Below are 100,546 nucleotides of genomic sequence, written 5' to 3'. Positions count from 1 at the left end.
TGCCTGTGACTCGATGTGAAAACCTTAGCTACTAAGCATTTTACCATGCTTAGCACTGATTTTTTGTTTAAGTCTCGTTAATGCAGAGAAAGATGAATAAATGTTTCGATCGAGTTGGATTTGGGGGTGTAAGTGCGATCGCGCCTGAGTTGGTGAAAAAGCGATCGCCTTCTGCCAAAATCAAAATTCAAGCCTCCAAAATCGATCGATGCAGCCATTTCAAAACTGCATCTATGAGATTCGGATGGTTAGGAGAAATGCGTTTTACATTGTCGCAGTGCTAAGTATGATGTTGTGGGATGCTTCTAGATTTGTAGTGGATGGTTAACTGTGCCAAGCGCGATAAAATTCTGGATAACTCATATTTTGGGCGCAGTGCCACAGTATAGCATAGCAACTTTCGTAGCACTCTGCTTCTTCTTCTTCTTCTTCTTCTTCTAGTAATTCATCATTAAAATGCTCTTTTATATTTGCTACCACCCTTGAAAATAAATCACTAGGAATCGCCATCTTGAATCTCAAAACATCCATATCATCTAGCTCATAAATAGCTTGCTTTGATTTTAGAGCTTCAACCCATGCTTGAAGCGATTTTCTTATATTACTAGAACCTGAAATCAAACTTTCCTCTTCTCTAGAAACAATCAATTCCTCGGAACTATTATTGACTTTAATTGAGTTAATTCGCTTATTCATAAGATTTAAATTCATTTTTTCAAATGTCCAATCATATAACCTAAAAAAACGATGACGTTTACTACCTTGTAACAGGTGACGGTTTTGGCGTAACAAACAAGAAAATACTTCCCTTATTTCTACGTCTTGAGGACGGGTTTCCCATAAACTTCTAGCGGCATACAAGCGATAACTTTCATCAGTGCCATTCAAAATAGAGTGTTTTAGAAATTCAACAGCGTCCCTATTACTAGGATCTATTTTTACTAAAGTTTGTGCAATTTTTAACTTAACTTCTTCATTTTGATAAGCTTGTAATAAACAAACTAAAGTAGAAATAATATTAGAAGAATAAATTGAAAAAAATTCTAATTCTGAAAATTCTAAAATTACCTCTTCAACCAAGCTCTTATGCCTGAGTAAATCTAAGAGAGTGATTAACACGTGTGGATTGCCAGGGTCAATTTCCTCTAAACACTTAGCACCACTTATTCGTAAATGATCGTATAGAAAGGGAGAATCAGAAGAGTTTAGAATCAACTGATTTGGCCTGATACATTCGATCAAAGTTATGATAATTTTTGGAATCAATATGCCAGATTCTGTTAATCCTGCACAAACTTCTTTAAACAGCATAACATCACCAAAATATCGATAATGATAAGCCTGGTTAATTAAAAAATTGACAGCCTTAATGTGATAAGGATTAATTCGGAGTATCATTCGAGCAGCAAGCACGCGAGTCACATCATCGTTATCATTTTTTAGTAGTTTAGTTAATCGATCGACTACTCTTATTGTATCGGTTTCTTGTAAGATTGCTCTAGCGGTTGCTTCAAGTATCTCGAAACTTTCTAAACAGATTGAATCACAAAAACTCCACTCAAGCACTGTATCAATCATTTCATCAGCCAAGGAAAAGTATCGAAATTCAGAGAGACATGCGACGCCTATAAAATAAGCTTGAAAACTATAAAATTTCTCACAGTTATCATCAAAATTAAGTAAATTTTTCAATAACTCTTCTTTGAGATTTGGCTGTATGCGGTCTTGTCCCAACCAAAGCAATATTACTTCTTTCCACTGCGGTTCAAAAATGCGATAAATACCTTCGTCTGGATTATGAGGAACATGATTCAGGAAATAGTGCCAATCATCGATCGCCAAGGAAGCAAAATATTCTTGGAATGTGGGATGAAAGAATGCGTAAACAGGTTCATCTGTTGCAGTTTCTCGATCTACTAAGTTCAGCCAACCGAGATTCCAGGCTAATTTAAACAGCTTGTCGCTCATCTCTTTCTTAATTAAACTTAGCGGCAACCGAAATCTAGCATCGCTATCCAATCCTGCTATAGATAAACGACCGAGGGCTTGATGTAATTCTTCTTGCAAACCAGGTTGAGTAGCCCAATCAATACCCGATTGGGCTGGTTTCCATTCGTAGAAATAGCGGACAAAGTGTTGATATAGTTCTGCTTTTGTTTCTGGTAATTCCGCTTGCTCATTCTTGTTGAACATCTGACACAGTAGAGATAACCGAAGCGGATTTGTTACCAGTTGGCGGATGCGTTCCTTTTGCGGTTCTTCCAGCTTTTTCTGTAACTCCTCTCCCCGTTGAATATTTTTCGCTTCAGCAAACCACTGCTGAATAAAATTATCAACGTCATTTGGTTGAAAATCCTGAGTTTTGTAAGTATCAAAACCTGTGAGAGGATTGTTGAGACGAGCATCCCAAACATTGGTTCGACAGGTCAAAACAACCCGCATTTTACCTAACCAATCAGTAAGTTGGGTACTAATTTTTTCAAATTGCGCGGGTGAAGTTTCTCCCATTTCATCGACACCATCGAGTAATAACCAAACTCCACCATGACGCAAACGTTTCTGTAGAGATGTTTCATGAAACATCTCTACATCAATATCGGGATAAAGCAGAGAAATAGCTTCCGGTAACCATTCCTGAAGGAGATAGTCTTTCAGCATTTTTCCTTGCAAACTTGCCAGCGGAATGCAAATCGGCAAATCTTGATTATTTTCCTGAATGTGAGTGGCGATTTTATCTAACAGCGTTGTCTTTCCTGATCCTGGTTCGCCGACAATAGCAATATGTTTATTTTTTCCAGTATGGTTTTGTCCAATAACGTCAGTCATGAATTCATTATGGTCGTAAATTCGGGTAACGACTTCCGCTTCTAATTTATTTACCAATTCCATAGGCACATTGCCACTGCGACGCTGCTGCTGTTTCCGTTCGATTAAACCTAGCGGTACAAAAACATTGAGTTCAAATCCCTGTTCAGTTGCCTTACGCCTAATTCGCTGTTCTTTTTGCTGCCGATCTAGCATGACTAAGCAAACTTCCCGCCAATCAATATTAGTTACGTCCATAGGTGTTTGTTTTTGTGTAGAAAGTCTTGATTTGGGAAGCCAATCTTCAATAAACTCAGCAGGTTGCAGTTCTAGAACCGTAGCAATTTTGTCTATGGCATCCCTTTGTACGTTTTTGCCCCAGTGCGGATTAAACAGCCTTCTAACCCGATCGTTACTATTGAGTCCTGCTGCTTCTGCAAGCGAGTCATAGGTATAACCCTTTTCTTGTCTCCTCGCATCCAAAATTGCTAACCCTTCTCTATTGGGCAAAAAACCTCTTTTTCTCTTGCTAGTTGCTGTCATTGGCTGCTGGAAGTCGTTGCGCTAGTCATCTTCTTTACTCTAGCAAACAGGAGGGATTATTCGAGAGTGCAGATAAGTGCAGTTAAGAATCTTGCTAACTGCACTTACTGTCTCTGGACTATACAACTTTATCTCGATAACCTCAAACTATCGAGTTCAACTTCAGATCGATGACTTGCACTTATAACTATTCAGGCGAGTTCAACTTCAACAGCGATGATGATTCGCTGCAAATCTTTCCCCGCTTCCAAAGCGGAGAAATCATGAACGGGTTAGAAACGATCGCTATCGATATTCTAGAGATGATTTTAGGCGATCGCTTCCGTTACTGTCCCCAAGTTCCCCTAGAAATGATCTGTTCTCGTCCAGAAACTTTCACCCGTCTTCCCATTGAACTTTGGAAATTTTGGGTGAATTCCAGAGTCGATATCACCTTGATGGAACGCGGCTGTGGTGCTAGTCGCAAAGCCAAACTGGTGATAGAATGTCAATCTCATTGGCACGATCGCCCAGAGGTGCAGGTGCGCGATCGCAAAAAAGCCCGACTCCTTGCATCTGTTGGCGTTCCCTTAGTATACCTGCGACAAATCGATCTCGATCGACGCTTCTATCGTTTCTACACTCCCAATGGACAAAAAGAAGTCTTCTACAACTCAATTACCCAACAAGGACGGACAGAACTGGAAGCATTTTTGCAACACTATTCAACACAGTTGACAGTTGACAGTTGACTCTTAGACTATAATTTTTATGTGTAAGTCCTGTAATTAACACAGGACTTACAGACGGCATCTATCCAAATCGAAAATCAATAATCGACAATGGTATTACTCCCACTCGATCGTACCCGGTGGCTTAGAAGTAATATCGCATTTTTTGCTCCGATCTACTGAATAGCTTGTACCGCATATAGATGGAATATGCTGGATGATTACAAATACCGATCGCAACTCGGACAACTGTACAACATTGGTGAGAGTTGTGCGGACAAGCTTTCCTTTCTAAATTGTTAAAAAATGTACCTTATTGTGGTATGTTTTCTGAGCGAGGGGATGTTTGAGGACAATGTTCGATATGAAACGTTTAAAATTAAAATCAATGCTGGTGGCGGCGATCGCGATCGCCTTTTGTTTAATTGCGATCGCCAGCTACGCCCAAGCCAACAAGACTTTAACACTGGCGACTTCCCCAGACTACCCGCCCTACGAATTTAAAGATACGGCTGTTAGCGGCAACGAAATCATCGGTTTTGACATCGATATTGCCAAATATATTACTAAAAAATTGGGCTACGAACTGAAAGTAGTTGGCATGGATTTTAACGGCTTAATTCCCGCTTTGCAGGCGGGCAGAGCCGATTTTGTGATGGCTGGAATGACTCCCACAGCAGAAAGGAAAAAAAATGTAGATTTTTCTGACCTTTACTACGAAGCTCAAAATACAATTGTCGCCAATAAAGGCAGCAATTTGACCAAAGCTGAAGATTTAGCGGGCAAAAAAGTAGGCGTTCAACTCGGAAGCATTCAGCAGGAAGCTGTGAAAAAAATGGCCGGGGTGCAACTGGCTCCTCTCAATAGGATTCCTGACATCATTCAAGAAATTAAATCGAACCGCCTCGCGGCAGGAGTGATCGAGGATACTGTCGCTACGGGTTATGCAGCAGCGAACCCGGACTTGGAGTTTAACACAATTCCGAATACTGAAGAAAGCGGTTCAGCGATCGCCTTTGCGAAAGGTTCGAGATTAGTTCCAGAATTCAACCGAGTCCTCCAGCAAATGAAAGCCAGCCGTCAAATTAAGGAACTAGCTACTAAGTGGTTTTCTCGACCAATTCCGCAAGAACCTGCTCAAGCAAATCAGCCTCCGGTAGCGCCCAAGTTCGGGTTAGATTTTGGCAAAATCTTGCCGAGTTTGCCTTATATTTTGTCCGGGATTGGGGTAACGCTAACTTTTACCTTGCTGTCGGCATTTCTCGGATTTATCTGGGGAATTGTGCTGTCTCTGTTTAAGATTTCTAGCATTAAACCGCTGTTCTGGTTTGGCACTGCTTACACCTCAATTTTTCGAGGAACGCCGCTAATTTTGCAGTTAACTTTAGTTTATTTTGCAACGCCGCAGCTTACGGGCTATAATATATCGGCGCTGCAAGCTGGCGTGATTACTTTTTTCCTGAATTCTGGGGCTTATATTTCCGAAACAATCCGCGCGGGAATTCAAGCCGTAGATAAAGGTCAAAAAGAAGCCGCAGAATCCCTTGGCGTTCCCTACAAACTGATGATGGGCGATATTATCTTGCCGCAAGCGTTGAAAAATATTTTGCCTGCATTGGTGAATGAAAGTATTGCTTTGCTGAAGGATTCAGCTTTAGTTTCAGTAATTGGCGTAGAAGACTTGCTGCGCCGCGCTACAATTGTGGGAGCAGAAAAGTATATTTACTTTGAACCTTTGATATTTGTCGGCGCAATTTATTATTTGATGGTGCTTAGTTTAACTTGGGGGGCCAATGTACTCGAACGCAGACTCCAAAGTAGCAGTTAAGGTCGATCGCCTGTATAAATCTTTTGGCAATCTGAAGGTTTTGCGCGAGATAACTACTGAGATTCACAAAGGAGAAGTGATTGCCATTATCGGGCCTTCGGGGTGCGGCAAGTCTACTTTTTTACGCTGTTTGAATTTACTGGAAGTTCCAACTTCGGGACACATATACATTGACGGCGTAGATATCACTTTGCCAAAGGCAGATATTATGAAAATCCGCCAGAAAGTGGGGATGGTTTTTCAGCATTTCCACTTGTTCCCGCACATGACTGTGCTGCAAAATGTGACCTATGCGCCTGTAAAGGTGAAGCAGGTTGAATCGAATGAGGCGCGTCTGAAGGGCTTAGAATTGCTGGAAAAAGTCGGTTTGTCAGATAAGGCGGATGTTTATCCTTCTAAGCTTTCGGGGGGACAAAAACAGCGGGTGGCGATCGCCCGGTGTTTGGCTATGGAACCGGAAATTTTGTTGATGGACGAACCGACTTCTGCACTCGACCCAGAAATGGTTAAAGAAGTGTTAGATGTGATGAAAGCTTTGACGAAAACGGGAATTACAATGGCAATTGTAACTCACGAAATGGGTTTTGCGCGGGAAGTCGCCCACCGGATATTGTTTCTCGATGGCGGAAAGGTGGCGGAAGATGTGCCGCCGCAGGAGTTTTTTAGCAACCCGAAGTGCGATCGCGCCAAGCAATTTCTGGAAAAAATGCTTTAATTCATATAATAATTAGAGTTTTTAACCGCAGAGGACACAGAGGACACAGAGAGAGTTAGAGGAGAAAGAGAAAGTTGCGGTAGGGTGCGTCAGTTTGAGATGCTCGATCGCCACGGAAAGTATAATAATGTCGATCTGATGATTAAGTTGGTAATTCTGTTAGAAACAGGAGAGAATTCTTTGAATCACCTGGCTATTAAAATCTTTCGGAAAGCGGTGTCTTTCCTGAGCGTGATCTAGAAAGAAAGTCTTGGGATAATAAGCAAGACGGGCTTCCATCTCGCTAATCTTTTCTAATAACGGTTCTATCCGATCGATTTTGTCGGGATGGCGATGTTGGATGAGAGTCGCAGCATTCCTAAAATGCCGCCCCTCATCCTGCGTCACCAAATGTCCTACGCGAGCAAAGCCGTTCCCATAGTGTTGGTAGAATTCCTTAATATCCCGGTGATAAGACCACACGGAACCCATTTCGTCAAACATTAAACCAACTAGAATGGTGAATTCGTTCTCAATCAGAAACGAGATCGGTTCGAGTTCGTGCACCCGACTCTGGTTTTTTTGGTCGATCGCCTCTGGGGACAAACCTGATACCATGTGATAGACCTTACGCAGAGCAACGTAGTGCCGTAATTCGTCTTGCAGCCAAAGTTCGATCGCACTCATGAATTCTAACGAGAACTCCGAACTGCGAGATAGCAGATGCTCGTAGAGTGGCTGACTGTCTCCCTCAGAGAACACATCTCGGCTGAGGAGATCCATAAATCCAGCCTGAATTGTAGGCGCGACTTCGGGAATTTTCAACTCATCGGCAATAAATTCATCTACACTCCACTCACTGCTAAGAATCGGAATTCCCCGGACATCATGAGTTTGTAATTTCATAGTTTTTCTGATTAGAAGTTAAGTATTCACCAGACGATCGCTCACAATATGCGGAACGATTAAGCAATGTCGTCCGGTGATCGGATTGGTATCTCCGCGCAATACGATGCCGGATGGAGTATCGCCGACAATCCAGGAACCTACGACGAAGTGGTAGCCAAAATATTCGGGCAAGGGTTGATAGGACTGAATAATGAATCCTTCGCGATCGTAGCCCATCGCCTCGCGGGCGTGAACGGCTCCGGCAACAAAATCGCCTGTTTCAATAGAAACCCCAACACCTTCTAGACCGACGAGAGGCTTTTTGACGTGCATTTGGGTCAGTAATGCTGTGGATTCGAGCGAGATAGTATCTGTGAAGAAAGTGGGTAGCAAGAATTGAGAATACACTGGGTGGTTGCCAAATAATTCCCACATCCACACCATCGATCCTTTATTGCTTAAAATCTGTTTCCACAGCGGTTCAATGATTTTCACGTCCCCTGCTATCAGGCGCGATGCTAGGGCTTCATCTGCGTTAAAGGATTGGCTGGCGAGTTGCAAATCCAGCCAATCGACGATTTTCCACAGCCGCAAGATCCGATTATTGAATTGATCGACAAAAAATCCTTCTTCATCCACGCCCAGATGGTTACGCAATCCTACAAGTTGGGTGAAAAAGCGATCGTTTCCCAATTCTTGATTAATAATTTCGACCAGTTGTCCTGCCATCTCGGTATCTTCTGACAGATGCTCGTCAATTAACAAGCTCAGACCGAACTTCTTTAAATCATAATGACGGCTTAGAGTGCGGAATCGACCCGCAACTTCGTCCCAAAAGTTGTTGAACTGATTGGCATCGTTGGGAAGCGATCGCAAATCTCGGCTTGGTTTTTTCATGTCATCTAACCACAGCCATTGATAGACTGTTTCTGCACCCAACAGAGGAGTTTCGCCGTTAATTTCTAGAAGGCTAATTTTTCCATCTTCAGTGAAGGCAAGATCGAAACGGGTATAAAGAGACATATCTTCTGCTTCGTCAACCCGATCCCACGAAACCTGAATTGCTTCCCAGAAAGCAGGGGGAATAGCAAGTTTTTTCATCCGATTTTCTAGGCCATCAGCGGTAAAAAACCAGTCCAAAAACTCCCGACACATATCCCAAAGAGCCTCAGTAGCATCCCAGATTCTCGCCTCTTCCTGGCGCGAAAACATCACCCCAAAGGGACGCTCTAAGGCTTCTGCCCAGTAGCGTTGGTTGATGTCTGCAAGAGGCTGACATTGGTAGGCGTTCTCTAATACGTGCTGCTGCCAGTTGCGCCGTCGCTGAAACAAAAAGGGATACATGGATGAAGCACCTTGCTAGTGACACTGAAGAATATGGAAAAATAGAGAAAAATCGGTCTTGGTTACTTTCCTCCGCTTCCCAAAGGAGCCGTGGAACGGACTGCGCTACCAAACCTCCCCCGTCCTTTGATGGTTCCCTGAGCTGCGTGGCCTGGGGGGCGATTTGGGGTGTCGCCACTCGAGGAAAAGTAGGGAGAATCTAGCGGTATGCCCGGTAGGGGACGAGTAATCAGGGTTCTATCTGGAGTTACAATTCCGATGTTGGAGCGGTAAACGGGTTGCACTGGATAAACCGTGTAGGAGCCACCGTTGACGCCGTTGACCACTGTTGGAGGGGCATCATCATCGACATCATCGGTGAAATAGAAGCCGCCGAACTCTGGTCGCCATCCGGGGGTAGCAACGCTGGAATTCGATACCTGCGAGCAAATGCTTGCTGTGTCTTCTTGGCACTCTGGCTGCGTGCGATACACGGGCGTAATGCGTTCGTATTCCTGCATTGCGTACCGGAACTGGGCCTGACACTGCTCTTTGGTGAACCCGTTGCTTTGGTTCGTCGCATCTACAATACATTGCTGTTCGGATTCGTAGTAGCGTACTTCGTTGGGTTGGTGCAACATGGTATAAGCAAGATAGCCTAATCCACCGCTCGCCAGTACACCTGATGTAATTAGAAGGTAACGAATTGTTGTCGTTCTATTGTTGTTATGAGTCATGGCTAACCGGAGGTTAGAGTCCTTATTTCAAAGAACCTGTAATGTGAGGAATTTGCTGCCACTGAGATGATTGGATTTACACAGTCAGCCAAAGTTCAAGTAATTTACCTAAGTCTGTGAGTTGGCACTCAGGACTTTGATTATAGCTTTTACTACATTCCCCGATTCAGGGATTCCTCGATCGCAGCAAATTATCTTCCTCAAATATTTATTTTCAAATTCGCTTTTTTTGACTGCGCTGATTTCGCTGGCGATCGAGCTTTGCCAAAGCAGCACCCGAAACATCCGCCAGAATGCTAATTATCCGATACAAAGCCACCGCACTCAGAATTATACCCGTAGAAAAGCGATCGGACAGCAGGGCGATCGCCGTTGCTTCAAATACTCCCATTCCGCCCGGTGCACCCGGTACGACTAAACCGACAACAAACGCAAAACAAAAAGCACCGAACAAGTGGGGAATATTGCTAAAGTTCACCGGGGTTAAAACCATTACAGTTAGCAAAAAACCGCAGCCCCGCAATCCTATAAAACACATTTGTCCGATTAACGGCACTAAAGGATAGCGTTTAATTGGCAAATTAATTTTGTGGCGGGACTTGACATTCGATGTTTTTTTAGCTATATTTGAGGTAGACTCTACACTAAAATTCAGTCCTTCCCCCGCCGCCTCCTCAGCCTTTGAATTTTCCCCATTGTTCTTGGATAACTTCAACCGCTCTACAAATAGAACGATCGGATTTATAATTCGGGGATGAATCGCCGTTAAAATAGCCGCACAACCGACAATCCGCAAAAACCAATTGAATTTGTCAAAACAAATCAACCCAATTAAAACGCCCGCAGAAGCCATCAGCAGCGGTTCCAGCAACACGCTGAGAGTAGCAGCTTTCGGGAAAATACCTGCCTTTTTTGCGTCCAATATTCGACCCCAAAAATGCCAAATATTCCCTGGTAAATACTTGGCAATATTAGTTTTGAGAAAAACTTGAATCGCCCAGGCGGCAGTTACAGGTTGGCGGAATTCTCGCAAAATCAACATCCACACCCAGCCGACAAAAATTAGAGAAAATAAAGTGACGCCAAGGGCGATCGCCAGCAACGGAAAACTTTCGGCTCGAATTTGGATATTCGCCACTTCTCGCCAGTGAGTTAAAAACGCTTTGGCAATAAATAAAAACGTCCCGCCCAAAATCAAATAGCGCAAATAAGGCTTTAAATGCGACTTCGCGAGATTTAAAAAATTCTGAATTCGAGGCAAGTGTTGTTTTCCCATTTTCTGATCCCGATTTTGAATTTGGGATTAAGTTATACTGTTTTAGATTTTATATTTAAGAGGGGGTAAGGCGGAATTGTGGTTGATTTACACGGCACGATATGACGGAATAAATCTGTTTAACCTAACCTATGCAGACCTCTACAGACTTTGTATAATGCCCGCCTTACAGACTATTTAGGGCGTTTTTAACCACAAACTTAAATTTAAAATCTAAAATTTAGATCGATATACCTCGCTAGGAGTACATTTCTATGCCCGGCCCGAGCCCTGACGGTCTTTCCTATCTTTTAGATGATAGCCCCAATAGTTTCGCCTTGACTCCGGGCTTTTTGACTCCTTATCCTAACGGATTTTTTGCCCTTGGCGGCAACGATTTTATTATCGGTTCGTCGGATGCCGAAATAATTAGTGGCGATAATGGTAACGATCGCATTCTCGGCGGCAGCAATTCCGATACCCTGTTCGGTGGTGCAGACAACGATGTGCTTAACGGTGGTGCCGGCGCAGACTTCCTGTTTGGCGATGCCGGCAGCGATACCTTGCAGGGAGGCAAGGGAGGAGACGCCCTCAACGGCGGCGACGGCAGCGACGTTTTAGTGGGCGATGGCGGCAAAGATACGCTGACAGGCGGTTTGGGCCCAGATACCTTTGTCCTCCGCAGCGACTCCGCAGTCTCCGATCCGGGTGCTGCAGACGTTATTACTGACTTTAACAGTTTTGTGGATTCGATCGGCCTGACTGACAATCTTACCGAAGCTGACTTGATTCTCGAAGAAATATCGATCGCCCCCGGTATTTCCAATACATTAATTAAAATTCGCCAATCCAATGCTATTTTAGGCTTGGTAGCCAACGCATCTCCACAAGACCTCGCCGATACATTCATCTCTGCAACTACCGTATTGGGCAACCAACTCGATCAAGCTCGCGATTTAGGCGTTTTGGGTGGCACTCAAACGATCGCAGATTCAGTTAGCAACGCCCGGCCAGACGGCCTTTACCGCTTTACTTTGCCTGCAACTAGCGACTTTAAATTAACTGTCAGCGGTTTGACGGCGGATGTTGACGTGGCATTAATTAAAGATCTTAACGGCGACACTTCTATTGACTTCACCGATATTATTGCTTCTTCTCAACAACCGAATTTATCGCCGGAGTCGATCGAGATCAACGGTTTAGACGCAGGAACTTACTTTGTCCGAGTTTATCAATACCAAGGCAGTACAGATTTCACCCTAAATCTGTCTGCAACTCCTGCAACTGTTTCTCCTAACAATCCGAGCAACTTGCAGGGTTTTGACTCTCGTTTTGGGTTCGGTTTGGTGAATGCAGCGGCGGCAGTTGCTAAAGCTCAAGGTACTGCACCTTTTCCTGATGTTCCCGACTTGAGCGGCGAGGAGTGGGGCAGAGATTTAATTAAAGCTCCGGAGGTTTGGGCCCGGGGCTTGACTGGAGACGGAATTGTGGTGGCAGTTATCGACAGCGGAGTTGACTACAATCACCCGGATTTGACGGGGAATATTTGGAGTAATGTGGGGGAAACCGGTGTTGATACGATCGGTCGCAATAAAGCTAGCAACGGGGTTGATGACGACAACAATGGCTTTGTTGACGATTTCCGGGGATGGGATTTTGTCAACAACGATAATGACCCGATGGATGATAACAATCACGGCACTCATATCTCGGGTTTAGTTGCTGCGAAAAAAGATGGGGTTGGGATTACTGGAACGGCTCCAACTGCGAAGATTATGCCTTTGAAAATACTCGATAGTACCGGGGTAGGTAAAATTCGGGATGAAATTAATGCGATTAATTATGCGGTGGCAAATGGAGCGAAGATTATTAATGTGAGTTTGGGCGGCCTACAGTTGAATGTTCAAGAATTGGATGCGATTCGACTGGCTGAAGCTCAAGGCGCGATCGTAATTTCGGCGGCAGGAAATGATGCTCGCCCACAAGTAGATTATCCGGCTCGGTTTGCCAATGAGGTAGGAATTGCTGTCGGTGCTGTTACCCGAAATGGATTGTTTGCGGATTATTCTAACCGGGCGGGTTCGGAGGCAATTAATTATTTTGTTGGTCCGGGCGGCGACGGCGGCACGACGGATTCTGGTGACGTTTATTCAACTGTGCCGCTTTCGGAACCGGGGATTCCCTATCAATATTTTGCGGGTACTTCAATGGCAGTGCCGCAAGTATCCGGGGTGATAGCTTTGATGTTGCAAGCTAATCCGAGTCTGACTCCTGCTGATATTAAGAGGATTCTTGCGGAAACTGCGAATCGAGCGGTTTGAATTTGATGCAAGTGCGATCGATCTACAATCCTCAATCTTCTACCAATTATTAAAAGCGAACCGTAGGGACACCGCAATGCCGTGTCCTACTCCCCGCCCCGGACACGGAATGCCGTGTCCCTACTTTTGGGAATTGGTATTAAAAATTGGCCGCGTAAGTTAAGTCAAATTGGCGGCACAGGGTGATGCAGCAGTAGCTTGGTCGATCGAATACTAATTCGTAATTCATCTGGCCGTCTATTTTTGTGATCGGCTGCTTTAAGGGGATACCCTGAATGTCGTATTGGCGGCGTTCTAAGGCACTCCAGTCGATAATTTTAATGTCGATTTGGTTCTGCAACTCAGTTGCGATCAGATATAGGTGCATCTTGTCTTGAACTTTCCCAGTCAGGGGAACTTTTATTAACACTGACTGGGTGACGAGGGGTTTTTGGTCGTTGGGATGCTTCTGGGTGTGGCAGCTTTTGAGTTCTATATCGTAAGGTTCTACCTTGAATTTCTCTCCGTTGGCGATCGCAGATGAATGCAAATCTTTCAGGCACTTTTCTAGGTGAGGAATCAGGCCTAAGTCGGGATCGCACAGCAGTTTACGAATGTTGGAGGTTTCAGTGACTGTCATTTGAGATTTTTGATGTTATTTTTTGATTCTTAACTTTTAGCTTACCGCGAAAAGCAACCCTATTGAACTATACTTGCGACATAGTTACAAAAATACCGTTTGTGGTCAGTATGTCGCCGTGAATAAGACCTTTATTTTTTGGCACCAAAACCCTGTTTTTGGCCTTAATGTTTTAGATTATTTTTTGGTAATTTTCCATAGATTAAGCTCGACATTAGGGTCAGCCGGATATATTTGATAGTTTTGTTGCTGAATTGCCGATCGCAAAGTAGAGGACGGTCTGTATAAAAACAACTCACTGAAACCGCCGGGAATTTGCGGGGGTTGGGGTTTTTTCTTTGCCAATTCTCGATTTTTGTAGCAAGAAGTGTAACAGTGGGGTTCTATTAGCAGTTTGACTTTTGGTTCTAGGTAATAACTTAAAGGCATGATATATGCGATATTGGCATCGCTGATAATTAGCGGATTGCTGGCTTGATTGACATTCCCGGCTACTTCCAAGGCACCCAACCAACCGCTGCCTTTATTCCACCAAATATCTGCTTGAGAACTAACTCCACCGGATATAATACCTGCGCAAAAAACTGCAACTATAACGATTTTCCACAGTTTTGGCTGTTTTAACTTCTCCAAATTGTTACTAATTTTTGCAGACAGCAGGTAAGCCACTGCTAGCTGAATTCCCACATAACAAGGAACTAAATATCGCGGATTTCCCGATCGCCTTCCACCCTTGATTATATCAGGTACTGCTAAAAACAAAGCAGTTGTTGCAATTAATAACAATACAATCAACCACACTCGCTTTGGTGTTTGTCGGCATAGATAATAAAGGGCATAGCCGACCAAAGCTAAAATCATGATACCAACTGGAATTAGCAAAGCTAGTTGTGTAACGTTGGCAGTTCCATCAATGCCAATATCAAAAAATGCTATGCTGATAGAACCAACCCACCTGCTGACTAATCTTAAGTAATTTGTTTGTTCTGCCCATGCTGTTGTGCTTCTAACTTGATTGAAGTTTTCTACAGTATGTACCAGGGAAGGCATGAAGCCGATCAAAGCGATTAAAGATGCTACATAATAGGAAATGAATGTTTTCACATCGCGCCAGTTGGCCATAACTGCGACGTAGATTGCGTGGGCGGCTGCGACGCAGACAAATAACAAGTGTGTGTAAAATCCCAGTGTTGCTGTGCCTGCATAAAGCGCCCAGGAAAGAACGAGGGCAACAGCATTTTGAGTTGACTCAGGGCGCATTGCTCGCAGCAAGGCTGCACTGGATAAAATAGTAGTTACTGTCCACAAACTGTACTGTCTCGCTTCTTGGGCAAATAGGATGTGGTAGGGAGAAATTGCGAAAATGGCGATCGCCATCCACGCTACTGCTGAAGATTCAAATAACTCCCAAGCCAGCCAATAAATTGCGGGAAATACTAGCAGGCTAATCACGGCGGCAAAACTTCTCATTGCTGCAACGGAACTGCCGAACCATTGCGCCCAATATCGCGCTAGTACGTAATACAGAGGGGGGTGTTGGGGGTCTTCTGTTGCTAAAGAATTCAGGGTATCCCTTACAGTTTTTTCGGAATTTATTTGCTGATACTTTTGTAAATCCGCAGGGGAGGTTATTTTCTGGTACGAAATTTGTTTGATTATTTCGGCTTCGGTGTAGCCCGAAACTCTCAAAGAAGTATATGTTTCGTCGATCCAGTAAAATTTGCGATCGAGATTGGCGAACCGAAATAAAATACCTATGACTAATACGGCGATAATTAAAAATCGCAGCCACTTGTCAACTGAAAGGTTGTGAGAATTTAATCGATCGCGAGCTTTAGTAGATTCCATTTTATAACTAGCTAATCTGGCACAAATTTTTTCTCTTACCCCACCTGTAAGGTGCGCCTAGCGCACCCTACTAACTTAACAGCCAGAGAGAGGACTTCAGTGCTCACTGCGAACAAAGGAATGATTAATCATCCACTCCTTCAATCGGCGCAAAACCCTGCCGCTGAATATTTTCGGTTATGGTGCGGGGTTCGAGGAATTGCAGCAAATAATCTGGGCCGCCAGCTTTAGAACCAACTCCCGAAAGTTTGAATCCTCCGAAAGGTTGCCGCGATACCACAGCGCCGGTAATTCCGCGATTGATGTACAGATTTCCGACTTCAAAATCGGATGAGGCTCGATCGATATGCGAAGGCGTGCGAGAATACAATCCGCCGGTTAAAGCAAAATTAGTGCCGTTAGCAATAACAATCGCTTCGCTGAAATTCTTTGCCCGAATCACCGACAAAACTGGGCCGAAAATTTCTTCTTGGGCGATAGTTGCTGTCGGGGATACTTCCGTAACAATGACTGGGCCGACAAAATAACCGGTTTCCGGGGCCGGCATTTCTAAAGCTATTTTAGCTTCGGCGCGACCTTTTTCGATGTATTCGCGGATGCGCGACTGGGCATTTGCATCGATCACAGGGCCGACTTGAGTGCCTGGATTTTCTGCTGGGCCGACATTGAGCGATCGCGTCGCTTCTACCAATCTTGCCACAAAATTATCGTACACTGATTCGACTACAATTACTCGCGAACAAGCGGAACATTTTTGACCGCTGTAGCCAAATGCCGAATAAACTACGCCTGCAACGGCTTGGTCTAAATCCGCACTTTCATCGACAATAATTCCATTCTTGCCGCCCATTTCCGCAATTACTCGCTTCAGGTGTTTTTGTCCCGGCTGCAAAATCGCAGCATCGGCATAAATCTGACAGCCAACTTCCTGAGAACCAGTGAAAGTAATCATGTGAACGTCAGGATGTTTCACCATGTAAGCGCCGACGGTTGAACCTTTGCAAGGCACGTATTGAAATACGCCTTTGGGGATTCCGGCTTCTAGCAAAATTTCTGTGATTTTTGCTGCAATTACTGAGGAAACTTCCGCAGGTTTGAGTAAAGTACAATTACCTGCCACCAGCGAGGCAACTGTCATGCCGACGGGAATTGCGAGGGGGAAATTCCAAGGTGAAATGATTAAAGAAATGCCGCGCGGCTGATAGCTGTAGCGGTTAGTTTCTCCGGGGATGTCGTAATTTTTCCCTTGTTCTAAGCGTTCCATTTCGTCGGCGTAGTAGCGGCAAAAATCAATAGCTTCGGAGACTTCGGCATCGCATTCTCTGACGGGTTTGCCGACTTCAAACACCATCCAAGCTGACAGTTCGTGTCGCCGCTGTTCCATCAACTCAGCGGCTTTGCGGAGGACGCCGGCGCGCTGGCGAACGGGAGTTTTCCGCCAACTGGTGGAGGCGGATTTTGCTGCTTCAAGGGCTTGTTTGGCTTGTTCTTCGGAAAGCAATCCGATGGTGCCAACTACTTCTGTGGGATTGGAAGGGTTGAGGGAATTAACTGTTGCTTCAGTATTTTGGTACTCGCCATTGATTAGGGGTAAATAGGTTTTACCTAAGTTGGCGCGTACTGATTTGATCGCTGTTTCTGCTTGTTGCCGCAATTTGGTATTGGCGTAGTCGGTATCGGCAACGTTGGGAAATACTTTGCTGTAAACTAGCTGGTCATTTCCATTAACAACTGGCGCGGCTAACAATTGTTCGATCGGGATTTCTTCGGAACTTTGCCGGATGAAAGAACTGTTGGCGGTATTTTCCAGCAAACGGCGGATCAAATAAGCCATTCCCGGCAGCAAATCGCCGTAGGGGCAGTAGACTCGGACGCGATAACCCCGATCGACCAAAAGCTTAGCCAATTTGTCGCCCATGCCATAGAGCACTTGCATTTCAAAGCGGCGGCGCGGTATATTGAGAGTTTCGGCAATGGCGATTGCCCTCGCTTGCGATCGTACATTATGACTGCCAATAGCTGCATACAAATATTCGTGATTTTCTAGCAGCAACTGCGTCATCTGCTCGAAATTGGCATCGGTAGCAACTTTGTCATTGTAGACCGGCTGCGGCCAATCTTTCTGCATCGCTTTGATAGTTTCCTGATCCCAGTAAGCGCCTTTTACCAGCCGCACTGTTACCGGATTTCCGCGTTTTTTTGCCCAGGCAATCAGGTTTCGCAAATCTTGGGCACTGTCCCGCAAATATGCTTGCAATGTAATTCCGATATCCGTGCGACTGCGAAACTCTTCTTCTAACAATAAGTCTTTGAGAATGCTCAGAGTTAAACTCTTGTAAGCATACTGTTCCATATCGAAATGAACGGCCGCGCCCAATTCCTTCGCACGGCGCAGTAAAATGCGAATTCTCTCACTTACTTTCTCCTCGCTACCTTTAGCATCCAAAGGGTCAAACTGAGAATAAAAAGCTGTTAATTTTACGGATACTTGCACTCGCGGCAAAATTTCATCATCAGCTTTATCAATTGCATCTACTTGTGGCCAATTCTTCGCTGCCTTAGCCAGTTCATCCATCAATTCCAAATAGCGGTTAAGATAAATTTGCGCCTCCGCTTCAGTAATGACAGCTTCCCCCAAAAGGTCAACTGTAAAACCCATTCTATCTTTACGAAGTCGCTCTAAGGTTTTAATTACCTGCTTGATATTTTCCCCAGAAATATACTTGTGCGCCAACGTTTCCACAGCAGGCGCAACCGTCGTCGCTGCCAATTGACCCGGAACAGAATCAGCGTTGGCAAAGTTGAGCAATTTTTTTAATGCTTCGGGCAATTCTACCTCTTCAGCGGTCAGGTATTCTTGCAAGTGGCGGGCAATTTCCGGCCTGCTGCGGAGGGCAGGCAAACAGTCAATAAATCGAAACAACTGCACCCGGAGTCCGGGGTTAGCCATCGCCCAATCCATCAGTTTGTCGTCCCAGCGCATTTGGTCTTGCAGTTGGCCAAAAAACGATCGCTTTTTCTCTTGAGTTGCCCGCAGGATTTCTTGGGCAATTTCTTGAGTTTTTGCTTCATAGATGCTTGGAGATACTTGTGCGACCATTGGTAATTAGTAATGGGTAATTTGTAATTCGCAAGCAGGGCGGGTTTATGTATTTTGTAACTCCCCCCTGATACAGTTATACTTGCTATTTCACTTCTATTCTAACACCGTAGTTTGCTTGGCGGTCGCCGGAAATTTCAATAGTATAATCGCCGCTGCTGGCTAGTTGACCTTGCCACTGACTGGTACTATTTGCAGTACCTATTTTTTCACCGTTAGGAGCAATAATTGCTGCACTAACTTGACCTTGTTGAACATTTATTGTCATGCTTTGGCCGCTATTGCACTCCAGTAAATAGCGCTTGGATATGTTGGCTCGCAAACTACTGTTTAGAGTAGTTCCCGTAGCACCAGCTTGAAAGTACACTCGCTCGGTTACAGGGGTTTCAACCACAGCGGGAGAAGGAGAAGGTAACGGCGACGGCGACGGCGACGGCGAAGCAAGTTGCGGAACGCCAGACACAGAGGGTATTTGAGTGGGACGGGGCGACGGATAGATTGTGGCGGGCAGTCGAGTTCCAGGTGCTGGGGGAAGTCCGGGCCGGCGGTTGGCGGGCGCTGTTGCGACAGGCGGAGGGCTTTCGGGGAGGGGTACGTCAGCGGGTAGTTTGATTTGAAGGTTCGCTCTTTCCTGATACATTCTCCACGCTAGCAAACTGCCGAGACTCAGTACGGAACCGACTAACATTCCGCTGAGAAAAACTGCTAAGATTTGCCAAGCTCTGGCTGGTTTTGGTTCGGGGTTGGCAGTTGGAATTGTTGGAGTCGGATCACTTGGAAGTTGAGTTGTTTCCGGGGCGCTATCGGCGGGAAGTGGAATTGTTTCGGCCTCATCGATTGGGGCTGAAATATCTTCGGGCGCGGCAATTTCGGCGGGAGTTTCTGCTGATGCGGAAGTTGAATCTGTCCTGGCAATTTCACTGCGATCTAACTCATTGCTAGCAGTGGAGATTGTTTCCGGTTGCTGAGTCAAAATTTGTTTTTTTTCCTGTTCGTCGCTCATGGGGCTAAATTTATTTTACAAAGACCGCTTTTAGACATTTTACGTTACTGGTGCGATCGCCTGCACTGCACAAATACGGCAAGGCCCTTGACAAAATGCCGTCCCTCTCGCTCGATAAATCTATCTGCTGGGGCGATCGCAATTTATCAATTTTCGGCAAATATTGAGTGTTCACAAATTGCGATCGCAATTTAATACCGGGCTAAATTATTAGGCAAAGACTGCCAAAAAGGCCGCTCTTCTGGCTTCCTCACAGTATTCGTCGCCGACTGCACGTTTCCTTTCAATTCTTGATAATACCTGTCATCCAGAAAACTAACGCTGACCCCAGCAGGAAGCAGAAGTTGGCGCAATCTTTCTTGAGTGTAATCTACACCGTCAATCATTGGCCCGCGCGGATTTGAAACTAACAACTTGCCGTTAACTGGCACCGAATTGACCATATTAGGCCACCAAGCATAACCGCTGTAACCAAACATCACCGGAACTTGAATAATTTGGTCGTCTCCGAGTAAAAACTCTCTTTTCAACTTCTCTATAATCGGATTAAGTTTCTGATTTTGCAAATAGAGATTGTGTTGAATTAAAGCGCGATTTTGCAAAGCGGCGCTGACAGTTGTTTGAGTGCTCAAACCGCGATTGATCGTCACATCGCCGTAACCTCTTCCCTCCAATTCTTCCAATAGCTTAACTCCGGCTTCGGGACTGGCGATCGCCATTACATATTGTCCGGGAGTTTGAGTGGGAATAAAATTGATAATTTCATCGACTTGGCGAGTCAGAAGCCAAGAAGTATCAATATCCACTGGCGGCCCTTGAATTCGTTGAGCTTGAATAAAATCAAGTACCTCTGGATTAAAACTAGCATTTCCCGAATTCCCGTAATAAACTCGACCCATTGGGTGTCCGGGAATCGGCGGTGTCACCTGCAAATTGCCGTATCCGTCAGACCACTGACTTACAGGGTCTAAAGAACGAGGATTGCCAATTTTAAATACTTTCAAATCCCGGTCTTGAGTTGATTTAACAGGCGGGTTTTTCTCTTGCTCGCTATTGCTTTTTAGGGCTACATTAAACAGGCGTAAATCCGATTTTTCGGGCAATTGAACGTAGCCGTTTTTCTGGGTATCTTGCATCCAAGTGCGATCGCCCTGGAGAATTTTTACTCTAGCGCCCGTGGGTTCTACTGCTTGTTTTAGTTGCGAGATAAATTCGCTGTTTACCGAGCCTCTGTCGCTGACCTGAACTTCGGTGACTGGTGCTGTATTTGGCGGTATGATCCAAGGACTAACGCCCATTTGGATTGTTGTGGAGGCGATTTCTTGACCGTTGTTTTGGGCAGTTGCTTTGAGATTAACAGTGCCGTTCCAATTGCGATCGGCAAATTGTTTGGCTTCGACACCTAAAACAATATTCGTGCTGAAAACTAGAGGTTTAGCACCGGATAGATCTACAGGTTTCCAGCCGTCAGTCGTCCTCTGAAAAACGCTGATGTGAGGGCTAGCAATGCTGTCAGCAGTGATAAATAACTGAGAGGTTTTGAAGTTTTCAGACAGTGTTAAGTTAACTTGAGAAAGCATTGCTGCACGGCGGGGAGCGCTAACTTTGGTTTGTTTCCAAGTCGGTATCTTGCCGCGATCGCTATTGCGATCGTTAAATAAAATTAACGCGCCCTTGGACAAAGACCATTGTTCTTTTCCGGCTTCGTCTTGCTCGTTAATTTGGCCATCTCTGTTGGTATCTCCCGCAAAGAAAAAGTTCGACGGCGACGCAGCAGGCGTAACTGGGGCGGAAGTTGGTGTTGCAGTTGATTCAGGAGTGGGTTGAGAAGTTGCTTGCTGATTTCTCTCTAACTCTTGTCTTTCAAGTTCTTGTCTGGCTAATTCTTGTCTGGCTAACTCTTGCCTTTCAAGTTCTTGTCTAGCTAACTCTTGCTTTTCAAGTTCTTGTCTTTCAAGTTCTTTCCTGGCTAACTCTTGCTTTTCAAACTCTTGCCTTTGCAGTTCTTTCCTGGCTACTTCTTGCCTTTCAAGTTCTTTCCTGGCTAACTCTTGCTTTTCAAACTCTTGCCTTTCAAGTTCTTTCCTGGCTAATTCTTGCTTTTCAAACTCTTGCCTTTCTAGTTCTTTACGGGCTACTTCTTGCCTTTCTAGTTCTTTCCTGGCTAATTCTTGCCTTTGGAATTCTTGCCTTTCTAGTTCTTTTCTAGCCCGGTCTTTTTTCTCTTGCTCTTTTCTCTCTATTTCTCGACGAGCAAATTCTTTTTTCTCTTGCTCTTTGCGGGCTCGCTCTCTTATCTGTTCTTCCTCAGCTCTAACTTTCTCCACAGAACGTGCAACTTGGAGTTCATAGGTAGCGACACTGAGGTTTCCTTGGTATTCGATGGTTTTGTCGATCGCCCGATCGGCCAAAAAAGAATCGTGAGGAATGAGTCGCAGTGTATTGATAGCCAACTGCCACAGCCGCTGGGACTCTTCCCAAGTAGCAGAAGAAGGATTAGAAGTGCGTCCAATTAAGACTGCTTGGGCGGCTAATTTAGCAGCATCGTCCCAATTATATTTGGCTGTTTCTTCTATTTGAATCTGACTCTGAACGTTTTGGAGTTGCTGCGTCAGAGTTTGAGATTGCTGGCGGTGGATTGCTGATTTCCAAAGTTCTACCGGAAACGGGGCGCTGTCGGGAGTTTTGGCAAGGTTATCTAATTGTACTTTCAGGCGATCGCGCAATTTGTAGAGTTCGGAAAGGGATTGCGGAGTTCGGCCGTCTTGCAGTCCCGCAGAGAGTGCGAGTTGGTAGTTTAGGGAAGGTTGAGCCACTGTTGCAGGGACTGCAACCCAAATAATACCGATGACGACACCGAAAGCATTGATGATCGCGATCGCAATATATTTAACCAAGCGCATATAGTTTATCCTCAGACACGCCAATAATTTTACCTAATCAGGGGAGCAATGGGGGATTTAATTATAAGGACTTACGCATGGCGGCCCAGAAACCGGATTTTTTAATAAAATACTTTGTTGCTGCAAACTGATTCGGTAAAAACCCGGTTTCTTTGTCGGAGTCCGTAAGTCTGGTTATAGCAAATTCGCGCCCTGTTTTAAGCACGCTCATTTTCTTTAATAGTTGCTTCAATTTCCTCTGGGTAAGCCTCGGCATCAGCCCACGGATTTACCAAATCAACGACAAGGAAGTCCCTCTCTCAGAGAGTGAAGAATATTGATATCAAAACAAAAACCCAACAAAAACCCGGTTTCTCCAAGAAACCGGGTCTGATCGTCAGCGTTAATCCGCCTTCATCTGCGGTTGCAAAATCCTACAACTGCTTCACCTCAGAAACCAATTTGGCAACCACATCCTTAGCGCTACCAAACAACATCATCGTCTTATCCTTGTAGAACAACTCATTGTCTACACCAGAAAAACCAGCACTCATCCCGCGCTTAATCACGATCGTATGCTTAGCCTTATCAACCTCTAAAATTGGCATCCCGTAAATCGGGCTCGCCGTATCGTGACGCGCCGCCGGATTCACCACATCATTCGCCCCGATTACCAAAGCCACATCAGTTTCGTCAAACTGCGGATTGATATCGTCCATATCGTACAACTGCGGATAAGGCACGTTTGCTTCCGCCAACAGCACATTCATGTGCCCCGGCATCCGCCCAGCCACCGGGTGAATCGCGTATTTCACGTCAACACCCATTTTTTCCAAACCGTCGGCTAACTCGCGCACGGCGTGCTGTGCTTGCGCTACAGCCATTCCGTAACCCGGAATAATTACAACCGATCGCGCATAACCCAACATCATCGCACTTTCTTCGAGATTGATGCTGCGAACAGTTTTGTCGATCGCACCAGCAGCCCCAGCAGCAGCCCCAGCACTAGCGCCACCGCTACCAAAGGCGCTAAACAGCACACTACCAAGCGATCGATTCATCGCCTTGCACATGATTTGCGTCAAAATAATCCCCGACGCGCCAACTAATGCACCAGCGATAATCAGCATATTGTTCATTAAAATGAACCCAGCCACACTCGCCGCAATCCCCGAATAGGAGTTAAGCAGCGACACCACCACGGGCATATCGCCACCGCCAATCGGTAGCACAAACATGATTCCCAGAATATTGGAAATCGCCACCAAAGCCAGGAATACCGGCACATCCTCCGGGTTAAACAGCATATAACCGCTGCCGGCTAAAAGTGCGATCGCCAGCATGGCATTAAACGGCTGTTGCAGCGGAAACGTCATGGGCGCACCAGGTAGCAATTCTTGCAGTTTCGCAAACGCCACAAGGCTACCAGTGAAAGTAATTCCGCCAATGAGCACACCCAAAAGGATCGTGATTGTCGCGTCTGGAGTTGGCGATTCCGGGATGCTGAGATAGCGCCAGAATTCGCCCACAGCAACGAGTGCAGAAGCCGCACCCCCGAAACCGTTAAGCAAACCCACCATCTGCGGCATATCTGTCATCGCCACCGTATTCGCCATAATCGTTCCCAAAATGGAACCGACGATAATTCCGACAGCAATCAATTCGTAGCTGACTACTTGCTTTTCCAGCAAAGTACCGACGATCGCAATTAACATCCCGATCGCAGCTAACACATTCCCTTGACGGGCAGTTGCAGGAGATCCCAACTGTTTCAAACCGATAATAAATAAAGATGCGGCAACTAAATAACCTAGTTGAATGCCACTGGGCAGAAAATCGCTCACGCTTTAACCTCTTTTTTCTTGAACATTTGCAGCATTCGATCGGTTACTAAGAAACCGCCGACAACGTTAATTGTGGCTAGGGCGATCGCGATCGTCCCCAAAATCGAAGTAACAGTCACATTGCCTTGACCTGAAATCAGAATTGCACCTAAAACCGCAATTCCAGAAATTGCATTCGATCCCGACATCAAAGGTGTGTGCAGCGTCGGCGGGACTTTATTAATTACTTCAAATCCCACAAAAGACGCTAGAGTAAACACCACTAAACCTGCAATCAATCCTTCTGCCATGACAATTGGTAATTGGTAATTGGAAATAACTCGTTCCCGCCCTCCGGGCTCTTGGTGACAACTTAAGACTTAAACCCACAATAACTGTCGCTTTTAGCCAAGTTTCGCTCCCCCTAAATCCCCCTTAAGAAGGGGGACTTTGAGAATAATTCTTGTCCCCCGCTTATTAAGGAGGAATTTGAGAATAATTCTTGTCCGCCCTTATTAAGGAGGAATTTGAGAATAATTCTTGTCCCCCCCTTATTAAGGGGGGTTAGGGGGGATCTAAACTTCGATACAAACAAGAGAAACGTCGGTTTAAAATTCATTAAGGTTGTCACCCATGGGCAGAGCCTTGTAACGAGAGAAACAAACAATCATCTAACTGACTGCTGAAGCCTGAGCTGCCAAAGCATCCCGAACTCGCTGGTTGCTAATTTCACCGTCGCGGGCAACACAAGCACCAGCAATGATATCGTCTTCAAAATTCAAATTGAGTTCCTTATCTTTCACCATCAACTGAACTAAAGCCGAGATATTCTTCGAGTAAGTTTCGCTAGCGTGGACAGGCATCGACGAGGGCACATTAATCGGGCCGATGACATTAACGCCGTTCCATTCAACATCTTTCCCCGCTTCAGAACATTCGCAATTGCCGCCTTGTTCGGCCGCGAGGTCAACAATTACCGATCCGGGCTTCATTTGAGAAACCATTTCTCTAGTAACTAAAATAGGTGCTTTTCTGCCAGGAACCTGAGCCGTTGTAATAACTGCATCGGAAGCGCTGACGTGTTGGGTGAGCACTTGGCGGGTGTATTCTTTGGCGGCTTCTGATAATTCTTTAGCGTAACCTCCGGCGGCGACGGTTTCTTCCTTGAGTTCAACATCAAGGAATTTAGCGCCCAAACTTTGCACTTGTTCTTTTGTTTCTGGGCGGATGTCGAAGGCTTCGACTACCGCACCCAAACGGCGCGCCGTGGCGATCGCCTGTAAACCAGCAACGCCCACACCCATTACCAATACTTTCGCGGGGCGAATCGTACCCGCCGCCGTTGTCAGCATCGGAAAATACTTTGGCAAAGCTGCAGCTGCGATCAGTACCGCTTTGTAACCGGCAACGTTGCCCTGAGATGACAGCGCATCCATGCTTTGAGCGCGGCTGGTGCGCGGGATCATTTCCATGCTGAATGCCGTTACTTTGCGATCGGCTAAACGCTGCACTAAAGCTGGATCTCCCAAAGGATTCAAAAATCCGATGAAAACGCCTCCTTCCCGGAGTTGAGGAACTTCTGATTCTTGCAGGGCCCCGATTTTCACGACGACATCCGCTTCGCCCCACAGCCTAGCGGTATCGGCGACAACCTGAGCTCCCGCTTCTTCGTAAGCAAGATCCGAGAAAAAGGATTTTGCGCCCGCACCGGCCTCAACCCAAACTTCCACGCCCTGTTTGACTAATCGGGCTACAGCGTCGGGTACTAAAGCCACCCGGCGTTCTCCTGCTGCTATTTCTTTTGCGATCGCTAATTTCATGAACTCTCCTTATTTAAGCCTTCCTAGGACGGTTGAAACCGCGCCTACACAGACAAAACCTGCCTCCGCAGGTTTCTTGAAGTGCGATTTTTAATCGCCCGATGCCTTGCTTTACATTGAAGCAGCCGTTTTCCTAAACTTCTCTCGTTGATACTAAAGCCGATCGCTCAAATTCGACCCGTATCTTTAACTTATCTTATACATTCAAATTCGCTAAATGGTTAAGTTTGCCACCGAGTATGATATAATTTTATGTCGCCTAATTCTGTAGTTTGAATGTCAGTTATCAGTATTACGCAAAAATTACGCAAAAAAAAGTGACCTCAGCCGGCGGTCGCTCGCCCTCATCAAATTGCTGAGACATTCGATATATTGTAGGCACGAGCGCAAATTTCGGGCGAGCAATATTTAAGGTTCACCAAGAGTTTAATTAGAGGAGTTGTTATGCGACGATTATTTTCAGCACTAGCGGTTACAGGTTGCTTGGTGGCTGGATTACCCGCCATCAGTTTAGCCCAGTCCATGCCAGGATTCACGATTTTCGGCGGCCCCGATCGTGCCAACCAATTAAGCTATCGCTTGGATTACGGTACACCCGGGATGAGTGGCGATAGATATCGGCTGCGAATTCCTTCCAAAAAAGTAAGTCTGGCGATCGCCCAACTGAACATATCCTATCCAGACTACTACAAAGGCGAATTTGACCAAAAAGACATTAAAGTGCGCGTCAAAGACAAAACAATAGAATTGCAAGAAGTAATCTGGGACAAAGAAAATCGATTCATAGAAATTTATCCCAAAGAACCCATTCCAGCAGGCAGCAATGTTGAGGTTGTACTCTCCAACGTCAGAAACCCATCTCCGGGGGGAATGTACCATTTCAACGTCCGCATCCGCACCCCCGGAGACGTTCCCTTGCTGCGTTACCTCGGCACTTGGCTGTTGAGCATTAATTGAGGGAAGGGTTCGGGGAAGTAATTTCTCGTTAGCCAAGCGATCGCCACAGTTAAATTTTTCTGTGGCGATCTTTTTTCATTGTGCGAAAAATTTAACACTACTCAAATCCTGGTTTTCGGGAGTTGTAAAATAGAACCTTCGGCTCATATCGCAATTCTCAATGATTCGTAATAATGAGTCTAGGGGCAGTCCCCCGATGGTTGCCCTTCGCTAATTAGGGGTAAGCCCAGGGGCGCTACCCCTACAAAATGTTTACCAATCAAATAGGATTGCTCTAGCCGTACTCTCGCATGAATCTACTAGCAAAAATCAAAACAATACAAATTCCTCCAGCGCTGCGGTCGAGAAATTATCGCCTGTTTTTTGCAGGACAAGGCATCTCCCTAATTGGCAATTGGATGACACAAGTCGCTACTGTTTGGCTTGTCTACAATTTGAGTGATTCACCTTGGATGCTCGGCGTGGTGGGATTTACAAGTCAAATCCCCACATTAATTTTACTGCCTTTTGCAGGAGTTTTAATCGATCGCTGGAACCGCCACCGAGTCATAGTTGCCACTCAAATATTAGCAATGGTTCAATCCTTAGCCCTAGCATTTTTAGCGCTAACAGGAGTGGTTAACATTTGGCATATCGTGGTACTGAGTTTCTTTCAAGGCGCAATTAATGCCTTTGACGCGCCGGCACGGCAAGCTTTTGTACCGGAACTTGTAGAAAAGAAAGAAGATTTAGCAAATGCGATCGCCCTCAACGCTTCCATGTTCAACGGAGCCAGATTAATCGGCCCAGCAATTGCAGGTTTGCTGATAGCTACAGTCGGCGCAAGTTATTGCTTTCTCATTGACGGGCTCAGCTACATCGCCGTAATTGCAGGCTTATTAGCGATGCAAATCAAAGCCCGTAAAATTGCCGCAACTAATACCAAACCCTTACAAAGATTAAAAGAAGGATTCGTTTATGCCTTCGGGTTTCCCCCGATTCGAGCAATTTTACTGCTATTAGCCTTAGTCAGTTTTGCCGGAATGTCACACACAGTATTAGTCCCAATTTTTGCCACCAAAATTCTGCACGGCGACGCACAAACCCTCGGTTTTTTGATGGCCTCTTCGGGAGTCGGAGCCTTCGCGGGGGCGATTTATTTGATTTCGCGCAAAAGTGTAGTTGGGCTCGGCAAATGGATTGCGCTTTCACCGGCAATTATGGGATGTGGACTGATAGGTTTTGGTGTGTCCCGTGTCTTGTGGCTGTCATTAATCATGATGTTGTTTGTGGGGTTTGGTTTCATTTTGCAATTTGCAGGAGGAAACACATTTTTGCAAACTATTGTGGAAGACGACAAACGCGGGAGAGTGATGAGCATATACACGATGGCATTTTTTGGAGTGACACCGTTTGGGAATTTAGTTGCCGGCGGAGTGGCAAATTATATCGGCGCTCCCAATACAGTCATCATTGGAGGTATAATTTGTGTTTTAGGCTCCATAATTTTTACCAAACAGTTGCCAGCTTTAAAAAACTTAGTCCGGCCACTTTATCAAAAAATGGGTTTAATTCCCCAGTAGCGATTTAGCGTAAAAGCACAAATGCCAACATTAAACAACATTCCCAAAGCTAATATCTGGCTGTATCTCTAGCAATCCTCAACAAGTTGTAAACTTCTCTCTTCTCTTTCTCTGCGCCCTCTGCGCCCTCTGCGGTTAAAAAATCCAAATTAATTACGCAACCAGAGGTTAAACCAATGGCAAATAGCAGTGCAATTCCACAGCAGAGCGATCGCGTTCCCTTAAAAACCTGGATCGGCGTCATGGGAACAATTCTCGGCGCTTTCATGGCAGTTTTGGACATCCAAATCACCAACGCATCTCTCAGAGATATTCAAGCAGCTTTAGGCGCCACCTTAGAAGAAGGTTCTTGGATTTCCACCGCGTATCTAGTCGCAGAAATTGTAGTAATTCCGCTGACTGGTTGGCTGTCGCAGGTGTTTTCTTTCCGTCGCTACATCTTGGTAAATGCCGCTTTCTTTGTCTTCTTTTCCATGTGCTGCGCTTGGGCGTGGAATTTGAACTCAATGATTGTATTTCGGGCTTTGCAGGGATTGTCAGGCGGCGTTTTAATTCCGATGTCTTTTACATTTTTGCTGACGAATTTGCCACCCAAAAAGCAGCCTATCGGTATGGCGATGTTTGCAATGACGGCTACTTTTGCACCCTCCATCGGGCCGACATTGGGAGGGTGGCTGACTGAGAATTACGGCTGGCAATATGTCTTTTATTTAAATTTAATTCCAGGGCTGCTGCTGCTAAGTGCTGTGTGGTACGCCGTCGCCCCCGCACCGCTGAAACTCGAACTGCTAAAAGAGGGCGACTGGTGGGGAATTATCTCGATGGCGATCGGCTTGGGTTCCCTGCAAGTCGTCTTAGAAGAAGGAAGCCGCAAGGACTGGTTTAGTTCGGATTTTATTGTGCGTTTAAGCATAATTGCTGCAATATTTCTCAGCGCTTTTTTCTGGATTGAACTAACTCGAAAAAAACCGTTTATTAACTTGCGCTTGCTGACTCGCCGCAATTTCGGTTTAGCTACTATTGTCAATGTATCCTTGGGGGTGGGATTGTACGGTTCGGTGTACATTTTGCCCCTGTATTTAGGTCAGATTCAGCAGTACAATGCCATGCAAATTGGCGAGGTGATTATGTGGGCTGGGGTGCCGCAGTTGTTCATCGTGCCGATGGTGCCGAAATTGATGCAGCGAATCGATATGCGGCTGATGATTGGCATCGGTGTGAGTTTGTTTGCAGTGAGTTGTTTTATGAATGCCAGCATGACTCACGAGACGGGTATCGATCAGTTGCGTTGGTCGCAATTAGTCCGGGCATTGGGACAGCCTTTAATTATGGTGCCGCTGTCAACTATTGCCACTGCTGGTATGGAGAGACACGAGGCTGGTTCGGCTTCTGGTTTGTTTAATATGATGCGAAATATGGGAGGTTCGATGGGGATTGCGGCGCTAGCAACTTTGGTGACGCAACGCCAGCAATTTCACTCGAATCGATTGGGGGAATCTGTTTCTTTGTACAATCCGGCAACGCAGGAGCGAATTAATCAAATGACTCAGTATTTTGTGAGTCGCGGTGCAGATTTAAGCGTGGCGAAAGACCAGGCAATTAAGGTAATTGATAATATTGTCCGCCGTGAAGCTTATGTAATGGCTTTTAATGATTGTTTTTATTTTGTGGGAATTGCTTTGCTGTTAAGTGGGATTGCTATTTTGGGTTTTAAAAAGGTGAAAGCGGGTGCGGGTGCTGGGGGAGCTCATTGATTCTGTAGGGCGGGGAGTGCGCTGCATCTTTGGGGCGGGCAGGATGCCCACCCCACCATAATTTTAAGCGTTTTCAAAATGCAAACTAAATGTTTTTTAGTTTATTTACCATTCTTGTTGGGCTTCTGCTTCTGCTTGAATTAAATTTTGCCGCAGTTGCACCCAATTTATTTGATGGGAGGGCAAATCTTCGATGAGCTTTCCGCGCTGTAAATGCAGAATTCGCGTGCTAAATTGCTCGGCTAATTCTAATTGGTGGTTGACCATTACAATGGTGGTTTGGCCGTTTGTTAGCTGTGTCAATACTTGCAAAAGGTGGGCGGCTTTTCCTGCGTCTAGGGCGGATGTTGGCTCGTCTAAAAGCAAGATTTTTGGTTGCAGGATGATGCCGCGGGCGATCGCCACGAGCTGTTTTTGGCCTGTGGAAAGCTGCAATTCGGTGCGATTGAGCCATTCTTGGGGTATGTGCAGTTGTTCGATCGCCCCGCTAATTCTCTCTGCAATGTTTGATGCAGTCACGCCCCGCAGCTTCAAAGGATAAGCCAATGCTTCTCGCACCGACATTCCCAAAAGCTTGGATTCTTGCAGGATGAGGGTGATTTGTTTGCGGAGTTCGATCGCAGGTATTTGGCGATATTCTGTATTTTCCAGATAAATCGAGCCGCTGGTGGGACTGCTGAGTCGGTTTAGCAGTCGCAACAGCGTTGTTTTCCCCGCCCCTGAAGGGCCAACAATTGCCACGCGGTCGCCCTTCTGTACCTGAAACGATATATTGTCCAACAAATAACTTGAGGCGATCGGTGTTTTTAAACTAACATTATCAATTCGCAGTTGAGGATTTGTTTCTGTATTATTTTCCGAATAATTAGGCATTTAATTAATTAAAAATATGGCTTTCGTATAACGGGCATCTTGCCCGTTCTTAAGGCAGACAAGATGCCCACTCCCCAATGCAACTCACTCTTTGTGGAACGGGCATCTTGCCCGTTCTTAAGGCAGGCAAGATGCCCCCCCCACAATCCAACTCATACTCAAACTTTTACAGCTTTTTCTAAAGGAAAACCCAGCTTTTCGCGCTGTTCTAAATAAAGCTGAGCAACTCGCCGCGCCAAGTTGCGAATTTTTGTGATGTAGCGGGTTCTTTCCGTTACCGAAATCACACCTCTAGCGTCGAGCAAATTAAAAGTGTGAGAACATTTTAACACATAATCAAGACTAGGCAAAACCAATCCTTTTTTGGTCAATTGTTCCGCTTCTTGCTCGTACAATCCAAATAGAGTAAACAGCAATTCGGGATTGGAAGCTTCAAAGTTATAAGTACACTGTTCTATTTCTCCTTGCAGGTGAACGTCGCCGTAAGTGATGCCATCTTTCCACTGAATTTTCGTCATCGCATCGACTTCTTGGAGATACATTGCGAGGCGTTCTAGTCCGTAGGTAATTTCAATGGAGACGGGGCGACAGTCAATGCTACCGCACTGTTGAAAGTAGGTAAATTGGGTGATTTCCATGCCGTCGAGCCAGACTTCCCAGCCGACGCCCCAAGCTCCGAGGGTGGGCGATTCCCAGTTGTCTTCTACGAAACGAATGTCGTGGTCTTCTGGGCTAATTCCTAATGCTCTGAGGGAGTCTAAATAGATGTCTTGGATGTTGGGAGGAGAGGGTTTAATTAAAACTTGATATTGATAGTAATGTTGGAAACGGTTGGGATTTTCGCCGTAGCGTCCGTCGGTGGGGCGGCGACAGGGTTCGATGTAGGCGACTGACCAAGGTTCGGGGCCGATTGCTCTGAGAAAGGTGTGGGGATTCATGGTTCCTGCACCTTTTTCTGTGTCGTAGGATTGGGCGATCAGGCATCCTCGATCGCTCCAGAATTTGTTTAAGGTGGCAATGACTGATTGAAAGTTCACTGGTTTAAATATGGCTAGTATGTGTCTCAACTTATTTAAGCATACTAAAGGCAGGGTCTATTGAAATAAACCCTGCCGAAATCAGATCTTGGTGTGAAAAGTTAGACAGTTTGGATCGAGTTCTGATTTAGTTTGCGGGAGCGAGGGAAACTAACAGAGTGATGTTGTCAACGCCGATGACATAAACCGTGTCTCCCGGTGTGAGGGTGATTTGGCCATCGCACCGTGCGGGCCACCAGCTACCTTGGAAGCGGACGCGACCTGTTTGATTCGGGTAAATCGATTCATCGACGACTGCTTCTTCGTTGAAGTAGTTAAAATTGGTGTTGATGTAGTTATCCATTAAGAGATTGTTTTTTGTGCTGTAGGTGTGAGTAGAAAAAATAGAGCCGAAAGCTTTTACTACGTTAAACATTTTGTTGACTCCTTTTGTGTTAATATATATCGAAGTTTTATCGCCTATTTATGCTCTTTGAAAAGTAGCATTTCCTGGTTGGGATTGATTCCCAGGTCGCTCCTGATCTGATTGAGTCTGCTGGAGCGAGGGAAACTAACAGAGTGATGTTGTCAACGCCGATGACAAAAACGGTGTCTCCCGGTGTGAGGGTGATTTGGCGATCGCAACGTGCGGGCCACCAGCTACCTTGGAAGCGGACGCGACCTGTTTGATTCGGGTAAATCGATTCATCGACAACTGCTTCTTCGTTGAAATAGTTAAAATTGGTGTTGATGTAGTTATCCATTAAGAGATTCTTTTCTGTGCTGTAGGTGTGAGTAGAAAAAATAGAACCGAAAGCTTTTATTACGTTGAACATTTTCCTGACTCCTTTTGTGTTAAAATATATTGATTTTTACTCGCCTATTTATGCCCTTTGAAAAGTAGCATTTCCTGGTTGGGATGTATTACCAGGTCGTTGATGCTCTGATTTAGTCTGCTGGAGCGAGGGAAACTAACAGAGTGATGTTGTCAACGCCGATGACAAAAACGGTGTCTCCCGGTGTGAGGGTGATTTGGCGATCGCAACGTGCGGGCCACCAGCTACCTTGGAAGCGGACGCGACCTGTTTGATTCGGGTAAATCGATTCATCGACGACTGCTTCTTCGTTGAAATAGTTAAAATTGGTATTGACGTAATTTTTGATGAGCATATTGTTAGCGCCGCTGTATCCTTGGGTAGAGAAAATCGAGCCGAAAGCTTTTACTACGTTGAACATGATATTTACTCCTGCGGTGTTAAAATATATGGATGTGTAATTGTCTGTTTATGCAATTTGAGAGGCTGCATTTCCTCGGTTGAGATTGATTGATTGCCTTGATATTTCATTGTTCTTGCCTTCCGTGGTTTTATCAGGATAAAAAGCCAAGAACTTTTGAAATGTTGAGGGGATTGGAGAAGCGGTTGGGGGGAGTATAAATCCAGTAATTCCGAGGTATTGAATTAAGGATTTCATGGTTGAGCAGTTGGTGGGATTTACCTCCAGGGTAGATGTGGTTAGCTACATTAGAGATTGTCTGATTCCGCATTACTGCTGCTGTGAAAATGTTTTATTTTTGGGTTTAACTTTTGGGTTGAATTTTTTGATTGGGTTGTGACTCACTTGCTTTACATTTACTAATTTGCCAGGAGTCGAATATTTTTGGTGCGATCGCCTGTCCACTTTCCGAGTCTGGTACTGGCACAGGACACTTTCCCACCTGCAAACAACGATTTTGCAAAGGTTTCTGCCTAACTATCAGGCTGGTAGCTGTGCCAATTTAGCCAAGTGGACTACCGCAAACAGTCAATCATGAACTTACGCCGTCTCGATCGCCCAATCCGGAATATCCATAAATATCTAGTCGGTGACTTACGCACCAAACCCCTAAAAACCCCGTTGCTGACACCCTGTGCGCCATTAGGGGCCCGTAAGCGGATCTATGATATAAGCAAGTAAACTTCGCCTCTCACCCGCCCTCCCTATGCGATGTTGATTTGTACCTACCTCTTTCGACATAGAAAATAGGCCATCGAGACAGACGCAGATATCAGGAGGCGGTAGCAGTTTTTGATCTATGCAGGTCGATCGCACCCTGTTATTCAATTATTGAACAGGTCGAACTTAAAATCCATTCATAAATTCAGAATCTTAAATTCATAAAAGTCATAATTATAGACAACCTGCTTGATACTGCATAATTGTTACAGGAATTCTGAAGAAAGTTTTAGCTAATTGAGACAAACCGAACTTGAATTTAAGTGACTGCGGCAATTCTTGTCGGAACCAAACTACTAGGTAAACTCTGAACTTACGCACTCTGAATCTGGAAACCCGCAAGCTCCCTAAATGGCTAGAAATAAAGCGATCGCAACAACAGTTTTGTGTGCGCTTACTATTATTGACATCTTTTCTGCCAGATGTGCTGTTACTATTTTTGATCGGATATCGAGCGAATATGCTTTTATTAGCTTTGAAGACAAAATGATATTTTATTGTTATTTATTGTACCACATTACAGCGGTAACGGCTGTATCTAGCGCTTATCGGCGAAATCGCAACATCAATATTTTCCGAATGCGATCGCTATCTCCTCGCCCACCAGTGTTAGATTGCTCTGATGGGTCAGGTCGCGGGGGTACTGCGTGTTGGTGAGTGCGTTCAGTGGACATCCAAGAATATTTTGTACGAAGTTACATCTACACTACACCAGCCAGATGCTGCAATTGAAATTACGAACTCTGCAATCAAAGCAGGCGATCGCAGGCTCAAAATAAGTGTTCAACCTCAACGTTCCGAACAATTAAAATAAATGCAAAGTATCGGAAACTTGGCATAAACCCCAACACGCCGCCATGCCTCAAATCCCGAAGAATGCGTAGGCGTAAGCCGGGGCGGAGCCATCGCTGCACCTTGTACACACAGAACCCACACCTCCTAAATAACGTTCACCAAGTTAGCCTGAAGTTAACAGCAGTTTTGTGCAGGTGCTGGCTCAATACCTAGACGCTTGCTTGCCTGACTTCAGTTGAGACAAAACACGGTCACGTAAAATTTCAAGTTCTGCAACCCTTGAGGAGTTCACAGACGGTTCTGCGATCGCACGATTAGATGGATGCCTACTAACTGCTATGACTAACCGGACGGGGATAACCTTGGTAAATTAGCAGACAACTTACATTCCGTTCGGGTTCAGCGATTTGTTAACTTGATGATGGGTAGGCGATCGCTCCAAGGTTTAGCATACTCCAATTGACCAGCTAACCGAAAAAGTGTAGCTTCCATCCCAAATTTTCCCACAAACTGCATCCCAACAGGTAAACCTGCTTCATTCCAATACAAAGGCACAGACATTGCAGGCTGCCCTGTTACATTGAATGGTGCTGTATAGGGAGTGAAGTTAAAGACTTGTCTGGCGAGAGGCTCAATTGTTTTCATGACTTTCAGTAACCAGCTTGCATTTGTTCTCGCAACCAAATTCATCAAAAATTCTTTCCCTGATGACGGTTGAAGTGAACCAATAGGAATTGGAGGTTGAGAAAGGGTGGGAGTTAGCAAAACATCATATTGTGCAAAAAATTGACCGATCTTCCGTGCCTCTACCTGTAATTGACGAGCTGCTTTAGCATAGTCAGCCGCACTCAAAGCCTCACCTAACAGCCCTAAACAATAAGTCCCTAATTCAAAATCTTCAGCAGTCACTTTTCGTTGTGTTGATTTAGTCGCCCACTCAATATCTGCACGAGTTTCCCCAACAACAATTCTCATAAAATTTAAGGCAAAAGCTTCTCCATCAAATTTAGGTCTATCTTCAACAACTTCATGCCCAAGTTCTTGAAGTAATTTAATGGTTGCTTGCAATCCATTAATGCAATCTTCATGAACCACATCACCCAAAAATGGATGAGTGGTAAAAGCAATGCGAAGTTTTCCTGGTGCAGTCGTAACTTCGTCCAAATAGGGTCTTACCTGTGGCGGAGATAAATAGGTTGCTCCCACATCAGAACCACTGATTGCATCTAGCATAGCTGCACTATCACGAACAGAACGACTTAGTACCGTTTCAGTTGAAAATCCACGCCACAATTCACCTGCAATCGGCCCTGTGGGAATACGCCCACGACTAGGTTTTAATCCAAAAATGCCACAGCAAGATGCGGGAATTCGGGCAGAACCGCCGCCATCACCCGCCCCAGCTATGGGAACCATTCCTGCTGCTATGGCTGCGGCTGAACCTCCACTAGATCCTCCTGGTGTACGATCCAAGTCCCAAGGATTGCGAGTCACCCCCCAAGTCTTAGGTTCCGTGTAAGGTGTAATGCCAAATTCTGGAGTATTTGTCTTGCCTAAAATGACAACTCCTGCTGCTTTGAAACGTCTCACCAATTCGCTATCATGGTTGGCTGATATATTTCTAAGTAAACGGTTGCCGCTACTGGTAGGAACACCCGCATACATCGATCTCAAATCTTTTAATAGAAAAGGGACTCCTTTGAATGAACCCTCTGGCAGATCATGATTGACTAACATCCTTGCTTGTTCATACATTTTGTAAATGACAGCATTAATTACTGGATTGTAGGCTTCAATCCTGGCAATTGCTGCCTCTAATAGCTCGGCTGGAGTAACTTGCTTTGCTTGTACTAACTCAGCCAAGCCTAAACCATCATATTGTTGATAATCGGGAAAGCCAGACATATTGCACTCCTCAGTTATTGAGTAATTCTTCTAAATTACAGCGGGAACCGCTATATACCCTAGACTTCACTCTATAAAATTTGCTTGATACTGCATAATTGTTACAGGAATTCTGAATAAAGTTTTAGCTAATTGAGACAAACCGAACTTGAATTTAAGCGACTGTGGCAATTCTTGTACGGAAACTTCTACGAAGCCAAAGCGAGTATAAAATGATGCGAGCCGCTTTCCCAAACATTCTAAATATAGCGGTTCTGTAGCTTGTTGAATTAAATATTTTGTGAGGTAGCTTCCCAAACCTCGATCGCGCCAATCTTTCGCCACCACCAAACTGCCCAATTCTTGCGCGCCCGCAAAGTTCCGCAACTGCCCGCAAGCTGCCAATTTTCCCTCGCATTCGATGACCCAGAATTGCTCCCACCGCAACTGAGTTGGGTCGAGTTTGGCGCTCCACACTAACATTCTAATTGATTTGATGTCTTGAGCTGATGCTGGGCGGATGGCGCATTCAGACGGCAACGAAAAAAAACTTTCATTCATTATGATTCCATAAAATTAGCTTTAGTAAATTTATTGTTATTTTCCGAGTCTAGTTCCATATGGTGTATTTAATGATAACTTCTCTCACTAGAAATTATACCAGCTAGGCGCTTCAAAATGCGAAAAACTTCGTAAAGTTCATTTCCGGGATTCGCAATATCAAAAAGTTTAGAGACGGCATACTGCGGTGTGTCTCGTTTGGTCATTTTGATAAATCGAAAGCTGCTACCATTCGTCAGAAGCCCAAATGTTACTGGTTCGGGGCTGGGGTCATTCAGCATATAAAATAGTAACTGAGGAAGCCCAGCTTCAACGGAATATTGAGAGCGTTTTGCTTCGATCGCAACTACCCAAAAAGATTTCAGCAATAGCAGGACATCGATGCTACCCTTGACAATTGTATCTTCATCTTCAATAGTCAGTTCAACTGATTTTTCTGCCTCTATATGAAAGGGAGTCAAGTAGAAATCTGCTAAAAATAGCAAGGGAGCCAGTACCACCATTTTTACGGTATCTTCCAGCATCGCGTACTTGACACTGTTGATATAACCTGCTTTTACGTTGTCGAGCGCTCGCTTTTTGTCCTCGCTAATTTCCGGTAAATCGTCAATCCACTCCCGGAAGAATTGCTCGTCTTCACAAACTTGAAAATTAAATTTTGTTTCGACATCTAGCAGAGTCAGTGTTTTTGCTTGAATGCTTTGTGTCATAGTTTTATGTAGTTATTTATTAGTTGTAATTTATTGTAGCATATCAACTGTCGATCGCCTCCAACAACACCTCCGCGCCCAACCTTACGGGATCGGTACAAGGCAATCCCGTTTCTGCTTGAACTTCAGCTATTGCTAACAGCGCATCTGCTTCATTTAAGTGATGAGTGTTGAGGGCGATCGCGCTCACTTTTCCTCCTGTAAAAGCACCCGCAGCAGCAGCTAACATTTCGTACAATTCGACCACTTTCGATAACTTTGGAATCGATACGTGCGGGTGATTGCGAATGCTAGTTTGTCCGGCTCTGTGGGCTAAAATTAAGTGAGTTGGCTGCGAACCCCGCAACAGCGGCAGAGTCGCCGTCGAACCCGGATGCAATAGCGAACCTTGCCCTTCTACGTGCAGAATATCGCATTCAGAACCCAATTTAATCACCATTTGTTCGACAGCACCAGCGGCGAAATCAACTCGCACGGCATCCAAAGGAATACCTTCATTTCCGATCATTAAACCCGTTTGTCCGGTTGCCAAAAATTTGGAACGCAAACCCCGCTGCAAGCAAGTGCGATTGAGTTCCAAACTGGTTGACATTTTGCCAACGCTCATATCTGTGCCGACAGTTAACACGCGGCGACAGCTTAATTTAGTGGCGGCGGCAGAGGCGATCGCACCGACAGATTTCGGTTCCTGACGCACGTCCCAAATCCATTGATTTTCGGTTAACGGAAGTGTTATCAAAGGTGCAAGTTTCGCGTGCAAACCGTTGACAACTGACAAACCTGCTGCTACCGCTTGATTAATTTCTGGTAGCCATTCTGCAGGCAAAACACCGCCGGAAGGAGCGATACCAATTAGCAGAATATCCGGCGCGAATTGCAGTGCTTCTGCAACGGAAGCAACTATCGGTACTTGTTGAGGAATTCCCGTTAATTCAGGTAAAGATTTTCCGGCACATTGGCGGTCTATTACTGCTACAATTTGTGTTTCGCTGTAGCGCAAAAATGCTAAGCCTGTTTTGCCGGAAGAACCGAGAATTCCCTCGTGGAACAAGATAGCAACTTTGCCATTTTTGATGGGATAGTTTTTAGTCATTGGTTCATTGTAAGTAAATGAAACTTGAAAATACATCAGCCCGGGAGGCAGTGAGTGAAGCTGTATCTTTCGCGAGCCGAAGGAAAACAATTGCAAAGGTTATGATAGCTTGATATGCTGTTACAGGGTAAAGTTTATTTGCGCCGACCTACTTACTTCTCTTCTACAATCTCAACTCGCCGCACTCCCAATCCCGATCGCCCGTTTGGCAGCAAACACCCATTTTCGACGCTCGCACCGGTGAAAGGATCGTCTAATAAATTTAAGTGACTGTCCAAATCCAAATAGTCAGCTAGCGGTGAAAGTTGTGCTGCTGCTGTATTTGCGATCGCGCTATCTGAATAGCAGCCGAACATTACTTGCAAATTGCAGGCTTTTGCTGTGTGAATCATCCGCATTGCTTCGCTCAATCCGCCTGACTTCATCATTTTGATATTGATGCCGTGGACGCAGTGCGCTAACTTGGGTATATCGGAACTATTAAAGCAACTTTCATCAGCAAAAATTGGCAGGGGCGATTGACGGTACAGTTCTGAGAATTCCTCCGTATCTGCGAGGGGTGAAAGCGGCTGTTCGACATAATTTATCTGGTATTTTTCCAGCCAGTGACACATCTCTGCTGCATCTTTTAAACTCCAACCGCCGTTAGCATCTACACTGATTTTAAGGTTAGTTGGTGCTTCGTCTAGCACTCCTATTAACATAGCTTTGTCGGCTTCGATTCCTGCGGGATTTCCTAATTTAACTTTAACGGCGCGGTATTTGATGCTTCCTGGATCTGTCACATCTGTACCAAACCAATCGCGCACTCTTTCTCTTGCACCAGAGGGCGAATTAATGCCGATTGTGACTGAGGTAGGGACGATGCGCGATCGATCTAATCCCCACATTTTCCACAGCGGCAAGCCTGCTTTTTTACCCAGCCAGTCGTGCATTGCCATGTCGATGCCGGCGCGGGCGGCTGAGGGTAAGTTGACCTCTGTTAATACTTGTTCGATTTTTTGGCGATCGAACGGAGTAAACTTTTCTAGCAGCGGTGCAACTTCCTGCAATGCGGCTAGCAGAATTTCGGTAGTTTGGGGCCGATAACCTGTGGAAAAGGGCGATGCTTCTCCCCAACCTTCGATGCCTTCGTGTGCTAATTTTATCCATAAATTCGTACTTTGGGCTGTGGTACCGCGACTGATGGTAAGCGCAAACCGCTTGCGGACAGTGAAGGTTTCAATTTGAACGTGCATTGTCAGTAATTGGTGATTTTTTGTAGATAAAAATCCGAGGGGGCGGATTGGGCCACTATTGCCATTTTTAACCTTTTACTTTATAGTTTGATTTTGCTTGTTCTAGTTTATCAAAAACTTGATGAAATTCCTGATTTCTGTTTCGCCGAAGAGAGTTGCTTTCTCTCTCAGCATTTGGGTGCTCTTCTTTGCTGTTGCTGGTTGCATCGTACAAGTTCTGCGCTACGGTTTTAACTATCAACAACGCTGGATTAGTTTGTTTAACTTAGACAGAGAAATAAATTATCCTTCGTGGTACTCCTCATTTACTTTGCTGTTTTGCGCGATTTTGCTAGGTATTATTGCTAGTGCTAAGAAGAAGCAGGGCGATCGGTATTTTGGACACTGGAAAGCGCTGGGGTTCATCTTTGTATTTTTTTCGTTAGATGAAATTTTGAGTTTGCACGAAATATTAATTATTAACGACTTGCGAAAGGTACTGGATTTAGGGGGACTTTTTTACTTCATATGGGTAATTCCGGGGGCGATTTTTGTTGTGGTTACTGCGCTGGCTTATCTCAAGTTTCTCCGGCACCTACCCCGGAAAACAAGGGATTTCTTTTTACTGGCAGGCAGTATATATGTCGGTGGAGCGCTTGGCATGGAAATGGTTTGTGGCTATTATGCAGATGCGGTAGGTCAGCGAAACTTGATCTACGGTTTGATGGCTTCTGTTGAGGAAATTTTGGAAATGGTAGGGGTGATCGTATTTATCTACGCCCTGCTGTCTTACATCGGTTCCCATCTTGAAACTATTGATTTGCGGTTGAAGATAGTGGAGAATCAACAGAGGTAAGGCTGACGAGCGACCAAGATTCTTAACGAAATTGAAATCGCAGACTTTATGGCTATCTACTTCTACACCACTGGCAGCGAATACGGCTGTTTTTCTAATTTTTCCAGTCATGGATTCAAGTTAGACGGAGAATATTGGCCAACTACTGAGCATTATTTTCAAGCACAAAAGTTTCCCGCAACGGCTCATTGCGACCAAATTCGCCAAGCAAAAACACCGAAAGATGCCGCAAAAATGGGGCGCGATCGCTCTCGTCCCCTTCGTAAAGATTGGGAACAAGTCAAAGATGATATGATGCGAAAAGCCGTACTCCGCAAATTTGAAACTCATGCCGAAATTAGAGAAATTTTATTAGCTACTGGCGATGAGGAAATAGTCGAAAACTCCCCTATTGATTACTATTGGGGTTGCGGTAAAGATGGAAGCGGCAAAAATATGTTGGGCCAGATTTTAATGGAAGTAAGGGAAATATTGCGAAAACGCACGTTCGAGTAAAACCTAATTTAAATTTCCCATCATAAAGCAGGACTTGTTTAATAGTAAGTCCTGCAAAGCTCTAAGCGAGCATTTTCCCAATTTTATTAAACACGCTGACTCAAAAATCCGCCTGACAAACTGTCGAATTTTGTGCCAATCTCCTCAGGCTGTTCTGGTAGAGGGTTTAGCCTCTCCGAGAAGACTGCAAAGCAGGGGAAACGGTAAAAACCCTGCACCACTTTTTGATTTCCACAACTACTGTCAACCCGAATTAACTTTTATCGTCGCAAGTACAGCATTTGTTGGCCAGTCGCCTCCCGGACACCGTTCTCCTTAGGTTGGCGATTCACAAGTCAAACAGCAAAACTCCTGTTCTGGTTAAAGTTTGTTTTTTATTGATGCTGCATCTTTCTATTGTGTTGGATTTGGGGAAAGTGTTAGCTATTGTACAGAATTCTTTACATTTGTGATTTATTTGGATATAATCGCGCCACTCTGCCGCAGTTGCTGTTGAATTCGGTTAAATTCTTTCTGTTCTGCGCTTAGCAAAGTATTGTCGATCGGCGATCGCATATCCCACTGCAATTCGGACAATAACAACAAACAGCCAGCCATAATTATGCCTGTGGTTAGATATTGCCAAGGTGCAACAAAAGTTAATAGAGGTATGCTAAATAAATGAGTTAGTCCGATCAGGAGAAAAGTCCGTGATCGCAAACCCAATCCAGTACAAAAATAGCCGATCGCGCTCAACCCCAACCACAAATCGCAAAGGTGCAGCAACAAACCTCCCCAACCGGCAAAAATACTGCAATCCGTTAGAACCAAACCAGTTATCATCAAAATCGCCCAAGAGTAAAGAATCCAGCTAACTCGCTCGACTCTTACCCAAAACAAAGTCAAAACGGTCATTGCCGCAGTGCCAATTAGAGTCAAACTTGACCACAGAATCGCCTGAAAGCTCCAACTGATAGGGACAAACTGAGCCGTTAAAAAAATTCCCCCTGTCACCAAACCCCAAAGCAGAAAAGTTTGGTCGATGCGGGTATAAAGTCCTGAGAAAAGAGTAATATTTCCAATTTGCCAGCGGAGTTGCAACAGGCCTTCACGGTCTTGTACGTCGAGATGTTCCTGTTTGCAGCGGATTAGGGGTTCGGAGGCGTTGAAAAAGGTCATCCAGAGTTGGGGAAAGTATGAAGTTTTGTGTATTGTAACAAGTCTTAAAGAAGATTTTTTATATTTTTTCTTGTTCCCCGGCTGTGCCTGGGGACGTAGATTTGGAGGCTCTGCCTTCCGCGAGTCTAAGACTTGCGAGGCAGAGCCTCTGGATATCGGTTCCCCGGCTGTGCCTGGGAACCAGGGAACCAGTGATTATTTGTGTTTTTTGTTCAGGGTTTTGGTCAACTGAGTAATTGAGTTGAGCAATGTTTGGGAAAAGTAAGCCATTGCAATAATCACGGCTACTGCAACTCCTCCGTACATCAGTAAAGGCATGAAACCTCCAGTTTCAGGCGGTGTTGCCGAATCAGTTGGAGCAGTAGAAACCAGAATGACTTGCTTGGTGCTAAAATCAGACATATAAACTCCTAGGTCTGTACAAAGACCATAAAAATGGGAAATTGACGAGCGTTTCTGGTGGCCGCCAGTCGCTCTGAAAAAAACAAGCGATCGAAAGCGTCTCTAGTAAAAACTAGGGGCGCTTGTTTGCTTGTTAAGGGCAGTCTAACACTGCTTTGAAAAATATACAACAGAAATAACGTATATTTATTTAAACCTATGGTAAATTAGACGTATTAACTATCAAAGCCTTGTCTAACAAGCATTTTCTCCTTCCCGGATCGGCGTCCCCAGGCCGAGCCGGATGCTCTGCCTCCTGTTTTCTTCCGCAACCGACGAGGCAGAGCCTCTAGATATCGGTTCCCAGGCACAGCCGGGGAACCAGTTAAACCCAATAGATATTATGAAAAATACATTTATCTCTCGATTTACTCCTAGCTTGATGTCACCAGAAACCCTGGAAGCTATCTTAGTACAGCGTCACGCACTGGCAGAAAATTTAGTAGAGCTAATTCGGGAGAGCGCCTTAACAGATAACAAGCATTTTCAACTGCTAATAGGGCCGCGCGGCATTGGCAAAACGCACTTGGTTTCACTGATTTATCATCGCGTAGCTAAGATGGAAGATTTGCGGGATAAATTGCTAATTGCGTGGCTGCAAGAAGAGGAATGGGGGATTGCATCTTTTTTGGATTTATTGCGGGGAATATTCCGGGCAATTGCTAAAGAATATCCGGCAGCATATGAAGCTGAGTTACATGATGATGTTGAAAAGCTTTATGATTTGTCGCCGGAGCAAGCTGAATTTAAGGCCGCAGAATTGCTGAGAGACTTTGTTGGCAAGCGGGTGCTGTTGTTGATTGTCGAAAATTTAGAGGACGTGTTTAGCGGGTTGGGGGATTTCGGGCAGAAGCAGTTGATGGCGTACATTAAAAATTATTCGTTTTTGACAATTTTGGCAACATCACAAAGCTTGTTTGATGGAGTCAAGCTCTCTAATAATCCTTTTTATGGCTTTTTTGATTTACATGAATTAGATGAGTTTAAGCTCGATGATGCTGTAGCTTTATTAAATCATATTGCCACGTTAGAAGGAAATAATGATTTAGCATCTTTTATTCAAAGTCCCACAGGGCGCGATCGCATTAAAGTTGTGCATTACCTTTCTGGTGGCAGTCCTCGCGTCTACATTGTTTTTTCGGCTTTTCTGATGACACCTGAATCGCTCGATAAATTGGTAGAACCGTTCATGGAAATGCTGGACAGCCTCACGCCCTACTATCAGGATCGGATGAAATATCTTTCAAATCAGCAGCGAAAGATAGTTGACTTTTTGTGCGATCGAGGTGGTGCCGCACCAGTAAAACAAATTGCTAAACGCTGTTTTATTGAGCAGCGAACTGTATCTAGCCAACTTAAAGATTTGCGAGATAAGGGTTATGTAAAAACTGAAGAAATAGGACGGGAATCGTGGTATGAATTGCGGGAACCATTGATGCGTTTTTGTCTGGAGGTAAAGAAGCAGCGAAATCAACCGATTCGATTAATTGTGGATTTTATTCGGGTTTTGTATACACGGAAAGAATTGCTGCAGCGATTGGGATTGAGGATGGCGGATGTTGATTTGGCGGAGAAAGAAAGTCATTTTATGTATTGGCCAGGTTTGAAACCGATTCCACCTGATGCTGTGATGGAACGAGAATATTATACGCGGGCGCTTGAGGCTATTGAGAGAAATGAGGAAGACCCGCGTCTGAAGGCTTATTTTGATGAAATTGGAAATTGTATCGAACAGAAAGACTATGTTTCGGCTTTAGCATATGCGGAAAAATTGGTAGCAAGTCGGGGTGAGGCAAAGGATTGGTCGGAAAAGGGACGCTGTTTACATAGCCTGGAACGCTACGATGAAGCCTTAGAATCTTACGATCGCGTGATCGAACTAGATGCCAATGATCAGTCGGCTTGGGCTTTACGAGGTGGTGTGCTCTACAACCTCAAACGCTATGAAGAAGCCTTAGTATCCTTTGATCGGGCGCTCGAACTTGACGACAATGAGCCGTGGGATTGGGCTAGTAGAGGCGATGTACTCGACAACCTCAAACGCTATGAAGAAGCTTTAGAATCTTACGATAGGGCGCTCGAACTAGATGCCAATTATCAGTGGGCTTGGCGTATGCGAGGTGATGTACTCAACAACCTCGAACGCTATGAAGAAGCCTTAGAATCTTACGATTGGGCCCTCGAACTTGACGATAATGAGCCGTGGGCTTGGGTTCAGCGAGGGGATGTACTCGACAACCTCCAACGCTACGATGAAGCCTTAGTATCCTTTGATCGCGCGCTCGAACTAGATGCCAATTATCTGTGGGCTTGGGCACTTCGAGGCGGTGTACTCAGCAACCTCAAACGCTACGATGAAGCCTTAGTATCCTTTGATCGCGCGCTCGAACTAGATGCCAATTATCTGTGGGCTTGGGCTAAGCGAGGGGATGTACTCTACAACCTCGAACGCTATGATGAAGCCTTACTATCCTTTGATCGCGCGCTCGAACTAGATGCCAATTATCGGTGGGTTTGGGCACTTCGAGGCTATGTACTCAGCAACCTCGAACGCTATGATGAAGCCTTAGTATCTTACGATCGCGTGATCGAACTAGATGCCAATCTTCACTTGGCTTGGACACTTCGAGGCGATGTACTCAGCAACCTCGAACGCTATGAAGAAGCCTTAGCATCTTGCCATAAAGCGATCGAACTTGGTGAGCAATCTTCATATGTCTTCTTCAACCGAGCTATTGCTATTCTCGGATTAAATCGTTGGGATGAAGGTATCGCCGCCTTAGACGACGCATTCCAACGCTTTGAACCCGACGATGAAGCTGAGGCAGATGATGCCAAGTTAATTACCAGCAACCTGTTCGCAAACACGCACGATGCAGCGATATGGAAAAATCGCATCGCCAGCCTGATTGCAGTTTACGAAAAGCATGAATATCTCTCAGTCTTAGGACAGGGAATTGTGCGAAATATCCCCGCGCTAATGTCAGAAATGGTAAGCGACAAAACTGCACGCACTTGGTTAGAATTGTGGCAAAAACTAACCAGCAAGTACGAAGAATTCCAAATTCCCATCCGCCTGCTGAATGCGGCTGTCCGCTATAAGGAAACAAAGGGCGACAGACGAGTTTTGTTAGAACTTCCCATCGAAGAACGCAATTTATTAGAACCATTGGTGTCAACCAAACCCGAATAAGTAAAACAGGACTTATGCACTCCCACAAAGAAACCTGGTTTTTTACCTAATCTTCGAGTACGAACGAAGTATTTTCGTAAAAAAACAGGTTTCTCGGCCCCGTGAGTAAGTCCTATAAAATAGGTATAAAATAGAAATTGATGATACTAGCCAAGGACTCATCCCCATGACCGCAACAATTCCAACTAAAACCTCAGCAGGAATCATCTACCCAGACAGCGACGGCAAACCCATGTCAGACAATACCAAACAGTTTGAACTAATTGTCACCATTCAAGGCGGAATAGATGCCTTATACAAAGACAACGAAAATGTCTTTGTAGCCGGTGACTTGCTGTGGTATCCCGTCGAAGGCGATAACAAAACTCGCCAAGCACCTGATACAATGGTAGTTTTTGGCAGACCGAAAGGTTACAGAGGCTCCTACCAACAGTGGCTGGAAGATAATATCGCCCCGCAAGTTGTCTTTGAAATCCTCTCGCCGGGAAATCGAATCGGAGAACTGTTTAAGCTGTTTAATTTCTACCAGGATTATGGAGTCGAAGAATATTATGTTTACAGTCCAGAGGATAATGAATTAATTGGTTGGCTGCGTTCTGATGGAAAACTAAACTATATTGAATTAATGGATGGTTGGGTGAGTCCGCGTTTGCAGATCCGTTTTCAAACTGCATCGGGAGACTTGGAAATTTATCGGCCTGATGGACAGAAGTTTTTGTCTTATGTGGAGTTGTCAAGACAACAGGAATCAGCACAACGACAAATGGAACTAACACAGCAACAAATGGAACAAGAACGGCAAGATAAAGAGTTAGCACAGCAAAAAGCCGATCGCCTATCCCAAAAATTGCGAGAAATGGGCATCAATCCCGACGAAATTTGAACAAAAAAGACCGGGGGGTTAAAACCGGGTTATTTTCTTCCCTCCACAGAGGCGGATATCGTTTGTATAGGCGCGATTTCAATCGCCGTCTTATCTTTGTTTGTATAGATGCGAGTTCAATCGCCGTGATTTCTATTTTTTATTTTCAATCCTCAAACAACCTATAATAACTTGACATATAAGCAACCAACTATGCAAAATCCCCGCCAAATAGCCTTTCTCGCACTCCGTGAAGTCCACCGCCGCGGTGCATTCGCAGATGCCGCACTCGATCGCGCTTTCAGCAATTCTCAACTCAACGACCTCGATCGGCGTTTAGTCACAGAATTAGTTTACGGTAGCGTCAGGAGAATGCGATCGATCGACTTCATCATCGACAAACTAGCCACAAAGAAATCCTCCCAACAACCGCCAGAACTTCGCACCATCCTACATTTAGGCTTATATCAACTCGAATATCTAAACCAGATTCCCCCCTCCGCCGCCGTCAACACCACCGTTCAACTAGCAAAAGAAAACGGCTTTTCTGGACTCAGCAGTTTTGTCAACGGTTTGTTGCGCCAATACATCCGTTTAACAGATAACGACTTAAACCCATTAACAGTTACTAATTATAAATCAACCGTTGAACGCCTAGGAATTTTGCACAGCTTCCCCGAATGGCTGGTGAAATTGTGGATCGAACAAATAGGCGAAACCGAAACCGAACAACTGTGTGAATGGTTCAACCAATCCCCCACAATTGACCTGAGAATCAATCCTTTAAAAAGCTCGATCGCCGAAATTGAAACCGCCTTCAAATCCCAAAAGATCAGCGTTAGCAGAATCCCACACTTGCCACAAGCATTAAGACTAAATGGCAGCATCGGCGCCATTCAAAACCTCCCCGGATACAGCGAAGGTTGGTGGACAATCCAAGACAGCAGCGCTCAATTAGTCACCCATTTACTAGCGCCGCAGCCTGGGGAAACTATCATCGACGCCTGCGCCGCGCCCGGGGGAAAAACCACCCACAGCGCCGAATTAATGCAGGATAAAGGCACTATTTATGCCTGCGACAAAACCGCCAGCAGACTCAAAAAACTTAAAGAAAATGCAGACAGACTCCAGATGAAATCCATTAAAATTCATACCGGAGACAGCCGCTATTTCCCAGAGTTTGTTAACCTCGCAGACAGAGTTTTACTAGACGCACCTTGTTCTGGCCTCGGAACCCTCCACCGCCGCGCCGACGCCCGCTGGCGCCACACGCCCGAAAACATTCAAACACAATCCCAATTGCAATCGGAATTATTAGCAAATGCAGCGACATTTGTCAAGTCCGGCGGCGTATTAGTTTATGCAACTTGCACAATTCATCCCTTGGAAAATGAAACAGTTATTCGATCGTTCTTAGACAGCAATCCTCACTGGCAAATCGAACGGCCAACAATTGATTTACCCGTACAGCCATCACCCGAAGGATGGGTGAAAGTTTGGCCGCACAGACATCACATGGACGGCTTTTTTATGGTGAGGCTAAAGCACTTGAAAAATCAGTAAACTCCTTACTCCAAAGCGATAGCTTAATATCCCGGTTCTTGATAAGCAGGCTCTTGATAAGCAGGCTCTTGATAAGCAGGCTCTTGATAAGCAGGCTCTTGATAAGCAGGTTCTTGCGGTGGGTAATACTTCGGTTCAGGATTAGGATTGTACGGTACGATCGCACCATCCTCATTCACAATCATCCCCCTAATAATCTTATGAGGCTGCACCGGTTTGGCCTTAATACTGCCTTTGCGGCCCTCCAACTGCGGCAACTTTGGAAACTTCTCTACCGGCATTCCCTTAACAGCTTGACTCATAAAATCGCGCCAATTGTAGGCCGCCGTACCGCTAGTTCCCCAAGTCGGATAATTGTCATCATTCCCCAGCCAAATCCCAGTCACCACCTGTGGAATGTAACCAATAAACCACAAATCCCGCACGTTTTCCGAAGTACCAGTTTTGCCTGCTACAGCGCGATCGTTTAACGCAGCAGGCCCCCCCGTACCGTCTTGCACAACGCCCTCCAACATCCAAGTAGTAATCGCAGCACTATCCTTATCCAAAACCCGCTTCGGTTTAAAATTAGCCTGATAAATCACATTTCCCCGCTGATTAATCACCCGCTTAATGCCGTGGGCTTCAATAAAATTTCCTTGCGATGCTAAAGTACCGTAAGCATTGGTCAACTCCAGCAAATTTACCTCTGAAGAACCCAAAGCCAGGGAATAAATCGGACTCAATTTAGACTTAATCCCCATATCGTTGGCTAATTTTATCGCCGGTTCAAACCCCACATCCATCAACACCTTCACAGCTACGACATTCACCGAACTCGTCAAAGCATCCGAGATCGATCGCCAACCGCTAAATTTTTTGCCATAATTATTCGGTTGATACCCGTCGATAATAATTGGTTCGTCTTCGTAACTGTCATAGGGAGAAAAACCAGCCGCCATCGCTGCTGCATAAACCAACCCTTTAAACGTCGATCCGGGCTGCCGCAAAGCCTGCGTAGCACGGTTAAACTGACTTTCCTTAAAATTTCCGCCACCCACCAGGGCCTTAACTTCCCCAGTCTTAGTATCCATAGAAACTAAAGCGGCCTGTTCAAAACCCTGACGGCGGCCATCAACTTCGATCGCATTTTTAACAACCTCTTCCGCTATTTTCTGCCACTTCAAATTCACCGTCGTCTCAACAGTCAAACCGCCAGCTTCCAAAGCATCTTTAGAAACATAGCGCGGCAATTCCTTGCGAATGTAACTAGCAAAATAAGGCGCGACTACTTTAAATCGCTTCGGCGCACTTGGTTTAACCGCCATAGGTTCCGCCATCGCCTCCTTCGCCTGAACCTCTGTAATTACCTTCGCTTCCTGCATTTGTTGCAGCACAATATTGCGGCGTTTCTTAGCCATATCCGGATTAACCAAAGGCGAATATTCGCTCGGTGCCGGTGGCAAACCCGCCAAAGTTGCCATTTCTGCCAAATTTAATTTATCGACTGTTTTGCTAAAGAAAACCCAAGCCGCATCTGCCACCCCGTAAGCATCCGAACCCAAATAAACTAGATTTAAATATCGTTCTAAAACTTGGTCTTTACTCAACTCTCGCTCTATTTTTTGAGCTAAAAGAGCTTCCCGGACTTTCCGCCTAATACTTCTTTCCTGATTAAGAAAAACAACGCGAGCCAATTGTTGCGTAATTGTACTGCCACCCTGCACTAAATCTCTTTCTATCAAGTTAGAAACAATCGAGCGCACAATACCTTGATAATCCACCCCGCGATGTTTGTAAAAACGGCGGTCTTCTATGGAAATAAAAGCTTTAACCAACAATTCGGGAATTTCTTGAAGTTTCAGTTTATCTCTAGTTGCCGGGCCAGACTGCAACAAAATCGTATTATCTGCAGCCTTAATTGTCAGCGTTCCGTCGCGGTTAAAGGCTGACAAATCGTTAACATCCGGCAAACCTTTGTCTAAGGTGTACAAAATCCATAAGCAGTAGATTAAAGCGCCCCCACTGATACTGGCAACACCTAAACTTATCCAAAATCTAGGACGGCGGGGGACACGTTTTTTAGTATTTTCCTGCGGTGCGCTATTTTCCTGTAGTGCGGTATTTATCGGCAGTTGGGTGTTCTGCGATTCGCTATTTTCCGAAAATTCGCTACTATCGGATTTTTGGGGTGATTTAGTTCCGAGCAAACTTAATCCCGGCTGCAACAATTCTTTTCCCTTAGTTTGCAAGCTGGTAACTTGAGGTTCAATTTCCAACCAAGCAATTAAGCGCTTCAATCCTTCCCAATCGCGCTTGACTATTGGATATCGAGCGTATTCTGGCTCTAAATAATCTGACTCTAAATATTCTGACTCTTCTGGAGGTGCAGCATCTTCTGATACCACATACTCGGCTCGCTCATCCCTTGTCTGTGTATAAAATTGCGCCTCGGATTCCGGCGAGTTGAGCTTATTGCCCTTCGCAGCCTTGGGCGGTTCTCGATCGGAATTACCGCTTATTGCGTTAGTGACTTTGCTCAATGTATCTTTGATATTTGAGAAAAATTCTGCCACGTTCAGACCTTCAAACCTCATCAAGTCCGATTAAAAATTAAAAATTTAAAAAGCTAGCTTTCTTCAATTCTTAATTTTTAATTCGACATTTTTTATTGAATAACACGCTGCCTTGAATTAGGTTTTTTGAATTAAAAACTTTTTAATTCACCACTCAAAATTCAAAACTTTTCTTAACGCTGCAGAGCTTGGTATTTTTTTGAGAAGTGAATTAGATTTTTTGAATTCAAAATTTTTTAACTCAAACCTCACAACTCTGCTTAACTCGCATGACCCAGTGCCAAGGCTGCTACCAGCATACCCAAAACCAGGAAAGGCTGAGCACTTGCCTGATATTTAACATCATTTTCAAGGGGATTACGCAAAAAGTACATATCCTGAAAAGTAATTTGGGGAATTATCAGCAGCAGCAGAATGACAGCGTAAAGGTTTTGGTGGATGCTGATCAGGTAGCCTGCAATCCCAGCTTGAAAGATGTCGATCATCAACACGCAAATCCAAGCTGCGGTGGTGATTCCAAACATCACTGGCAAAGATTTTAACCCTAATTGCCGATCGCCTTCAACACTTTTGAAATCGTTGACGATCGCAATCCCCAGCCCTGCCAAACTGTAAAACAGGGTCAATATCATAATGGTGGGATCTAGTGTACCAAACAAAGCTTGACCCGCCCACCAAGGCAGGGCAATGTAGCTAGCACCCAGGGCATAATTTCCCAACCAGCCATTCTGCTTGAGTTTCAGCGGGGGCGCAGAGTAGATGTAAGCTAGAAACGCGCCGCCGAGAGTCAAAACAGTCATTATCGGGAATTCATGACCCGCCCACAAGTCTAGAGCATAAGCCACCCCAATACCAGCGGCTAATAATACCAAAATTTGCGTTACTACTTGCGGAATCGAGATGATACCGGAGGGAATTGGACGGTAGGGCTCGTTAATGGCGTCAATGTCGCGATCGTAAAAATCATTCAAAGTTTGAGTGTACCCGGCCAGCAACGGCCCTGACATCAACATACAAGCTGCTGCGATCAAGAAATTTTCTAGGTTCCAAACATAGTTTCCAGAAGACGCCGCCCCGCACACCACGCCCCAAATTAAGGGAATCCAGGTAATCGGTTTCATCAATTGCAAGCGAATCTTCCAGATAGAAGTTTCCCCGCTAGCGGCCCCTTTCATGCCCAACAGTTGCCGAGTTTTGGCACTGCGGTTTTCGGTAGCAGCACTTTCCGGTGCAGCTTCTGGGGAGATTTGGGATGGAGTAGAGTCAGACATAAGTGTGATGTTAGCGGTTCTGCTACTATTGTGTCGTTCTGCGTTTCAATAATAATTCTGATAGGATACCACTGATATTTAAGACAGATTCTTGAAAACTTACCCGGGCTTGGAGTTGATGCTAGGAAAAAGTAGGAGTTTCACAATATACTGAGATATCATTATTTTGTGTAAATGTCAAGAGGATAAATACTTTTTTTTATAATTTCGCTGAGTCCGCCTTCTGGGGGAGATTTTTGCCAGCAGGTGCATTTAATGTCAATTACCAGGAGGCGATCGAGCTTTTTAGCCATGCTACCGTTGAATCATTTCCTCTGGCAGAAAGTCAATCGATTTGAGATTTGAGATTTGAGATTTCAGATTTTTAGATATGCTACCCCTTCTTTGATCTGGTTGAAATTGCCACTTAAGCAAGTCCCGGAGAATTACCACCAAATTACTCTCTCAACTCCGGCGTTCACTTCGCCCCATGTCTTCTATTTCTGCAATCAGATTTTCCCAGTTGATGTTTGAAAAGTCGCGAACCCGCAACTTTGCCAAACTGGTTTCTCTCTATCTGAGGTAATCTGTATCATACATTTTTTGTCCGTTAACTTCTAATTTTGTTGTCATAAGCTGTTCGTGGTAACAACTGCAAATTAACAAATATGGCGGTATGAATCAAAAGGCAGTCCCGTCCGCCGCTTAACTTCCACAACTGATTTGTAAGCGCCTTTTCTCTGCCTTTCTCTAACTATTTTTTCGGCAACAATCCGATCTAACCCGCTGGCAATCAACTCTTCCGGCGAAAGGATATTTAACCGTTTCCAAGTAAACTGCAATTCTTTTTGATAATTGTAGCTGAAGCAAATCATCGGGGCGATGCGTCTGACGTGGCTTTCGGGAACTCCGGCTATTTCTGATAACTCTTCGGCGTGGGTAAAAATGTAGCCTTCGTTTTGCAAAGATTCAATATCGTTGGCGTAGACGATCGGCAAACCCAATATTCTGACCATATCGTCTTTGGTACACTCGTTAATATCTATTTTGCCGCGCACGTTTGCCAGTTCTTCGGCATTTGTTGCACTTGCAGGAACCAGTAAACCTCTGGGTGCAGTTTTGATCAGATAGCGCTTTTTCAAACTAAAAGCAGTAACAATTTGAGCGATCCAAACGATCGTACCCAAATTAGCTGAAGAAGATACCGCTAGTGCTGCTAAAGTAATTGCAACACCCCATCCCATCCAACTACGAATATTTGACTTTTGGCCTGCATAGGCGATCGCCAATCCACCGAAGTATGGAATAAAAGCATACCACACCCAGTTAGGAGTTTGACGCAGCCAGTATAAATCTTGAGACACTTTAATTTTATCCTTCAATAGTTGTGATCTCACACTTTCTTATTTCACTCCCACTTTTTTAAGGGTGGGCTTCCTTCTTCCTTCTTCCTTCTTCCTTCTTCCTTATTAATTACAATTCTCGCAACAGTTTTTGGCGTTTTTCTTCATATTCTTCGGCGGTAATTGCGCCCATATCGTAAAGTTTTTTCAATTCGCCGATCGCCCCTGTTACATCTTTTGCCGCTCTGAGGGCATACCCCGACGGCAGCGTGCCGCCATTGTACTGAAGCTGAAAAGCTTGTTCCGACATCAGCAGTAGGCCGATAAAATCGAAAAATGCGATCAGTGACGGAATTAATGTCCAAGAAAATAGCAAGTATAATACCCCTGCTAAGTTATTGCCCAAATAAAATTTGTGAACTCCGAAACCTCCAACAAAGAAAGCTAACACAACTGCTACGGTTTTATCTTTTACCATTTTTACTTTCCCCAGTTTTTTTATTTTAACTTCCGCGATCTACTTTTAATGCGCGAGCTGGAACGATCGAGCTAAGTAATCTTACTAATTTTTACTCATTTATTTGGGTTTTTGCGAAACTTAGACATCGCAAAATACAGCAGAACTATACCGGCTTGAGCCTGTAGAATCACCAAGTAGCCTCTCAAGAAATAATTGAGTTCGCTGCCTGAATTGAGAGAAAATATTAAAATGCCCAAGGCTGCGTAGGGTGCGAAACGCATCCAACTCGGCGTTCCCTCTAAGTTGCGGCTGTTCAAATTGCTCATGGGTTTAAGCCTCATCCTAAATTAAAATTTAGCTATAAATTAGCCGGATTGTCAACTTCCGTTTGGTGCGATCGCCCGGGTAACTCTCTCAATCATCAGCCGACAAGATATTACTTCCATGTTAAACTCTGTTTTTCCGCTCAAGTAAGCAACCTGGACTCGTCGATCTGGATCTGTGGCTGATATTACAGATTAGGGTGAACCCGCCCCTATATGAATTCCGGTTATTTTACCGACCTAGATATCAGGGGCGCACCGAACACCCTAGTGCTGTTTTTGGCAAGAGTCGATCGCCTTGACGATCGCTCTCAAAAAAACTCGATTAATTCACAATTATTAACAACCGCCCCAATTAACTCGCGCCACCCCCCAAAAGAAACAGACTCAGGAGAGTACCGCTATTCCAAAGACTGTGGAGAAGCATAGGAGCAAGGAGATTGCGCGATCGCGTGTACACAAACCCCAAAACCGCACCCAAAGTCGCCAAAGGCAGAATCTCAGAGACACTCAAGTGAGCCACAGCAAACAAGAAAGCAGAAGCTGCGATCGCTCCCCAAACAGGCAAATAGCGAGTCAGAGAAGGCAGCAGAAAGCCTCGAAACACAATTTCCTCAAAAACCGGAGCGGCGATCGCAGCAGTGCCGAAAAACACCACCAAAGCCACGTTGTCCCTACCTTCAAGAACGATCGGCAAAATCGGATTACTGCCGCCTTGTCCCTGCCAAAATTGCTGATTGATCAGCGACACCAAAACTACCAAAGGCAAAGCCACAAAATAGCCACCCAAACCCCACAAAAACCAATTTCCCCGCCAATTAGTCCGAAACCAACCTTCCGGCAAAGGCAAAAAAGACTTGACCGAAAAATACAGTACCGAAAGCCCCCCAGCCGACAGCAACAAATAAGTAGCAAAGATATAAAAAGCCTTGTCGCGCCCGTCAAAAGTAGCAGGATTGAGTTTTAAAACAGCCAGAGAAACAGGCAGCAACAAATAGGGAATCAAGATTTGCCCGACAAAGAAAAAGCCGACCACAAGCACCTGCCAAACAATCTCGCCGTCCCAAGGCACATCCCAAGTCAAGCTCGCATTTCGCGCCAACACCGGGCCGGAACCTGCTGTCTCTAACTGCTGCCGCTGCAACAGCCACTGCACGGTCAAACCAATCAGCAAAATCGTGCCAATAAAAAGTGCGATCGCCGGAACCCCAACCACAATTGCCAACTTTTCTATAGCTTGTTCAGCCGTTGCTTGCTCTGCTGCTTGCAGCGCCACCAGCTCTTTAGAACGTTCTTGCAGCTTGTAAAGTTGAGCGAGAGCACGATAGCGAAACCAGCCATCCAAAGACTTTTGAATGCGGGGTTCGGCATCCGGCAGCAGTTGAGCCGGATTGATCCAAATTCCCCTTAAAACTTGAGCAGTTACCACCGAAGAATCGTCATCAATTTTAGTTTTGTAGCGCTCAACTAAATTTGTCCAAGTTTGGAGCGCAGCCTCAGTTTTACCGCTGCTTACCTGCAAAATTCCCAAGCGCAAGTCAAGTTCGTTTAGCAGCGCTGACTGTTGCTCGATAGACTCTGATAAAGCCTTGTTTTGAGCCAATTTCAGAGTATTATCAGCAGACTTGGAGGTGATGGCAGACTGAATTCCTTTAAATTGTGATTGAGTTGTTTCGAGAGTTTTGCGAGTCGAGTCTCGCGCTTCTTGATATTGCGTCAAAGCCGTATTTAAAGGATCTGCACCGACAATATTGTTGCGCGCCGAACTTAAATTAACACTCTGATTATTTTCTCCCTGCCACTCCGAGGCGTGCAGCAGCAAATTTGTCTGGTAGAGTTCCAGCCGGCTTTGAATTTGCGGCTGGTTCCAACTAGCAAGTAAAGATAAACCGACCAGGGCGATCGCGATCGCCGTTAAAATACCTAAAATAACCCGCTTCAGTGTCATTCCTGCTTTTCCGTCCCGCGCGAATCCGTGGCTAAATCTTTTCCGTCTTTAATCATAGGTCGTTGCAGACGAGAGTATCCCGACAACTGGTAAAATTTCACTGGCTCATCTTTTTGACTCGCCTCAACAAGACTTACGCCACAAATCCTCGCTCCGCCATGTATGGGTAAGGTGTGTACAGCGCACCCGCAGCGGGGTAGCAGGCTAAATCTAAAATCTAAAATCTAAAATCTAAAATCGAATGACTCGCATTATCTTAGTCCGTCACGGCAAAAGCACCTACAATCAAGAACGCCGCATCCAAGGCCGCCTCGATAAATCAATTTTGACAGAAGCAGGCCGCAACACCGCCCTGCAAGTAGGCGACACACTCAGCAGTATCGCCTTTGATGCCGCCTATACCAGTCCCCTGCAACGAGCCAAAGAAACAGCGGAAATCATCCTGTCGCGCTTGACAAATCCGCCACAACTCCAGCCAACCGATAATTTGATGGAAATCGATTTGCCTCTGTGGGAAGGAATGTTGCGCCAAGATGCGATCGACAAATTCCCCGAAGCATATCAGCAGTGGCAAAAACAGCCAGACAAATTTTCCATGAAACTGCCATCTGCTGACGGAGACATCGAACACTTTCCCGTATTGGCAATTTTTGCTAACGCCCGTCATTTTTGGCAAGAACTTTTATCGCGCCACCAGGACGGCACAATTCTAGTAGTAGGTCACAACGGAATCAACCGCGCTCTCATCGCCACGGCGTCGGAAATTACCCCGGATTACTATCAATCAATTCAACAGTCAAATTGCGGAATTAGTGTCATTAATTTTGGCCCTTCCCCTGTTACCAACGACGAACTCGGAGAGCCAAAAAAGAAAATTGCAGTTCAATTAGAGTCGGTGAATTTAACTTCCCATACCGGGGAAATTTTTCCCAAACCGAGGGACGGACACCAAGGCCCGCGATTGTTGTTGGTGCGTCACGGCGAAACAGACTGGAATAAAGCAGGTAAATTTCAAGGACAGATTGACGTGCCTCTCAACGATAACGGTCGCGAACAATCCCGGCGGGCAGCAGAATTTCTCAAGGATGTAAAATTAGATTTTGCGATTAGCAGTTCGATGCTGCGCCCGAAAGAAACTGCGGAAATTATTCTCAAATACCACGGCGGTTTGCAACTGGAACTCCGCGACGAACTTAGAGAAATCAGCCACGGACTTTGGGAAGGAAAATTTGAATCAGAAATCGAACAATCCTATCCGGGTTTGCTCGAAGAATGGAAAACATCTCCTGAAAAAGTCCAAATGCCCGAAGGAGAGAATTTGCAGCAAGTTTGGCAAAGGGCGATCGCAGCTTGGCGAGAAATCGTACAATCAGTTTCTGGTACTGGGATTGTCGTTGCTCACGATGCCATTAACAAAGCAATTCTCTGCCACCTATTCGGTTTGGAACCCGAACATTTCTGGAAATTCAAACAAGGAAACGGAGCCGTTAGCGTGATTGATTATCCCCACGGCCCCGATGGTTTGCCGGTATTACAAGCGATGAATGTCACAACTCATTTGAGCGGCGGAGTTTTTGACAAAACAGCAGCCGGAGCACTGTAATTAGTAAAGTGCTGAGCGCGAACCCGTAGCGGAAGGAACGCCCACCGCTACGCTTCGCCCGCCTGAAAAATGTTTGAATTTTGATAACAACCGCGCCCGACGCTTAGGAAGTTCTTAATTCCTGAAACTAATGCGGTGGATTGCTTCTTCCTTCTTCCTTCTTCCTTCTTCCTTCTTCCTTCTTCCTTCTGTTATATGAGCCGCGAACTGCTACAAAATGTACGGGTGCTAGATCCAGTTTCAGGGAGCGATCGCATCGCTGATATTCTGATTGCTGAAGGTGATATCAAAGCAGTCGAAGAAAAAATTGCTGAGTTTCCCGCTGAGACACAAGTGCGGGATTGCCAGGGACTGATTTTGGGGCCGGGGTTAAGTGATATGTACAGTCACAGCGGAGAACCGGGTTTTGAGGATCGGGAAACGCTCGAATCTTTGATGCAGGCTGCGGCGGCTGGGGGTTTTACGCGAGTGGCGATTTTGCCGGATACCTCGCCGCCTGTTGACAATTTGGCCGGTTTAGCTTTGTTGCAGCAACATATCCGCAATTTGTCACCCGGGCTGCCCCGCTTGTATTTTTGGGGAGCGCTGACAGCGGGCGTTAAAGGGCAGCAGATGGCAGAGTTGGGCGAGCTGGCATCCTGTCCAGTGGTGGGTTTTGCAGACGGTTTGCCGCTGTCTAATCCGGCTCTGGTGAGGCGTTTGCTGGAGTATATCAAGCCTTTGGGTAAGTCTGTGGCTTTGTGGCCGTGCGATCGAACTTTGGCAGGAAATGGTGCGGTGAGGGAAGGTGCGCTGTCGGTGCGCTTGGGTTTACCAGGAATTCCGGCGAGTGCGGAAACTTCGGCTTTGGCTGCAATTCTAGAGTTGGTGGCATCTGCGGACACTCCGGTGCACATTATGCGCGTTTCCACGGCGCGCAGCGTGGAATTGATTCGAGATGCGAAGGCGCGGGGTTTGCCGGTGACTGCGAGTGTGACTTGGATGCACTTGCTGTTGAATGTCGGGGCAATTTCAGGAAACTCTAAAGATTCCGGCGGGAAAAATGCTCTGACTGCTTCGTTGCCCTACGATCCGAATTTACGCCTAGAACCGCCGTTGGGGAATATCAACGACCAATTAGCGCTGATTCAAGCTGTGAAAGATGGCGTAATTGATGCGATCGCGATCGACCACAACCCGCATACTTATGAGGAGAAAACTGTGGCTTTTGCTGATAGTCCGCCCGGGGCGATCGGCTTGGAATTAGCTTTGCCTTTACTGTGGCACGGACTGGTAAAAACGGGCGAATTTTCGGCTTTAGAACTGTGGCGATTGTTAAGCGCAGGCCCTGCCGTTTGTCTCGGACAAACCCCCACCACGGTTGCGCCGGGAGTCTCTGCTGAGCTGATTTTGTTCGACCCGGAAATGAGTTGGACTGTTGACGGGCAAAGTCTGAAGTCGCGATCGGCCAATACGCCTTGGTTGGGACAGCAATTAGCGGGAAAAGTTGTACAAAGCTGGATTTATTAATTCTTGCGATTGAAATTCATCTGTTGTAGAACAGGCATCTTACCTGTTTCTAAAAGTAGAACAGACAAGATGCCTGTTTATGGGAATGCTGGATGAGGTGACTCAGAAAAGAAGATAAATACATGATTGCTGCTTTTGATTCGTGGAATTCTCCACCGCAAGACTTGACATTGGATCTGGGCGAAATTCATGTTTGGCGCGTCTCTCTAGCTCAAACAGAATCTTGCTTGCAGAGTTTACAACAGACTCTCTCTACCGACGAGCGGACAAAAGCCGAGGGTTTTCATTTTCCCAAAGGTCGATCGCAATTTATTGTGAGTCGTGGCGCCCTGAGAGAAATTCTCAGTCGCTATCTTAACATAAATTCTCACATTTTGCGCTTTGACTACAATCCCTACGGTAAACCCTCCCTCATCGCCGCCCAAGGGGGAAATACCCTCCGTTTCAATTTGTCTCACTCAGGGAACATGGCTCTAATTGCTATTACCAAAAGTCGAGATATTGGTGTCGATATTGAAGGTATGAATCCAAAATTTCCTTGTCTGGAAATTGCGGAAAAGTTTTTTTCACCCTTAGAAAATACTGTCTTGCGTTCGCTCCCAGAACATCTCCAACCCCGCGCTTTTTTTAGCTGCTGGACTCGCAAGGAAGCCTATATCAAAGCAGTTGGGAAAGGACTTTCTCTTCCCCTGAATCAGTTTGATGTCAGCCTCGCACCAGGGGAACCAGCAGCGCTGTTAAATGTTGAAAAAAGCCCTGAAGAAGCATCGAGATGGTCTTTAATGGAATTAATTCCGAGTTCAGATATGGTGGCGACTGTTGCGGTTGCAGGAGATTGCTCCAAACTGCATTGTTGGCACTGGACAGGGGAGTTTTGATTTATACCGATCGCCAAGGGTAAAAGATAACGGTAACGGTCGCTACAATAAGTCTACTGGCTGCACCTCCAAGCTAGTGTATTGCACACTCTCCATAGACAAATAAGGACACAAAAATGTTGTGTCCTTACGTCAATTCGGCTGCAACTTGCAACCCTATAACTGATTTAAAAATTTAACCAAATCGATAGCCGAACCCACGTACCGTAATGATATATTCCGGTTGACCCGGATCTAATTCCAACTTTTCGCGCAGCCAACGGATGTGAACGTCAACCGTTTTGCTGTCTCCGATAAAATCTTGACCCCAAATTTTTTCCAACAACTGATCGCGAGACCAAACTCGCCGGGGATAATTCATAAATAGTTCTAGTAAGCGAAACTGTTTAGGAGAAAATTTCACTTCCAGACCACGAACCAACACGCGGCACTCTTCAGGATATAGAGTTATGCTCTTATATTGCAGCATCCTCGGTTCCGGTAAGCGACCGAGGCGCTGGCGTCGCATCAGCGCTCGACAGCGAGCGATAAACTCCCGCATTCCAAAAGGCTTGGTCAGATAATCATCCGATCCGGCTTCGAGGTAAAAAGCGCAATTGTTGGCACTTCCTCTAGCACCGATAATCAAAATAGGGACGGGATTTCCTTGATGCCGTAACATTCGACACAGATCTAAACCGTTAATTGAATCCATAATTAACAGGTTAAAGGCCAATTCACCATGGTATGACGAAGAAGCCTGTACAGAAGGCAGAGCGTTGCGCCCGTCGCTAGTAACCACCACCTCGTAGCCCTGTTCTTTAAGGGCTAAAGCTAGCATTTCCCGCAACAGATCTTCACCTTCCAATAACAAGATACGGCCGGCTTGTCCAACAGCCAACCTTGAAGGACTTTCGCTTAATTCAGCAGAAGACATAAATATCAGTGGGAGTGATGTTTGTATGTGGCTAGCGGGAGGTACCTTCTTCAGTAGCTGAGGTACTCTCGCGCTGCGATCGCTTGTACGATCGCCATTTGTTCGATCGCTTAGAATCTTTCGCCAGTCCATCCCACAGACACGCGCTCGACCTTTGCTACTTGCTCGTGTAAGGAATACAGCCGTAGAGCAGTTGTCGGAACCGCGCTGCCTGCCTGCGTCCAGGCCACAGAAGTCTGGTCATTTTTCGGGGTCGGTGTTAATTTCATAAAACATTGCCCGCTGTTAATTGACCACGTAACACCCAATCTAGAGGGATATGCTTGTTATACTACTCTTAAAAGGTTATTAAAAGGTAAAGTTTTGGCCATCAAGTGGTTAAATTATTAACGTTAAGTAATATAACGGTAAAGTTCCGATCGCACTGTAGGGCTTTTTTTAAGAATACAATAATAAGTTCGTCCAAATTCCTTTTTCTTCCCGTGCCGGCTACGATCGACGATAGCAAGTAAAAATTTTGTAGACTGCCTATCATGTTGCTGCATTTGAGTACGTGGTCCGAGGTAGAAGCTTATCTAGAAAGCTCCCGAGGCATAATTATCCCGATCGGCTCCACCGAACAGCACGGGCCCACCGGCTTGATCGGGACTGACGCCATTGCAGCCAAGGCGATCGCCCGCGGTGTCGGCGAAGCTGCCAATGCCTTAATCGGCCCGACAATTAATGTCGGCATGGCCCTGCACCACACCAGCTTTCCCGGCACAATCAGCCTGCGACCGCAGACTCTGATATTGGTAGTCAGGGACTATATCACATCTTTGGCAAAAGCTGGATTTGAGAAATATTTCTTCATTAACGGTCACGGCGGCAACATTGCCACCATGAAAGCAGCATTTTCCGAGACATACGCGCATTTGTCGGACTTGAATCTACCAAATGCCGATAAAATCCAGTGTCAAATCGGCAACTGGTTCATGTGCGGTTCAGTTTACCAACTAGCAAAAGAATTATACGGAAACCAAGAAGGTTCCCACGCCACCCCCAGCGAAGTCGCCTTAACCCAGTACCTTTATCCAGAAGCAATCAAGCAAGCTCCGCTTTCGGAAGAAGTCGGTTCCGGGCACAAAATTTACGGTGCTGCTGACTTCCGCCGCCGATTTCCCGACGGGAGAATGGGTTCAAATCCAGGCTTAGCAACCCCCGAACACGGTCAACAGTTTTACGAATTAGCAGTCAAAGAATTGACTAATAATTATTTGGAGTTTTTAAGTTCAGATTAACGTTTTTTCTTCTCGTTACCAGGAAGCTCCGGGTAACGAGTAAAAATCTCAAACTATTCTATAGTTTACAGTTATGAGTGAGTCAGCGACATGATATTTCATCTGTCTAAGAAAGGCTATATCTCCCGATTAACCACCGGGAGAATATCAAAACTATTCCACAATCCAAGGAGTTAAACAAGGTGTCCAAGCACTCAATTCTTCTTCCTTGAACCAAAGGCTAATTTCCGCACGGGCAGTCTCGACAGCATCAGAACCGTGAATGAGATTACGACCGACATTGACGGCAAAATCTCCCCGAATTGTCGCAGGTTCTGCATTCAGAGGATTTGTGGCGCCAATGATTTTTCTCGCCGAGGCGACAACGCCGTCGCCTTCCCAAACCATCGCCACTACAGGGCCTGAAGTGATAAAGTTTACCAATCCAGCAAAGAAGGGTTTTTCTTTGTGAACATCATAATGTTGTTCCGCTAGTTCGCGACTCGCCGTCATCAGCTTCATACCAACTAGCTTAAAGCCCTTGGCTTCAAAACGACCGATAATTTCGCCGACGAGTCCGCGCTGTACACCGTCGGGCTTAATCGCTAAAAAAGTCCGTTCCAAGATTAACTCCTATAATTGTGTTAACTGATCCAAAAGATAGAGTAACCCAGAACGCACCTAAAGGCAATTCTGAGAATTAGAAATTGTCATTTGGAGAGTTATGGCCGCCGGAAGAAAGAAGAAGGAATAATGAAGAGGGAAGAGCAAAGAGGGAAGAAGCAATAAAAGCAAGGGTTAAAGAAACCGGGTTTCTCAGAAAATTTTTTGTTGAGTAGCGATGAATCTCCGAAGAAACCTGGTTTCGAGACTTCTATGCGTCTAGGACTGATTTGCATGGATCACCGCGATTTTGTAAAAGGCATTTTTTAGCAGTGCGAACAGGATGCTCACTTGCCCAGATAAGTTAATCATCCTTTAAATTATCGGTAAATAATCAAACTCTTGTGGGGTGGCTTTGAGCAACGACTGAAATATGCAATCTAAATTTAGAACATTTTATCTCTAGGCAACAAGATGCTCGAACTTCTGGCACAATATGATACAAATCACTGTTTCCTGTGACTGCCAACACTCTTACCTATGATCTCAAATACAAATATATATGATAATAAACACAATTCTTTAGGCTCTAAAATATAGATAATTAACGGAGATATGAAGATGATCTTGACAGCAACCATTCAGGCGAAAAAAGTATGAAAGGCATTGTAGCATTCATTGAACCCAAAAAGCAAGAGTTTGCAAAAATGCCCTTGTTTGACTTTCTAGCCAACAAACACATTCACGCGAATCAACGACTAATTTTTGCACCTGTACTCGCTCCTTTGGCTGTGGGATTGAGCGATTTAAATAAATATGTGCTGCGAGAATCTTCTAGTAATAACAAAGTTCAGGAACTCATTAATAAATATACTTATAAAAAAAACTATTATTGGCACGACTATCTAGAATACCTAGAAGAACTGGGCTTAAACCAATTAATGAGTTACGGCGATTTCAGACTGCTTTGGGGTGAAGAAACTAAAAAAACTCGATCGCTTTGTTCAGCGATCGAACGCTACGCTTGGAAAGCTTCTCCTATTCAGAAACTGGTGTTAGTGGAAGTCCTCGAAGGAACTGCCCAAGTTTTTTTTGAGGCGGTGCTAGCAGTGGTAATGGAATTACAGCAAATTAACCAAAAAGAATCTGTTGATTTTGGAGGATATTATGGGGGTTTAGAAAATTATCACCTTTTAAACACGCCAGAGATGTTGCAAATTTTAGAAGAAATCAAACTTACAGATGCGGAATACCAAGCAGCTTTAGAATTAGCACAAAATTTATTTGAACTGTTTACAGAAGCGATGAACGAGCTGTTCAGACACAGCCAAACAAATTCTTGCAAGACTGTGCTGCAAATATCTTCAATTTCTGCCTTCGCTCATTGCGCGATCGACTGTCTCGATATTTGTTAGTTTAAACAATCACTAAATTATCTCGGTGTACCGCCGTTTCTACGCCTGCATAGCCTAAAATTTCAGCAATTTTTTCGGACTTGCAGCCCTGGATTTGTCTCAATTCTAAACTGCTATAATTCACAAGTCCTCTAGCAATTTGCTTGCCGGTGGCGTCGCACAACTGCACGGAATCATCAGCTTGAAATTCTCCTTCTACTTGAGCAATACCCGCAGCTAAAAGCGATTTTCCGCCCTGGGAAATTGCTTTGACAGCACCCGCGTCTAAATATAGTTTTCCTGCCGGAATTAGCACGTTAGCTATCCAGTGTTTGCGAGCGTTTACAGGGCGCGGTTGAGGCTCAAATTGAGTGCCGATCGACTCTCCTTTGAGTATTTTCTCGATATTACCAGGAAAGCAGCCGTCAGTGATGACAGTCCGCACTCCCGATGCAGTTGCTATTCTCGCGGCTTCAATTTTTGTCACCATTCCGCCGGTGCCCCAACCGCTGCGGGAATCTCCTGTTTGCACCTGAAATTCTGTGAGCTGTGCCATACTTTGAACTAGGGCGATCGGCTGTGCGTCTGGATTGCTGCGCGGATCGGCGGAATACAGCCGATCGACATCTGTGAGCACAAACAACCAATCTGCTTCTACCAAACTCGCTACTAGCGCCGAAAGCGTATCGTTATCGCCAAATTTGAGTTCGTCTACCGCTACTGTATCGTTTTCATTGACGATCGGAATCACGCCCAACCGGAGCAGTTGCCCAAAAGTATTGCAAGCGTTAACATAACCGTTACGCTGCACTAAATCGCCCCTGGTGAGCAATACTTGAGCGATCGGCTGTTGCACAGTAGTAAACAAATCATCGTACACCCGCATCAGCCGCCCTTGCCCCACAGCCGCCACAGCCTGTTTCAAAGCCATGTTTCGCGGGCGTTCCGTCAAACCCAAGCGCGCGCAGCCAACTCCAACCGCACCCGAAGAAACCAAAACTACTCGATGGCCTTGCTGCCGCAAATCAGCTAAAATTTCGACCAATGCAGCAATAGTTGAAAGAGCTAAGTTTCCCGTAGTCGATCGAGTCAGCGTCGAAGTTCCTATTTTAACAACAATAGTTTGAGTCATTTAAATTTTTCTAATTTCTGCTATCAAGAGAAGCCCCCAAAGCTTGAGAAACCCAAACTTCAAAAGAGCGCACCGGATACTTGCGAAGCGCATACCCAGCATCAACCATTGGTTCCACTAAAATAGTAAACATACCCAAACGATTGCCTGCCAAAACATCAGTAAAAAGTCGATCGCCCACCATCGCCACTTGTTCCACCGGCAAATTCATTGCATTAATAGCCTTTCGCAACTTGCGGCGGGACGGCTTAGCTGCACCCGTGATGTATGGTAGATTCAAAGACTCAGCAATCCGACCGATCCGAGTCTGACTTAAATTATTGCTCGCCAACCACAGCGATACTACGGGTTTTATTTCTTCCACCCACAGGGTGAGTTCAGGAGAAGCATTCATTGCAGTGATGGGAACGAGAGTTTCGTCCACATCCAAAACTAATCCTTTAATATTATATTCCTGAAGAATATCAGCCGTTAACTTCATGACTGAATCGCCGAGAACTAAGTCAGGCTGTAGTATTTTACCCCAAGTCATAATGATTTTAGATTTTAGGTTTTAGATTGAGAAATAAGAAATTGGAAGTTAAAGATTAAAAAAGTAAAAAATCAAAAGTGAATAATTATTGCTTTTACTTTGTGACTTTTGACTTTTTACTTTTGTATTAGTCATTGCCTATCTATTGAGTTGATCGCAACTGCTGGTCAACTTTAGCAATCGCAGCATCGTGTTCCGCCTGCGTGCGGCTAAAAATGTGAGTGCCGTCATATCGAGCCATAAAATACAGGTATTCTGTATTTTCTGGAGTCAGAGTCGCTTCCAGACTTGCTATTCCTGGAGATGCGATCGGAGTTGGCGGCAGCCCTACATTGATATAAGTATTGTAAGGAGAAGGGGTTTCCACCTGCTTGAAAGTCAAAGGCTTTTCCTTCGTTTGCCTAATGCCGAGGGCGTATTCAACCGTCGGGTCAGAACCCAAGGGCATACCCTTATTCAGACGGTTGTTGAATACCCCAGAAATACGATTGCGCTCGCCCGCAACCACAGCCTCTTTTTCCACAATACTAGCCAGCGTCACCCACTCTTTCAAATCCAGCTTAGTTTTCTTCTGATTTTTTTGATATATCGGCAAAGCCAACTCCTCGAAGCGACCGAGCATTTGCTTAATGACAGCTTCCGGGCTAATTGCATCGCCGTCTAGCTGATAAGTATCCGGGTACAAAAACCCTTCCAAGTGAGGCAGGCCGCTCGGCAGCCAAGGGTACTGAGCATAGGGAACTTGACTCGCCACCGCCATAAAATCCTTAGCCGGGAAAAAACCTTGCGCTTCAAAATAAGCGCTCATTTGTTGCAGCGACCACCCTTCTGGAATAGTGAAACTCTGCTGTACGACTTCGCCCTTCCAAATTTTGTCAGCAACTGCACTCAGAGGCTGAGTCGGCGACAGTTTGTAAGTTCCTGCTTGAAAACCTCCCTCGCGGTTTTGCAGAGTCAGCCAGCGGGTCCACATATTCCATGCCGAACTCGATCGAATTAACCCCGCAGCCTCTAAATCCCGCCCGATTTTTTGACTGGGAGTACCCTCCGGGATTTGGATCAAAACAGCAGCATCCTCTGGCGAAGAAGTTGACGTTTCAGCTATTTTAGCCGGGGCGGAAGCCCAGCTCCACCAAGCCCAGCCCTGCCAAGCGCAAACCCCCCAGATTGCCGGCAGCAACGCCAGATAAAACAACCATTTAGAGACTTGCGGAGTTCCTTTTCGGTCCTCGCGCGCGCTGCCTTTTGTCATTTGTTCTTTATTCATAGTCCGTTGTCTTGGATAAGCGGCGGTTAACTAGCGACTAATGACTGATGACCTGCGATTGATGACCGAAAAGTTACGAATACAAGCCCTTTAAAAGACCCAATTCACACGGCCCAATTAAAAAGCCCGATCGCGAAGGCAGAAGCGGCCATCTCGAAAAAGTTTGATCGGGCGAGCAGTTTACTTTTTTATAAAATAGTAAAAAATTCTGCTTTTTGCCATCAGGCCTTCTGCCTGCAATTAATATCTAATCAAGCTCGTCAAAGAACTGGTCTTCCAGCATAGGTAACATCGGTTCCAGCCTTTGGAACTCTTCTTCCGAGAGCAATTCTGGCTTGCCGTCGTCATTCATTCTAGCCAAGATAAAGAACGGATCTAAAGGCGTATAAATGGCATATTCCTGTTCTTCGTGGTAGAAGCTGGTCAGCCACATCAGCTCCTCGAACTCCGACTCCTCATCTGGATCGACATCGGATGCCATATCCTCTTCGGGAAATTCGGGCAATTCGCCAACCACAGTCAGCGTCACCGCCGTGCGTCGGAGGGTCAGGTTCTGCTCTTGCAGGACAACTTTAGCTGTATCAAAAATTTTGTCGATTTCGGTCTCGTCTTCTACAGGAATTGCTGCTTCGTCAGTATCGTCTCCCTGCCAGGTAAAAATTTCTACGGGTGAGTCAATCGGAAGCAGCAAAGCGTATTCTTGACCTTCTAGATTCATAGAATATTCTATGTTGCAAGTCAGCGATCGCCCAACTTCATCCGTCAGGGTGACGGACTCTTCGTTGGAATTGCCATTCTCTTTTTTGCGGTATGGGGATGAGGACATCGCGTGTATCTTATTTTCCGTCAATAATTCACTAATGTTTGCTTGACAATTGGGAATTTTCGTGGCGATATTCTGGCTAAGTGGGCGATCGCCAGCCCACAGGCTTAAACCGCGAGACTCGCAGCCTTTTCCACAGGCGAGGAGTGCAGCGTTTAAATCTCAGTCGAGTCAGCAAGCGACACTGAGGACAAATCACGATTTTGTGCTGCTTCAGTACCGAGGCTACACCAGAATTTTCTCCAGTTTGTCAAGGGTTACAGGTGTGCGTAGCAAACTTGCACAACCAGGATATCACGCCTCTGTTACAAGCTATCAAGGATTGGGAAGGGCGGAGATATTTTGCCTCCGCTCGTCTAGCCACTGCTGCAAAATCAGGGCCGCTGCTTTGCGATCGATCGCACCCTTATTTTGCGACAGCGAAATCCCTGAAGCTTTCATCAATTCCTCTGCCTCAACCGAAGTCAGGCGCTCGTCCACGTATTCTAGGGGGAGTTCTAAGGCTGCGGCGATGCGATTGGCATATTTCTGCACCTGTCGGGCTTGAGTGCCCAATTCTCCGCTCAGGGAGTAAGGCAAGCCTGCAACCAAAATTTGCACTCTCCGCTCTCGGGTGAGCTCTCTGAGATAAGCTACGTCTCGATCGAAGGACGATCGTACAAGTGTTGTAATGCCCGTAGCTATTAAACCAGTGCCGTCACACCCGGCGATGCCGACTCGTTTGAGGCCGATATCTAATCCCAGTGCTGAAATCCATAATTTATCGTTGGACATTATCAATCAATTTTAGATTTTAGATTTTAGATTTTAGATTTACTTCTTTCATTACCGGAGTATTTTTTTTACTAACCGCAAAGACGCGAAGGAAGAAGAGAAGAAAGCAAGAATAAGAGAGGTAATCTTAAGTTGATATTAATCAAAAGCAGAAGGAATATTTTAGGATTATGACCGAAAAAAGGGAACTTTTTAAATGATTAATTCTTTTTTTTTCGGTCTTCTACCTTTTACCTTCTGCTTTCACTTATTAAGAATTGAGTTCTCCGGGCCAGCCACCGTCTAGAGGCAACTCCGGCAAATTTAAAGGCAAAATGCTGCTGCCATCGGTTGCGGCTGATTCGGAATTAGGGAAGTTCAAGGGGTTAACTTGATTCGTTTGGCTGTTTCCTGAGTCAGTCAAGAGCGGTTTTATCTCGGAGGATGCGGGCCCAGCTGCAGCTTCCCCAGCGATCGGGCCGAGCCAGGACATCCTGCCCGGTACGGGTTTGCGAGTTGGCTGGAAGCTTTGCAGCATTTCTGATAGCTGGAGTCCTTCGAGAGATACCAACTTGGACTCGCGCAATTTGTGCCACACCGATCGAGACATCAGCAAACTGTGTTCCACGCGCACTGCTCCAAATTGCTCTAAATAAGCTTCCCGTTCCGGCTGATAGTCAGCGGAAGCCAGTTGCAGGCTTTGAACCGGGAAATCTTGAACGAGGCGCGCCATCTGGGACAGCAGTTCTGGGTACAGCCAAGTGTAGGCCGGGTGTACCGTCAACTGGGCGACGTGCGGTTGGTGGCCGTTGCGGGATAGCTGCACCTGAAAATAGCCGATCGCGGCTTTGCGCTGCGGTTCAAACACGTAGCCGCTGACTACCTCTGTTTTTCCCAGCCACTGTCTGACACCCTCGACTAAAGCGCCGAAAAAACTGGTTTTGAAATCTTGAATGTGCCGATCGAATACTTGGCGCACCAGGGGCGGCATAGACGCGGTATCCAGTTGATAGAGCAACTGAGCGTCTGCGTTGCTAACAGGCAGCAGGTTGGGCAAATCTGGCGTCGAGTTGGCCATTTCTTGCAGGCGTTCTGGGGCGATCGTCCAATATGTCATCTGGGCCAAAGGCTGAAACCCGTTCTGCCGATACAAAGCCAAGGAAGTTTTGTCGCCGACATTCACTTCCAACAGCCACGTCCGCGCCTCCCAGACTGCCTCAAAGCAGTACCGCAGCAGCATGGAACCAATTCCTTTGCTGCGGGCTTCCGGGTCTACTCCTATGCGATCGATCCGCCAAGTGCTGCGGGTGCGGTTGAAAGGAGAAATCTGAATTATGCCCTTAACAGTCCCCTCTTCTTCGGCAACGTGGGCCCGGAACAGGGACTGACAAGGGTTGGGAAACAAGCTAAAAATCTTTAGCAGTCCGTACCAGCGACGAATCTGCTGCAACTTTCTACCTAGTACCACGTCGCCACTTCCGCCCTTGCGATTTTCTGGCTCGTCGGCTGTTTCCGCGCACAGTTGTTCCATCACCTCGATGTCGCGATACTGAAACGGGCGAATCACAACCTGGTTTTGGTTTTGGGAGGGAAATGAAGTCATAGCATAAAAGTGGAGAATGGAAATTTAAAAATAAAAATTCAGAAAGGGGAAGAGTGAGGGAAGTTTTGAGTTTTGAATGGGTAAATTTTGAGTTCAAAACTTATCACTTGTGATTCTTCTCCCTTTCTTGCTCGATCGAAAATTAAAAATTTCAAATCATCTTTTTGAATTTTTAATTTTCTCTTTTCAACTCAAGATTTTTGTGGCAGAGGTCGAATTAGAACGACCGGTGTTCGCTCGTCAGCATTCCCGGCGGGGTTGCTGCGCAAGGCTTGCTCTAAGAATGCTACCGATAAATCGGAGGTCGCTGCTAATATCTTAACTGCTTTCAAGTCATTAGCGTCTACGATCGCCGCCGCAAGTCCGGTTTCTCGTTGAATTTCTTCTACAACTTGCTGGGGATTGTCCGGGCCGAGGACAATAAATTGGTCGAAGGGAGGCAAAGTCCCGGTAACGTCGTCGATCAGCCTGGCTTGTTCCCCTGCTAGTTGGTAAAAGACTCCCGGTTTGCCAAATATTTTAGCCACAGCGCCGATCGCAAATGCTGCTACTACGCGCCAAGGGCCGACTACATCAACCAACGTCTGCATTCCGCAAGCCGTGGCCAAACTCGACGTAGGCAAGAAAAACAAGCACACTCGCTTTGCCGCCCATCCTGGTTTGACTTCGCTGGGATGGCGGTAGCGTCCCTGCATCAAAGCTAGGGGAGTTTCTGCGAGGGCGACAATATCTCCTTTCTGGGCGCGCGGCAGCACGTACCGCTTGACAATTTCGACTGGATTGTCCAATTCCGCCAGTATGTGAGTGCGAATCGGCAAGACTTCTGCAACTCCGACATTTCTGGCAATGGGTACGGTGTCCGAGTTGGGAAATTGCAGCGGGACTACTACGTTACGGACTTTGGGGATGCGCCCGCCCGGGCCGTAGGTGACGAAGTGTACTTGCACCCAAGCCGACTGCAATTTGGTTAAATCTTGCCCTTGAATGTCTACAGAAACTTTAATTTTCGTGGTTTTTTGGGCTTTAACAATATAGCCGAACCAGTAATCGTCTGCTCTGGCTGCTGCCTCTTTGTGGCAAGGAATCACCTTTGTCTCGGAGGTAACGCCATCCACACTTCCGTCTGACAGCAGTTTCACCTGTGCCCGCACTTCCGGCAACATAATCTCAAAGCGCTGTGTCAGGTTGCGGAACTCCATTTCCCCGACTAAAAGATAGCGGTTGGGTTCCGAGATGGCTAAGTGCCACTCTCCGGCTGTTAGTTCTAGTTTATTTGCACTCCCAGTCCGGCGATAGTTCAACTCTAGGCCCAATCCGCCCAATGCTAGCAGCGAACCGGCTGCTGCGATTCCTGTTGCTAAAGTCTCAATCACTCTAATTACCGCCAATAATATTTTGTGTTTACTGTAGTCGATATCGGGTACTTTGAGCCCCGATCCGGTAGTAATTGGATTGTGTTCAGTTTGTTGGGGGCGATCGAACTTATGCCAAATTACATGTAAGTGCGATCGCCTCTGGTGGCTACAGTGGTTAAGTTGCTGTTCAAAAAGCTCTCCTCGTAAGTTAGATCACTCCAAAATCTGGCGTTCCTTAATCAGGGTATGAAAAAAATCAGTTGAAAATCCCGAATCTTTGTGGATACTGGTTTCTCTGACCTGCATATTTAGCCTTTCCTACAGTAAACCAGCAACGTCTATAAAACACATCACTTAATTCAATAATTTAATAGTAGAGATGTTATAAAAAATATTTTCAGATATTGTTTTTTATAACGTTAACTTATAAGCTTGTACTCAACATTTTTTAGAAGATTTATTAATCATTTAATCTGTCAACCAGTCTGTATATAATAGTTGTTTTTGGCTCGCTAAGCTAAGACTGTTCCCGATCTACGATCGTGCGCCTCTAGGTTCTTCAAGGTCGAATGAACAGCGAGCCGCTAGCGCCGTCGTGGTCAGTACCTTTAATAATCTACTTCTTAAGTAACAGTCAAAATCTAGTTCTTAGGCAGTATATTTTCTGAGAAGTATATAGTTAGCCTAGTAAATGTAGCAGTAATACCCAAGGATATTTATGACTGATAATAACCAGCCTTTTAACCAGCCTGAAGCCAATCCTGACCTCCAGGAAAAGAATGTTGAAAATAGCGAGAACCAGCAGCTTCAGGCTCAGGCTAACGAAAATGCAGAATCAAAGCAAGATCAACCATCAGGCTCAGGCATTGGTGCGAGGATAGCTGGAGCAGCAGTCGGTGGTATACTAGGTGCTCGCTCTGGAGGCATTATTGGTGCTGTAGCAGGCTCAGTTGCTGGCGCTATGATTGGTAAAGGTACTGCTGATACTGTTAACCGTGCAGTAGATAATTTAGGGGATGCAGCACACGCTGTAGCAGACGGTATTACACACACTGTAGAAGAGCTAGGGACAGTAGTAAAGGAAACTGCTGAGGAAGTTAAACCATCTATCAAAGCTACAGCAGAAGCAGTCAAGGAGACTGTTGAGGAAACTAAGCCTTCGATTAAAGGTATAGCCGAATCTGTCAATGAGACAGTTAGGGAAGCCAAGCCTTCTGTAGTAGATGCAGTCAAGAGTGCATCGGAGGAAGTCAAACCTACGATTAGAGAAGTAAAAGATTCAGTCAAGCAGACAGTCGAAGGTGTCAAGCCATCTATACAAAGTGCAGCGGACTCTATTAAGAGTACGGCTGATGAAGTTAAGCCTTCTGCCAAAGCTGTAGCTCAAGAAATTGAGGGCGCAACTAAGGAGTTTAGATCCACTGTAAAAGATACAGCCAAGGCAGTTGAGCCATCTATAAAAAGTGCAGCCGAATCGCTTCAGTCATCTGGCAAGAGTGCAGCCGAATCAATCAAGTCATCTGCTCAAAGCGCAGCCGAATCTGCTAAAGGTGCAGCGCAGGATGTTAAGTCATCTGCCCAAAATGCAACCGAATCGGCTAAAGATGCAGCGCAGGATGTTAAGCAGGATATTAAGTCATCTGCCCAAAATGCAGCCCAATCTGCTAGAGGTGCAGCGCATGATTTTAAGCAGGATGTTAAGTCATCTGCCCAAAATGCAACCCCATCTGCTAAAGGTGCAGCGCATGATTTTAAATCATCTGCCCAAAAGGCAGCCGAATTTGCTAAACCTCCAGTGCCTGATTTTAAATCATCTGCCCCAAAGGCAGCCGAATTTGCTAAACCTCCAGTGCCTGATTTTAGGTCATCTGCCCAAAATGCAACCCCATCTGCTAAAGGTGCAGCGCATGATTTTAAATCATCTGCCCAAAATGCAGCGGAATCTGCTAAACGTGCAGCCCACGATGTTAAGTCATCTGCCCAATATCTAGCCGAATCCGCCGAGGAAAATAAGGATAGTGATCTTCACATCTCCGGCCGTCCTGAACTCAAGGACAAAGTGGTCATTAATGACAAGAGAATCATTAAGGACTAGGTAAAGTAAGGGCTTAACTCCAGCTTGTTAAAGCTAGCCCTAAGAGAGTTTAACAGAGAGTGGATCTTAGAAAAGAGTCCACTCTTTTCTGTTTAGGAGGAATGCCATCGCCTAGGGTTTAACGGAGAGTCTATTGATTGAGAAACTCTCCTCCTGAAAAAGGACAGATTCCGTTCATAGTTCATAATAGGTTGTAGCCACTTGGCGTCACTGCTCACCGCAACAAAGTTGCGGTGAGCAGTTATACTTTAAGTCAGAGTGCCCCACTTAATATTTCCTTACATAGTGATAAATTTTTCCACAGACTTACTGAGAGTGAAACTTTGTTTGGCGCTAAAATTGTTAAGGCTTTGATTGTTGTAGCTCTTGGGGGCGAAGATACGGAAATATTTGTGTGGGAGGCGAACAATTGCTCGACTACGGGCAGAAGTGGTTAAAACGGCTAAAGTTTTTTGTAGAAAAAGCTGCTTGATAAATCGAGAAATAGTTAGGGTCAAGCTGATGTGGCCAGTTCAACCCCTAAGTATTTAATATCCAAATTGCAAAGTCACAGAAGCTTCTACCTGCTGTTCCCCTCCCACCACAGGCGTTGTAGCGTCAGCAGCAGCCATGCGAGCACCAGCCACTTGCCGATACATTGGAGGGGGCGCGATCGCACCGTTGACTTGAATGCCCAGAATCTCTCCCCGCTTCAGGTTGAGGGCGCTCAAGACTGCATCCGCTTGCGCTTGAGCATCTTGAGTTGCTTTGCGGAGTGCTTGTTTTCGAGCTTGTTCGATCGCACTATCGGCAGCGACAAAACTCACGCCGTCGATGCGTGTGGCTCCGGCATTCACCGCATCGTCAAGCAAAGTCCCTGCAGATGCAGTATTAATCCGAAAACTGACGGTATTAGTCGCCGTATAGCCCGTCAAGCGCTGTTGGTTGTTGTCGTAGTTATAAATGGGATTGAGGGTGATGCCGGCAGTTTCGAGTTTTTCGACTTGGCGCGATCGCAGCAACTCTACCACAGCGGACGATCGCCTCGCCGCTTCCTGCTGCACCTCGGCCGCCGTTTTCCCCTGCACCTCAACCCCCAGCCGAACTTGCGTTTGAGTTGTAGGAATCGCTTCCACACCCCGCCCAGTAACACTCAGCGTTCTGATCCGCTGTTCTTGAGCCACCGCCGGATCTAATCTCACAAAACTCACGAGAGTTAAGGTTAAACACAGCGCTGTTACCAGACTGCGGAATTTAATGCGATCGCGCGATCGTAAAGTTGAATTCATAAATTTGATTATCCTCACATACAACAGATGCTATACTTTACCTTCCCACTCAAATTGCTAAATATCCGGGTTGTTACATTTTTAGCAACTAAAAAAAGTATTAGTCATTAGTCATTAGATGCACTCCTTAAAACAAGTTGCCCGCAGATTAAAAAAAGAGACTTACGCTGTTTATTTAGCCAGTACAGACCAGAGAGTAGCTTGGTACGCCAGAATTTTAGCAGGCCTTACGGTTGCCTACGCTTTTAGCCCGATCGACTTAATTCCTGACTTCATACCGATTCTTGGCTACTTGGACGATTTGATAATTGTACCTTTGGGAATTTGGCTGGTACTGAAGATGATTCCGCCACAGGTTTTAGCCGAGTGTCGGGAAAAAGCAGCCGCAGAAATAGAGCGAGGAAAACCGATAAATCGGGCTGCCGCTGTTGTGATTGTTGCCATTTGGATTAGCTTGGGAATATTAGCAGCAATGTGGCTGACACGGATATTTAAACGTTAAAAAAAATCACCTATCTAGTTATAGTGTAGGGGGCGCGCCGAGCACCTTACCTTAAACAACTCGCTTGGCAAAAAAATATTTAAAGTTTAAAAAATCACCTTTCTAGTTATAATATAGGGTGCGCCTAGCGCACCTTACCTTAAAAAAACTCCCAGTATCGCATACCAAGTATTATTTACCCCTTAAAAAATTAAACTAACTTTCTAGCTATGACTCAAACCACTGATTTCCTCAGCCACCTCAACCCATCTCAGCGCCAAGCAGTCGCCCATTATAACGGACCGCTGTTAGTAGTAGCGGGCGCTGGTTCCGGCAAAACCAGAGCTCTAACTTACCGAGTTGCTAACTTAGTTCGCACCCATCGAGTCGATCCTGAAAATATTCTGGCGGTGACATTTACAAACAAAGCCGCCAGGGAGATGAAAGAAAGAATTGAGAAATTGTTGGCAACTCAGCAAGCTGAAGCGGAATATGGCAAACCTTTGGTAGACTTAGCCCCGGATGTACAAACGAAATTGCGATCGCAAATTTACCAGAGAATTACCAAGCACATTTGGATGGGAACTTTCCACTCTTTGTGCGGCCGCATTCTCCGCTACGATATTGAAAAATACCAAGACGAAAAAGGCCGCAAATGGCAGAAAAATTTTTCAATTTTTGATGAATCAGATGCTCAAGGTCTCGTCAAACAAATCGTCACCAAAACACTGAACCTCGACGACAAGAAATTTGACCCGCGAAAAGTCCGCTATGTCATCAGCAACGCTAAAAATAAAGGTTTGTCGCCTCAAGAATACCAAGCAGCAGAACCGGATTACAGAGGTCGCGTGATTGCCGATGTTTACAGTCGCTACCAAGACGCTTTAGCAGCCAACAATGCCCTAGATTTTGACGATTTAATCCTTGTTCCCGTTAAACTTTTGAGCCAAAACGAGCAAGTATTAAATTACTGGCATAAAAAGTTTTGCCATATTTTAGTTGACGAATACCAAGATACTAACCGCACTCAATACGATTTGATTCGGATGCTGGTGACAAATAACGCCGACCCGAAAAGCTTCGATAAATGGCAAAACCGCTCGATTTTTGTCGTGGGGGATGTCGATCAATCAATTTACAGTTTTCGTATGGCAGATTATACCATCTTGCTGGAATTTCAAGAGGATTTTGGAGATGGTTTGTCCGACGAAAAAACTCGGACAATGGTAAAATTAGAGGAAAATTATCGATCGCGCGAAAACATCCTGCAAGTCGCGAACCACTTGATCGAACACAATACCGAACGCATAGAGAAAATTCTGCGCCCGACTCGCGAACCGGGAGCTCCGATTGTTGTCTGGCGCGCCGACAACGAATTAGAGGAAGCGGAATTTGTAGCGGGTCAAATTCATTCCTTGAAGCGCCAAAGCTCCGAATACGAAAACGGCAGTAACTTTGCGATTCTCTACCGCACAAACGCTCAATCTCGCTCCTTTGAAGAAGCGTTAATGCGTTTAGACATTCCTTACAATATTGTCGGCGGGCTGAAGTTTTACGATCGCAAAGAAATCAAAGATATCCTAGCATACCTGCGGGCGCTTGCCAATCCCGACGATAGCGTCAGCCTCAAACGCATCATCAATACTCCCCGCCGCGGCATTGGCGATACCACATTTTCCAAAATCGAAGACGCTGCGACTCAATTGGGCATTCCGTTGTGGGAAATCCTCAGCGATGAATCTTCTGTAAATACTCTAGCAGGGCGATCGGCAAAAGCTATTATTAAGTTTGCCGAAATGATTGGTCGTTGGCAATCGCAAGTTGAAACCCTGCCGGCTTCGCAAATTGTCCAAGGAATTATCCAAGATTCAGGCTACATTGAAGATTTGAAAAATCAAGGAACCGACGAAGCCACAAACCGCATAGAAAACGTCATAGAATTGTACAATGCAGTGCTACAATTTGAAGAACAAAACGAAGAACCGACCCTGACATCATTTTTAGCAAAAGCATCTTTAGCATCCGATTTAGATGACTTGCAGGAAGAAGATTCCCGCATATCGCTGATGACGCTGCACTCAGCAAAAGGGTTAGAATTTCCCGTAGTATTTCTAGTCGGAATGGAACAGGGTTTATTTCCCAATTTCCGCAGTTTGGACGACCCGAAAGCGATCGAAGAAGAACGCCGTTTGTGCTACGTCGGCATCACTCGCGCCCAGGAATTGCTATTTCTCACCCATACTCGCGAACGCCGCCTCTGGGGAGGCTTCCGGGAACACTGCACCCCTTCGCTATTCTTAGGGGAATTGCCCACACATTTGCTGGCTGGAAGTGCCAAAAAAACTAAAGCGGGGAAAACGGCTGCCTCGAAAGGAAAAACTAATAATTCAGCCGCTAATTCCGGCAGTTCTCAACCGGGAAACAATGGACAATCGGCGGATTGGAAAACGGGTGATCGGGTTTTTCATCATGCTTTTGGAGTTGGAGAAATTACCCACGTCTTGGGAGAAGGCGAGAAAACTAATCTGGCAATTAAGTTTTCGGGTTTGGGCAGAAAAATTATCGACCCGAGAACCGCTAAGTTGCAGCGAGTGTAAGTAAAAACATCAGATTTTGCCGCGGTTGAAACCGCCTCAATAAACAACATTACCTCCCTTCGTCAACTATATAGCAAAGCATCTGCGTTAATCAGCGTTAATCTGTATAAATCTGCGGTTTCCCAATCCATCCAAGATTTATGCAACAACTCTAATCAGTCACACCTCGCATTGCTAATAAAGCCGTCCCATAAGCAGCCGCAGTATGACTCGGCGTTTCAACAGGAACTTTTAAATAACGCTTTCTAATCGCACTCCAAACCGAATTTTTGGCCCCGCCGCCAGCAGTATAAACTTTGGTCAAAGGAGTTGCACCCAATTCTTGCAATAATTGATATCCCCGCGCTTCAATCCGCGCTATGCTTTCTAGCAAACCGTGCAGAAATTCCACTGAATCAGTTGGACGCGGTTCGAGTCGCGGCGGCAAATTCGGGTCGTTAATCGGAAAGCGATCGCCCTTTTTCAACAATGGGTAATAATCCAGCAAACTCTCTTGTTCTGGATCGATTTGTGTGCTATAATTATGTAACTCAACATCAGTAAAAAAATGCCGCAGCACCGCACCTCCGGTATTAGAAGCGCCTCCAACTAACCACAAATCGCCTAATTTATGACTGTAAATCCCGTATCTAGAATCATCTACGCGGGTATGACTTAACAGTTTGACTGCTAGTGTAGAACCGATAGAAGTTACTGCTTCCCCTGGTAAATTAACACCGCTTGCTAAAAATGCGGCAATGCTATCGGTTGTGCCAGCACAAACCATACAATCGCGGGGAAAACCGAAGCGATCGCCCACTTGAGATCTCACTTCCCCCACAGGCGTGCCCGGTTGGACAACTTGCGGCAATTCAGGAGTTGCAGCGCCCGCAATTCCCTCTATCAGCCAATTCGGATAGCACAAAGTATCAACATCAAAACCGAGTTTCAAAGCATTGTGATAGTCGCTAATTCCCAATTTTCCGTGCAGCAGAAATGCCAGCCAGTCAGATTGATGCAGGAAATAAAGCTTCTCAACAACAGGCAAGATGCCTGTTCCACAAAGACTGACAGGCAAGATGCCTGTTCCACAAAGACTGAATTGTGTTGTGGGGAGTAGGGGTTGGGCTTCTAGCCCGCCCTCCTGCCACCACAGGAGTTTTGCCAGACTGGATGTAGCGCTTAATACTGTGTGGTTGGCAGGCGCGATCGCCCGCAACCTGTCTGTCACCGCTGCACCGCGCGCATCATTGTATAAAATGGGTTCGCATACTGGTATACCGTCGCTATTGCACAGCATGACAGTGGAGGATGTGCCGTCAAGGGCGATCGCCTTTACCTGATTGCGGATTGTTGGGGGAATTTGCTCGATCGTATCCCACAGCGCATTTTGCCACACTGAGGGCAATTCCGGCTGTTGCGCGCGGGCAAAAGTATGTTCTGTCTCGCAATGGATTGTACCCTGGGAGTCGATGACAGTCGATCGGGCGCCAGTCGTGCCGAAATCTATTCCCAAATAAAGATTCATTTGTTACTCCGGCGAATTTTTCTATAGAGAAGTCTCCTTGTGTCTGCGAGCAGCTAAAGCTAATTCAAAGCCTGCCTTGAGTTGGTCAGCTACGTCCGGGGCATGGGATGCTTCTCCTCCTTGCCTTGCTTTGAGTAGTAACGGTGTGGCGATCGCCATCCGTTCCTCTTCATAGTCCGTAAGAGCTTTAGCAACAGAAGGAGTATCCTGCAAGTTCAGCCCGCTGAGTTTTTTGGTTAAAGCAACAGCATCCTCAAAGCCCATAGTAGTCCCTAATCCTAAGGACGGTCGCATCGGGTGAGCGGCATCCCCTAATAAGGTGATTCTCTCTCTATCGCCCCATTGGGATACTGGTTCCCGATCGAACACGCCAGTTTCCACAATGGTGGTAGGGTCAGTTGCTCGAATTACCCTTTCAACAAAGGGAGTCCATTGGTCAAAAACTTCGAGCACCATAGCTAAAACATCGGTACTCTTCTGTGAAGTCGGATGGAGTGCAGTCCCTGTCCAAGCCAGTGCCTCGGTTCCTGCATCCATAATCCAAAAATTTTTCTGGTCTCCCACCACCAGTTGAAAACCAGCCCCTTCTGCAAAGGGTTCAACCAGGGGGGCTAGGATTTGACGGGGCAAGATTCCTCGCCAAGTCATGGTTCCAGTGTACAGAGGCGCACCATCTCCCACGGTAAGAGCGCGAACCCCGGAGTGATACCCATCGGCACCAATTAACAGTCGTGCGCCAACATCGGGCTGATTCTCAAAGTGCAAACGTAAGGGAACCTGGGACGGATCGGCTACCTTAGTGAAGTTGACAAACTTATGGTTGAGGTGAAGGGATACGGTAGGTGGCAGTGTGTTGTACAAGGAGTTTTGTAGGTTATACCACGCTAGCCAAGTGAAGGGAGTACCCGCCAAGGGCGATTCATCAGAAAACAGAACCTCGCCATTTGGTCTCATCAGCAGTTGTCGCTGTGGGTTGGCACCCAAGGCACGAACTTGGGTAGCGAGATCGGCATTGATGAGAGCCAATGCTTTATACCCCGCTTCTGCCAACCCTAGGGCAGCGCCGATGGGACGTAAAGCTCTAGCTCGTTCAAACACAGCTACCGAAAAACCTAAATTGGCTAGCCCGTGGGCTGCACATAGTCCGCCTGGTCCTGCACCAATAATGGCGATATCGAAAGTTGGGGTTTCAGCCATGAATTGTGTTGACAGATTTCGGACTTGTGTGTAGAGCGTAGCCTTAAGAAGGGGGGGACAGGAGTCTTCTCTGGCGTCCCCCTTGTTAAGGATGCCAGAGGGATTGGGACTCGGCGATCGACCAGAGATACAATTGTTTTCAGGCGATGGTTGACACCTATGGACTGACCCCGTGTCCCTAGTTTCAGCCCTTAAACTTTTGTCCCGCACTCAGGACAAAAGTTATTGGTAGAAACATTCTTAGCGCCGCAACTCGGACAATAAACCAACTCCGCAGATTGCAACTTGCTACGATCGGGCAAACCAACCATTTGAGCGTTGCTCTTACCTGGAACTACCATCGGATAGCAGTTTTCGTCCCTCGTCACCTTGACGTTCATCAGCACGGGGCCGTCGTGAGCGAGCATTTGAGCGATCGCATCTTTGAGTTCCTCCGGCTGTGAAACCAGCATCCCCTTCACGCCATAAGCTTCAGCCAGCTTCACAAAATCCGGCATCCCCACAGTCATGTTCGACGAGGAATAACGCTCCCCGTAGAACGCCTGCTGCCACTGCCGCACCATGCCTTGCCAGCCGTTATTTACAATTACAATCTTGACATTAATGCCGTATTGTGCTAGTGTTCCCAGCTCTTGAATATTCATTTGCACGCTAGCATCGCCAGCAATACAAATCACTTGCTCATTGGGTAGCGCCATTTTCGCGCCCATAGCAGCCGGCACCCCGTAACCCATCGTGCCCAAACCAGCGCTCGAAATCCAGCGGCGCGGCCCGTTGTTCAAAAATTGAGCCGACCACATTTGATGTTGACCGACATCTGTTGTGTAGTAAGCATCCGGCGCTTGAGTCGCTAACTCCGAAATCACCTCTTGCGGAGACAAAATGTCTGGGTAATGAGGCACAACTAACGGATAGTCCTGTTTCCACTGATCGATCCTGTGCAGCCATTCTGCAGTCTGTCCGGCCTTCCCGGAAACTCCAGTCTCCCGACAGCGGCGCAGCAAATCGATCAAAACTTGGCGGACATCTCCGACAATCGGCACGTCAGGGCCGCGAGTTTTGCCCACTTCGGCCGGGTCGATATCGATGTGAATCACCTTAGCCCGCGCGGCAAACTCGTCTAATTTGCCCGTCACGCGATCGTCAAACCTCGCCCCTACAGCAATCAGCAAATCGCACTCGGTAACGGCAAAATTAGCGTAAGCAGTGCCGTGCATCCCCAGCATTTTCACCGACAAAGGATGGTTTTCGTCAAAGGAACCTTTGCCCATCAGCGTTGTCGTGACCGGCAATTGGAAAAGTTCGGCCAGTTCCTTAATTTCTTCGTGGGCCCCCGCCGCGATCGCCCCGCCGCCCACATAAAGCAAAGGACGCTTTGCTTCCTTCAGCAAATGGATTGCTTGATTAATCTGGCGTGGATTGCCCTTCACCGTGGGCCGGTAGCCCGGAATTCTCACTGCTCCGGGTTCCACGGGCAAATAGTCAAATTCTTCTAAACCCACATCCTTGGGTACATCAACCAACACAGGCCCCGGCCGCCCTGTACTCGCGATGTGGAAAGCTTGTGCCACAATTCGCGCCATATCTCTGGGGTCGCGCACTACATAGGAATGCTTGACAATTGGCAGGGTAATCCCGTAAATATCTGTTTCCTGAAACGCATCAGTGCCGATCGCCGGACGGGGCACCTGACCGGTAATAATTACCATCGGGATCGAATCCATGTGGGCTGTCGCAATCCCCGTTACCAAATTAGTTGCGCCGGGGCCCGAAGTAGCAAAACAAACCCCAACTTGTCCGGTAGCGCGGGCGTACCCGTCGGCCGCGTGAGCAGCACCTTGCTCGTGGCGCACCAGAATATGTTTGATAACGCCGGTTTCTTCAGCGCGGTAGAGTTCGTCGTAAAGCGGCAGAATTGCGCCGCCGGGATAACCAAAAATATGCTTGACGCCGTGGCGGATCAAGCTGTCAATCAGAGCAAATCCACCAGTTGCACGTCTGATGGTCACTTTAGTTTTTAGTTGCACAGAATTTCCTTCCTTAAACTAATTATGATTTTTAATGAAAGCTTTTATACTACTTTAATCTCAATTAATGAAACTATGAAAATTTAAGTGGTGAGATTTTACAAAAGATTTCGCGATCGGACTGGGTTTGCCTGATCGAGACATTGTGGAACAGCAGAGCAAGAAAAGAAACAGAGGAAATAGCGGCCTCTATGTCGGTTTACCGCGATATGACGCTTGTATAGCATTCGTAATGCGGCATTCGACCACAAAAACAATCGTTTCAGCAATTAAGAACGTCCTCACTATCAGGGGGATTGGTATGTTAGAGATCGATCGCGAAAATAAAGCCCTCTTCCCTCTTCCTTCTCCCTTCTTGACCTCCGTTACATCCGTTACATCCCGTACATTGCTCGTTGCCGAACTTCCTTCTTGCCAAAGTTCAGAGAACATCCTGCAAAACTTTGCGGGTATGTCGCCAAGCTGCCATGCCCATCACCGATACCAAAAAGCCCAAACTCAGTAACACGATCCGCAAGCCGAGGTCATCCGATCGGACGGCTTTGCTGACAGCATCAGTCAGCGGGCCGGTAATCGCTAAAGGCAGGCTCAGAGCAATATTAATCGCATTGTTTTCCAATCCAAAGACTTTGCCCCGCATAGATTCTGGAGTTTTTTCTTGAATCAGAGCCTGCATCGGTCCGTTAATTAACGAAGCACCAAAACCGAACAGAGCACTCAATCCGAATCCCACCCACAACTGTCGGGTAAAGGCAAACATTGCTAATACAAAACCCATCATCAAGAAACCGATTAAAGGTAGAGGTTTGTGGTGGAAGCGACCGCCCCAGTGTCCCAAAAAGGCTGCGCCGAAGACCATTCCGACTCCCGCCGCAGCCAGCAAAAAGCCAAATTGAGTTTCTTTGAGACCTATTTTGCCTGAAAGCGCGATCGCCAGCACCTGAAGCGCCGCAAACACGGAATACAAAATTGTCAACTGCACCATCGCGTTGCTGACAAGGTGATTGTGTTTCAAATACCGCAAACCTTCTTTGAGATCTTGCCAAGGATGGACGTTTTTGCCACTGCTGCCGGCATGACTTTCTTTGATCCGCATGGCATAGATCAAACCTGCCGATATCAGGTACAACCCGCCCAGCAAAAACTCTTGAGAAGCTGCTCCGAAGCTGTGTTTGACCCAACTAAACAGCGGTTCGCCGATCGTCATCCCGACAATAATCCCGCCCATTGTGGACGAGGCGAACAGCGCATTTGCCGACATCAGTCCCTCTCGCCCCACGGCCAGAGGGATTGCCGCCTGCTCTGCCGGAGCAAAAAATTGCGTTACGGTAGAGATCAAAAACGTCATCGTCAGCAAAACCACAAAAGCTTTGGGCAAAAACGGCAAAGCTACAATCAACCCGGCTCGAATCACGTTGCAGGCGATCAGCATTTGCTTTTTGGAAAAGCGGTCTACCACGATCCCCGCTACGGAACCAAAGACGATCGCGGGCACGGTGTAGGCGATCATCACCGCTGACAGCATAGAATTTTCCGAATGTTGCCAAGAAACAGGCCAGGGTCGGTAGTCGCCGGTTTTCAGCAGAATAATCAGCAATACGTAAAAAATTTTATCCGCCACTTGGGCCAATAACTGGCCCGTCCACAAGGCTAGGAAGGGGCGATTTCTCAGTAGGGCATCAAGCCCGCTGCGGTCAGGGGGAGGGCTGGCTGGGTGCATAAGAATAGTTTAACTGACCGCCTCTGGCAATTATAGTTTTCAGCAATACGTGCAAATCTCACATAGCAAAGCGGAAACTCGGAAAACTCCTGTCTCCTGGGTTCTTTTTCTGTTTTAGCAGATCGGCGGGGGACGGCTGCTGCAGTCTTCTTAACTGTACCGCGATCGACCGGAGGCGAGAACGCGCGCGCCCGGAAAATCCGAGAAGATTGTTAAAGGTTGGCGTGCATTTCATCGCGAGTACAAGATAGGGTAATATACTTGACAAAATACTTGCTGTTGGCAGTGATATTAAAAGATGTCACGCCGATTAAGTAATATAACGAAGGTACTAACTGTTAGGAGTGAAAAACTTGAAAAAGGTTGAAGCTATTATTCGCCCCTTTAAACTAGACGAAGTGAAAATCGCACTCGTCAATGCTGGTATTGTGGGGATGACTGTTTCTGAAGTTAGAGGTTTTGGCCGTCAGAAGGGCATGACAGAACGCTATCGCGGTTCTGAGTATACCGTTGAGTTCTTGCAAAAGCTCAAGGTCGAGATTGTTGTGGAAAACGATCAGGTTGACATGGTGGTTGATAAAATTATCGCGGCTTCCCGCACGGGCGAGATTGGCGACGGCAAGATTTTCATCTCTCCTGTAGAACAAATTATTCGGATTCGGACTGGGGAAAAGAACTTGGAGGCAATCTAAGATACTGGGGCATTGGGCATTGGGCATTGGTAATTGGGCATTGGTAACTGGTCATTGCTAAGGAAAAACCTCTTTCCTGTTTAGTTCTGATACCTAACTCTCAATATCCAATGCCACAGTTACCCCCTGTTTTGGCTTTTTTCCTCATTATGAGTTGACAAGGTTCGCCATTTGTGGTATGAGAGCATGGAAGGCTCGGCCGCGGTGAGAGTGCGATCGCTTGATATCGGGTGTCATTTCTGCAAAAGTTTGTTGCTGTGCGGGTACGTAGAAAATGGGGTCATATCCGAAACCTCCCGTACCGCGAGGGGTGTGGAGGATTTCGCCCCGGCAAATTCCTTCTACTTGCAAGGCAATTGTACCGTCGGGACGAGCGATCGCGATCGCGCAAACAAATTGTGCTTCCCGGTTTTGTTCGCTACCCAATTCTTTGAGAAGTCGAGATATCCTGTCAGCATCGGTTTTGCCGTAGCGCGCGGAGTAAATCCCAGGTTTGCCGTCGAGTGCGTCTACCATTAAACCAGAATCATCGGCGATCGACCATTTGCCCGTTGCTTTTGCCACTTCAGACGCCTTCAAACAAGCATTAGCAATAAAGGTTTCGCCTGTTTCCTCGATATCCAACTCTTCCGGTTTTAGTTCCAATTCCCATCCCAAATCCTCCAGGTAAACTTGCATTTCCTTGAGTTTACCCGGATTCCCCGTAGCTACAACTAGCAATTTGCGATCGGTCATTATTTCAATTAAAACTTACGGCTTGATATTAACAAAAAAAACGTCGCACGATCCCAAATAAGTTATATTTTTTCTGGTTGGTTGGGAGTCGGTTACTTGTAGGCTGGGAAATAATGGGATTTTTTGACCGCAGATATTGGCGGATGAACACGGATTAACGCGGATAGTATTTGAGATATTTTTATCTGCGTTTATCTGCGGTTGAAAACTCTGATTAATTATGCGCCCACTTTTTCGCCCAGTTTAAGTTTTGCATAACTTCTTTCAATGTCGCTGCTTCTGAATACAGCCGCAACACTGGTTCGGTTCCGCTAAACCGAATTAACAGCCAGCTTCCGTCAGCCAAACGGAATTTATATCCGTCAACTTTGTTGCAATCTACAACTGCTTTGCCGGCGATTTCTGTTAAGGGTTGATTTTGCAGCAGCGACAGCAAACGCGACCTTTCTTCCATGTTTGCTAAGTGCAAGTCTATTCTGTCATAAGCTGAAGAAAAGCTTGTTTCTTGTTGCAGCCGGGTGTAAATTTCGCTTAAGTCTTCCCCGGATTTGACAACTGCTTCTAACAAGTACAGCGCTGACAGCAAAGCATCTCGTTCGGGAATGTGCGTACCGTAGCCAATGCCACCCGATTCTTCGCCGCCGACTAAGACTTGGGTGGTTAACATTCGATCGGCTATATACTTGTAACCGATCGGCGTTTCAAATAAAGGCAAGTCGTACAGCTTGGAAATTTTGGGAATTATGTCTGAACCGCTGACTGTTTTGATGACTTCCCCGGTCAAGCCGCGCCGTTTTGCTAAATGTTCGATTAATATGGGAACTAAGATTTGTGAACTCAGAAAGTTGCCGCTAGAGTCAACGGCTGCAATTCGATCGCTATCTCCGTCAAATACAAATCCGATTGACAAACCAGAACTTTTTCGCTGGTGAGTACGCATTACCCGAAATAACTGCGACAGGTAGCGCGGCAAAGGTTCCGGTGCACCGCCGCCAAACAGCGGATCTCGATCGCTGTTGACTTCATGTACTGTTTCTTCTAAAATTTGAGCTAATCCTCCGGCGGCGGCACCGTGCATTACATCTACAAATACTGTAATTTTACCGCTGGCGATCGCTTCTTTAATCGCCTCAATATCTACCATTTCCCGCAAGGTTTTGCAGTAAGCTGGCCAAGGATTGAAATTCTTCAATTTGCCGGGAGTTGCTGAAAGTGCCGCCGGATTGTCGAGTTTTGCTTCTATCTGTTGAGTAACTTCGGGCGAAACTGACCCACCAAATCCGCCCTTGACTTTTAACCCTAAATATGGACCGGGATTGTGGCTGGCTGTCAGCACGATCGCACCCAAAGCATTTAATTGTTTGGCAGCTAAACTGAAAGCTGGAGTAGGGGCGTAGGATTCGCTCAGCAGCACGTCAAATCCTGCGTTTTGGATGGCAACAGCCGCTGTTTTGGCAAATTCTTCAGCCAGAAATCGGCGGTCGTGACCGACAATTACGGTACCGCTGCTGCCATCGCTGCTGCCGGTTTGTGCGAGAACTTGTGCCGCTAAGGGAGCGACTAACGCTACGCGATCGAATGTAAAATCGTCAGCAATGATGCCGCGCCAGCCATCTGTACCGAATTTAATGGGATTCATTTAGTCACAAGTCATGAGTCACCAGTCTATTTTATGGGTTTATTAGTCGATCGTCATCTGATTTTAGATTTGAGATTTTAGATGATGGAATTGCGACTGCGGATGAATCAGGGGGCTAGTGACCAAATTAGTTGATTGCTAGCCACCAGCCAAAAAGTGATTGGCTGATGACTAATGACTAATGACTAATGATTAAAAGAATGCTGGTTGGTGGCGGATCAAATTCAGGAATTCTTCACGAGTTTTCTGTTCTTCTTGGAACACGCCCAACATTGCACTCGTAACCGTCCAAGCACCGGGTTTTTGCACACCCCGCATCGTCATGCACATATGGCTGGCTTCCATTACCACAGCTACTCCCTTCGGTTCCAATATTGTCTGAACTGCTTCGGCAATTTGGCGCGTCAAACGTTCTTGCACCTGCAACCGGCGGCTGTACATCTCGGAAATTCGGGCTAATTTGCTCAATCCCACTACTTTTTGGTTAGGAATGTAAGCAATGTGAACTCGGCCCATAAACGGCAGCATATGGTGTTCGCACATACTGAATACGCTGATGTCTCGCACCAGTACCATTTCGTTGTGGCCTTCGTCAAAGATAGCGCCGTTGAGGAGTTCTTCGAGGGATTGACTGTAACCGCTGGTGAGAAACCGCATTGCTTCTGCTACCCGTTTTGGGGTTTTGAGCAATCCTTCACGTTCGGGGTCTTCTCCTACTCCCAGCAGCATTGTACGAACGGCCTCCATCATTTCTTCCATGCCTACTTCTGAAGGTTTGGGCACGCTGGATTCTTGACCGTTCGAGGAATTGCGATCTGGTCGAGTTGGGATGCGCGGGGTGTTGTTGTCTGCGGTTTGTAACAGTTTCATGCTGTCAGTCGAGATTGAGTTCGAGCCATTGGAATCGGCGGAAGATGCAATTGTCATAACAATTTGGTGTGAGGGTGAATCGATTTTCGATTTTCTATGGGGGGATATAGCTAGAGATTCAAAGATTGTTGAATTCGAGAAAAATCCAGCAGTCTGAAATCTCAAGTTCACAAAACTCCTGCGTTGGACATGAGCGTGATTTCTTCAATTACTGCACTTGCTGGCAACTGAACTGCGTGCAGAATTGATTGGGCGACTATTTCTGGGGTTAACATGGCGGTGCGATCGAAGTCGGCGTGCACGGTGTCTGTGTCCCACATGGGAGTATTGACAGAACCCGGACAGATTGCTGTTACGCGAATTCCGTGAGCGCGTTCTTCGGCGGCTAAGGTTTTAGACAAAGCCATGAGACCGAATTTACTGACGCAGTAGGCTCCCCAGTTGGGGAAGGTTTGGCTCCCAGCGATCGAGGAAACGTTGATGATGATTCCCGATCTGCGATCGCGCATGGAGGGCAAAACTCCTAAAATGCACTGCCAAACGCTAGTCAGATTGAGGTCTAGAACGCTCTGCCACTCGGCTAGGGGCGTTTCCGTCAAAGAGCCGGTGTAGCCCATGCCAGCGCTGTTGACCAGGATATCTACGGAACCCAATTGAGATGCGATCGCGCTGATGCTGCTTTGCACGTGCTCAATTTTTGCCAAGTCTAAGGGATAAGTTTGTGCTTTCACTCCGACTTCTCGGGCTGCTGCGGCAACGGCTTCTAAGTTTTCCGACTCTCGGCTAACTAATGCCAGATTTATGCCCTCGGCGGCGAACGCTAGAGCCGTCGCTTTGCCAATACCGCTGCTGGCTCCGGTTATCAGAGCCTGCTTTGTTGTTGGATGGTTCATTCAGTGTCCTAATACTTTCGCTCGGCAACCCCCTACAGCGTTGCAGCCTTCTGAGGCAAATTAGACAACTGTCTGCTGCGGGTGATAACAGTTAATTATGAGATGAACATTAAGAACTGTTAAGCCGTGTCACCTGAGAAATTATAACACTGCTGATAGAGCAGCAGAATAGTGAGTTATCAGTTATGAGTTGGAAGTTAAGAGATTGTTCACTACATAACTGATAACTCTGAATCGATCGGCTCAAGCAGGAATTTCAGTGAATACACCGATATGGCGAAACTTTTGATACCGAAGCTCGCGTCGCTGCTGAGCCGTAAGCTGTGTGAGTTCTGCTAAGTTTTCTAACAAAGCTTGTTTGAGTATGGACGCAGCTTTGAGGGGATTCGAGTGAGCGCCACCGATCGGCTCTGGTACTATTTGATCGAGAATGCCGAGGTTTTTCAAATCCCAGGAAGTGATTTTCAGGGCTTCTGCAGCCAAGTTAGCTTTACCAGAGTCTTTCCAGAGAATGGCTGCACAAGCTTCGGGGGTGGCGACGGTGTAGACGGAATGTTCCAGCATCAACAGCCGCTCGCCGACACCGATACCCAAGGCGCCACCGGAACCGCCTTCGCCGATGACGGTGCAAATAATGGGAACGTCGAGGCGGAACATTTCTCGGAGGTTACAGGCGATCGCCTCTCCCTGTCCTAGCTGTTCTGCTTCTAAGCCCGCCCAAGCCCCGGGAGTGTCGATAAAGGTGAAAATCGGCATTCCGAAGCGATCGGCGTGTTCCATCAACCGCAGGGCTTTGCGGTAGCCGCCGGGAGCAGCCATGCCAAAGTTGCGGGCGATATTGTCTTTAGTGTCGCGCCCTTTTTGATGGCCGATAATGACTGTGGGACGCCCATCTATGCGGGCAATTCCACCGACGAGGGCCGGGTCGTCTCCGCCGCGCCGATCGCCGTGAAGCTCGATCCACTCGTCGCTAATTGCCTGAATGTAATCGAGCGTGCTGGGGCGACGCGGGTGACGGGCGAGTTGCAGCCGCTGCATGGGGGACAAGCTGCTGAAAATTTCTTGTCGCAGTTGGGCCGAGCGAGCTTCGAGTTTGCGAATTTCGTCGGTGACATCGACGCTGTTTTCTTCGGCGAGTTCGCGAATCTGGTGAATTCGGGTTTCGAGTTCTGCCAGAGGCTTTTCAAAATCTAAGAGTAAGGGTTTACGGTCTGGGTTTGGCACGCGGATAATTTCTATAAGGTTTTAAGGTTTGGTCGATCGACTATTTTCCGATCCTACCCTGTCTGGGGATAGTAAAAAAGACGGAAAAATTGCCAACTTTGAGTTTTAAATTTTGTATGATATCAAATTTGGTCACATCATAAATTATCATATAGCGCGATCCGCAAGCTCGCGCTGCACTCCGAAAAATATTATTCCGATTCCAACGAAAGAGTCAACAGTTAAATTTGAAAATTTAACTGTTGACTCTTAACATCAAACTGACATTAATAAAGGTCGGAAACCGTGTTTGACAGAAATAAGACCGATTTGCTCCATCTTCTCCACAGTAATTTGATTCCGTCCCCAAGAAAAATTGGTATACAATTTTTCAAATTCCAGCAGCATTGATTCCGCAAAACACGCAAACAACTGTCGGCCCGGTACATCCATATTGACAATCTTCATAATTTTCCACTCAATATCGAGGGAATGCTCTACAATGCCACCATTGAGTACGTAAATTCCGGGATGCTGAACCTGAGTTGCCAAATTTTTCGGATAGCCACCGTCAATCAATAAACAGGGTTGCTTCAATGTTTGAGGGTCAATTTCTACTCCCTTTGGCATACTGGCTACCCACACTACAATATCCGCTTGGGGTAGGGCTTCTTCCAAATCCATGATTTTGCCTCGCCCCAATTCCGATTGCAAATCTTGCAATCGTTCTTTGTCGCGGGCAATCAGCAACAATTCTGCTACATTTGTTTTAACATTCAGCCAGCGACAGACAGCACTACCAATGTCGCCAGTAGCACCGCAAACGGCTACAGTGGCTTTTGAAAGTTCAATCCCCAATTTTGGGGCTGCTTCTTCTACTTGGCGGCAGAGGATGTATGCCGTGTGAGTGTTACCAGTGGTGAAGCGCTCGAACTCCAACTTGATATTGCGAATTTGCTTAATTTGCTGCAAGTTGAAATTCTCAAAAATGATTGAAGAAAAGCCGCCTAAAGCAGTGATGTTAATCCCGTTTTTTTGAGCGTGTGCCATCGCATTAATGATTTTGCGAGTGGCTGCTTTAATCCGGCGAGTGGCTAGCATTTCTGGCAGAAAACAGGACTCCACATAGCGGCCTTCTATTTTTTGTCCAGTGATGCTTGTTACCGTGATATGATCAACTATTTGGGGCGGTGCGCTGCACCAAAAATCGAGACCTTGATCGGCATATTCTGGATAGCCCAGCTCGTTAGCTACTGATTGGGCGTGTTCTAAGCTGGTTAAGTGACCGATTAGACCAAACATTAAGTTGTCAAATGAAGGAAGATTGAAAATGGAAGATGGAAGATGAAAGATGGAAGATGGAAGATGGAAGATGGGAAGATTAAAAATTTATATTTTAAAATGAGTTATCCCCTTTTTAATTTTTAATTTTTAATTTTTTTCCCATTCCTTATTTCCCCATTAACTAGGCTGCGAGGCCTTGCGCTGACATCCGCATAATATCGCGGTTGTTAAAGCCTATGTTGCCTAGGGCTTCGCCGTAGGCAATCATAAAGTCTTCGATTAAAGCGTCTTTTTCCATTCCCAAAACGCGGGCATCGTCTGCGACAGAGTTTAGCAGTCTCCAGATGATGGGCAGGTTTTGGCGGTTGGCAGCTTCGAGTTCGGCTTTGGATTCCTCAAAGTGAGCTTGCAGCCAGACTTCCCCAAAGTTGAGGTGGGTGTATTCTTCTTTGACGACGCCTTCGGTGATTTTGCGAGCAAAGTCATCGGCGACGGGGATGTAGATGTTGTAAGCTGCGATCGCAAAACACTCGATAATTAGCGATTGAATCAACAAGCAAGTTACAATCTGACCTTGGGCCGCTGCCGTTTGGAAGTTTTTGTGCAGTTCCGAAAAGAACTCTTTGGCAAATGCCATGTCCGGCGTGACTTTAAGATTCCGGCCACAAGCTTGGAAGCCTTTCATGTGGCGGTTCTCCATCTTGGACAAGCCAACTAACTCTGCTTTTTTGTCCGCCAACAGTTCGGCCAGTGTCAGGTAATTGTCGTGAGCTTCTTGTTCGCCTTCTATCACAATGGCGTTGATGCGGCTGTAAGCATCTTTGTAAGTTTCGGTTTGAAAGTCAATTGTTGGGCTGGCCTCAAGCTGGGGCATAGATATGTAGTCTCCTCATATAAGCTTGTGGGATGTTTGGAAACCCCTTTAAAATTGGGGGTCAGTGACAGTACACTTTACCTATTTTGAACGCACCCCATCTAAATCACAGATTATAGCTGAGGATTCTTTCGACAAAGAACTTTTCTTTGACGTTCCGGGAAAAACTGGCGTCCTCAGCGTGTTTGCCGGACTTTTGCCGTCGAACACTCCAGAAAGACTATCGCTAGAATGCTATCTATTTACTAATTACTTGAATTAGTCGTTAGTCGATCTTTTGCCCGGAAATAGATGATAGAAATACGGTCTATGTCTCCACCTTGAAGGGTTTTACAGTACCAACTCTATCTCTAACATTATATCCTAATCACAACTTCCTCCCTAGGTACTCCTTCTTTCCCTCTAGGACATATTATGTTGTTGTATGGGAAGCCTCTGGGATGCGATCGGGTGGGATAACGTCACAGGCTTATTATTTTAGGTTAATTCACAATTTTATGGGTAAATCCTTTGACAGATCTCAAGCGCTGGAACTACTGAGTTTTATTTTGTTGCTGGCGGGGGCTGCGCTGGTGCTGCTGCCACTGGCTGCTGTATTTTTAGTTTCTATATCACCATCTGGTATCGGTGTCAAGACCACAGGCCTGACTTTTGCGAACTATCAGGAGGCTTGGCGGCGGGGCAATTTTTTGTTGGCATTTGTTAATTCTACTGTAGTGGCGATCGCAGTGACGGGTTTTCAGGTTGTGACTTCTGCTTTGGCCGGTTATGCTTTGGCCAGGCTAAAGTTTCGGGGGCGACAGGCCATTGTGTTGGGGGTTTTGGCAACTCTGGTAATTCCGTTTCAGCTTTTGGTGATTCCCATTTTCATGGTTTTGAAGTGGGGTCATCTGCTGAATACCTACGGGGCGCTGATTTTGCCGACGGCGGCTAACGGTTTTGGGATTTTTCTGCTGCGCCAGTATTTTATGACGGTTCCGGTGGAGTTGGAGGAGGCTGCAATGCTGGATGGGGCTAACCGATGGCAGGTTTTGTGGCAGGTGATGTTACCTTTGGCCCGCCCTGCTTTGGTGACGCTGTTTTTGTTTACCTTTATCGGGGAGTGGAACGATTTGTTTAAGCCGCTGGTATTTACGACGCGGCCGGAGTTGCGGACTGTGCAGTTGGTTCTGGCTGAATTTCAGGAACAGTTTACTAGCAGTTGGCAGTTGTTGATGGCGGCGGTGGTAATTGGAACTGTACCTGTGGTGTTGCTGTTTTTGGCCGGTCAACGGCAGTTTATTCGGGGGATTGCGGCGACCGGAATTAAGAATTGAGTTGGAGAGGCTTCGCAATTAAGTTTGTAGTCATTTGTGGAACCATTCTCAAGAACAGGCAAGATTCCTGTTCCACAAATACTAAATATTCTTGTGGGACACGCATCTTGCCTGTTGCTGACATTGGTTTCAGATGTGAGTTTGTAGTAACTCGGCGATGGAAATCGCTACGATACAAACCACGTCAACTTTCAGCACACTAACAGATAAAGGGAATATCAAAGCTGTATTATGTGAATCTATGCAAAAGCTCGGTTTGTTTTTATTTATCGTATCTTTTATACCGTGGTTGGCAGTCTTATTTGTTGTGCCCTTCCTGCCGCTGGACATTCCCCAAAAAACTACTTTATCTGTAGTTCTAGTTGTTGGGGCAGAGGTTTGTTTTTGGATTAGCGTAGTGCTGTTGGGGAAAGAAGTAGTTACCAAATATCGGCGTTATTTGCATCCCCGCTATCTTTGGAAAAAAATCCGAAATTTCAACCGCAGATGAACAGGGTTCGACGCAGATATTCACCCTGGATGTGGGCGTTTATCTGCGGTCAAGATTGAGCTATTCGCTGAAAATTTGCAAGCGAATCGAGCGTTCTCCGTCTCCAAAATCCACTTCAATCTTTTCTCCCGAAAGACTGTCCAAGCACCCCAAAAGCAACCGCAAATTGGGTGTGCTTGCTCCTGTATCCACGTACAATCTATCTGCCAAACTGCCTAAACGCTTCCAAATCGTGTAGAGTTTGACTACTGTTTGTTCTAGCTGTGCGGCTTGTTTTACAACGTCGGCGGTGGTTCCCAAACATCCTACTCGCAAAGATTCTTCTAAGGCCATTTCCATGTCTAAGTGAGGCTGATTGAGAGCTTGCACTTGAGCGGCGGCGTCGAGATATTTTGATAAGTTCTTGGCGTCGGATGTTAGCTGTTTGACAGTATCTACGTCGGGATTTTCTGCTACTTCTTTTTGAATTTCGCTTTGGTGAGATGGGGAGAGTTTCTCCATTTCTTTGACTAAAGGAGCGAGGTAGCGGGAAGGTAGAGAACCGGTAGATGCTTTTTCTTTGACTTCTTCTGGCAATAAATCTGAGTTCATTGCCATCCATTCGTCGGAGAGTTGTTTGACTTCGCGGCGGGTGATGCGATCGCCACTTGCTGCGGCATCTGTTACCATTTGCTGCACTTCGGGAGATGCTTTGGCGGTTTCTACAAAGGCTCTTTTGCTGAAGTTTCTAATGGAATTTGGGTCTAAATCTCCTTGCTGGATCAGAGTATCGGCACTATTAGCTAATTCTATCAAAGAATAGGCTTGACTTTTGCCAATTTCTCTTTCTTTTAGCCAGTTTAAAAAGCCTGTTCCGCGTCCTTCGCCACCTTTTTTTTCTCTGTCTCTAACTGTTCGGAGGATTCGTCCCCGCCAAATGTCGGTTTGCAAGTCGAAGCGATCGCACACTTTCCAGGCATTGTCAACCTGATTTTCAAAATCAAACTCTGGTATTTGTTCGTCTTCAGGATCTGGCAATTGGAAATTGATATCGGTAAAGCCGTTGAGGGCTTCTGCAAGTTCTGCGGGATTTAGGGGGACTTCAGCCATTAGGAAAAATTTGTGTAGTGCAACAGCCAGTTTAATTGGTAACTTGCACGGGTTGACAGTTGAGACGCTATATGTAGCGGTAAGGTAGGCAAAATTTACCTACTAATAGAGTTTTTGTGCAAGTCATATCATTATTGCACGATGGGGTGCGATCGGGCGATCGCTACCTGCACAAAAAGTCTTCTCCGAGAGTAACCGCACAGCGTCGCAACAATCAAAAATTCGGTGGCACAGATAGTCGGGTATGTTGAAGAAAGAACCATTAACCGGATAGTTAAAGGAACTAATTACCAACTAAAACGGCGATACTTTATCGCGTTCAACCTCCTCGTGGGAAGCCGTTTTCCCGTTCAAAGTTGTACCCTCCTCGGGAAGATTTTCTAATCGATCGCGCTTCTTAAAGCGATCGCGAGCCGAGACAACCACCACATACAGAACCGGCACCATAAACAAACTCAAGAAAGTAGAAACCACCATCCCCCCTGCGATCGCATTCCCTAGCGATCGGCGACTAGCTGCACCCGCACCTTCTGGGTTAACCAGAGGAGCAATACCCAAAATGAAAGCCAGAGAAGTCATCAAAATCGGTCGTAAACGCTCTTGAGAAGCCTCAACTGCCGCCTTAGCAATTGGATATCCCCGCTCCCGTAACTGGTTCGCAAACTCCACGATTAAAATCGCATTTTTACTAGCCAATCCAATCAACATCACCAAACCAATCTGGCAATAAACATCATTCGCCAAGCCCCGCAACGACTGAGCTAAAAGTGCACCCAAAATCGCCAGAGGAACCGCCAGCAAAATAATGAAAGGATCGACATAATTTTCGTACTGAGCAGCCAACACCAAGAACACAAAAATCAGCCCCAAACCGAAAATAATCGGTGCTTGACCCCCCGACTCAATTTCTTCTAAAGAACTCCCCGACCATTCATAGCCAAAACCCGAGGGCAAAACTTGAGCCGACACCTTTTCCATCGATTTTAGCGCCTGTCCAGAACTCGAACCCGGAGCCGGAGTGCCAGTAATTTCAATTGACCTATATAAATTGTAGTGGTTAACTGTTTGCGCCCCCACCACCGGAGTTATCTTCACCAAATTGCTCAAAGCAATCATTTCATTCTTTCCAGAACGCACATACAATTTGCCAATATCTTCAGGGTTATCACGAAACTGTTTATCCGCCTGAACATACACCCGATAATTGCGCTGCTGGAGGTTAAAATCATTCACATACTGAGCACCCAGAGCCGTTTGTAACGTACTGAAAACATCATTAATGGGAATATCTAGAGCCTTAGCTCGATTGCGGTCAACCTCCACAATTAACTGAGGTGTATTCGCTGCAAACGTACTAAATACCGCCTGCAAGCCCGGTGTCTGATTTGCCTGCTTTAAAATCCCGCCCATAGTCTGGACTAAGGCATCTAAACCGCTGTTACCTTTGCGGTCTTGCAATTGAAATTGGAAACCCCCAAATTGACCTAAACCTTGAATAGCAGGCGGATTCACAGGGAAAATTCTCGCTTCTGGAATCGAGAAAAACTTACCCCGCAACTTACCAATAATCGCTTGTACAGTTTGATCTTCTCCGTGACGTTCGTCCCAGGCTTTAAGTGTAGTAAATATAATGCCTTGATTAGAAGTGCTACCGCTAAAACCAAATCCACCCACTGAAAAAGTCCCGACAACTTCAGGAAGTTTGAGGATTTCTTCTTCTACTTGATCCATTACTTTCTGAGTGTATTGCAGCGAAACACCTTGGGGTCCTTGAATAATTGTCAGAAAATAGCCCTGGTCTTCTTCCGGGATAAATGCTGTGGGTACTGATAAATAAAGCCAAGCTGTTACTCCCAGAGAAGCAATGAACACGAGGGTGACAATAGTCTTAATTCCTGTGAGAAATATTAAGGATTTCCGATATTGCCGCTGTACCCAATCTAGAACTCCATTAAAACGGTCAAAAACCCAACCTACCGGGCCCCCAAACTTCGGCCCTCGACGCAGTAATATAGCTGAAAGTGAGGGGGTGAGAGTAATAGCAATAAAGGTAGAAAGCAGAACTGAAAAAGCAATTGTCAGCGCAAATTGTTTATAAAGCGCTCCTGTAGTTCCGGGGAAAAATGCCACTGGCACGAATACTGCCATCAACACTAAAGAAGTCGCAATTACAGCGCTAAAAAGCTCCCGCATTGACTCAAAAGCCGCTTCGCGGGCATTCATCCCTTGTCGGATCAGGCGGTCAATATTTTCTACTACAATGATAGCGTCATCAACCACTAATCCGGTCGCTAATGTCAGGCCAAACAGAGATAAACTGTTAATCGTAAATCCGAAAACTTTGATAAAGGCAAACGTCCCAATCAAAGAAATTGGAATTGTGATGGTAGGAATAATAGTTGTGCGCCAGTCTTGCAAGAAAACAAAAATCACTATCACCACTAGCAAGACTGCTTCAAATAATGTCTTGACTACTTCTGCCATCGACTCTTCTACAAACAAAGTCGTGTCCAGCGCTACTCTGTGTACCAACCCCGGAGGGAAAGCAACAGCTAGTTTTTCCATTTCTGTTTTGACGGCATGGGCAACATTCAAAGCATTACTTCCAGGCAGTTGGTAAATCCCTAAACCTACTGCATCATTGCCTCGAAATCGCAGAAATGAGCTGTAATTCTCTGCCCCTAGTTCTGCTCTCCCCACATCTTTTAATTTAACTAACGTTCCATTTGTCTCTGTTTTGAGGACAATTTCTTCAAATTCGGCTGGTTCTTTGAGGCGACTTTCAGCACGCAAGTCAATTTGATACATTTGTCCCTGTGGAGCCGGTTCTTGACCAACTCTCCCAGCACCAACTTGCAAGTTTTGTTCGTTGAGAGCCGTCGTTACATCTTGCATTGTGAGACGGCGAGCTGCTAGTTTATTGGGGTCTATCCATAAACGCATTGCATAGCGTCTTTCCCCAAAAATTCGCACGTCGCCAACACCTTTTACCCGCTTTAAAGCATCTGCTAAATATAGGTCAGCGTAGTTGCTTAAAAATATGGTGTCGTATTCTTTATTTTCTGTAAATAAACCGATCGCTAATAGGAGACTTGTAGATTGTTTGGTAACTCTAACTCCTGTGCGTTGTACGGCATCTGGTAGTTGTGGTTGAGCAACTGCAACTCGATTTTGAACATCGACGCCGGCAATGTCTTTGTTGCGCGAGGAATCAAAGGTAGCTGTAATGGTGCTAGTGCCATCGTTACTACTACTGGAAGTTAGATATTTGAGTCCTTCAACGCCGTTGATTTGTCTTTCTAGGATGTTCGTAACTGCATTTTCGACAATTTCAGCACTCGCACCGCTATAGTTAGATGTGACGTTAATTTGGGTTGGGCTAATGTCGGGGAAGCGCTCGATAGGTAGGGTGGGAATGCTGATTGCGCCTACCAAGATAATAATTAAGGCGCAGACGCTAGCAAAGACTGGTCGTTTAATAAAGAAATCTGCAAACATAATTTTGTTAATTGCTAATTCTAATTCCTAATTCCTAATTGCCCTTCAGTCACAAATTCAAATAGCCCCCTTTTTAATAGCTGAGCAATCAAGTAGTTTCATATAAGGTACATAGTTGCGCTTCAGCGCTCTTAAGAGGTGAATCAAGAGGGCTGCAGCGCAACAACATACGTTATTTTGTGCTTCCTACTGGTAATTTTTCTCCTGCTCCTTTTCCTTCCTCTTGAGCCATAATGGGAGCGCCGTCTGTCAGGTTAAGGATGCCTGCGGTAACAATTTTTTCCCCGGCTTGCAAACCTTCGATAACTTGATAATTATTCCCCTCAATCGCTCCCAATTTCACGGCTTTTTGGCGCGCTACTAAAGGTGGCATTCCAGGTT

Annotated in this window: 86 protein-coding genes (1 of these 86 only partly in view); 26 read left to right on the top strand and 60 right to left on the bottom strand. The window is 46.0% G+C overall.

The window, feature by feature from the left end:
• Positions 1-77 precede the first annotated feature (77 nt).
• Positions 78-218, bottom strand: a complete 141-nt coding sequence (locus tag QUA27_RS07490) for a hypothetical protein (RefSeq protein WP_333067241.1) — start codon at positions 216-218, stop codon at positions 78-80.
• A 106-nt stretch (positions 219-324) separates the two neighbouring features.
• Entirely contained in the window at positions 325-3,348 is a 3,024-nt protein-coding gene (locus tag QUA27_RS07485; RefSeq protein ID WP_333067240.1) for an NACHT domain-containing protein, read from the bottom strand.
• Positions 3,349-3,518: 170 nt separating this feature from the next.
• Here QUA27_RS07485 and QUA27_RS07480 point away from each other — a divergent pair, with 170 nt between their 5' ends.
• The 3 genes from QUA27_RS07480 to QUA27_RS07470 all read left to right on the top strand — a co-directional run bounded on the left by QUA27_RS07480 (position 3,519) and on the right by QUA27_RS07470 (position 6,601).
• On the top strand, positions 3,519-4,079 hold the full coding sequence (locus QUA27_RS07480) for a DUF2726 domain-containing protein (protein ID WP_333067239.1): 561 nt from the start codon (positions 3,519-3,521) through the stop codon (positions 4,077-4,079).
• A 343-nt stretch (positions 4,080-4,422) separates the two neighbouring features.
• Positions 4,423-5,886, top strand: a complete 1,464-nt coding sequence (locus QUA27_RS07475; protein WP_333067238.1) for an ABC transporter substrate-binding protein/permease — start codon at positions 4,423-4,425, stop codon at positions 5,884-5,886.
• Positions 5,852-6,601 (top strand): amino acid ABC transporter ATP-binding protein, encoded by a 750-nt coding sequence (locus QUA27_RS07470; RefSeq protein ID WP_333067237.1) that lies wholly within the window; start codon positions 5,852-5,854, stop codon positions 6,599-6,601. The genes QUA27_RS07475 and QUA27_RS07470 overlap by 35 nt, the downstream gene beginning before the upstream one ends.
• Positions 6,602-6,760: 159 nt before the next feature.
• Here QUA27_RS07470 and QUA27_RS07465 read toward each other — a convergent pair whose 3' ends face one another.
• From QUA27_RS07465 to QUA27_RS07450, 4 genes are all read right to left on the bottom strand, one after another.
• Positions 6,761-7,486, bottom strand: a complete 726-nt coding sequence (locus QUA27_RS07465) for a hypothetical protein (protein ID WP_333067236.1) — start codon at positions 7,484-7,486, stop codon at positions 6,761-6,763.
• 18 nt (positions 7,487-7,504) lie between these two features.
• Positions 7,505-8,812, bottom strand: a complete 1,308-nt coding sequence (locus QUA27_RS07460) for a glutathionylspermidine synthase family protein (protein ID WP_333067235.1) — start codon at positions 8,810-8,812, stop codon at positions 7,505-7,507.
• 62 nt (positions 8,813-8,874) lie between these two features.
• Positions 8,875-9,528 carry a DUF1190 domain-containing protein gene (locus tag QUA27_RS07455; RefSeq protein ID WP_333067234.1) on the bottom strand — a complete coding sequence of 218 codons (654 nt, stop codon included), beginning with the start codon at positions 9,526-9,528 and terminating at the stop codon, positions 8,875-8,877.
• A gap of 214 nt (positions 9,529-9,742) precedes the next feature.
• Positions 9,743-10,804 carry a lysylphosphatidylglycerol synthase domain-containing protein gene (locus QUA27_RS07450; protein ID WP_333067233.1) on the bottom strand — a complete coding sequence of 354 codons (1,062 nt, stop codon included), beginning with the start codon at positions 10,802-10,804 and terminating at the stop codon, positions 9,743-9,745.
• Positions 10,805-11,058: 254 nt separating this feature from the next.
• Between QUA27_RS07450 and QUA27_RS07445 the strand changes: the two genes are divergently transcribed.
• A complete protein-coding gene (locus QUA27_RS07445) occupies positions 11,059-13,104 on the top strand; it encodes a S8 family serine peptidase (protein ID WP_333067232.1) in 2,046 nt (681 codons plus the stop codon).
• A gap of 139 nt (positions 13,105-13,243) precedes the next feature.
• Here QUA27_RS07445 and QUA27_RS07440 read toward each other — a convergent pair whose 3' ends face one another.
• The 9 genes from QUA27_RS07440 to QUA27_RS07400 form a co-directional block, all read right to left on the bottom strand.
• Positions 13,244-13,723, bottom strand: a complete 480-nt coding sequence (locus QUA27_RS07440; RefSeq protein WP_333067231.1) for a hypothetical protein — start codon at positions 13,721-13,723, stop codon at positions 13,244-13,246.
• A 177-nt stretch (positions 13,724-13,900) separates the two neighbouring features.
• On the bottom strand, positions 13,901-15,571 hold the full coding sequence (locus QUA27_RS07435) for a glycosyltransferase family 39 protein (protein ID WP_333067230.1): 1,671 nt from the start codon (positions 15,569-15,571) through the stop codon (positions 13,901-13,903).
• A gap of 124 nt (positions 15,572-15,695) precedes the next feature.
• Complete coding sequence (gene pruA / locus QUA27_RS07430) at positions 15,696-18,671, bottom strand: L-glutamate gamma-semialdehyde dehydrogenase (RefSeq protein ID WP_333067229.1); 2,976 nt, start codon at positions 18,669-18,671, stop codon at positions 15,696-15,698.
• Positions 18,672-18,756: 85 nt separating this feature from the next.
• Entirely contained in the window at positions 18,757-19,674 is a 918-nt protein-coding gene (locus QUA27_RS07425; RefSeq protein ID WP_333067228.1) for a hypothetical protein, read from the bottom strand.
• A 10-nt stretch (positions 19,675-19,684) separates the two neighbouring features.
• Positions 19,685-19,849: a hypothetical protein gene (locus QUA27_RS07420; protein ID WP_333067227.1), complete on the bottom strand. Its 165-nt coding sequence runs from the start codon at positions 19,847-19,849 to the stop codon at positions 19,685-19,687.
• A gap of 16 nt (positions 19,850-19,865) precedes the next feature.
• Positions 19,866-22,577 carry a protein-arginine deiminase family protein gene (locus QUA27_RS07415; RefSeq protein WP_333067226.1) on the bottom strand — a complete coding sequence of 904 codons (2,712 nt, stop codon included), beginning with the start codon at positions 22,575-22,577 and terminating at the stop codon, positions 19,866-19,868.
• A 413-nt stretch (positions 22,578-22,990) separates the two neighbouring features.
• Complete coding sequence (locus tag QUA27_RS07410) at positions 22,991-24,400, bottom strand: NAD(P)(+) transhydrogenase (Re/Si-specific) subunit beta (protein WP_333067225.1); 1,410 nt, start codon at positions 24,398-24,400, stop codon at positions 22,991-22,993.
• Entirely contained in the window at positions 24,397-24,690 is a 294-nt protein-coding gene (locus QUA27_RS07405; RefSeq protein WP_006633295.1) for an NAD(P) transhydrogenase subunit alpha part 2, read from the bottom strand. Before QUA27_RS07405 ends, QUA27_RS07410 begins: the two co-directional genes overlap by 4 nt.
• Positions 24,691-25,050: 360 nt before the next feature.
• Complete coding sequence (locus QUA27_RS07400) at positions 25,051-26,199, bottom strand: Re/Si-specific NAD(P)(+) transhydrogenase subunit alpha (protein ID WP_333067224.1); 1,149 nt, start codon at positions 26,197-26,199, stop codon at positions 25,051-25,053.
• A 444-nt stretch (positions 26,200-26,643) separates the two neighbouring features.
• Here QUA27_RS07400 and QUA27_RS07395 point away from each other — a divergent pair, with 444 nt between their 5' ends.
• From QUA27_RS07395 to QUA27_RS07385, 3 genes are all read left to right on the top strand, one after another.
• Positions 26,644-27,156: a DUF2808 domain-containing protein gene (locus QUA27_RS07395; protein WP_333067223.1), complete on the top strand. Its 513-nt coding sequence runs from the start codon at positions 26,644-26,646 to the stop codon at positions 27,154-27,156.
• Between the two features lie 290 nt (positions 27,157-27,446).
• Positions 27,447-28,718 carry an MFS transporter gene (locus tag QUA27_RS07390; RefSeq protein WP_333067222.1) on the top strand — a complete coding sequence of 424 codons (1,272 nt, stop codon included), beginning with the start codon at positions 27,447-27,449 and terminating at the stop codon, positions 28,716-28,718.
• 176 nt (positions 28,719-28,894) lie between these two features.
• On the top strand, positions 28,895-30,472 hold the full coding sequence (locus QUA27_RS07385; RefSeq protein WP_333067221.1) for an MDR family MFS transporter: 1,578 nt from the start codon (positions 28,895-28,897) through the stop codon (positions 30,470-30,472).
• A gap of 105 nt (positions 30,473-30,577) precedes the next feature.
• On the opposite strand, the gene QUA27_RS07380 is transcribed toward QUA27_RS07385, so the two are convergent.
• From QUA27_RS07380 to QUA27_RS07360, 5 genes are all read right to left on the bottom strand, one after another.
• Positions 30,578-31,345, bottom strand: coding sequence for an ABC transporter ATP-binding protein (locus tag QUA27_RS07380; protein WP_333067220.1), 768 nt, complete (start codon positions 31,343-31,345; stop codon positions 30,578-30,580).
• A gap of 158 nt (positions 31,346-31,503) precedes the next feature.
• The gene (gene glyQ, locus QUA27_RS07375) at positions 31,504-32,382 is read right to left on the bottom strand and encodes a glycine--tRNA ligase subunit alpha (protein ID WP_190660228.1); all 879 of its coding nucleotides are present in this window, start codon (positions 32,380-32,382) and stop codon (positions 31,504-31,506) included.
• 127 nt (positions 32,383-32,509) lie between these two features.
• On the bottom strand, positions 32,510-32,797 hold the full coding sequence (locus QUA27_RS07370; protein ID WP_333067219.1) for an NfeD family protein: 288 nt from the start codon (positions 32,795-32,797) through the stop codon (positions 32,510-32,512).
• Between the two features lie 37 nt (positions 32,798-32,834).
• Positions 32,835-33,197, bottom strand: coding sequence for an NfeD family protein (locus QUA27_RS07365; RefSeq protein WP_333067218.1), 363 nt, complete (start codon positions 33,195-33,197; stop codon positions 32,835-32,837).
• A 112-nt stretch (positions 33,198-33,309) separates the two neighbouring features.
• On the bottom strand, positions 33,310-33,597 hold the full coding sequence (locus tag QUA27_RS07360) for an NfeD family protein (RefSeq protein ID WP_333067217.1): 288 nt from the start codon (positions 33,595-33,597) through the stop codon (positions 33,310-33,312).
• Between the two features lie 1,381 nt (positions 33,598-34,978).
• Between QUA27_RS07360 and QUA27_RS07355 the strand changes: the two genes are divergently transcribed.
• Complete coding sequence (locus QUA27_RS07355) at positions 34,979-35,170, top strand: hypothetical protein (RefSeq protein WP_333067216.1); 192 nt, start codon at positions 34,979-34,981, stop codon at positions 35,168-35,170.
• 380 nt (positions 35,171-35,550) lie between these two features.
• On the opposite strand, the gene QUA27_RS07350 is transcribed toward QUA27_RS07355, so the two are convergent.
• From QUA27_RS07350 to QUA27_RS07330, 5 genes are all read right to left on the bottom strand, one after another.
• Positions 35,551-37,056, bottom strand: coding sequence for an amidase (locus tag QUA27_RS07350; RefSeq protein ID WP_333067215.1), 1,506 nt, complete (start codon positions 37,054-37,056; stop codon positions 35,551-35,553).
• 66 nt (positions 37,057-37,122) lie between these two features.
• Entirely contained in the window at positions 37,123-37,596 is a 474-nt protein-coding gene (locus QUA27_RS07345) for a GNAT family N-acetyltransferase (protein ID WP_333067214.1), read from the bottom strand.
• 68 nt (positions 37,597-37,664) lie between these two features.
• Positions 37,665-38,306, bottom strand: coding sequence for a type I restriction endonuclease (locus QUA27_RS07340; protein ID WP_333067213.1), 642 nt, complete (start codon positions 38,304-38,306; stop codon positions 37,665-37,667).
• Positions 38,307-38,349: 43 nt separating this feature from the next.
• Complete coding sequence (locus QUA27_RS07335) at positions 38,350-39,399, bottom strand: N-acetyltransferase DgcN family protein (protein WP_333067212.1); 1,050 nt, start codon at positions 39,397-39,399, stop codon at positions 38,350-38,352.
• 152 nt (positions 39,400-39,551) lie between these two features.
• Positions 39,552-40,637, bottom strand: a complete 1,086-nt coding sequence (locus QUA27_RS07330) for a dipeptide epimerase (protein ID WP_333067211.1) — start codon at positions 40,635-40,637, stop codon at positions 39,552-39,554.
• A gap of 121 nt (positions 40,638-40,758) precedes the next feature.
• Between QUA27_RS07330 and QUA27_RS07325 the strand changes: the two genes are divergently transcribed.
• Complete coding sequence (locus QUA27_RS07325) at positions 40,759-41,472, top strand: DUF8692 domain-containing protein (protein ID WP_333067210.1); 714 nt, start codon at positions 40,759-40,761, stop codon at positions 41,470-41,472.
• Between the two features lie 48 nt (positions 41,473-41,520).
• Positions 41,521-41,967 (top strand): riboflavin biosynthesis intermediates N-glycosidase, encoded by a 447-nt coding sequence (ybiA, locus tag QUA27_RS07320; RefSeq protein ID WP_333067209.1) that lies wholly within the window; start codon positions 41,521-41,523, stop codon positions 41,965-41,967.
• Positions 41,968-42,420: 453 nt separating this feature from the next.
• Here the strand turns inward: ybiA and QUA27_RS07315 are convergent, their stop codons facing one another.
• Together QUA27_RS07315 and QUA27_RS07310 are read right to left on the bottom strand one after the other, a co-directional pair.
• A complete protein-coding gene (locus QUA27_RS07315) occupies positions 42,421-43,125 on the bottom strand; it encodes a hypothetical protein (RefSeq protein WP_333067208.1) in 705 nt (234 codons plus the stop codon).
• Positions 43,126-43,320: 195 nt separating this feature from the next.
• A complete protein-coding gene (locus tag QUA27_RS07310) occupies positions 43,321-43,527 on the bottom strand; it encodes a hypothetical protein (protein ID WP_333067207.1) in 207 nt (68 codons plus the stop codon).
• A 382-nt stretch (positions 43,528-43,909) separates the two neighbouring features.
• On the opposite strand from QUA27_RS07310, the gene QUA27_RS07305 reads away from it, so the two are divergent.
• The 3 genes from QUA27_RS07305 (at position 43,910) to QUA27_RS07295 (ending at position 49,184) form a co-directional block, all read left to right on the top strand.
• A complete protein-coding gene (locus QUA27_RS07305) occupies positions 43,910-46,759 on the top strand; it encodes a tetratricopeptide repeat protein (protein WP_333067206.1) in 2,850 nt (949 codons plus the stop codon).
• 166 nt (positions 46,760-46,925) lie between these two features.
• The gene (locus tag QUA27_RS07300) at positions 46,926-47,642 is read left to right on the top strand and encodes a Uma2 family endonuclease (RefSeq protein WP_333067205.1); all 717 of its coding nucleotides are present in this window, start codon (positions 46,926-46,928) and stop codon (positions 47,640-47,642) included.
• Positions 47,643-47,834: 192 nt separating this feature from the next.
• The gene (locus tag QUA27_RS07295; protein ID WP_333067204.1) at positions 47,835-49,184 is read left to right on the top strand and encodes a 16S rRNA (cytosine(967)-C(5))-methyltransferase; all 1,350 of its coding nucleotides are present in this window, start codon (positions 47,835-47,837) and stop codon (positions 49,182-49,184) included.
• Between the two features lie 23 nt (positions 49,185-49,207).
• On the opposite strand, the gene QUA27_RS07290 is transcribed toward QUA27_RS07295, so the two are convergent.
• The 7 genes from QUA27_RS07290 to QUA27_RS07260 all read right to left on the bottom strand — a co-directional run bounded on the left by QUA27_RS07290 (position 49,208) and on the right by QUA27_RS07260 (position 57,063).
• Positions 49,208-51,760, bottom strand: coding sequence for a transglycosylase domain-containing protein (locus QUA27_RS07290; RefSeq protein ID WP_333067249.1), 2,553 nt, complete (start codon positions 51,758-51,760; stop codon positions 49,208-49,210).
• 239 nt (positions 51,761-51,999) lie between these two features.
• Positions 52,000-53,010 (bottom strand): chlorophyll synthase ChlG, encoded by a 1,011-nt coding sequence (gene chlG / locus QUA27_RS07285; protein WP_333067203.1) that lies wholly within the window; start codon positions 53,008-53,010, stop codon positions 52,000-52,002.
• A gap of 444 nt (positions 53,011-53,454) precedes the next feature.
• Positions 53,455-53,550, bottom strand: coding sequence for a DUF29 family protein (locus tag QUA27_RS07280; protein WP_333067202.1), 96 nt, complete (start codon positions 53,548-53,550; stop codon positions 53,455-53,457).
• 98 nt (positions 53,551-53,648) lie between these two features.
• Entirely contained in the window at positions 53,649-54,353 is a 705-nt protein-coding gene (locus QUA27_RS07275; RefSeq protein WP_333067201.1) for a helix-hairpin-helix domain-containing protein, read from the bottom strand.
• Between the two features lie 109 nt (positions 54,354-54,462).
• The gene (locus QUA27_RS07270; protein WP_333067200.1) at positions 54,463-54,810 is read right to left on the bottom strand and encodes an NINE protein; all 348 of its coding nucleotides are present in this window, start codon (positions 54,808-54,810) and stop codon (positions 54,463-54,465) included.
• 95 nt (positions 54,811-54,905) lie between these two features.
• Entirely contained in the window at positions 54,906-55,118 is a 213-nt protein-coding gene (locus QUA27_RS07265; RefSeq protein WP_333067199.1) for a hypothetical protein, read from the bottom strand.
• 352 nt (positions 55,119-55,470) lie between these two features.
• A complete protein-coding gene (locus QUA27_RS07260) occupies positions 55,471-57,063 on the bottom strand; it encodes a CPBP family intramembrane glutamic endopeptidase (protein ID WP_333067198.1) in 1,593 nt (530 codons plus the stop codon).
• Between the two features lie 241 nt (positions 57,064-57,304).
• Here QUA27_RS07260 and QUA27_RS07255 point away from each other — a divergent pair, with 241 nt between their 5' ends.
• The 3 genes from QUA27_RS07255 (at position 57,305) to QUA27_RS07245 (ending at position 61,053) form a co-directional block, all read left to right on the top strand.
• Entirely contained in the window at positions 57,305-58,666 is a 1,362-nt protein-coding gene (locus QUA27_RS07255) for a histidine phosphatase family protein (RefSeq protein WP_333067197.1), read from the top strand.
• 195 nt (positions 58,667-58,861) lie between these two features.
• A complete protein-coding gene (locus QUA27_RS07250; RefSeq protein ID WP_333067196.1) occupies positions 58,862-60,175 on the top strand; it encodes a dihydroorotase in 1,314 nt (437 codons plus the stop codon).
• 122 nt (positions 60,176-60,297) lie between these two features.
• A complete protein-coding gene (locus QUA27_RS07245) occupies positions 60,298-61,053 on the top strand; it encodes a 4'-phosphopantetheinyl transferase family protein (protein ID WP_333067195.1) in 756 nt (251 codons plus the stop codon).
• Positions 61,054-61,228: 175 nt separating this feature from the next.
• Here the strand turns inward: QUA27_RS07245 and QUA27_RS07240 are convergent, their stop codons facing one another.
• Positions 61,229-61,969, bottom strand: a complete 741-nt coding sequence (locus QUA27_RS07240; RefSeq protein WP_333067248.1) for a winged helix-turn-helix domain-containing protein — start codon at positions 61,967-61,969, stop codon at positions 61,229-61,231.
• Between the two features lie 110 nt (positions 61,970-62,079).
• Positions 62,080-62,238: a hypothetical protein gene (locus QUA27_RS07235; protein WP_333067194.1), complete on the bottom strand. Its 159-nt coding sequence runs from the start codon at positions 62,236-62,238 to the stop codon at positions 62,080-62,082.
• A 264-nt stretch (positions 62,239-62,502) separates the two neighbouring features.
• On the opposite strand from QUA27_RS07235, the gene QUA27_RS07230 reads away from it, so the two are divergent.
• Complete coding sequence (locus QUA27_RS07230) at positions 62,503-63,249, top strand: creatininase family protein (protein ID WP_333067193.1); 747 nt, start codon at positions 62,503-62,505, stop codon at positions 63,247-63,249.
• A gap of 153 nt (positions 63,250-63,402) precedes the next feature.
• Here the strand turns inward: QUA27_RS07230 and ndk are convergent, their stop codons facing one another.
• Positions 63,403-63,852 carry a nucleoside-diphosphate kinase gene (ndk, locus tag QUA27_RS07225; protein WP_333035325.1) on the bottom strand — a complete coding sequence of 150 codons (450 nt, stop codon included), beginning with the start codon at positions 63,850-63,852 and terminating at the stop codon, positions 63,403-63,405.
• 635 nt (positions 63,853-64,487) lie between these two features.
• Here ndk and QUA27_RS07220 point away from each other — a divergent pair.
• Positions 64,488-65,246, top strand: coding sequence for a hypothetical protein (locus tag QUA27_RS07220; protein WP_333067192.1), 759 nt, complete (start codon positions 64,488-64,490; stop codon positions 65,244-65,246).
• A gap of 1 nt (position 65,247) precedes the next feature.
• Here QUA27_RS07220 and proB read toward each other — a convergent pair whose 3' ends face one another.
• The 7 genes from proB to QUA27_RS07185 form a co-directional block, all read right to left on the bottom strand.
• Positions 65,248-66,357, bottom strand: coding sequence for a glutamate 5-kinase (gene proB / locus QUA27_RS07215; protein ID WP_333067191.1), 1,110 nt, complete (start codon positions 66,355-66,357; stop codon positions 65,248-65,250).
• A 10-nt stretch (positions 66,358-66,367) separates the two neighbouring features.
• The gene (locus QUA27_RS07210; protein WP_333067190.1) at positions 66,368-66,889 is read right to left on the bottom strand and encodes a YqeG family HAD IIIA-type phosphatase; all 522 of its coding nucleotides are present in this window, start codon (positions 66,887-66,889) and stop codon (positions 66,368-66,370) included.
• Positions 66,890-67,031: 142 nt separating this feature from the next.
• On the bottom strand, positions 67,032-68,156 hold the full coding sequence (mltG, locus tag QUA27_RS07205; RefSeq protein ID WP_333067189.1) for an endolytic transglycosylase MltG: 1,125 nt from the start codon (positions 68,154-68,156) through the stop codon (positions 67,032-67,034).
• A 247-nt stretch (positions 68,157-68,403) separates the two neighbouring features.
• Positions 68,404-68,982 (bottom strand): DUF3727 domain-containing protein, encoded by a 579-nt coding sequence (locus tag QUA27_RS07200; RefSeq protein WP_172188895.1) that lies wholly within the window; start codon positions 68,980-68,982, stop codon positions 68,404-68,406.
• A gap of 312 nt (positions 68,983-69,294) precedes the next feature.
• A complete protein-coding gene (ruvX, locus tag QUA27_RS07195) occupies positions 69,295-69,753 on the bottom strand; it encodes a Holliday junction resolvase RuvX (RefSeq protein WP_333067188.1) in 459 nt (152 codons plus the stop codon).
• A gap of 250 nt (positions 69,754-70,003) precedes the next feature.
• Positions 70,004-71,335 (bottom strand): GNAT family N-acetyltransferase, encoded by a 1,332-nt coding sequence (locus QUA27_RS07190; RefSeq protein WP_333067187.1) that lies wholly within the window; start codon positions 71,333-71,335, stop codon positions 70,004-70,006.
• A gap of 191 nt (positions 71,336-71,526) precedes the next feature.
• Positions 71,527-72,708 carry a F420-0:Gamma-glutamyl ligase gene (locus QUA27_RS07185; RefSeq protein ID WP_333067186.1) on the bottom strand — a complete coding sequence of 394 codons (1,182 nt, stop codon included), beginning with the start codon at positions 72,706-72,708 and terminating at the stop codon, positions 71,527-71,529.
• Positions 72,709-73,408: 700 nt separating this feature from the next.
• On the opposite strand from QUA27_RS07185, the gene QUA27_RS07180 reads away from it, so the two are divergent.
• Complete coding sequence (locus tag QUA27_RS07180) at positions 73,409-74,785, top strand: hypothetical protein (RefSeq protein ID WP_333067185.1); 1,377 nt, start codon at positions 73,409-73,411, stop codon at positions 74,783-74,785.
• 527 nt (positions 74,786-75,312) lie between these two features.
• On the opposite strand, the gene QUA27_RS07175 is transcribed toward QUA27_RS07180, so the two are convergent.
• The gene (locus tag QUA27_RS07175; protein ID WP_333067184.1) at positions 75,313-76,053 is read right to left on the bottom strand and encodes an SIMPL domain-containing protein; all 741 of its coding nucleotides are present in this window, start codon (positions 76,051-76,053) and stop codon (positions 75,313-75,315) included.
• A 118-nt stretch (positions 76,054-76,171) separates the two neighbouring features.
• On the opposite strand from QUA27_RS07175, the gene QUA27_RS07170 reads away from it, so the two are divergent.
• The gene (locus QUA27_RS07170) at positions 76,172-76,555 is read left to right on the top strand and encodes a YkvA family protein (RefSeq protein WP_333067183.1); all 384 of its coding nucleotides are present in this window, start codon (positions 76,172-76,174) and stop codon (positions 76,553-76,555) included.
• A 209-nt stretch (positions 76,556-76,764) separates the two neighbouring features.
• Positions 76,765-79,131: a DNA helicase PcrA gene (gene pcrA / locus QUA27_RS07165; protein ID WP_333067182.1), complete on the top strand. Its 2,367-nt coding sequence runs from the start codon at positions 76,765-76,767 to the stop codon at positions 79,129-79,131.
• A gap of 151 nt (positions 79,132-79,282) precedes the next feature.
• On the opposite strand, the gene QUA27_RS07160 is transcribed toward pcrA, so the two are convergent.
• From QUA27_RS07160 to QUA27_RS07140, 5 genes are all read right to left on the bottom strand, one after another.
• On the bottom strand, positions 79,283-80,638 hold the full coding sequence (locus QUA27_RS07160; RefSeq protein ID WP_333067181.1) for an FGGY-family carbohydrate kinase: 1,356 nt from the start codon (positions 80,636-80,638) through the stop codon (positions 79,283-79,285).
• 21 nt (positions 80,639-80,659) lie between these two features.
• Positions 80,660-81,835 carry an FAD-dependent oxidoreductase gene (locus QUA27_RS07155; protein WP_333067180.1) on the bottom strand — a complete coding sequence of 392 codons (1,176 nt, stop codon included), beginning with the start codon at positions 81,833-81,835 and terminating at the stop codon, positions 80,660-80,662.
• A 191-nt stretch (positions 81,836-82,026) separates the two neighbouring features.
• A complete protein-coding gene (ilvB, locus tag QUA27_RS07150; protein WP_333067179.1) occupies positions 82,027-83,862 on the bottom strand; it encodes a biosynthetic-type acetolactate synthase large subunit in 1,836 nt (611 codons plus the stop codon).
• A 189-nt stretch (positions 83,863-84,051) separates the two neighbouring features.
• Positions 84,052-84,294 carry a hypothetical protein gene (locus tag QUA27_RS07145; RefSeq protein WP_333067178.1) on the bottom strand — a complete coding sequence of 81 codons (243 nt, stop codon included), beginning with the start codon at positions 84,292-84,294 and terminating at the stop codon, positions 84,052-84,054.
• Positions 84,284-85,582 carry an MFS transporter gene (locus tag QUA27_RS07140; protein ID WP_333067177.1) on the bottom strand — a complete coding sequence of 433 codons (1,299 nt, stop codon included), beginning with the start codon at positions 85,580-85,582 and terminating at the stop codon, positions 84,284-84,286. Before QUA27_RS07140 ends, QUA27_RS07145 begins: the two co-directional genes overlap by 11 nt.
• A gap of 353 nt (positions 85,583-85,935) precedes the next feature.
• On the opposite strand from QUA27_RS07140, the gene QUA27_RS07135 reads away from it, so the two are divergent.
• The gene (locus tag QUA27_RS07135; RefSeq protein ID WP_006633346.1) at positions 85,936-86,274 is read left to right on the top strand and encodes a P-II family nitrogen regulator; all 339 of its coding nucleotides are present in this window, start codon (positions 85,936-85,938) and stop codon (positions 86,272-86,274) included.
• A 147-nt stretch (positions 86,275-86,421) separates the two neighbouring features.
• Here the strand turns inward: QUA27_RS07135 and rdgB are convergent, their stop codons facing one another.
• The 7 genes from rdgB to QUA27_RS07100 all read right to left on the bottom strand — a co-directional run bounded on the left by rdgB (position 86,422) and on the right by QUA27_RS07100 (position 93,772).
• Positions 86,422-87,009 (bottom strand): RdgB/HAM1 family non-canonical purine NTP pyrophosphatase, encoded by a 588-nt coding sequence (rdgB, locus tag QUA27_RS07130; RefSeq protein ID WP_333067176.1) that lies wholly within the window; start codon positions 87,007-87,009, stop codon positions 86,422-86,424.
• Positions 87,010-87,223: 214 nt separating this feature from the next.
• A complete protein-coding gene (locus QUA27_RS07125) occupies positions 87,224-88,648 on the bottom strand; it encodes a phosphoglucomutase/phosphomannomutase family protein (RefSeq protein ID WP_333067175.1) in 1,425 nt (474 codons plus the stop codon).
• A 192-nt stretch (positions 88,649-88,840) separates the two neighbouring features.
• The gene (gene folE, locus QUA27_RS07120) at positions 88,841-89,575 is read right to left on the bottom strand and encodes a GTP cyclohydrolase I FolE (RefSeq protein ID WP_333067174.1); all 735 of its coding nucleotides are present in this window, start codon (positions 89,573-89,575) and stop codon (positions 88,841-88,843) included.
• Between the two features lie 110 nt (positions 89,576-89,685).
• A complete protein-coding gene (locus tag QUA27_RS07115) occupies positions 89,686-90,411 on the bottom strand; it encodes an SDR family oxidoreductase (RefSeq protein ID WP_333067173.1) in 726 nt (241 codons plus the stop codon).
• A gap of 243 nt (positions 90,412-90,654) precedes the next feature.
• The gene (gene accA / locus QUA27_RS07110; protein WP_333067172.1) at positions 90,655-91,635 is read right to left on the bottom strand and encodes an acetyl-CoA carboxylase carboxyl transferase subunit alpha; all 981 of its coding nucleotides are present in this window, start codon (positions 91,633-91,635) and stop codon (positions 90,655-90,657) included.
• 255 nt (positions 91,636-91,890) lie between these two features.
• Positions 91,891-92,916 (bottom strand): long-chain acyl-[acyl-carrier-protein] reductase, encoded by a 1,026-nt coding sequence (locus tag QUA27_RS07105; RefSeq protein WP_333067171.1) that lies wholly within the window; start codon positions 92,914-92,916, stop codon positions 91,891-91,893.
• Positions 92,917-93,079: 163 nt separating this feature from the next.
• Positions 93,080-93,772 carry an aldehyde oxygenase (deformylating) gene (locus tag QUA27_RS07100; RefSeq protein WP_333035375.1) on the bottom strand — a complete coding sequence of 231 codons (693 nt, stop codon included), beginning with the start codon at positions 93,770-93,772 and terminating at the stop codon, positions 93,080-93,082.
• 64 nt (positions 93,773-93,836) lie between these two features.
• Here QUA27_RS07100 and QUA27_RS07095 point away from each other — a divergent pair, with 64 nt between their 5' ends.
• The 3 genes from QUA27_RS07095 to QUA27_RS07085 all read left to right on the top strand — a co-directional run bounded on the left by QUA27_RS07095 (position 93,837) and on the right by QUA27_RS07085 (position 95,578).
• Positions 93,837-94,034 (top strand): hypothetical protein, encoded by a 198-nt coding sequence (locus QUA27_RS07095; RefSeq protein WP_333067170.1) that lies wholly within the window; start codon positions 93,837-93,839, stop codon positions 94,032-94,034.
• 235 nt (positions 94,035-94,269) lie between these two features.
• Positions 94,270-95,088, top strand: coding sequence for a carbohydrate ABC transporter permease (locus tag QUA27_RS07090; protein ID WP_333067169.1), 819 nt, complete (start codon positions 94,270-94,272; stop codon positions 95,086-95,088).
• Positions 95,089-95,329: 241 nt separating this feature from the next.
• Positions 95,330-95,578: a transporter suffix domain-containing protein gene (locus tag QUA27_RS07085; protein WP_333067168.1), complete on the top strand. Its 249-nt coding sequence runs from the start codon at positions 95,330-95,332 to the stop codon at positions 95,576-95,578.
• A gap of 60 nt (positions 95,579-95,638) precedes the next feature.
• On the opposite strand, the gene QUA27_RS07080 is transcribed toward QUA27_RS07085, so the two are convergent.
• Positions 95,639-96,667, bottom strand: a complete 1,029-nt coding sequence (locus QUA27_RS07080; RefSeq protein ID WP_333067167.1) for a hypothetical protein — start codon at positions 96,665-96,667, stop codon at positions 95,639-95,641.
• 116 nt (positions 96,668-96,783) lie between these two features.
• Between QUA27_RS07080 and QUA27_RS07075 the strand changes: the two genes are divergently transcribed.
• A complete protein-coding gene (locus QUA27_RS07075; protein WP_333067166.1) occupies positions 96,784-96,918 on the top strand; it encodes a hypothetical protein in 135 nt (44 codons plus the stop codon).
• A gap of 43 nt (positions 96,919-96,961) precedes the next feature.
• Here the strand turns inward: QUA27_RS07075 and QUA27_RS07070 are convergent, their stop codons facing one another.
• Positions 96,962-100,165 carry an efflux RND transporter permease subunit gene (locus QUA27_RS07070; protein WP_333067165.1) on the bottom strand — a complete coding sequence of 1,068 codons (3,204 nt, stop codon included), beginning with the start codon at positions 100,163-100,165 and terminating at the stop codon, positions 96,962-96,964.
• 172 nt (positions 100,166-100,337) lie between these two features.
• Positions 100,338-100,546, bottom strand: partial view of an efflux RND transporter periplasmic adaptor subunit gene (locus QUA27_RS07065; RefSeq protein ID WP_333067164.1) — the end only. 1,573 nt of this gene lie beyond the right edge of the window; only the last 209 of its 1,782 coding nucleotides appear in the window; the start codon falls outside the window, past its right edge; its stop codon occupies positions 100,338-100,340.

Source organism: Microcoleus harperi Pol14_C6 (genome assembly GCF_036701295.1).
In the GTDB taxonomy this organism is placed as follows: domain Bacteria; phylum Cyanobacteriota; class Cyanobacteriia; order Cyanobacteriales; family Microcoleaceae; genus Microcoleus.
This window is presented reverse-complemented; position numbering and strand designations above follow the sequence as displayed.

Coding starts and splice junctions, on each gene's coding strand:
- chlG (WP_333067203.1), bottom strand. CDS start 53,010: ATGTCTGACTCTACTCCATCCCAAATCTCCCCAGAAGCTGCACCGGAA.
- QUA27_RS07125 (WP_333067175.1), bottom strand. CDS start 88,648: ATGAATCCCATTAAATTCGGTACAGATGGCTGGCGCGGCATCATTGCT.
- QUA27_RS07310 (WP_333067207.1), bottom strand. CDS start 43,527: ATGTCTGATTTTAGCACCAAGCAAGTCATTCTGGTTTCTACTGCTCCA.
- QUA27_RS07455 (WP_333067234.1), bottom strand. CDS start 9,528: ATGACTCATAACAACAATAGAACGACAACAATTCGTTACCTTCTAATT.
- QUA27_RS07325 (WP_333067210.1), top strand. CDS start 40,759: ATGAAATTCCTGATTTCTGTTTCGCCGAAGAGAGTTGCTTTCTCTCTC.
- rdgB (WP_333067176.1), bottom strand. CDS start 87,009: ATGACCGATCGCAAATTGCTAGTTGTAGCTACGGGGAATCCGGGTAAA.
- QUA27_RS07370 (WP_333067219.1), bottom strand. CDS start 32,797: ATGTTTAACGTAGTAAAAGCTTTCGGCTCTATTTTTTCTACTCACACC.
- QUA27_RS07080 (WP_333067167.1), bottom strand. CDS start 96,667: ATGGCTGAAGTCCCCCTAAATCCCGCAGAACTTGCAGAAGCCCTCAAC.
- pcrA (WP_333067182.1), top strand. CDS start 76,765: ATGACTCAAACCACTGATTTCCTCAGCCACCTCAACCCATCTCAGCGC.
- QUA27_RS07170 (WP_333067183.1), top strand. CDS start 76,172: ATGCACTCCTTAAAACAAGTTGCCCGCAGATTAAAAAAAGAGACTTAC.
- QUA27_RS07265 (WP_333067199.1), bottom strand. CDS start 55,118: ATGAGCAATTTGAACAGCCGCAACTTAGAGGGAACGCCGAGTTGGATG.
- QUA27_RS07465 (WP_333067236.1), bottom strand. CDS start 7,486: ATGAAATTACAAACTCATGATGTCCGGGGAATTCCGATTCTTAGCAGT.
- QUA27_RS07190 (WP_333067187.1), bottom strand. CDS start 71,335: ATGACTTCATTTCCCTCCCAAAACCAAAACCAGGTTGTGATTCGCCCG.
- QUA27_RS07235 (WP_333067194.1), bottom strand. CDS start 62,238: ATGAAATTAACACCGACCCCGAAAAATGACCAGACTTCTGTGGCCTGG.
- ruvX (WP_333067188.1), bottom strand. CDS start 69,753: ATGTCCAACGATAAATTATGGATTTCAGCACTGGGATTAGATATCGGC.
- QUA27_RS07390 (WP_333067222.1), top strand. CDS start 27,447: ATGAATCTACTAGCAAAAATCAAAACAATACAAATTCCTCCAGCGCTG.
- QUA27_RS07435 (WP_333067230.1), bottom strand. CDS start 15,571: ATGGAATCTACTAAAGCTCGCGATCGATTAAATTCTCACAACCTTTCA.
- QUA27_RS07145 (WP_333067178.1), bottom strand. CDS start 84,294: ATGTTCTCTGAACTTTGGCAAGAAGGAAGTTCGGCAACGAGCAATGTA.
- QUA27_RS07470 (WP_333067237.1), top strand. CDS start 5,852: ATGTACTCGAACGCAGACTCCAAAGTAGCAGTTAAGGTCGATCGCCTG.
- QUA27_RS07480 (WP_333067239.1), top strand. CDS start 3,519: ATGACTTGCACTTATAACTATTCAGGCGAGTTCAACTTCAACAGCGAT.
- ybiA (WP_333067209.1), top strand. CDS start 41,521: ATGGCTATCTACTTCTACACCACTGGCAGCGAATACGGCTGTTTTTCT.
- QUA27_RS07485 (WP_333067240.1), bottom strand. CDS start 3,348: ATGACAGCAACTAGCAAGAGAAAAAGAGGTTTTTTGCCCAATAGAGAA.
- QUA27_RS07250 (WP_333067196.1), top strand. CDS start 58,862: ATGAGCCGCGAACTGCTACAAAATGTACGGGTGCTAGATCCAGTTTCA.
- QUA27_RS07160 (WP_333067181.1), bottom strand. CDS start 80,638: ATGAATCTTTATTTGGGAATAGATTTCGGCACGACTGGCGCCCGATCG.
- QUA27_RS07415 (WP_333067226.1), bottom strand. CDS start 22,577: ATGCGCTTGGTTAAATATATTGCGATCGCGATCATCAATGCTTTCGGT.
- QUA27_RS07085 (WP_333067168.1), top strand. CDS start 95,330: ATGCAAAAGCTCGGTTTGTTTTTATTTATCGTATCTTTTATACCGTGG.
- QUA27_RS07245 (WP_333067195.1), top strand. CDS start 60,298: ATGATTGCTGCTTTTGATTCGTGGAATTCTCCACCGCAAGACTTGACA.
- QUA27_RS07345 (WP_333067214.1), bottom strand. CDS start 37,596: ATGAATGAAAGTTTTTTTTCGTTGCCGTCTGAATGCGCCATCCGCCCA.
- QUA27_RS07270 (WP_333067200.1), bottom strand. CDS start 54,810: ATGGTAAAAGATAAAACCGTAGCAGTTGTGTTAGCTTTCTTTGTTGGA.
- QUA27_RS07440 (WP_333067231.1), bottom strand. CDS start 13,723: ATGACAGTCACTGAAACCTCCAACATTCGTAAACTGCTGTGCGATCCC.
- QUA27_RS07360 (WP_333067217.1), bottom strand. CDS start 33,597: ATGTTCAACGTAGTAAAAGCTTTCGGCTCGATTTTCTCTACCCAAGGA.
- QUA27_RS07315 (WP_333067208.1), bottom strand. CDS start 43,125: ATGACCTTTTTCAACGCCTCCGAACCCCTAATCCGCTGCAAACAGGAA.
- QUA27_RS07155 (WP_333067180.1), bottom strand. CDS start 81,835: ATGGCTGAAACCCCAACTTTCGATATCGCCATTATTGGTGCAGGACCA.
- QUA27_RS07425 (WP_333067228.1), bottom strand. CDS start 19,674: ATGAGCGACGAACAGGAAAAAAAACAAATTTTGACTCAGCAACCGGAA.
- QUA27_RS07385 (WP_333067221.1), top strand. CDS start 28,895: ATGGCAAATAGCAGTGCAATTCCACAGCAGAGCGATCGCGTTCCCTTA.
- QUA27_RS07460 (WP_333067235.1), bottom strand. CDS start 8,812: ATGTATCCCTTTTTGTTTCAGCGACGGCGCAACTGGCAGCAGCACGTA.
- QUA27_RS07105 (WP_333067171.1), bottom strand. CDS start 92,916: ATGTTTGGTCTAATCGGTCACTTAACCAGCTTAGAACACGCCCAATCA.
- QUA27_RS07330 (WP_333067211.1), bottom strand. CDS start 40,637: ATGCACGTTCAAATTGAAACCTTCACTGTCCGCAAGCGGTTTGCGCTT.
- QUA27_RS07475 (WP_333067238.1), top strand. CDS start 4,423: ATGAAACGTTTAAAATTAAAATCAATGCTGGTGGCGGCGATCGCGATC.
- QUA27_RS07405 (WP_006633295.1), bottom strand. CDS start 24,690: ATGGCAGAAGGATTGATTGCAGGTTTAGTGGTGTTTACTCTAGCGTCT.
- QUA27_RS07340 (WP_333067213.1), bottom strand. CDS start 38,306: ATGACACAAAGCATTCAAGCAAAAACACTGACTCTGCTAGATGTCGAA.
- pruA (WP_333067229.1), bottom strand. CDS start 18,671: ATGGTCGCACAAGTATCTCCAAGCATCTATGAAGCAAAAACTCAAGAA.
- QUA27_RS07355 (WP_333067216.1), top strand. CDS start 34,979: ATGGGTCAGGTCGCGGGGGTACTGCGTGTTGGTGAGTGCGTTCAGTGG.
- QUA27_RS07490 (WP_333067241.1), bottom strand. CDS start 218: ATGGCTGCATCGATCGATTTTGGAGGCTTGAATTTTGATTTTGGCAGA.
- QUA27_RS07070 (WP_333067165.1), bottom strand. CDS start 100,165: ATGTTTGCAGATTTCTTTATTAAACGACCAGTCTTTGCTAGCGTCTGC.
- QUA27_RS07200 (WP_172188895.1), bottom strand. CDS start 68,982: ATGTCCTCATCCCCATACCGCAAAAAAGAGAATGGCAATTCCAACGAA.
- QUA27_RS07300 (WP_333067205.1), top strand. CDS start 46,926: ATGACCGCAACAATTCCAACTAAAACCTCAGCAGGAATCATCTACCCA.
- QUA27_RS07220 (WP_333067192.1), top strand. CDS start 64,488: ATGAAAGGCATTGTAGCATTCATTGAACCCAAAAAGCAAGAGTTTGCA.
- QUA27_RS07395 (WP_333067223.1), top strand. CDS start 26,644: ATGCGACGATTATTTTCAGCACTAGCGGTTACAGGTTGCTTGGTGGCT.
- folE (WP_333067174.1), bottom strand. CDS start 89,575: ATGACAATTGCATCTTCCGCCGATTCCAATGGCTCGAACTCAATCTCG.
- QUA27_RS07140 (WP_333067177.1), bottom strand. CDS start 85,582: ATGCACCCAGCCAGCCCTCCCCCTGACCGCAGCGGGCTTGATGCCCTA.
- QUA27_RS07260 (WP_333067198.1), bottom strand. CDS start 57,063: ATGACACTGAAGCGGGTTATTTTAGGTATTTTAACGGCGATCGCGATC.
- QUA27_RS07175 (WP_333067184.1), bottom strand. CDS start 76,053: ATGAATTCAACTTTACGATCGCGCGATCGCATTAAATTCCGCAGTCTG.
- QUA27_RS07335 (WP_333067212.1), bottom strand. CDS start 39,399: ATGACTAAAAACTATCCCATCAAAAATGGCAAAGTTGCTATCTTGTTC.
- QUA27_RS07295 (WP_333067204.1), top strand. CDS start 47,835: ATGCAAAATCCCCGCCAAATAGCCTTTCTCGCACTCCGTGAAGTCCAC.
- QUA27_RS07180 (WP_333067185.1), top strand. CDS start 73,409: ATGACTGATAATAACCAGCCTTTTAACCAGCCTGAAGCCAATCCTGAC.
- QUA27_RS07240 (WP_333067248.1), bottom strand. CDS start 61,969: ATGTCTTCTGCTGAATTAAGCGAAAGTCCTTCAAGGTTGGCTGTTGGA.
- QUA27_RS07350 (WP_333067215.1), bottom strand. CDS start 37,056: ATGTCTGGCTTTCCCGATTATCAACAATATGATGGTTTAGGCTTGGCT.
- QUA27_RS07230 (WP_333067193.1), top strand. CDS start 62,503: ATGTTGCTGCATTTGAGTACGTGGTCCGAGGTAGAAGCTTATCTAGAA.
- QUA27_RS07365 (WP_333067218.1), bottom strand. CDS start 33,197: ATGTTCAACGTAATAAAAGCTTTCGGTTCTATTTTTTCTACTCACACC.
- QUA27_RS07400 (WP_333067224.1), bottom strand. CDS start 26,199: ATGAAATTAGCGATCGCAAAAGAAATAGCAGCAGGAGAACGCCGGGTG.
- QUA27_RS07115 (WP_333067173.1), bottom strand. CDS start 90,411: ATGAACCATCCAACAACAAAGCAGGCTCTGATAACCGGAGCCAGCAGC.
- QUA27_RS07290 (WP_333067249.1), bottom strand. CDS start 51,760: ATGAGGTTTGAAGGTCTGAACGTGGCAGAATTTTTCTCAAATATCAAA.
- QUA27_RS07090 (WP_333067169.1), top strand. CDS start 94,270: ATGGGTAAATCCTTTGACAGATCTCAAGCGCTGGAACTACTGAGTTTT.
- QUA27_RS07210 (WP_333067190.1), bottom strand. CDS start 66,889: ATGACTTGGGGTAAAATACTACAGCCTGACTTAGTTCTCGGCGATTCA.
- QUA27_RS07305 (WP_333067206.1), top strand. CDS start 43,910: ATGAAAAATACATTTATCTCTCGATTTACTCCTAGCTTGATGTCACCA.
- QUA27_RS07445 (WP_333067232.1), top strand. CDS start 11,059: ATGCCCGGCCCGAGCCCTGACGGTCTTTCCTATCTTTTAGATGATAGC.
- QUA27_RS07380 (WP_333067220.1), bottom strand. CDS start 31,345: ATGCCTAATTATTCGGAAAATAATACAGAAACAAATCCTCAACTGCGA.
- QUA27_RS07100 (WP_333035375.1), bottom strand. CDS start 93,772: ATGCCCCAGCTTGAGGCCAGCCCAACAATTGACTTTCAAACCGAAACT.
- proB (WP_333067191.1), bottom strand. CDS start 66,357: ATGACTCAAACTATTGTTGTTAAAATAGGAACTTCGACGCTGACTCGA.
- QUA27_RS07255 (WP_333067197.1), top strand. CDS start 57,305: ATGACTCGCATTATCTTAGTCCGTCACGGCAAAAGCACCTACAATCAA.
- QUA27_RS07450 (WP_333067233.1), bottom strand. CDS start 10,804: ATGGGAAAACAACACTTGCCTCGAATTCAGAATTTTTTAAATCTCGCG.
- mltG (WP_333067189.1), bottom strand. CDS start 68,156: ATGAATAAAGAACAAATGACAAAAGGCAGCGCGCGCGAGGACCGAAAA.